97 protein-coding genes, 2 other RNA genes, 2 pseudogenes and 1 other annotated feature are annotated in these 87,992 nt (G+C 36.0%); of the genes and pseudogenes, 79 read left to right on the forward strand and 22 right to left on the reverse strand.

Annotated elements, in window-relative coordinates:
- From A5819_RS19360 to ssrA, 12 genes and pseudogenes are all read left to right on the forward strand, one after another.
- Positions 1-263: PTS glucose transporter subunit IIA (locus A5819_RS19360; protein WP_176271483.1), on the forward strand; the 263-nt coding region annotated here is incomplete at its 5' end.
- A gap of 40 nt (positions 264-303) precedes the next feature.
- Positions 304-1,737, forward strand: a complete 1,434-nt coding sequence (locus A5819_RS16625; protein WP_086281928.1) for a 6-phospho-beta-glucosidase — start codon at positions 304-306, stop codon at positions 1,735-1,737.
- A gap of 216 nt (positions 1,738-1,953) precedes the next feature.
- A pseudogene (ptcA, locus tag A5819_RS16630) lies at positions 1,954-2,979 on the forward strand (putrescine carbamoyltransferase).
- Between the two features lie 93 nt (positions 2,980-3,072).
- On the forward strand, positions 3,073-4,479 hold the full coding sequence (locus tag A5819_RS16635) for an APC family permease (protein WP_086281927.1): 1,407 nt from the start codon (positions 3,073-3,075) through the stop codon (positions 4,477-4,479).
- Positions 4,466-5,557 (forward strand): agmatine deiminase, encoded by a 1,092-nt coding sequence (gene aguA / locus A5819_RS16640; RefSeq protein ID WP_086281926.1) that lies wholly within the window; start codon positions 4,466-4,468, stop codon positions 5,555-5,557. The genes A5819_RS16635 and aguA (A5819_RS16640) overlap by 14 nt, the downstream gene beginning before the upstream one ends.
- Positions 5,558-5,567: 10 nt before the next feature.
- Entirely contained in the window at positions 5,568-6,506 is a 939-nt protein-coding gene (gene arcC / locus A5819_RS16645) for a carbamate kinase (RefSeq protein ID WP_086281925.1), read from the forward strand.
- 122 nt (positions 6,507-6,628) lie between these two features.
- Entirely contained in the window at positions 6,629-7,726 is a 1,098-nt protein-coding gene (gene aguA / locus A5819_RS16650) for an agmatine deiminase (RefSeq protein ID WP_086281924.1), read from the forward strand.
- Between the two features lie 11 nt (positions 7,727-7,737).
- A pseudogene (locus A5819_RS16655) lies at positions 7,738-8,535 on the forward strand (MurR/RpiR family transcriptional regulator).
- A 655-nt stretch (positions 8,536-9,190) separates the two neighbouring features.
- Positions 9,191-9,667: a GAF domain-containing protein gene (locus A5819_RS16660; RefSeq protein WP_086281923.1), complete on the forward strand. Its 477-nt coding sequence runs from the start codon at positions 9,191-9,193 to the stop codon at positions 9,665-9,667.
- Between the two features lie 69 nt (positions 9,668-9,736).
- Positions 9,737-10,168, forward strand: coding sequence for a VOC family protein (locus tag A5819_RS16665; RefSeq protein WP_176271484.1), 432 nt, complete (start codon positions 9,737-9,739; stop codon positions 10,166-10,168).
- A 168-nt stretch (positions 10,169-10,336) separates the two neighbouring features.
- Entirely contained in the window at positions 10,337-10,660 is a 324-nt protein-coding gene (locus A5819_RS16670) for a multidrug efflux SMR transporter (RefSeq protein ID WP_086281939.1), read from the forward strand.
- A gap of 139 nt (positions 10,661-10,799) precedes the next feature.
- Positions 10,800-11,167: a transfer-messenger RNA gene (gene ssrA / locus A5819_RS16675) on the forward strand.
- A gap of 349 nt (positions 11,168-11,516) precedes the next feature.
- Here ssrA and A5819_RS16680 read toward each other — a convergent pair.
- Positions 11,517-12,383 carry a LysR family transcriptional regulator gene (locus A5819_RS16680; protein WP_086281921.1) on the reverse strand — a complete coding sequence of 289 codons (867 nt, stop codon included), beginning with the start codon at positions 12,381-12,383 and terminating at the stop codon, positions 11,517-11,519.
- 125 nt (positions 12,384-12,508) lie between these two features.
- Here A5819_RS16680 and A5819_RS16685 point away from each other — a divergent pair, with 125 nt between their 5' ends.
- Positions 12,509-13,099 carry a DapH/DapD/GlmU-related protein gene (locus A5819_RS16685; RefSeq protein ID WP_086281920.1) on the forward strand — a complete coding sequence of 197 codons (591 nt, stop codon included), beginning with the start codon at positions 12,509-12,511 and terminating at the stop codon, positions 13,097-13,099.
- A 314-nt stretch (positions 13,100-13,413) separates the two neighbouring features.
- Here the strand turns inward: A5819_RS16685 and A5819_RS16690 are convergent, their stop codons facing one another.
- Positions 13,414-13,878, reverse strand: coding sequence for a hypothetical protein (locus A5819_RS16690; RefSeq protein WP_086281919.1), 465 nt, complete (start codon positions 13,876-13,878; stop codon positions 13,414-13,416).
- Between the two features lie 234 nt (positions 13,879-14,112).
- Here A5819_RS16690 and A5819_RS16695 point away from each other — a divergent pair, with 234 nt between their 5' ends.
- Positions 14,113-14,958 (forward strand): PhzF family phenazine biosynthesis protein, encoded by an 846-nt coding sequence (locus tag A5819_RS16695; protein ID WP_086281918.1) that lies wholly within the window; start codon positions 14,113-14,115, stop codon positions 14,956-14,958.
- Positions 14,959-15,130: 172 nt separating this feature from the next.
- On the opposite strand, the gene A5819_RS16700 is transcribed toward A5819_RS16695, so the two are convergent.
- The 4 genes from A5819_RS16700 to A5819_RS16715 all read right to left on the reverse strand — a co-directional run bounded on the left by A5819_RS16700 (position 15,131) and on the right by A5819_RS16715 (position 19,367).
- The gene (locus tag A5819_RS16700) at positions 15,131-16,669 is read right to left on the reverse strand and encodes a YfhO family protein (protein ID WP_254907328.1); all 1,539 of its coding nucleotides are present in this window, start codon (positions 16,667-16,669) and stop codon (positions 15,131-15,133) included.
- 288 nt (positions 16,670-16,957) lie between these two features.
- A complete protein-coding gene (locus tag A5819_RS16705) occupies positions 16,958-17,299 on the reverse strand; it encodes a hypothetical protein (RefSeq protein ID WP_086353071.1) in 342 nt (113 codons plus the stop codon).
- Positions 17,300-17,650: 351 nt separating this feature from the next.
- Positions 17,651-18,565 carry a helix-turn-helix domain-containing protein gene (locus A5819_RS16710; RefSeq protein ID WP_086281916.1) on the reverse strand — a complete coding sequence of 305 codons (915 nt, stop codon included), beginning with the start codon at positions 18,563-18,565 and terminating at the stop codon, positions 17,651-17,653.
- A 460-nt stretch (positions 18,566-19,025) separates the two neighbouring features.
- On the reverse strand, positions 19,026-19,367 hold the full coding sequence (locus A5819_RS16715; protein WP_086281915.1) for a hypothetical protein: 342 nt from the start codon (positions 19,365-19,367) through the stop codon (positions 19,026-19,028).
- 281 nt (positions 19,368-19,648) lie between these two features.
- On the opposite strand from A5819_RS16715, the gene A5819_RS16720 reads away from it, so the two are divergent.
- The 10 genes from A5819_RS16720 to A5819_RS16765 all read left to right on the forward strand — a co-directional run bounded on the left by A5819_RS16720 (position 19,649) and on the right by A5819_RS16765 (position 29,464).
- A complete protein-coding gene (locus A5819_RS16720) occupies positions 19,649-19,966 on the forward strand; it encodes a hypothetical protein (RefSeq protein ID WP_086281913.1) in 318 nt (105 codons plus the stop codon).
- A gap of 225 nt (positions 19,967-20,191) precedes the next feature.
- Positions 20,192-20,239: a sequence feature (sodium ion sensor (DUF1646 type); this cis-regulatory element may regulate processes involved in with the transportation of sodium ions), on the forward strand.
- 157 nt (positions 20,240-20,396) lie between these two features.
- Positions 20,397-20,723 carry a hypothetical protein gene (locus A5819_RS16725; RefSeq protein ID WP_086281912.1) on the forward strand — a complete coding sequence of 109 codons (327 nt, stop codon included), beginning with the start codon at positions 20,397-20,399 and terminating at the stop codon, positions 20,721-20,723.
- Positions 20,710-22,692 carry a V-type ATP synthase subunit I gene (locus tag A5819_RS16730; RefSeq protein WP_086281911.1) on the forward strand — a complete coding sequence of 661 codons (1,983 nt, stop codon included), beginning with the start codon at positions 20,710-20,712 and terminating at the stop codon, positions 22,690-22,692. Before A5819_RS16725 ends, A5819_RS16730 begins: the two co-directional genes overlap by 14 nt.
- Positions 22,693-22,715: 23 nt before the next feature.
- Positions 22,716-23,189: a V-type ATP synthase subunit K gene (locus tag A5819_RS16735; protein ID WP_086281910.1), complete on the forward strand. Its 474-nt coding sequence runs from the start codon at positions 22,716-22,718 to the stop codon at positions 23,187-23,189.
- Positions 23,190-23,324: 135 nt separating this feature from the next.
- A complete protein-coding gene (locus A5819_RS16740; RefSeq protein ID WP_086281909.1) occupies positions 23,325-23,906 on the forward strand; it encodes a hypothetical protein in 582 nt (193 codons plus the stop codon).
- Between the two features lie 294 nt (positions 23,907-24,200).
- Entirely contained in the window at positions 24,201-25,202 is a 1,002-nt protein-coding gene (locus tag A5819_RS16745) for a V-type ATPase subunit (RefSeq protein ID WP_086281908.1), read from the forward strand.
- Positions 25,192-25,503, forward strand: a complete 312-nt coding sequence (locus A5819_RS16750; RefSeq protein ID WP_086281907.1) for a V-type ATP synthase subunit F — start codon at positions 25,192-25,194, stop codon at positions 25,501-25,503. The genes A5819_RS16745 and A5819_RS16750 overlap by 11 nt, the downstream gene beginning before the upstream one ends.
- Positions 25,504-25,671: 168 nt before the next feature.
- Positions 25,672-27,453: a V-type ATP synthase subunit A gene (locus A5819_RS16755; protein ID WP_176271485.1), complete on the forward strand. Its 1,782-nt coding sequence runs from the start codon at positions 25,672-25,674 to the stop codon at positions 27,451-27,453.
- On the forward strand, positions 27,446-28,822 hold the full coding sequence (locus A5819_RS16760; RefSeq protein ID WP_086281905.1) for a V-type ATP synthase subunit B: 1,377 nt from the start codon (positions 27,446-27,448) through the stop codon (positions 28,820-28,822). Before A5819_RS16755 ends, A5819_RS16760 begins: the two co-directional genes overlap by 8 nt.
- Before the next feature lie 6 nt (positions 28,823-28,828).
- Positions 28,829-29,464, forward strand: coding sequence for a V-type ATP synthase subunit D (locus A5819_RS16765; protein WP_086281904.1), 636 nt, complete (start codon positions 28,829-28,831; stop codon positions 29,462-29,464).
- Positions 29,465-29,502: 38 nt separating this feature from the next.
- On the opposite strand, the gene A5819_RS16770 is transcribed toward A5819_RS16765, so the two are convergent.
- Complete coding sequence (locus A5819_RS16770) at positions 29,503-30,468, reverse strand: serine hydrolase (RefSeq protein ID WP_254907329.1); 966 nt, start codon at positions 30,466-30,468, stop codon at positions 29,503-29,505.
- A 205-nt stretch (positions 30,469-30,673) separates the two neighbouring features.
- Here A5819_RS16770 and A5819_RS16775 point away from each other — a divergent pair, with 205 nt between their 5' ends.
- Together A5819_RS16775 and A5819_RS16780 are read left to right on the forward strand one after the other, a co-directional pair.
- Positions 30,674-32,203 carry an ABC transporter permease gene (locus tag A5819_RS16775; protein ID WP_086281902.1) on the forward strand — a complete coding sequence of 510 codons (1,530 nt, stop codon included), beginning with the start codon at positions 30,674-30,676 and terminating at the stop codon, positions 32,201-32,203.
- Between the two features lie 15 nt (positions 32,204-32,218).
- Entirely contained in the window at positions 32,219-32,878 is a 660-nt protein-coding gene (locus A5819_RS16780) for an ABC transporter ATP-binding protein (protein ID WP_086281901.1), read from the forward strand.
- Between the two features lie 48 nt (positions 32,879-32,926).
- On the opposite strand, the gene A5819_RS16785 is transcribed toward A5819_RS16780, so the two are convergent.
- The 3 genes from A5819_RS16785 to A5819_RS16795 are packed head-to-tail and all read right to left on the reverse strand — an operon-like array spanning position 32,927 to position 36,330.
- Positions 32,927-34,825 (reverse strand): fructose-1,6-bisphosphatase, encoded by a 1,899-nt coding sequence (locus A5819_RS16785; RefSeq protein WP_086281900.1) that lies wholly within the window; start codon positions 34,823-34,825, stop codon positions 32,927-32,929.
- Between the two features lie 15 nt (positions 34,826-34,840).
- A complete protein-coding gene (locus A5819_RS16790; RefSeq protein ID WP_086281899.1) occupies positions 34,841-35,653 on the reverse strand; it encodes a pyruvate, water dikinase regulatory protein in 813 nt (270 codons plus the stop codon).
- A gap of 41 nt (positions 35,654-35,694) precedes the next feature.
- Positions 35,695-36,330, reverse strand: a complete 636-nt coding sequence (locus tag A5819_RS16795; RefSeq protein ID WP_086281898.1) for a helix-turn-helix transcriptional regulator — start codon at positions 36,328-36,330, stop codon at positions 35,695-35,697.
- Between the two features lie 175 nt (positions 36,331-36,505).
- On the opposite strand from A5819_RS16795, the gene ppdK reads away from it, so the two are divergent.
- From ppdK to A5819_RS16830, 7 genes are all read left to right on the forward strand, one after another.
- Positions 36,506-39,115 (forward strand): pyruvate, phosphate dikinase, encoded by a 2,610-nt coding sequence (gene ppdK / locus A5819_RS16800; RefSeq protein ID WP_086281897.1) that lies wholly within the window; start codon positions 36,506-36,508, stop codon positions 39,113-39,115.
- Positions 39,116-39,297: 182 nt separating this feature from the next.
- A complete protein-coding gene (locus A5819_RS16805) occupies positions 39,298-40,395 on the forward strand; it encodes a serine hydrolase (RefSeq protein WP_086281896.1) in 1,098 nt (365 codons plus the stop codon).
- Positions 40,396-40,506: 111 nt separating this feature from the next.
- Entirely contained in the window at positions 40,507-41,808 is a 1,302-nt protein-coding gene (lysA, locus tag A5819_RS16810) for a diaminopimelate decarboxylase (RefSeq protein ID WP_086281895.1), read from the forward strand.
- 185 nt (positions 41,809-41,993) lie between these two features.
- Complete coding sequence (locus tag A5819_RS16815; protein WP_086281894.1) at positions 41,994-42,962, forward strand: alpha/beta hydrolase; 969 nt, start codon at positions 41,994-41,996, stop codon at positions 42,960-42,962.
- A 14-nt stretch (positions 42,963-42,976) separates the two neighbouring features.
- Complete coding sequence (locus A5819_RS16820; protein WP_086281893.1) at positions 42,977-43,345, forward strand: EamA family transporter; 369 nt, start codon at positions 42,977-42,979, stop codon at positions 43,343-43,345.
- Entirely contained in the window at positions 43,342-43,689 is a 348-nt protein-coding gene (locus tag A5819_RS16825) for an EamA family transporter (protein ID WP_086281892.1), read from the forward strand. Before A5819_RS16820 ends, A5819_RS16825 begins: the two co-directional genes overlap by 4 nt.
- Positions 43,690-44,112: 423 nt before the next feature.
- Positions 44,113-44,559: a hypothetical protein gene (locus A5819_RS16830; protein WP_086281891.1), complete on the forward strand. Its 447-nt coding sequence runs from the start codon at positions 44,113-44,115 to the stop codon at positions 44,557-44,559.
- Positions 44,560-44,642: 83 nt separating this feature from the next.
- Here A5819_RS16830 and A5819_RS16835 read toward each other — a convergent pair whose 3' ends face one another.
- Positions 44,643-44,984, reverse strand: coding sequence for a metal-sulfur cluster assembly factor (locus tag A5819_RS16835; protein ID WP_086281890.1), 342 nt, complete (start codon positions 44,982-44,984; stop codon positions 44,643-44,645).
- A gap of 125 nt (positions 44,985-45,109) precedes the next feature.
- Positions 45,110-45,676: a helix-turn-helix domain-containing protein gene (locus A5819_RS16840; protein WP_086281889.1), complete on the reverse strand. Its 567-nt coding sequence runs from the start codon at positions 45,674-45,676 to the stop codon at positions 45,110-45,112.
- A 304-nt stretch (positions 45,677-45,980) separates the two neighbouring features.
- Between A5819_RS16840 and A5819_RS16845 the strand changes: the two genes are divergently transcribed.
- The 4 genes from A5819_RS16845 (at position 45,981) to A5819_RS16860 (ending at position 51,980) form a co-directional block, all read left to right on the forward strand.
- Complete coding sequence (locus A5819_RS16845; protein ID WP_086281888.1) at positions 45,981-47,045, forward strand: dipeptide epimerase; 1,065 nt, start codon at positions 45,981-45,983, stop codon at positions 47,043-47,045.
- Between the two features lie 16 nt (positions 47,046-47,061).
- On the forward strand, positions 47,062-48,432 hold the full coding sequence (locus A5819_RS16850) for a transglutaminase domain-containing protein (RefSeq protein ID WP_086281887.1): 1,371 nt from the start codon (positions 47,062-47,064) through the stop codon (positions 48,430-48,432).
- 32 nt (positions 48,433-48,464) lie between these two features.
- Entirely contained in the window at positions 48,465-50,135 is a 1,671-nt protein-coding gene (locus A5819_RS16855) for a peptide ABC transporter substrate-binding protein (protein ID WP_086281938.1), read from the forward strand.
- Positions 50,136-50,378: 243 nt separating this feature from the next.
- Positions 50,379-51,980: a CTP synthase gene (locus tag A5819_RS16860; RefSeq protein ID WP_086281886.1), complete on the forward strand. Its 1,602-nt coding sequence runs from the start codon at positions 50,379-50,381 to the stop codon at positions 51,978-51,980.
- A 61-nt stretch (positions 51,981-52,041) separates the two neighbouring features.
- Here A5819_RS16860 and A5819_RS16865 read toward each other — a convergent pair whose 3' ends face one another.
- Both A5819_RS16865 and recU read right to left on the reverse strand, forming a co-directional pair.
- Positions 52,042-54,378 carry a PBP1A family penicillin-binding protein gene (locus A5819_RS16865; protein WP_086281885.1) on the reverse strand — a complete coding sequence of 779 codons (2,337 nt, stop codon included), beginning with the start codon at positions 54,376-54,378 and terminating at the stop codon, positions 52,042-52,044.
- Positions 54,368-55,009 (reverse strand): Holliday junction resolvase RecU, encoded by a 642-nt coding sequence (gene recU, locus A5819_RS16870; protein WP_086281884.1) that lies wholly within the window; start codon positions 55,007-55,009, stop codon positions 54,368-54,370. Before recU ends, A5819_RS16865 begins: the two co-directional genes overlap by 11 nt.
- A 61-nt stretch (positions 55,010-55,070) precedes the next feature.
- Here recU and A5819_RS16875 point away from each other — a divergent pair, with 61 nt between their 5' ends.
- From A5819_RS16875 to nth, 7 genes are all read left to right on the forward strand, one after another.
- On the forward strand, positions 55,071-55,613 hold the full coding sequence (locus A5819_RS16875) for a DUF1273 domain-containing protein (RefSeq protein WP_086281883.1): 543 nt from the start codon (positions 55,071-55,073) through the stop codon (positions 55,611-55,613).
- A gap of 94 nt (positions 55,614-55,707) precedes the next feature.
- Positions 55,708-56,142 carry a cell division regulator GpsB gene (gene gpsB, locus A5819_RS16880; protein ID WP_086281882.1) on the forward strand — a complete coding sequence of 145 codons (435 nt, stop codon included), beginning with the start codon at positions 55,708-55,710 and terminating at the stop codon, positions 56,140-56,142.
- Between the two features lie 23 nt (positions 56,143-56,165).
- Positions 56,166-56,580: RNase P RNA component class B (rnpB, locus tag A5819_RS16885), an RNA gene on the forward strand.
- 115 nt (positions 56,581-56,695) lie between these two features.
- Entirely contained in the window at positions 56,696-57,859 is a 1,164-nt protein-coding gene (locus tag A5819_RS16890; protein ID WP_086281881.1) for a class I SAM-dependent RNA methyltransferase, read from the forward strand.
- A 10-nt stretch (positions 57,860-57,869) separates the two neighbouring features.
- Positions 57,870-59,369: a carboxypeptidase M32 gene (locus tag A5819_RS16895; RefSeq protein WP_086281880.1), complete on the forward strand. Its 1,500-nt coding sequence runs from the start codon at positions 57,870-57,872 to the stop codon at positions 59,367-59,369.
- 29 nt (positions 59,370-59,398) lie between these two features.
- The gene (locus A5819_RS16900; RefSeq protein WP_086281879.1) at positions 59,399-60,115 is read left to right on the forward strand and encodes a DnaD domain protein; all 717 of its coding nucleotides are present in this window, start codon (positions 59,399-59,401) and stop codon (positions 60,113-60,115) included.
- 11 nt (positions 60,116-60,126) lie between these two features.
- A complete protein-coding gene (nth, locus tag A5819_RS16905) occupies positions 60,127-60,774 on the forward strand; it encodes an endonuclease III (protein WP_086281878.1) in 648 nt (215 codons plus the stop codon).
- A 53-nt stretch (positions 60,775-60,827) separates the two neighbouring features.
- Here the strand turns inward: nth and A5819_RS16910 are convergent, their stop codons facing one another.
- Entirely contained in the window at positions 60,828-62,630 is a 1,803-nt protein-coding gene (locus A5819_RS16910; RefSeq protein WP_086281877.1) for a glycerophosphoryl diester phosphodiesterase membrane domain-containing protein, read from the reverse strand.
- Between the two features lie 83 nt (positions 62,631-62,713).
- Positions 62,714-63,313, reverse strand: a complete 600-nt coding sequence (locus A5819_RS16915) for a TVP38/TMEM64 family protein (protein ID WP_010761544.1) — start codon at positions 63,311-63,313, stop codon at positions 62,714-62,716.
- 288 nt (positions 63,314-63,601) lie between these two features.
- On the opposite strand from A5819_RS16915, the gene A5819_RS16920 reads away from it, so the two are divergent.
- From A5819_RS16920 to rplS, 5 genes are all read left to right on the forward strand, one after another.
- The gene (locus tag A5819_RS16920; RefSeq protein WP_086281875.1) at positions 63,602-64,969 is read left to right on the forward strand and encodes an Nramp family divalent metal transporter; all 1,368 of its coding nucleotides are present in this window, start codon (positions 63,602-63,604) and stop codon (positions 64,967-64,969) included.
- A 130-nt stretch (positions 64,970-65,099) separates the two neighbouring features.
- The gene (gene rimM / locus A5819_RS16925; RefSeq protein ID WP_086281874.1) at positions 65,100-65,624 is read left to right on the forward strand and encodes a ribosome maturation factor RimM; all 525 of its coding nucleotides are present in this window, start codon (positions 65,100-65,102) and stop codon (positions 65,622-65,624) included.
- A complete protein-coding gene (gene trmD / locus A5819_RS16930) occupies positions 65,614-66,360 on the forward strand; it encodes a tRNA (guanosine(37)-N1)-methyltransferase TrmD (RefSeq protein ID WP_086281873.1) in 747 nt (248 codons plus the stop codon). The genes rimM and trmD overlap by 11 nt, the downstream gene beginning before the upstream one ends.
- Positions 66,361-66,388: 28 nt before the next feature.
- Positions 66,389-67,045: a chloramphenicol acetyltransferase gene (locus tag A5819_RS16935; RefSeq protein ID WP_086281872.1), complete on the forward strand. Its 657-nt coding sequence runs from the start codon at positions 66,389-66,391 to the stop codon at positions 67,043-67,045.
- A gap of 135 nt (positions 67,046-67,180) precedes the next feature.
- A complete protein-coding gene (gene rplS / locus A5819_RS16940; RefSeq protein ID WP_010772344.1) occupies positions 67,181-67,528 on the forward strand; it encodes a 50S ribosomal protein L19 in 348 nt (115 codons plus the stop codon).
- A gap of 134 nt (positions 67,529-67,662) precedes the next feature.
- Here the strand turns inward: rplS and A5819_RS16945 are convergent, their stop codons facing one another.
- From A5819_RS16945 to A5819_RS16960, 4 genes are all read right to left on the reverse strand, one after another.
- Entirely contained in the window at positions 67,663-68,787 is a 1,125-nt protein-coding gene (locus A5819_RS16945) for a site-specific integrase (protein WP_086281871.1), read from the reverse strand.
- A 96-nt stretch (positions 68,788-68,883) separates the two neighbouring features.
- A complete protein-coding gene (locus A5819_RS16950; RefSeq protein ID WP_086281870.1) occupies positions 68,884-69,306 on the reverse strand; it encodes a hypothetical protein in 423 nt (140 codons plus the stop codon).
- Positions 69,307-69,323: 17 nt separating this feature from the next.
- A complete protein-coding gene (locus A5819_RS16955) occupies positions 69,324-70,469 on the reverse strand; it encodes an ImmA/IrrE family metallo-endopeptidase (RefSeq protein WP_176271486.1) in 1,146 nt (381 codons plus the stop codon).
- Positions 70,456-70,851, reverse strand: a complete 396-nt coding sequence (locus A5819_RS16960) for a helix-turn-helix domain-containing protein (protein WP_086281868.1) — start codon at positions 70,849-70,851, stop codon at positions 70,456-70,458. Before A5819_RS16960 ends, A5819_RS16955 begins: the two co-directional genes overlap by 14 nt.
- Before the next feature lie 291 nt (positions 70,852-71,142).
- On the opposite strand from A5819_RS16960, the gene A5819_RS16965 reads away from it, so the two are divergent.
- The 4 genes from A5819_RS16965 to A5819_RS16980 are packed head-to-tail and all read left to right on the forward strand — an operon-like array spanning position 71,143 to position 72,737.
- Entirely contained in the window at positions 71,143-71,334 is a 192-nt protein-coding gene (locus A5819_RS16965; RefSeq protein ID WP_086281867.1) for a hypothetical protein, read from the forward strand.
- A 12-nt stretch (positions 71,335-71,346) separates the two neighbouring features.
- Complete coding sequence (locus A5819_RS19950) at positions 71,347-72,090, forward strand: phage regulatory protein/antirepressor Ant (RefSeq protein ID WP_086281866.1); 744 nt, start codon at positions 71,347-71,349, stop codon at positions 72,088-72,090.
- An 11-nt stretch (positions 72,091-72,101) separates the two neighbouring features.
- Positions 72,102-72,326 carry a hypothetical protein gene (locus tag A5819_RS16975; RefSeq protein ID WP_086281865.1) on the forward strand — a complete coding sequence of 75 codons (225 nt, stop codon included), beginning with the start codon at positions 72,102-72,104 and terminating at the stop codon, positions 72,324-72,326.
- A gap of 51 nt (positions 72,327-72,377) precedes the next feature.
- Entirely contained in the window at positions 72,378-72,737 is a 360-nt protein-coding gene (locus tag A5819_RS16980; protein ID WP_086281864.1) for a hypothetical protein, read from the forward strand.
- On the opposite strand, the gene A5819_RS16985 is transcribed toward A5819_RS16980, so the two are convergent.
- Positions 72,727-73,119: a hypothetical protein gene (locus A5819_RS16985; protein WP_086281863.1), complete on the reverse strand. Its 393-nt coding sequence runs from the start codon at positions 73,117-73,119 to the stop codon at positions 72,727-72,729. The two genes, A5819_RS16980 and A5819_RS16985, sit on opposite strands and share 11 nt — an antisense overlap.
- Positions 73,120-73,173: 54 nt before the next feature.
- On the opposite strand from A5819_RS16985, the gene A5819_RS19365 reads away from it, so the two are divergent.
- Both A5819_RS19365 and A5819_RS19370 read left to right on the forward strand, forming a co-directional pair.
- Positions 73,174-73,323, forward strand: coding sequence for a hypothetical protein (locus tag A5819_RS19365; protein WP_176271487.1), 150 nt, complete (start codon positions 73,174-73,176; stop codon positions 73,321-73,323).
- Positions 73,320-73,478, forward strand: coding sequence for a hypothetical protein (locus A5819_RS19370; RefSeq protein WP_176271488.1), 159 nt, complete (start codon positions 73,320-73,322; stop codon positions 73,476-73,478). Before A5819_RS19365 ends, A5819_RS19370 begins: the two co-directional genes overlap by 4 nt.
- On the opposite strand, the gene A5819_RS16990 is transcribed toward A5819_RS19370, so the two are convergent.
- The gene (locus A5819_RS16990) at positions 73,475-73,663 is read right to left on the reverse strand and encodes a hypothetical protein (protein WP_086281862.1); all 189 of its coding nucleotides are present in this window, start codon (positions 73,661-73,663) and stop codon (positions 73,475-73,477) included. The genes A5819_RS19370 and A5819_RS16990 overlap by 4 nt on opposite strands.
- A gap of 105 nt (positions 73,664-73,768) precedes the next feature.
- On the opposite strand from A5819_RS16990, the gene A5819_RS16995 reads away from it, so the two are divergent.
- The 24 genes from A5819_RS16995 (at position 73,769) to A5819_RS17100 (ending at position 87,958) form a co-directional block, all read left to right on the forward strand.
- Positions 73,769-74,041, forward strand: a complete 273-nt coding sequence (locus tag A5819_RS16995) for a hypothetical protein (RefSeq protein ID WP_086281861.1) — start codon at positions 73,769-73,771, stop codon at positions 74,039-74,041.
- Positions 74,042-74,053: 12 nt separating this feature from the next.
- Complete coding sequence (locus A5819_RS19375; protein WP_176271489.1) at positions 74,054-74,209, forward strand: hypothetical protein; 156 nt, start codon at positions 74,054-74,056, stop codon at positions 74,207-74,209.
- 48 nt (positions 74,210-74,257) lie between these two features.
- Positions 74,258-74,548: a hypothetical protein gene (locus A5819_RS17000; RefSeq protein ID WP_086353072.1), complete on the forward strand. Its 291-nt coding sequence runs from the start codon at positions 74,258-74,260 to the stop codon at positions 74,546-74,548.
- Positions 74,505-74,861 (forward strand): winged helix-turn-helix transcriptional regulator, encoded by a 357-nt coding sequence (locus A5819_RS17005; protein ID WP_086281860.1) that lies wholly within the window; start codon positions 74,505-74,507, stop codon positions 74,859-74,861. Before A5819_RS17000 ends, A5819_RS17005 begins: the two co-directional genes overlap by 44 nt.
- 14 nt (positions 74,862-74,875) lie before the next feature.
- Positions 74,876-75,661 carry a PD-(D/E)XK nuclease-like domain-containing protein gene (locus A5819_RS17010; RefSeq protein WP_086353073.1) on the forward strand — a complete coding sequence of 262 codons (786 nt, stop codon included), beginning with the start codon at positions 74,876-74,878 and terminating at the stop codon, positions 75,659-75,661.
- 11 nt (positions 75,662-75,672) lie between these two features.
- Complete coding sequence (locus A5819_RS17015) at positions 75,673-76,377, forward strand: AAA family ATPase (RefSeq protein WP_086281858.1); 705 nt, start codon at positions 75,673-75,675, stop codon at positions 76,375-76,377.
- Between the two features lie 3 nt (positions 76,378-76,380).
- The gene (locus A5819_RS17020) at positions 76,381-76,902 is read left to right on the forward strand and encodes a hypothetical protein (protein WP_086281857.1); all 522 of its coding nucleotides are present in this window, start codon (positions 76,381-76,383) and stop codon (positions 76,900-76,902) included.
- 394 nt (positions 76,903-77,296) lie between these two features.
- Positions 77,297-79,117, forward strand: coding sequence for a hypothetical protein (locus A5819_RS17025; protein WP_139843309.1), 1,821 nt, complete (start codon positions 77,297-77,299; stop codon positions 79,115-79,117).
- A complete protein-coding gene (locus tag A5819_RS17030; RefSeq protein ID WP_086279645.1) occupies positions 79,114-80,574 on the forward strand; it encodes an ATP-dependent RecD-like DNA helicase in 1,461 nt (486 codons plus the stop codon). The genes A5819_RS17025 and A5819_RS17030 overlap by 4 nt, the downstream gene beginning before the upstream one ends.
- Positions 80,571-81,035, forward strand: a complete 465-nt coding sequence (locus A5819_RS17035) for a crossover junction endodeoxyribonuclease RuvC (protein WP_086279644.1) — start codon at positions 80,571-80,573, stop codon at positions 81,033-81,035. The genes A5819_RS17030 and A5819_RS17035 overlap by 4 nt, the downstream gene beginning before the upstream one ends.
- The gene (locus tag A5819_RS17040; RefSeq protein ID WP_086279643.1) at positions 81,032-81,217 is read left to right on the forward strand and encodes a hypothetical protein; all 186 of its coding nucleotides are present in this window, start codon (positions 81,032-81,034) and stop codon (positions 81,215-81,217) included. Before A5819_RS17035 ends, A5819_RS17040 begins: the two co-directional genes overlap by 4 nt.
- A gap of 226 nt (positions 81,218-81,443) precedes the next feature.
- Positions 81,444-81,593, forward strand: coding sequence for a hypothetical protein (locus tag A5819_RS19380; protein ID WP_176271475.1), 150 nt, complete (start codon positions 81,444-81,446; stop codon positions 81,591-81,593).
- The gene (locus A5819_RS17045) at positions 81,580-82,116 is read left to right on the forward strand and encodes a DUF1642 domain-containing protein (RefSeq protein WP_086279642.1); all 537 of its coding nucleotides are present in this window, start codon (positions 81,580-81,582) and stop codon (positions 82,114-82,116) included. Before A5819_RS19380 ends, A5819_RS17045 begins: the two co-directional genes overlap by 14 nt.
- Entirely contained in the window at positions 82,117-82,989 is an 873-nt protein-coding gene (locus tag A5819_RS17050; RefSeq protein WP_086279641.1) for a hypothetical protein, read from the forward strand.
- Positions 82,982-83,311, forward strand: a complete 330-nt coding sequence (locus A5819_RS17055; protein WP_086279640.1) for a hypothetical protein — start codon at positions 82,982-82,984, stop codon at positions 83,309-83,311. The genes A5819_RS17050 and A5819_RS17055 overlap by 8 nt, the downstream gene beginning before the upstream one ends.
- Before the next feature lie 2 nt (positions 83,312-83,313).
- Positions 83,314-83,532, forward strand: coding sequence for a hypothetical protein (locus A5819_RS17060; RefSeq protein WP_086279639.1), 219 nt, complete (start codon positions 83,314-83,316; stop codon positions 83,530-83,532).
- Positions 83,533-83,593: 61 nt separating this feature from the next.
- The gene (gene dcm / locus A5819_RS17065; RefSeq protein WP_086279742.1) at positions 83,594-84,514 is read left to right on the forward strand and encodes a DNA (cytosine-5-)-methyltransferase; all 921 of its coding nucleotides are present in this window, start codon (positions 83,594-83,596) and stop codon (positions 84,512-84,514) included.
- Between the two features lie 126 nt (positions 84,515-84,640).
- On the forward strand, positions 84,641-85,078 hold the full coding sequence (locus tag A5819_RS17075) for a methyltransferase domain-containing protein (protein ID WP_217808598.1): 438 nt from the start codon (positions 84,641-84,643) through the stop codon (positions 85,076-85,078).
- The gene (locus A5819_RS17080) at positions 85,071-85,286 is read left to right on the forward strand and encodes a hypothetical protein (protein ID WP_086279637.1); all 216 of its coding nucleotides are present in this window, start codon (positions 85,071-85,073) and stop codon (positions 85,284-85,286) included. The genes A5819_RS17075 and A5819_RS17080 overlap by 8 nt, the downstream gene beginning before the upstream one ends.
- Complete coding sequence (locus A5819_RS17085; protein ID WP_086279636.1) at positions 85,279-85,761, forward strand: hypothetical protein; 483 nt, start codon at positions 85,279-85,281, stop codon at positions 85,759-85,761. Before A5819_RS17080 ends, A5819_RS17085 begins: the two co-directional genes overlap by 8 nt.
- A gap of 56 nt (positions 85,762-85,817) precedes the next feature.
- Positions 85,818-86,087 (forward strand): hypothetical protein, encoded by a 270-nt coding sequence (locus A5819_RS19040; protein ID WP_139843557.1) that lies wholly within the window; start codon positions 85,818-85,820, stop codon positions 86,085-86,087.
- Between the two features lie 4 nt (positions 86,088-86,091).
- On the forward strand, positions 86,092-86,544 hold the full coding sequence (locus A5819_RS17090) for a hypothetical protein (RefSeq protein ID WP_176271476.1): 453 nt from the start codon (positions 86,092-86,094) through the stop codon (positions 86,542-86,544).
- 234 nt (positions 86,545-86,778) lie between these two features.
- The gene (locus A5819_RS17095) at positions 86,779-86,982 is read left to right on the forward strand and encodes a hypothetical protein (protein WP_086279634.1); all 204 of its coding nucleotides are present in this window, start codon (positions 86,779-86,781) and stop codon (positions 86,980-86,982) included.
- 283 nt (positions 86,983-87,265) lie between these two features.
- Positions 87,266-87,958 carry a hypothetical protein gene (locus A5819_RS17100; RefSeq protein WP_086279633.1) on the forward strand — a complete coding sequence of 231 codons (693 nt, stop codon included), beginning with the start codon at positions 87,266-87,268 and terminating at the stop codon, positions 87,956-87,958.
- Positions 87,959-87,992: the final 34 nt, after the last annotated feature.

Here is an 87,992-nt window from a genome sequence, read left to right on the forward strand (position 1 = left end):
AGACTGGTGTAGAATTATTGATCCATATCGGTATCGATACAGTTCAGCTAAATGCAGAGGGCTATCAATACTTTGTCACAAAAGGGCAAAAAATCCAAACAGGTGATAAGTTAATTGAATTTGACTTAGAAAAAATTACAGAAAAAGGCTATAATATTATTACACCTGTTGTTGTAACAAATTCAACAGATTTTGGCGATATTATTACGTTGACTAAATCGTTGTCTGAACCAGGTGAACAAGTAATGAAGGTTATTCGTTAAAAGAAAACCTTTTATACTAATAAATTGGAGGATGATTTGAATGGGATTTAGAAAAGACTTTTTATGGGGCGGCGCAACCGCAGCGAATCAATGTGAAGGGGGCTATAACGAAGGTGGTCGCGGCTTAGCGAACGTAGATTTAGCACCAGTCGGACCAGATCGTTTTCCAGTGATCACTGGCGAGAAAAAAATGTTTCATTTTGATGAAGAACATTTTTATCCAGCACAAAATGCGATCGATATGTACCACCGTTATCAAGAAGATATTGCCTTGTTTGGCGAAATGGGCTTTAAAACCTATCGTTTATCGATTGCGTGGAGTCGTATTTTCCCATTAGGTGATGAAACAGAGCCAAATGAAGAAGGCTTGAAATTCTATGAAGATTTGTTCAAAGAATGCCGCAAACATAACATTGAGCCTCTTGTAACGATCACTCACTTTGATTGTCCAATGCATTTAGTGGAAAAATATGGCGCATGGCGCAGTCGTGAGTTGGTTGGCTTTTACGAGAACCTATGTAACGTGATTTTCAATCGTTATAAAGGCTTGGTTAAATATTGGTTGACATTCAATGAAATCAATATGATCTTACACGCACCTTTTATGGGCGCAGGTCTTTATTTTGAAGAAGGCGAAAACAAAGAACAAGTGAAATATCAAGCGGCACATCATGAATTATTAGCAAGTGCGATCGCAACAAAAATTGCGCATGAAGTTGATCCTGAAAACCAAGTCGGCTGTATGTTAGCGGCAGGAACCAACTATGCTTACACTTGTAAACCAGAAGACGTTTGGGCAGCTCGTAAAGCGGATCGCGAAAACTTCTTCTTTATCGATGTTCAGTCGCGTGGGGAATACCCTGCGTATGCGTTGAAAGAATTAGAACGTGAAGGCATCGAATTGCCAATTGAAGACGGTGATTTAGAATTATTGAAAGAACACACAGTAGACTTTATTTCATTCTCATACTACTCATCACGTGTTCAATCAACTGATCCAGCAGTTAACGAACAAACAGCCGGTAATATCTTTGCCTCAGTGAAGAATCCTTATTTAGAAGCAAGTGAATGGGGCTGGCAGATTGATCCGCTAGGCTTACGGACAACGATGAACGACTTGTATGACCGTTACCAAAAACCATTGTTTATCGTGGAAAACGGCTTAGGTGCGGTGGATACACCAGACGAAAATGGCAACGTGATTGATGATTACCGGATCGAATATCTAGCGGCGCACATCCAAGCAATGAAAGACGCAGTAGAACTTGATGGCGTCGATTTACTAGGCTATACAACGTGGGGCTGTATCGATTTAGTGTCAGCTGGAACAGGGGAAATGAAAAAACGTTATGGTTTTATCTATGTGGATCGTGACAACGAAGGCAATGGCACTTTGAAACGTTCGAAGAAAAAATCATTTGACTGGTATAAAAAAGTTATTGCGACTAATGGAGAAGATTTAACGAACGCATAAATAAGATAAAAGGACAAAAACGAGAAAAAAACTCGTTTTTGTCCTTTTTTTGTAACCTGTTACGTAAAATGGAACAAAATACAAGCTGCTGTTCTTCTCATCAAGAGTTTGGAAATCGCTTTAAAAAGAGAGTACTTCAAGGTATGCTTATCTCGCCAAAAGGAAAACTCGAGGATTCCGACAATAAAAATCAAAAATAGATTGGTGGAAGACATGATGAAAAAAAGAGACTTTGTCGATACAAATGATTTTACGAAAGCAGAAATCGATTTTATGATCCAATTGGCTTTAAAATAAAAAGAATCCATTAAAAATGGCTATTATCCTCCGCTCTTAAAAGATAAAACTCTTGGAATGATTTTTGAACAATCGTCAACTCGTACCAGAGTATCATTTGAAACCGCCATGACCCAGCTCGGCGGACATGCTCAATATTTAGCACCGGGTCAAATTCAATTAGGTGGGCATGAGTCTTTAGGAGATACAGCCAGAGTGTTATCTCGATTAGTTGATATTTTAATGGCTCGTGTTGAACGCCATCAAACAATCGTTGATTTAGCCAAAGACGCAACGATTCCAGTTATCAACGGCATGAGTGATTATAATCATCCAACACAAGAATTAGGCGACATTATTACCATGACAGAACATTTACCAGCAGGTAAAAAACTCAGTGATTGTAAAATTGTCTTTGTCGGTGATGCTACTCAAGTCTGTGTGTCTACAATGTTTATGGCAACAAAAATGGGGATGGATTTTGTTCAGTTCGGACCAAAAGGATTTCAAATCAAAGCAGAAACTCTTGCCATCGGCCAAAAGAATGCTGAACTTTCTGGCAGTAGTGTCTTAATCACAGAAAATGCTGAAGAAGCGATGAAAGATGCCGATTTTATTTATACAGATGTTTGGTACGGCTTATATGAAGCAGAACTATCAGAAGAAGAGCGGATGGCGACGTTCTATCCGAAATACCAAGTCAATAAATCATTGATCGATATGGCTGCACCTCACGTTAAATTTTTACATTGCTTACCTGCGACCAGAGGAGAAGAAGTCACCGATGAAGTCTTGGATGCTCCATACTCTGTTGTTTTAGATGAAGCTGAAAATCGCTTGACAGCCATGCGTTCATTATTAGTCTATTTCATGAATCCTTATTTAGATTATGCTAGTGCGGCTGTTGGTGAGCAGTATGATGCAGAATTTGAATTAATGTTAAGAAATGCTGTAGTTGCTAAGTGATTTTTAAAGAAATGATGAAATAGAAGCAGAGCCAATCGTCAATTGTTTGCTCCTTCTATTTCCATTTTCTTTAATGAAAGGTGCGTACAAAACATGAAAGAAAAAAAGAAATTTCGGTTGTTTGACGCAGTTCTAATGGCGGTTGTTGTCATCCTTGTTGTGGAATCTGCCGCTCCAGCCGCTGCTATTGGCTCCTCACAATTTTTCTGGTGGGGGATTTTACTTATTTTGTTCTTTTTACCATATGGTTTAATTTCAGCTGAACTAGGGACGACGTATACTGGAGATGGAGGAATTTATGATTGGGTAAAAATGGCCTTCGGTCGTCGCTGGGGTGCTCGAGTAGCTTGGTTTTATTGGATCAATTTCCCAATTTGGATGGCAAGTTTAGCTGTTTTATTTACAGAGGTCATGACTCAAATTTTCGGATTAGAACTGGGAACGCATGTTTTGATCTTGGGACAGTTAGTCTTTATTTGGGCCGTTACGTTTATTAGTTGTTTTCCAGTTAGTGATAGTAAATGGATCTTAAATCTAGCAGCATTTGCTAAAGTAGCCATCATGGTTTGTTTAGGTGTTTTAGGAATTTATCACGCTGTGACCAAAGGGATGGCAAACGATTTTTCTGGTAGAGCTTTACTGCCAAGTTTTGATTTGGAAAGTTTAAGTTTTATTTCAGTGATATTATTTAACTTTTTAGGGTTTGAAGTGGTCACAACACTTGCTAGTGATATGGAGAATCCTAAAAAACAAATTCCTCAAGCCATTATTTTCGGTGGTATTTTAATTGCCTTCTTCTATCTATTTGCTGCATTTGGGATGGGTGCGGCAGTTCCAGCAGATCAATTGTCGACGTCTGGTGGCTTGATCGATAGCTTTATCTTATTGGTTGGAGGAATCAATCCATTTGTCATCATTATTGGGTTGTTGTTTATGTATACGTTAGCTGCAAATCTGATTTCTTGGGCTTTAGGAGTCAACTACGTTGCTTTTTACGCTGCTAAAAACCACGATATGCCAAAAGTATTTGTAAAAGAAAATCCTAAAAATGAAATGCCGGTAGGCGCATCTATCGTCAATGGAATCGTGGCTTCAGTCTTAGTAATAGCTGCACCATTTATTCCAAATGAAAATATTTTTTGGGCCTTCTTCGCTTTAAATGTGGTGGCATTGCTAATTTCATATATTATGATGTTCCCTGCTTTCTTAAAATTACGTAAAATCGATCCTGATCAAGAACGACCGTTTAAAGTACCGGGAGGACCTACTCTACTAAAAATAATTGCCTATGTACCATTTATTTTATTAGTTATTACCTTATTTTTCTCAGTTGTACCATTATCCAGTACAGAATTTAGTGAGAAAATCCCGATTTTAATTGGAACAGTTGTTGCCACGATCATAGGTGAAATTTGTATTCGTCTAGGCGATAAAGAGTATGCAAAAAAACAAGTAGAAAAAAATCAAGATAAAAGGAGTGTCGAACATGAAAACAATTGATAGTTCACCAAAAAAAGATGGGTTTCGCATGCCAGGAGAATTTGAACCTCATCAAGGAGTTTATATTTTATGGCCAGAACGTCCAGATAACTGGCGAAATGGTGGTAAGCCAGCTCAAAAAACATTTGTAGCGATAGCCGTTGCAATCAGCGAATTTGAACCTGTGACAGTTGGTGTATCTGCTGAACAATATGATAATGCTCGTCATATGTTGCCTGAAAGTGTTCGTGTTGTTGAAATTGCTAACGATGATGCCTGGGTTCGAGATTGTGGCCCAACTTTTGTTAAAAATGATGAAGGTGAAATCCGTGGTGTGGATTGGACGTTTAATTCATGGGGTGGCTTAGTCGACGGTCTTTATTTCCCTTGGGACAAAGATGATCAAGTAGCACAAAAAATTTGTGAAGTAGAGTGGAAAGATCGTTATCGCTTAAATGATTTTGTCTTAGAAGGCGGCTCAATTCATGTGGATGGTGAAGGGACGTTAATCACGACGGAAGAGTGCTTACTTTCAGAAGGTCGAAATGCTCAACTTTCAAAAGAGCAAATCGAACAAGTCTTAAAAGAATATCTTTCATTAGAAAAGATTATTTGGCTAAAACGCGGTATTTATTTAGACGAAACGAATGGTCACGTAGATAATATCGTTAATTTTGTAAAACCAGGTGAAGTCGTTTTGGCTTGGACCGATGATCAAAATGATCCACAATATGAAATTTCCAAAGAGTGCTTAGCTATTTTAGAAAATGAAACAGATGCTAAAGGTCGTAAGCTGGTTATTCATAAATTATTTGTACCAAAACCTATTTTGATCACCGAAGAAGAAAGTTTCGGTGTCGATGCAGTAGCAGGTACATTACCGCGAGAAGAAGGGGACCGTTTAGCTGCCAGTTATGCAAATTACTATACAGCCAATGGCGGTATCGTTTTACCGTTGTTTGATGATCCGAATGATGAAAAAGCAATAAGTTTATTGCAAAAATTATATCCTGATAGAAAAGTTGTTGGTGTACCTGCAAGAGAAATTCTTTTAGGCGGTGGCAACATTCACTGTATTACCCAGCAAGTACCCAAATGAGGTGGAACCTATGACAAAACGTATTGTAGTAGCTTTAGGAGGAAATGCGATCCTGACAACTGATCCTAGTGCTAAAGGCCAACAAAAGGCTTTAGCACATACGGCGTATTATTTAGCTGATTTTATTGAGGCCGGACATGAATTGATTATCACGCATGGCAATGGTCCACAAGTTGGTAACTTATTATTGCAGCAGCAATTAGGAGCAACAAAGAAAAATCCAGCTATGCCAGTCGACACAGCTGTTGCTATGACTCAAGGCAGTATTGGCTATTGGTTAGAAAATGCATTAGTAGCTGAATTGAAAAAAAGAAATCTCTCTAAAAATACCGCCACGATCCTAACACAAGTCGTTGTTAGTGAAACTGATCCAGCGTTTCAAGCACCAAGTAAACCGATTAGTCCTTTTTTAAGTAAAGAAGAAATGGAAGCCGAAAAACAACAGACATCTGCCGTTTTTGTCCAGGATTCAGGTCGAGGTTTTCGTAAAGTAGTTCCTTCACCAAAGCCAATCGATATTGTTAAATATCCTGTGATCCAACAAATGGTAGAAAACGGGATTATTACGATTGCTGGAGGCGGAGGTGGTATTCCTGTAGTGATCAAAGAGGGGATTTATCAAGGAGTTGAAGCTGTCATCGATAAAGACTTTGCTTCTGAAAAAATTGCAGCTTTAGTCCATGCGGATATGTTGGTTATTTTAACAGGCGTAGATCATGTTAGTATCAATTTTAATCAACCAAACCAAGCGGATTTGACTAAAGTTAGTGTTGCTGAAATTGAAAAGTATATTGAAGACAATCAGTTTGCACCTGGCAGTATGTTACCTAAAGTTCAAGCGGCCATAACCTTTATTAAAGAAAATGCTAAAGGTAAAGCGGTGATTACCTCCTTAGAAAATATCAAAAATTTATTAGAAGAAGAAACCGGCACAATCATTACTGCTTAGTTTTAATAAAAAGAGTAGGGCAAAAACTAGTTTCTACTCTTTTTTTCTGATATATTAAAAATATATCGCTTACATACAGAAATAATAGAGAGTGACCGATAAAGTAAAGGAGTGCAGCTCGTATGAAATTAACAATTAGCAATCCTAAAGAGGATGTTTTTTTTGCACCAGGAGAATTTGATCCACATGAAGAAACATATCTGATTTGGCCGGAGCGAGCTGATAATTGGCGTAATGGTGGGAAACCTGCTCAAATAGCCTATGCGGCAGTAGCCGAAACAATTGCATTGTTTGAACCAGTCACTATGTTGGTTTCTGCTAAACAATACAAAAATGCCCGCCAATCCTTACCAGAAACAATTAGAGTGCTGGAAATGAGCAATAATGATGCTTGGATCAAAGATTATGGTCCAATTTATGTAACGAACGAAAAAGGGGAAGTTCGTGGAGTTGATTGGCGATTTAATGCTTGGGGCGGCTTATTAGATGGACTATATTTTCCTTGGGATCAAGATGATTTGATTGCTGAAAAATTGTGCGAGTTCAATCGCATCGATTATTATTCTTTGAAGGAATTTATTTTAGAGGGGTGTTCTATTCATTTAGATGGAGATGGAACATTGTATACAACTGAGGAAGTGTTACTTTCAGAAGGTAGAAATGGTAAACTCTCTAAAGAGGAAATCGAAACGATCTTAAAAAACTACTGTAATGTAGAAAAAATCATTTGGCTAAAACAAGGCTTCTTTTTAGATGAGACGAACGGTGATATCGATAATATGCTCAATGTGGTACGACCAGGTGAGCTTATTTTGACGTGGACAGAAGATCCAGAAGATCCTCAATATGAGATTTCTAAAGCTGCATATGAACAATTAAAAAATGAAACGGATGCTAAAGGTCGAAAACTGACTATTCACAAAATGTTGATGCCTGAACCCATGTATATTACAACCGAAGAAAGTCAGGGAGTAGACCCGGTCAATGGCATGTTGCCAAGATTTCCTGGAGATCGACTGACTGCTAGCTATGTTAGTTATTATACGGCGAATGGCGGTATTATCTATCCCTTATTTAATGATAAAAATGATCAGGCAGCTGGATCACTATTGGAAACATTATACCCAGACCGCAAAATTATCGGCGTTCCTGCTCGGGAAATTTTATTAGGCGGTGGAAATATTCATTGTATTGCACAAAGTATTCCTAAAATTAGGTAGGAGGGAAATAGATGGACTTTTTTGAAGTGGTAAACCCTCATGTTTCAGAGTTAACAAAAAATGAGCACCTATTATTTGACTATGTTGTGAAAAATTTGAATGAAATTAAAAATAAAAGTATTCGAGAAGTAGCTGATGATTGTTTTGTTTCAACAACGACTTTTTTGCGATTTGTTAGAAAAATTGGGTTTTCTGGTTATAGTGAATTTACAACTGTAATCAAATATACTCTTTTAAACCAGAAAAAAGAAGAGAAAGTCAGTCCCTTTGTTGTGTCGCAAAAAGATTATCGAGAAGAGTATTTAAAGAATATCAATGAATCAGTTCGCGTAATCGACAAAAATAGTTTGCTCAAAGTCGGCGAATTTTTGAAGAAAAAGCCGATTATTTATTTATTTGCTAAAGGCATGAATAAACAGCTCATGCAATACGTAAAGTATCTATTTGTCGCAGCTGGATTTTTAGTCGTATTTCCTGAAGATCAGTCGATGCGGGCGGTTGTGCAACGGCAGATCAAATCAGAGGATATGGTATTTATTTTAACGTATCAAGGAAAAGATGAAGAATGGATTCAGTTGATGCAATACTTAAAAAATGCGGCACATCCACTACTTGTTTCGATCACAGGAGCTGATAATAATGTGATTTAAAATATGAGCGACATTAATTTTTATGTATTTACAGATGAACTTTTTTTAAATAAGATGGAAATTACGTCACATATTTCAATGTTGGCGATCATGGAATTGATTTTATATCAATATTTGGATAATGCTGAAGAAGGGGAGTATCATTTAGTCTTTAAATAACTAGCTCTCATTTATATTTGTGAAATGATTATCAAAAATAACAGAAAAAAGTTGAGAGCGAATAAACGGCGAGAAAAAAAGCAGCTCCAAGAAATAAGCTGAAATTCACAAAAATTTGAAGAGCAATTTTCGTGAATTTCTTCTTATTTCTTGGAGCTAAACACTTTTATCTCGACCTCAACTTTTTGACTATAGTTTGCCATAATCATGTTGATGTTTTGGTGTATGCTTCAACAATGAATAGGCAGCCAGTGTGATCGCAGATAATGTTGCTCCTGTAACTAAAATTTTTTTCATAAACATCATTCCTTTCTATAAAAGCGTCTATCTATACTTAAGTGCAAAAACTGCACATACGTGGACGGTAGGATTCGAACCTACACCTCATCAGGTCGAGAATAAACATCCGTTAGTCCTCAAAGAGTTTTAACACCACGTTCATCCACAAAGTTATTGGTTGTTTACTATGATTAAACTATAACCTTAATAGATTAAATCAAACATAAAAAAGCTTGAAAAAAGTGTGAATTCATTTGAATTTGTTATGAAGAGTATGAATATCTTTGCGAATAAAAAAACAAACGACTTAGAAAGGAATGGGGCACTCTGTGCTATAATAAAAAGTAAATGACTAGAAAAGAGCGTGACAGGAATAATGTGGAAAACAACTGAAGAGAAAACAGCAGCCTACCAATTGCTAGTACAGCAACAAGCAGCAATCATTGAAATTGAGCATGATAAAATCGCTAATCTTGCAAATTCTTCTGCCTTGTTAGCTGATGCCTTACCTCATACTGTTTTTGCAGGTTACTATTTATTTGATGGGGAAGAATTAGTTTTGGGGCCATTTCAAGGAAAAGTTTCTTGTACACGAATCACAATGGGAAAAGGGGTTTGTGGGGAATCAGCTGCAAAGCGTGAAACGTTAATCGTTGAAGATGTTAAAAATCATAAAAACTATATCTCTTGTGATTCAGCTGCTCGTTCTGAGATTGTTGTGCCCATGGTTAAAGATGGGAAGCTCTTAGGCGTGTTAGATTTGGATAGTTCGATCACTCACGGCTATGATGAGCTGGATCAAACGTACCTGGAACAATTTGTTGAAGCCCTGTTAAATAATACTGATTTCTAGTTTAAGTTGAGCATTCTTTTCGCGTAATCTATTTTGCCATGAGATAATCATTAAAAATAGAGCGAGAGGATGATTAACATGTTAGAAGTGTACTTGAATTTTAAGAATGAGTCAAAGGCTGCGATCGCTTTTTATGAAACGGTGTTTGATGTGAAAAATGAAGGCATTATGACATTTGCAGATGCACCGGCGGATCCTGAACACCCAACGCCGGAAGCTTGGAAAGACTTGGTTATCAACTCTTCGATAACAATCGAGGGTGTACCTGTTATGATATCAGATGTGCCGGATGGCATGGGCTTGACGTACATTGAAGGCAATAATGTTTCTCTAGTGATCAACACAAATGATGAGGCAAAAATCGATCGAATTTTTAATCGTTTAGCAGAGGGTGGCAAAATTTCGATGCCACTTGGTGAAACATTTTGGGCTAAAAAATATGGTATGGTCGTTGATAAATTTGGGATCAATTGGATGCTTAATTACTCTGATGAGGCTTGATTTTAAAGTGTAACACAATATACTTAATGGAAGATCACCAAGTTAGCATAAGCTGCTGAGTCTATTGGTGGTCTTTTTCTGTTAGTAGCAAATACTCAAGATCATTGTTCCATTTCGGTTGATTTCTGCTATAATGATTGAGGAAATAGTGAGGAGTGAACGAGTTTGATTGGATACTTATATCTTTTTGTAGCTATAATAAGTGAGGTCATCGCCACAAATTTATTAAAAGCAACGGATGGTTTCAGTAAATTAGTTCCATCTGTAGAATGCTTGATTGCTTATGTGGTCTGTTTTTACAGTTTATCAAAAGCAATAAAATATATGCCATTAAATGTAGCATATGCATTATGGGGAGCAGTAGGCATCATCTTGATTACTGTTTTTTCTGTTGTCTATTGGAAAGAACAAATCAATACACCCACGATTATCGGACTTGGCTTTATCGTGATTGGAACGGTTTTAGTGAATGTTTTTGGAACAGGTCATTGATGTTTAGAGTCAACGTTATATCAGAAAAGCATGTTATCTTGTTCAGTTAAAAGGTTTAAGATGCAACGTTTGATCCTTTAAATGTTAAAAAAAATATGTTATACTAACAAAAGCGTATAGTATGCTATTTAATCTTAACGGGGACGTTACGGATTCGACAGGCATAGTTGAGCTTGAATCGCGTTTCGTAGGTTACGTCTACGTAAAAACGTTACAGTTAAATATAACTGCTAAAAACACAAACAATACTTTCGCTCTAGCTGCGTAAAAACAGCGGGTGAAGATCCTCTCGGCATCGCCCATGTGCTCGAGTAAGGGTCTCAAATTAAGTGGGATACGCTAAATTTTTCCGTCTGTAAAATTTAGAAGAGATCATCAGACTAGCGAGAGTTTGGGCCTGTTATGCGGCATAAGCTTCAGCGAAACCTTAAAATAGTATGACTATGAACGTAGAAGTTTAAGTGACAATGTGTTTGGACGCGGGTTCGACTCCCGCCGTCTCCATTCAATTTGTGGAGACAGACAGTAGAAACGTTGATGTACAACGTTTCTACTGTCTATTTTTTTGTTGAAGTACCTTTTAATAGTGTTAATCTAGAGGTCAACATAGTTAGCAAATAAGCTAGCTGTTTGATTTTTCTTTTTTTTAAACATGCGTATTTATGGTTCATATTAGTAAAAGTTAAGAGAATGCTGATGTGTGAACACAACTCTTTTTGCACTTATTTTACATTCTCATTTAGTCTAAATCATTGTTATCATAAATTTTTAGGAATTTGCATAGTCTCAAGTAAACTCGATATTTTTTAGAAAGAGTGTATAAGATATCAGCCTAATATTACAAAAATGACGAAAACTAAACCAACTTCAATAGGCGTAAAAATTCTTTTGAAGCACTTGAAAAGATTTGGCCTTTTTTCCAAACAATGCTGATATTTGCGGTTAATGGTGGTGAAAAGGGAATAAAGATTAGGGTTGTATTCGTCGTATTCACAATCCCATCAATACAAAGAACACTGGCAATGTTTTCCTTTGCCAACAGTGAGGCATTGTAAAGTAAGTTATATGTGCCAATAACATTCAAATGCTCTATATTTCCTCCAAACCATTCAGACAGCTGATTATCCACGAATGACTGATTTGAAATGAGTAAAGGCATACGTTGAATATCTTTTGGTTGAACTGTCTTTTTTTTAGCTAGAGGATGTGAGTTATTGACCAAAATCCCCCAAGAATCAATTAAAGGTAATCGAATATATTCGTATTTTTGTTTTTCAACGGGATCAATAACAAGTCCAAAATCTAAAAGTCCTTTATCAATTTTTTCTAATACATCATCGGCGTTTCCACTATAAAGGTGTATATTAATTTCTGGATAGTTATCTCTAAGCTCGTGCAGAATATGACTGAGAAACTCAAACGCTTGTGTTTCACCTCCACCAATTGTTATTTGCCCACTAATAACTTCATTTTTAGTAAGGTTCGTCATTGTTGAATCAACCAAAGATAGAATTTCTTTTCCTCTATTCATTAAATAGATACCATCTTCTGTTAAGGTGATAAATCGATTCCCTCTAGTAAATAATGTAACGCCTAGTTCTTCTTCAAGCTCTTTTAATTGTTTTGAAAGAGTTGGCTGAGACAGATGTAAGACTTCAGCAGCTTTACTAATTGTTTTTTCTCTTGCAACAGTTAAAAAGTAAGTTAACACACGAAGTTCCATTTGTTATTTCCTCCTATAGTTAAAAAGAATAGTTATATATGTTTTATTGGTATTAGTTAAGTATAACTGATTCTTGTATGATTGGGATAGTGAAAATATAATGAATGTCTAAGGAGGGAAATAAAATGTCAAACATAGGTTTACAACAGAGAATTGTAGGGAAAGAGATAGTAAAAGATTCACCCTTGTTTGAAGAAATCCATTTAATAAAGCAAAATAATGAGCGATTGATAATGTTATTGAATGCACAATACTATCCTAATGAAGAGGTATTACACTATTTAGAGAAAATTACAGGACAAATAATTGATTCATCAGTAAAAATTTCACAGCCTTTTTATAGTGATTTCGGTAAACATATTAAATTTGGAAAAGATATTTTTATTAATCAAAGTGTGATGTTTGTCGACTTGGGTGGGATAACGATTGAAGATCAAGTGTTGATTGGTCCAGGATCTAGATTAATTACAGTGAACCATTTGATGTCTCCTAAAAAAAGACGTGGAATTAAAGTGGAGCCGATTTGTATTAAGAAGAATGCGTGGCTTGGGGCAAATGTGACTGTTTTACCTGGAATTACAATTGGAGAAAATTCGATTGTTGCTGCGGATTCAACAGTAACAAAGGATGTTCCAGATAATGTAGTTGTAGTAGGAAGTCCAGCCAAAGTGGTTCGAGAGATTGAAGAAGAGGATGAAAGAACTGATAAGGATTAAAGGATTATAGATTGAGTTGCTAAATTGGTACAACTAAAATAAATCATATTTAAACAGCAGTGGGAGCCGCAGAATTCAAATTAAATCAGGCAGATGTTCTTTATTTTAGAAGAACTTTACATTCCGCATAAAGTAAAAGGGGACGTAAAAAACGCCATAAAAACGAATAAACGGCGGAAGCAGAAGCAATCCTTTAGGAAATAAGCTGAAATTGCTGTAAAACACAACGAATAATGAGTTGATGTTGCACAGTACCTACTTGGTTACAAAAAATGAATGAATTAGGAATAAAAAAAGATAACCATAAAGGCTATCTAAAATGGATTTCCTGTTGCATCAGTCATAGAGACATCACCTTGAGGCGTTACACGGAAAAATCCTAAAGTACCTGATCCACCTTGACTAGAAATACTTTTACTATACGCTTTGAACAAAAAGTCAGTATCGATCATTTGCCAGAAAATTAAGCTGGTATCTTCGTTATTTGTATCAGGATACGTCTCTAATATGTGTTGTAAAGCTTGTTCTTGTGACATATCAGGAATAGGAACACTACTTTTCGGCTCTTCGGATAGTGCAACGGTCTGTTCCTCAGAGGATACAGAACTTGAAATTATCTTAGTTTCTGAAGTTGATGTAGAGTCAGATGTTTTTAATATAGATGACGTAGTTGTGTTAGCAGCTGAGCTACTGTCCGAAACAAATTGTTCATTTTTTGAATTACAAGCAGTAAGCAATAGTAATGACGACAGTAATAAAGTAAAAGTTGTTTTGTTCATGATACTTACCTCCATAAAAATTATAACACGAGTACTACAAAATTGAAGGATTGATAGACGAATTAGTAGCTGAGTATCGAAGTATTGATGATAAATAGGTACCAAACCCTAATATGAATTACCATTATCTGAAACTATTTACTTGCTTCTTTTACAGCAACTTTAGCCAATAACTTGTTTATCTGTAGCGTTTTCTATGCTACAATTCACTATAAAATGAGGGGGCAGGTATCTATGGAAATAACCGCTTATGTTGCAAGTGCATTTAGTAAGGATCAAAAAGGTGGCAATAAAGCTGGTGTCGTATTGTTTGAAGATACATTAACTACCATTCAAAAGATGACAATAGCTAAACAACTAGGCTATGCAGAAACTGCATTTATATCAGAATCTGTTATTGCTGATTACAAATTTGAATATTATACACCAAAAGAAGAAGTTGATTTATGTGGTCATGCCACAATAGGTTCTTTCGTGATACTAATGCATTTGAATAAACTTTCCAAGAATTACTATACAATTGAAACCAATAGCGGTGTTCTTAGCATCACCATAAAAGATGACGTCATTTTCATGGAACAAAAAAAACCGACATTTTATGATATCCTATCTCCAAACGAGTTAAGCGACTGTTTTGACATTCAAGTGATAGACAAGGAATTCCCGATTCAAATTGTCTCTACGGGTTTAAAAGATATTTTAGTTCCTATAAAAAATGAAGCACAATTACAGGCACTGGACCCTGATTATAAAAAAATTAAAGAAATAAGCAAGCACTATAATGTTATCGGAGCACATTTATATACTTTTAATGACGATCGAATTATATGTAGAAATTTTGTACCACTATACGATATTGATGAAGAAGCCGCAACTGGAACTTCAAATGGTGCATTAGCTTGCTTCCTTTACAAACAGAGTAATTTACAAAAAGAAAGTTATGTATTCGAGCAAGGTTATTCTTTACACTCGCCTTCTGAAATAGTAGTAAAATTAACAGCCAACAGTGAGAATAAAATAGGAAAAGTTTATGTTGGTGGCAAAGGTTATTATTGTGAAACAAAGTGTTTAACTATCTAAAATAGTGAGTTAAATAAAAAATGTCGAATAAAAAGGTTGATAAGATAGTTTCTTAACCTAAAAAGTGTAAACAACGTCCGAGCATTTAGGAAGTTGTCTACACTTTTTTGCATAAGCTAAACGTGGCATGAAATTAATTTATTTGTTGTGATTATATAGTGAATTAACGCTATTATTTAGAGGTTATTGATCTGCTATTTTTTCTAATTCTATTATATAAAATCATGGTTCCCGCTATCAAAAGGGAGCAAATAACTGAAATTTTCTGGATCATAGTTTTTTTATACGAGATATTGATCGAATGAAAACCGGGACCAAGCTTAACCGTAACTAAACCATTTTTGTTATAATAGTCAACTGCTGTTTGATTCACTTTTACCTCATATCCTTTATAATAAAATTTTGGTAATTGGACCTCTTGATCTCCCTCGATCCGTACAGCATAACTACTATGATTGTAGTCGTTTTTTAGTTGACTAGGAGAAGCAGTATAGGGTACACCATCGATGATCAGACCAGGAGTAGCAAAATATTTTTTATAGTCAGTATCTTTTACTAAGTATTCTTTACCATGTCCAATTTCTGATTCATAAAAATTAGCAAAATTTTCATTTGTCACGGTTATGTTATTTTGAGCAGTACTTTGTATCAAGTTATTGACATTAAATCCTATAGCTAGAAAGCTGGAAATGGCGATCAAAATTAGACTATTTTTAGTGGATACTAAATGAAATTGTTCGATCAAACTAACAGCAAGCAAACTAGCAAAAAATGAAGCAAATAGTAATAATCTCCAGGGAAACTGGATAGTCGCTAGAGGCGACAGTTTAAAAAGACCCCAAGGGAAAAGATTTGTCGCTAGAACCATCATTAAGATGGTAACCAATGTCAGGTACTTATTGATAGTTGTTAATTTTCGATAATAAATTCCAGCAATCAGTACAACAACCAAGAGAAGCAGACCGATGTTTGGTTTCAAATCAGTAAAGGGAGCACTTATATTGGCAAGACTATTTTCAATTAGATTGGCCAAACTAAAATTCAAACCACTGGGCCATAACGTTGTTTTATTGAAATTAAAGGTTAAGTGATTGGTTTGCTCTAAATATGGAAACAAAAACCATGCGGACAAACCAACGGTTAACAGACCAGCTTGGATTAAGTTTGTGATTTGAGTTTTTTTACATTTCTTCCAATTCATTAAAATAAAAACAAGTAGAAAAACAAAAGAATAGAATGCGGTGATCAAGTGGCTGGCAATCAATAAACTCATGCCAACGGCCAATAACTGCCAACGCTGCTTAGCGGTATAAAAAATTGAGTATATGCCAAGAACAAATAAAGGAAGAAAAGCAAACGCCAATGATTCTCCAAGTGCAGCTCGAACAGATTGATCGATTAAACGATAACTAGAAAGCGTGTAAAAACAAGAAAATAATAGTGCTAGTTTTTCTGATTTTTTTATCGAAAAAAGAAAATAGTAAGCAGTCCCAGCAGTAACAAAACTGATTAGGAGTTGATATAAGTAATAGGAAGGAACAAAAGCGAGTCCTATGATCCTAAAAAGTGCAAATGGTAATAATAAGATAGAAGGATAAAATAGGTCAGCCGCATAACCAAAATTGAGTCCCATAGCAGGAAAAACTCGTGGGAAAAAGTCTAAATGTTTAATCGCTTGAGTATAATTTTCTAATCTTGTGCGATGAAACAAAAGATCATCCTGACTGAAAATATAATGGTTGAAAAAATAAGGAAAAATAGAGAGGATGCTGATCCAGAATAAAAGTATTAAAATGATAGCTCTTTTTTTATAGATTACATTCAAATAAATACGCCTTCTTTGTGTAATTTTTCTTTATTCTAACAGAAAAAGAAGGAATTATATAAAAATATCATTTATAGCAAAAGAGGAGGGGGGATTTAATTTATAACTAAAGACGGATTAGAAAATCAGGGAGACGGTTTTTCAGAGGAAAAAGTAGGACGTAAGTAGACGCTATTAATGCCCAAAATGATGATAGTAATTTATGGAAAAATCTTTCACTAAATCAGTATAATATAGAACTTCTTTTTTCATGGATCGAGCAAATTCAATTTCATATTTTGTGCTAGTACCTATGTAATTATTGACATTGATAACGACTATTGCATCTGATAATTTTATTTTTTCAATATGCATACGACCAAGGATCGCCAATTCTTCTTCAGTGAAAGTAGCCGTCTCCTCGTTTGCTGGAAAAATTGGAAGTAACACAGCATTTCCAGCCAATTCCAGTTGCATACCAATTTTCATCATTTCATCTTTAAATTTTAAACTACCACAAACGGTCATTACTTTCATTTTCAAATCGATCCTTTCTTGAAGAGAATTGTAGTATTTACTAAATTAATTTTTCAATATGTTGCTTTAGCAAAGATGACTATTCAGCCAAACTAAAAAAATATTCTATGTACGGTGTGAGAACTGTGCACTTTTATGTTCTAAATTTTTGTTCGATTTCAAAATATGAGAAATATTTTGAAAAATAAACGCATAATTCTACTTATGGGTTGATATTATTTACACTTTGTAGTATTATAAATATACCCTAACAGTATTTTCATTTTACTCAATCCGAGTAATACTCCTTATCCCACCTTGAAATAGGTGGGATATTTTTGAGCTGAGGGAGAATTTTAAGGTGAAAATGTGCTAAGTTTCTTTTAATAAACCTACAGAGTAGCTATTTAATAGTTTTTCTCCGTCTCTTTCATGGGTGAGGATTTTTACCTCTTTTTTGACTTGATCTGCTTGTAAAATATCCCCAGTATTTTCTAGTAGGTGAATGAAGTCATACACACGTTCCATGTATACAGGTTCTCCTTCTCGAATATAGTTTAGGAGATTTGAGAGGTATTGGAGATTTAATTTAAAACTATAGTTTTCACTTTGCTTATCTTGTTTTTTTGCTAGTCTAATATATCTTTCAGCACCGTCATAATCTTTTGCATATAACTTTAAGGAAATAAGGTTGATTAGAATGTTATAAGCAAATTTTTTCGTAGTAAAGTCACGTTGCTCTTCATATTTTATAGGAAACATTCGTGCAACTAATAAATCTGCTTGTTTTACACTAAAAAATCGACTAAGATTCGCAGTTATTACATAATCATATTGAAGATAAAATGGTTTTTTTAATAAGTCCTCAAAAATGGTATTTACTTCTTGAGGTGTTATTGGGTCAACTTCTTCCCAATGTGCATGGAAATAATTTTTAATTGCTATATAGTTTGATAATTCGCGTAAAGTTTTTTCTTCTTTATTATTTAAAGAGGCAAAGTAAGTAAGTAGTTTTTGTTTTGTACTTTTATTTTCTAAATGAGCACCACAATAATAAAAATATTCTCTAAAATCTTGTTGCTCCTTGTCAAATGTTGTAAAGCTAAAAAATTCTTCAACATTAATAGAGGTCTGTCCTAATATTTCCTCTAACTCGTTTACTTTCAAAGACCGTTTCCCACTCTCAATTTTTGAATAAGTGGAGGGGTCAGTGTATTCAGACATCATTTCTCTTTGAGCAAGCTTTAATTTTAGTCTAAAAAAACGTAAAGTTTCTATAATATTCAAGAGTTTCTCCCCCTTCTTATGCGATTATAGCATGGAATTAGCATTAAAATACTATTTTTAATAAAAAACCAAATATTTTATCGGATTTTTATGCCAATTTCGCACTTTTCGGTTTTACTACTTTATTTTTTTGAGCCTGTTTGTTATTCTTTACTTAAGGAAAATTATTTGTTTGCAAACGTTGATTTCTAAAAAATGAATGGAGGTGTGCTAATGATATCGTTAATTGCTCTAGTATCTGGTGTTATTTCCGTATATGTGATTACTGGTGGGGGCTAGAATATTATTTAGCTAGCTTGTATTTAAATTATCAAAAACCAATTTTGCAAACAGAAAATTTAACTAAAAAAAACTAAATGTATAAGTAAAAAGTGCGTAACAAAAAAAGTGCAAAATAATAGCTTCTGATTTACTTTTCCTGTTGAATGAAGTAAATCAGAGGCTGTTATTTGTTTTGTCTTTAATTATCAGTAGCCAGCTCATCAGCAGCCGTCGTTGATACAACATTGCGCTCTAAGTGGTATTTTTCCGCAAGTGATTTTGAATAAGCTTTTTCTTGTACTTCTTTCATATACAGAAAAAATTCAATTTCACTTTCAGTTGGTTTTTCTCTAGCTAGGATTTCTTTTTCGTAAGTTAAAGCAATGGCTTCGGCAAGATAATAAGAATCGTTCTTACTGATGGAGAGTCGTAATGTATCTCCAAATAAAATGTTATTTCGTTTAGAAAAGGAATCTAATTGCTCATTGATCAACCAAGTATTGTGAAAGGTTGTCGTTATTTTGATTAGTTTTTGTTCCATGACTTAGTCTCCAATCGCTAAAAATAATGAATATTCATCTATATTATACCAAATAGTCTTTCATTTTGGATGTAAAGATTAATAAAAAATCTATTTATAGTTATTTTTTAAGCTTAAAATCTGATGTTTTTATTCATATAGGGATAAAAAGCAATTATACTGTTTTTGTTCGATCAAGATTGTTTCTAATTGAATTCTTTGATATGATAAATCTGCCTAGAGCATATATTATTCTTTCGATGGACAAATCTAACTATAAATCATCAAAGGAGTCAGTTGATATGAAGAAAATCTCAACGAAGACATTCATCACATTACTAGAAAATAAAGAAGAGCACTTTGCAGTCATCATCAATCATTGGTTTTATTACATAGAAAAAGGACGTATTTATCGATTTCAACAACATAGTAATGCGAAAATTTTGACGACATTAGGATTATTTTATGAAGGAGAGATCGATAATGAGCAGATGATTACAGAGTTGAAAAAAAGCATCATCAATCAAATTCAATATGACTGGTTTACAGATGTTTGGAAAGAAACGATTATTGAACGCATCAGTCGTTCACCGTATGACTTGGAAACATTCTTTTTTTAGAAAAAGTAATTGGCATGCATATCATTTGTAAAAGTAAAAATAGGGGAGTAAGATAAATATATCCTAACAATAAACTTTTTTTCATTTACTCTCATGAGTAAAACTCCTTCCCCGTCTTTTTAAAGATGGGATTTTTGCTGTAATCACGAGTCAGATAAAGTAGACACACAAAGCAGTTGTAATTTTGATTTTTTTTTGCTAAGATGCAATCATATGAATAAAAATGGTTGGGCGCAAGCTTCAAGGATCAGGTTCTTCAAGGGGTGAGAAGAATGGTTTTTTGAACTTACGCCCTTTTTTTATTTTTTAGGGAATAAGTTGTGCATCTTATTAACAAAGCACAGGTTATTTCCTTTTTGTTTGTAATAAAAAAAGATACGTTCAATTATAAGATTGAGCAAAGCAGAAGCAAATGATAGGGGGGAAAAAATTGGTTTTAGAAGCGTTGGATAAGATTCGTGAAGCAGAGGCACATGTAGAAAAAATGCGGCAAGCGACCAAAGCAGAAATTAGTACCTATGAACAAACGCAAGCAGAGAAATTTAAACAAAAACAAGTAGAAAGTCAAGAAAAAGTAACAGAATTGCTGCAAACAATAGAGTCTCAACAAAACGAACAATTAGAAAAACAAAAGACTATCTTGTTGAGTGAAGCAAAAAAACAAACACAAGAGTTCAAAGAAAAATACGGAAAAAACAAAGACTCTATCATTGATTATGTAATAGAAAGGGTGAAAAAAATCTATGGCAGTCAATAAGATGGAAAAAATGACGATTATCGCAGCCGCTGAGCAGGAAGAATTGATTCTTCAAGCAATCCAAGGCTTACAGACAATCGAAATCAAAGATTTTTTTCATTCAAATGTAGATAGCTCTTACATCAAAAACCATTTTGCTTCAACGTTGTTAGAAAGCGATGAAGGTCAAAAAAAGCAATTCCAAACGATGCTAGCGGAAATTCAAGAAGCGTTGACGTTCATCGAAAGATTTGCTGAAAATCCTTCAAAAAAGAAACCCATCAAAAGACAAGTTTGCACTTTACAATCTCTGGAAGAAGGATTCAATGAAGAAAAAATAAGTCGCTATTTAAAGGAAATCAATGCACTAAAAAACAGTTTAACGGTGCTTGAAAATACGAGAAAAGAACTTTTAGCGAAAGAAAAATGGTTGGCTCGTTGGCAGTATTTAGATGTTATTCCCCAAAAAAATCCTATGGAACATGCTGAACTTTTACTCGGTTCGGTTAATTCAGCAAATCAATCCCTGTTTTTGGCAGACTTAAAAAAGTTCGATTCTACTTATATAGAGGAAATCTATCATAGTGAACATCATGTTTATTATAGTTTAGTCTATTTAAAGAGTCAGAGTGCTGAGCTGGCTGAGGTTACGGCAAAATATAGTTTTAATGAATTTATTTACCCATATGATATTTTGCCCAAAGAAGCGTATCAACAAAATAAAGAAGAATTGGCCAAGCTCGTGAAAGAAGAAAAAGAGTTGAAGGTAAAATTGTCTTCTTATCGAGATCATTTAGAAGAATTGTATTTAGCGGAAGAAATGACGTTTGCTTATATCCATCGAGAAGAAGCAAAAAAACATTTACTGAATACTTCTTATTTCTTCATCTTACAAGGGTGGATTCCAATTGATGAAAAGCAGTCTTTACAAGCTGTATTGTCAAAAAATGAAGTATTTATTGCTTTTGATCAGCCGACAGACAAAGAAATACAACTGGATATCCCAGTCAAACTGAAAAATAATTCTGTTGTGGCACCTTTTGAAATGCTTACAGAAATGTATAGTCTACCAAAATATGATGAAATTGATCCAACACCGATCATGACGCCTTTTTATATGGTATTTTTCGGAATGATGGTGGCAGATATTGGTTATGGGCTATTGATGTTATTGGGTGCCTTGCTGGCACTTAAATTAATGGTGCTACCTAGAGGAATGAAGCGATTTGCTAAATTCTTTCTGATTTTATCATTTCCAACAATCATTTGGGGTTTTATTTATGGATCATTTTTCGGAGCTGCACTACCAAAAGTATTATTTGGTATTCAGCTACCGTTTCCGATTTTATCGACGACTGAAGATGTCAATACGATTTTGATTTTATCCGTTGTGTTTGGTTTTATCCAATTGTTAACTGGGCTGATGGTCAACGGGATTGAATTAACGAAACGCAAACGTTACTTAGATAGTATTAGTGAAAGCTTTGCGTGGCAAGGTCTCTTGGTCGGAATACTGATCATTGTTTTAGGGATGTTGCTATTTAGTAATGATGTTTTGGTTACAACAGGGATCGTTGTGTCAGTTATTTCAGCATTGTCAATTGTAATCGTACCAATCATTCAAACAAAGTCAAAAGTTAAAGGATTGGCAAAAGGCTTGTATGGCTTGTATGGTCTGACTAGTTATATTGGTGATTTGGTCAGTTATACGCGGTTGATGGCCTTGGGGATTTCAGGTGGAAGTATTGCTGCGGCGTTTAATATGCTAGTCGCCTTTATGCCGCCTGCAGCACGATTTACGGTAGGGATCGTCCTAATTATTGCGTTACATGCCTTAAATCTATTTTTAAGTTTATTAAGTGCCTATGTTCATGGTGCACGGTTGCAGTATGTTGAATTTTTCGGAAAGTTTTATACTGGCGGTGGACGTGCTTTTAAACCTTTAAAAACAGAAGAGAAGTATATGAATATTGAAAAAAACAAAAAGTAAAAGAATAGTGGAGGAATAATCAGATGATAGATTACTTAATTAATAATAATGGTGGTATTTTATTTGCAGTATTGGGTATGGCAATGGCAACGATTTTAGCAGGAATTGGATCGGCTAAAGGTGTTGGATTTACTGGGGAAGCAGCAGCAGCGTTGACAACAGAACAACCTGAAAAATTTGGACAAGCCTTGATTTTACAATTACTACCCGGAACACAAGGGTTATACGGATTTGTTATTGCGTTTTTGATTTTTATCAACTTAAACAATGATATGACAATGGTTCAAGGATTAGATTATTTTGTTGCTTCATTACCGATCGCATTTGCTGGATTATTTTCAGGGATTGCTCAAGGACGTGTTGCAGCAGCAGGGATTCAAATTTTAGCCAAAAAACCTGAGCACTCAACTAAAGGAATCATCTACGCTGCTATGGTTGAAACCTATGCCATTCTTGGCTTTGTTATCTCATTCTTACTTGTCTTAAATGTAAAATAATAATCTAGCTACACGTACTAGTCTCTAAGAAAAAAGATAAAATCTCCCTGTGACAAAAAGCATCACAAACATATTTTCCTATTTTTCTACGAGACTGAACGAGCCCGCTACGCTTTTATATTTAGGAGGGAAAAAATGGATGCTATCGAAAAAATTGTCGAGCAAATTCTAGAAAAAGGTCAAATAGAAGTTTCAACATATAAAAAAGCGGAAATAGATCGGATCGATCAAGAGTATCAAGAACAAGAAGAGGCCTTAGTTTTACAAGAAAGTAAGCTGATTGAAAAGAATCAAGAACAAACAAATAAAGCCTTTAAACAAAAGGAAAATCGACAACAGTTAGAAATCAAACAAGCTATTTTGAATCAAAAACAAGAATATCTAGAACAGCTTTTTTTAAAATCAGTTGAACGAATGAATCAATGGACACAAGCTGAGTTTCAACAATTTGCAGAACAAATCATCACTCAACTGCCAATTGAAGGAGAAGCTAGCTTAATAGTAGGAGAACATTCTAACGGAAAATTATCGAACCAATGGCTCTTAGAACATTCAACTGAGAAATTGAAACTAAGATTGGAAAACAAGTTAGTACCAGGATCAGGTGGATTTATTGTTGCGAAAGAGGGCGTTGAATATAATTTTCTATTTTCAAGTCTCGTTCAGGAAGTTAAGAAAACAGAAAGCTTTAATGTTGCTGGAAAGTTATTTCAGTAACTAGTATTTTATTTAAAGCGGAACGTTGTTACCATCTATTATCTAGCTGTACAAATCAATCCTTAGGAAAATAGATAAATTGTCAGTGAAATAAAGAGCATTTCAATGTCAATTTCCTAATTTTCTACAGGATTAACTGATTTGTTCCGCTTTTATTGTTATCTAGCTGCACGGGCTAGCCTTTCGGGAAAAAGATAAAAATGGAGTGAGACAAAAAGCGTCTCAATCAATTTTTCCTATTTTCCTGTCAAGGCTGAACGAGCCCGCTACGCTTTTAAAATAAGGAGGAACAGGATGAAAGAGACTGTGTATAATCAAATCAACCCCTTGATTCGTCTTAAAGAAACTGAACTTTTGAGTACTGCTCAATATGAACAGTTGTTAAATGCAAACAACACGAATGAACTCAAAGAAATTTTGGAAAATACAGTTTACGGCACATATATGACGTCAGATTTTGCCGAACAATTTGAATATATTTATTCAAAAGAAAAAGGGAAATTATATGAATGGCTATATAAAATGGCTCCTGAGCCAGAAGTCATCACAATTTACACATCAAGAATGACCTTTCACAATTTAAAGGTCTTGACAAAAGCTGAACTAACGGGAAAAAATTTAGACCATTTGTTTATCGATGATGGACGTTATTCGATTGAAACATTAAAAAGTGCAATTCGAACAGGAATTTCCACTGAACTACCTGAAGCATTAATGAATGCTATTTTGGAAGTTCTAGATTATTTTCAAGAATCGTCTACCTTACAAGCAATCGATATTATTTATGATCGTAATTTTCTAACGTTTCAGAAACAATTGGCAGAAAAATTGAATAATCAGGATATCATCACTGAAGTTACGGCTTTTATCGATCTAACTAATATTTCCACGATGGCGAGAGGGATCATTCAAGGACAGCACGAAAATTTTTTATCAACAGTGCTATCTAGTTCCGGCAGCATTGCAAAAGGGCGCTTTTTGGACTATGCAGAACAGATATTAGCTAGCTTTACTGATTTTGTATCAAATACAAAATATGGTGGTCTAATATCATCGATTATTTCGACTGAAACAAAAGAGTTAGATTTAGTTGCGTTTGAAAAAGTCAAAGATGATTATTTAACAAGTTTTTATGACAAAGCAAAGATCATGGCTTTTGGTCCACTACCGTTATTAGCATTTTTAAATGCGAAGGAAGTGGAGTGGAAAAATTTACGTTTGATTTTAGTCAGTAAAAGAAGCAATTTCCCAGTGGAAGTAGTAAGAGAAAGGATGCGAATGACAGATGACATATAAGATCGGTGTGATCGGCGATAGGGATTCTGTCATGCCTTTCAAACTATTTGGCTTTGAGGTTGTTTATGCAGTCTCGGCCAAACAGGTTAGAGAAACGATTGAATCAATGGCAAAAAATGCGTTTGGGGTTATTTTTATTACTGAAGATGCTTCTGAGTTAGCCGTTGAAACGATTGAACGTTACAAAAGTGATGTTACGCCAGCAATTATCTTGATTCCTAGTCATAAAGGAACCAAAGGAATTGGGTTGAGAGAGATTCAAGATAATGTGGAACGGGCGGTCGGACAGAATATTTTGTAGAATGTTGAAATGTTTTCAAGTGGTATTGGCTAAAGTTAGCTTTGCAGGCTAGCTCCTCGGAAAAAAGATAAAATAAGAAAGAGGCCAAATGCGCCTCAATCGTATTTTCCTATTTTTCAGTCGGAGCTAAACGAGCCTGCTCAGCTTTTCTGAATAGGAGGAATGATTTTGCAAATTGGTCGAATTATTAAAGTATCTGGTCCTTTAGTTATGGCTGAGAATATGTCTGATGCGAGTATTCAGGATATTTGTCATGTAGGGGAACTGGGTGTTATTGGAGAAATTATTGAGATGCGGGGAGATGTTGCATCGATTCAAGTATACGAAGAAACAACAGGAATAGGACCTGGTGAGCCTGTAGTAACAACCGGTGAAGCTTTGTCGGTGGAATTGGCGCCAGGATTGATTTCAGAGATGTTTGATGGTATCCAGCGTCCATTAGATACCTTTGCTGAGGTAACAGAAAGTAACTTTTTAAGCAGAGGAGTTCAGATTCCTGCCTTAGATAGAACAAAAAAATGGCTGTTTGAACCAACTGTTTCTGTAGGCGATGAAGTGTCACCGGGAGATATTATCGGTTTAGTTCAAGAAACTAAAGTGATTCCGCATAAAATCATGGTTCCTTTTGGTGTTAATGGAACGGTAAAAGAAGTAAAACAAGGTGAATTTACAATTGAAGAAACAGTCTATATCATTGAAACGGCAACGGGAGAAAAAGAATTTACGATGATGCAAAAATGGCCCGTTCGCCGTAGTCGTCCAATTTTAGAAAAATTAAATCCAGATGTCCCATTATTAACGGGGCAACGAGTGATTGATACCTTCTTTCCGGTAACCAAAGGAGGAGCCGCAGCCGTGCCAGGGCCTTTTGGTGCAGGGAAAACTGTAGTACAGCATCAAATTGCGAAATGGGCAGATGTTGATTTAGTAGTTTACGTCGGTTGTGGTGAGCGTGGAAATGAAATGACCGATGTATTGAATGAATTCCCTGAATTAATTGATCCAAATACTGGAAAATCTGTTATGGAGCGAACTGTTTTGATTGCAAATACGTCTAATATGCCCGTAGCAGCACGTGAAGCATCAATCTATACAGGAATCACCATAGCAGAATACTTTCGGGATATGGGCTATTCTGTAGCGATCATGGCAGATTCAACTTCTCGTTGGGCGGAAGCACTACGTGAGATGAGTGGACGCTTAGAAGAAATGCCTGGAGATGAAGGGTATCCTGCCTATCTAGGAAGTCGTTTAGCTGAATATTATGAACGAGCTGGACAAGTTGTGGCATTAGGGAAAGATCATCGTGAAGGAAGTATTACAGCAATCAGTGCGGTTTCTCCATCAGGTGGAGATATCTCAGAACCCGTTACTCAAAATACATTACGAGTAGTGAAAGTTTTCTGGGGGCTAGATGCAACATTAGCGCAAAAACGTCATTTTCCATCAATCAACTGGCTACAAAGTTATTCTTTGTATGATTCAGAAGTCGGTAAATACTTAGATCAGCAGCTGCAAGTCGAGTGGTCTGAGATGGTGAGAGAAGGGATGCGGATTTTACAAGAAGAGTCACAATTAGAAGAAATTGTTCGACTCGTCGGAATTGATTCCTTATCTGATAAAGACCGTTTAACATTAGAAGTAGCTAAATCCATTCGTGAAGATTACTTACAGCAAAACGCCTTTGATGGGGTTGATACATTTACCTCAAGAGAAAAACAGTACAAAATGCTGCGTTTGATTTTAACATTTTATCAAGAAGGTCAAACAGCTTTGACTTTAGGAGCCTATTTATCTGAGCTCATGACTGGAACAGTTGGCTTAAGAGATCAAATCGCTAGAAGTAAATATTTGCCAGAAGAACAGATCGATCGTTTAGATGGCTTAGTAGACGAAATAAAAGGAACCTTAAAACAAATTGTTGCAGATGGAGGGATCACTAATGATTAAAGAATATCGTACGATCAATGAAGTTGTTGGTCCCTTGATGATTGTTGAAAAAGTCGAAGGGGTCAAATATGAAGAACTGATCGAAGTGCGGATGCAAAATGGGGAAATTCGTCGTGGTCAAGTGTTGGAAATCAATGGCGATAAAGCGATGGTTCAGATTTTTGAAGGAACTAGCGGTATCAATCTTCGAGATTCAAAAGTTCGTTTTTTAGGACATCCTTTGGAATTAGGTGTTTCCGAAGATATGGTTGGACGTATATTCGATGGTTTAGGTCGACCAAAAGATAATGGACCAGAAATTTTACCTGAAAAAATGGTTGATATTAATGGGGAAGTCATCAATCCTGTTGCAAGAGATTACCCGGATGAGTTTATCCAAACAGGAATATCTGCCATTGATCATTTGAATACGTTGGTCCGTGGCCAAAAGTTACCAGTATTTTCTGGCTCAGGTTTACCTCATAAAGAATTAGCTGCCCAAATCGCTCGTCAAGCAAATGTTTTAAATAGTGATGAAGAATTTGCTGTTGTATTTGCTGCGATTGGGATTACGTTTGAAGAAGCAGAATTTTTCATGGAAGATTTCAGACAGACAGGAGCTATTGATCGTTCGGTGATGTTTATGAACCTAGCGAATGATCCGGCCATCGAGCGAATTGCAACGCCAAGAATGGCGCTGACAGCAGCTGAATATTTAGCTTATGAAAAAGGAATGCATGTCTTGGTAATCATGACCGATATGACCAATTATTGCGAAGCGTTGCGTGAAATTTCAGCAGCACGCCGAGAAGTACCAGGGCGTCGTGGCTATCCAGGTTATCTTTATACGAATTTGGCTACGTTATATGAACGTGCTGGGCGTATTCGTGGGTTAAAAGGATCTGTAACTCAAATTCCGATTTTGACCATGCCAGAAGACGATAAAACACATCCGATTCCCGATTTGACTGGTTATATTACTGAAGGTCAAATCATACTATCTAGAGAACTATATAAAAGCAGCATTCAACCACCGATTGATGTTTTGCCTTCTTTGTCCCGCTTAAAAGATAAAGGAACTGGAGAAGGAAAAACAAGAATCGATCATGCTCCAACTATGAATCAATTATTTGCGGCTTATGCGCAAGGAAAACAAGCGAAAGAGTTGGCTGTCGTACTGGGTGAATCAGCGTTATCTGATGTTGACAAAATCTATGCGGAATTTGCAGATCGATTTGAAAAGGAATATGTCAATCAAGGATTTTACACGAATCGTTCGATCAATGAAACGTTGGACTTAGGTTGGGAGTTATTATCAATGCTGCCAAGAACAGAATTAAAACGAATCAAAGATGATATGCTAGACGAATACTTGACTGAAGGAGAGTGATCGTAAATGGCACGTTTAAATGTGAATCCTACTCGAATGGAACTCTCTCGTTTAAAGAAGCAGTTGGGTACCGCAACTAGAGGGCATAAACTATTAAAAGACAAACAAGATGAATTGATGCGTCGCTTTATTTTACTGGTTAAAAAAAATAATCAACTCAGAATCGATGTAGAACATGAATTGACAACAGCACTCTCTAGCTTTGTTTTAGCGAATGCAACCTTGAACGAAGCATTTATTGAGGAATTAGTAGCTGTTCCAGCGAATGATGTTTCACTTGACGTAATCGAAAAAAATATCATGAGTGTGACAGTTCCAATCATGAATTTTCATTATAATGAGAGCATCGTAAATGCGCCATTAAATTATGGTTACCTTAATTCAAACGCTGAATTAGATGGTGCATTTGATAAAATTTCAACCATTTTACCGAAGTTACTGGAATTAGCAGAAGTCGAAAAGACTTGTCAGTTGATGTCAGAAGAAATTGAGAAAACCCGTCGACGAGTTAACGCCTTAGAGTATATGACGATTCCTCAATTAGAAGAAACAAGTTATTATATTCAAATGAAATTGGAAGAAAATGAGCGAAGTGAAATCACTCGCTTGATCAAGATCAAAAATATGGGTAGTAATGCCTAATTAAACTAAAAGAAGAGCAAAGATAACGATCGATGTTATCATTGCTCTTCTTTTTTTGGATATTCGTTACTTTGAACAGCCCATAATTGATCTGTAAGTGTTGAGATAAATGGAATACCGGCATCTGTTTCTCCGTTTGTAAAGATGGTTAAAATAAAAGGATGTTCTGTTTCTAAGATCCCGATATCATGTAGAAAACCTGCGTAAGAGCCGATTTTATGTGCCACTTTACCTGAAGTAGTAGGTGTTTCCATCCGTTCATGGAACACTGTGTTTTTCATATAGTTATAAATAGTCTGATATTCGGAGTTTGAAGACTTTTCTTCAAACAAGATTTTAAGGATTTTAGCAGCATCTTCAGAAGTGAATTTTGCGTCATCCCAATCAGTTTCCTTTTGTAGAAAATGAGCATATAGTGCTTTTTTAGCTGCAACATCGCCACCAAATGTATCATATAACATATTTTTGGCGATATTATCTGAATAGGTAATACTATATTCCTGTAAAGTTCTTAAGGAATAGCTGGGTTGAATATTATTTATAATGATCCCAGTGCCATCTTCATAATCTTCTTTTTCATTAAAAGTCAGCTGATCATCCCATTTTAAACTACCGGCCTGGACTTTATCCGCAACCATCATAGCTAAAGGCACTTTGATCGTACTTGCACTGTAAAATTCTTTTGTCCCATTGACGGAAAGCTGCTTGCCTGTTGTCAAATCTACATAAGTTACGCCGACATCACCGTTGAAGCTTTTTATAGTATCTGTCATTGTTTGCTCGATTTTATGATAAAAAGCCGTAAGTTCTGGGCTTTCTTTTTCACTTGGTTCCGTATCCTTAACAGGAGCGGAAGCTATTTTTTTAACTGGTACATTGGTTTTTCCGCTTGTCTCTGTTTCGTTTGCGTAGTCTACTGTATGAGTAGAAAAAAAGAACGATACGATCAAAAAGAAACAAATCGAGAAAATCATCCCGTAAAGCGTCATTTTCTGTTTTTCCAACGAATGCTCGATCCTTTCTTAAAAAATCAAATAATCTAATCATATTACACGTTAAAAAAAAATACGACCACAACCATTTAATCATTTTTTTAGTAGATTTGCAAGGTTTGGAAAAAAGCGAAGAATGAGTAGGATTTAAGGTTTGTTTAAGGTAAGTGAACTAAAGTGATAGATGTTATCGAGCTGTTAAATAAGGAGGATTTATATGGATTTTATGAAACGGGCTTTACTTAGTATGAAAGCTAAAAAAGGAAGGACATTATTGCTGTGCGCTGTTTTTTCAGCTATTTTGATTTTTGTTTTAGCAGGTTTAACGATTCAAAGTGCCGCGTTGAGCGCAACAGAGAATGCTAAAAAAAGTGTTGGCGCAACGGTTACACTTTCAGCAAATCGAGAAGCTGCGATGAAAAAAAGTGAAGGGGATGGTAGTGAAGAAAAACCTGATCCAAGTAGTTTTAGTTTAACCCCTGTTTCTTTAACTGATGCACAAAAAATAGCAGAGTTAGAGAATGTTAAATCGTATTCATTTTTATCATCCTCATCTGCTGGAGCAGGTGAGGGGATCACCCCAATCTCAACTGAAGCAGAAGATGAAGCAACGACTGAAGATACTAACGCTGATCAAGCAGATACTGCAACAGGAGAAAAGACTCAAGGTGATGACCGAATGAGTGGTGGACCGATGGGAAATATGAAACAAAGTGACTTTCAAGTCAGCGGAGTCATGAATTTATCGATGTTAGATGATTTTTCTGATGGGGTGGCTGAGCTCACAGACGGTAAAATGATTAATGAAACTGATGAAGAAACGAACAATGTTGTTATCGAACAGAGTTTAGCTGAGGCAAACGATTTAAAAGTGGGCAGTACATTTAAAATCACAGATCCACAAGAAAGCACGAAAACTTATGAATTAAAAGTCAAAGGGATTTATAAAACTTCTGAAAACGGCGATAGTATGGGAATGATGTTTAATTTTTTAAATCCTGCTAATACGTTGTATACTTCTTATACATTTGCCAACACATTAAAAGGTGACGATGCCAAGGGGACGATCGATTCTGCATCTTATACCTTAGAAGATCCAAAACAAATGGATACGTTTGTTGAGTCAGCCGAAAAATTGATTGACACGGACAGCTTTAGCTTGCAAACAAATGATCAGGCCTATCAACAAATGTTACAACCATTAAATAACGTGTCTAGCTTTGCTAAAAACATTGTTATCCTAGTTGCGATTGCAGGAGTCATTATTTTAACCTTGATCGTGATGATGACGATCAGAGAACGACGTTATGAAATTGGTGTACTATTATCACTTGGTGAGTCTCGCTTTAAAATTATTTTACAATTTTTCAGCGAAATTATTTTCTGTATGTTTATCGCATTAGTGATTGCGACCTTTAGTGGGAATATCGTAGGTAATATTGTCGGGGAGCAGTTGATCAGTCAGCAAACAGAAGCAGTCCAACAAACTAGTAATGGACAGGGCCAATCAACTAAAATGGGCGGCGGAGATAATCAAGGTCCAGGAAGACCAGATCAAGGTGGTATAAATGGAATTAGGACTAGCTCAAAAGAGACAGCCGAAGCAATTAAAGAGATGAATATCTCTGTTCAGCCAAAAGAAATTGCTCTGTTAACTGCCTTAGGACTATTGATTAGTTTCTTTTCAATTGTGCTCTCATCTGTTGGCATTTTAAGGCTGCAACCTAAAAAAATATTAACCACATAGAAAAGAGGAATTTGGATGTTACAAACACAAGAAGTCGGATATTGGTATAAAAATGAAGTGGACTCTCTTTATAAAAATGTTAATTTGGAATTTAAGCGAGGCAAGATGTATGCTATTTTAGGCGCAAGCGGTTCTGGTAAAACAACATTTCTCTCGTTGATTGCAGGGTTAGATGTTCCTAAGGCAGGAGCTATTTTGTACAATGGTGAATCATTGGCTAAAATCGGGCTCAGAAATTATCGTAAAAAGGATGTATCGATCATTTTTCAAGCTTATAACTTATTACCGTACATGTCTGCACTGGATAATGTACTGACAGCAATGGCGATTTCAAGTTCAAAACAAGCAGACAAAAAGGCATATGCCTTAGAAAGCTTAGCAGATGTAGGAATTGATGAAACGCTAGCAAAGAAAAACGTCACGCAGCTTTCTGGAGGACAACAGCAACGTGTTGCTATTGTTAGAGCGCTATGTTGTGATCACGAATTGATTGTAGCGGATGAACCTACAGGAAATTTGGATGAAAAAACCTCGAAGGATATCGTTCAATTATTTCAAAAGGTAGCTCATGAGCAGAAAAAATGTATTATTATCGTGACTCATGAACAAGAAGTAGCTAAAGCGTGTGATAAAGTTTATGAATTGAAAAATCAAGCTTTTGCATTAATCACTTGAACTATAAAAAAACTAAGACGCTGAATTTTTAGGCATCTTAGTTTTTTGTTATTTAGTAGCGGAAAAATGATCTAAATACTCTAACTGTTGCTTTAATTGTGAAGTTTCTTTCAGCAAAGAAAGACCAATTGTTGTATCTTTAACTTGTAGTCTTTTTACTTGGCGATCAACAATTTGTCGAGTAGAAATAATATCATCATTGTTTTTGATGGCTGTTTCTTTATCTGAAAATGGTTTGTGAGCAGCTAGTTGCATACCGAAAGAATTGTACAAAAGAGTATAGCCAGCTATACCTGTTACTTTCTGATAAGCACGAGAAAAGCCGCCATCGATCACAATCATTTTGCCATCAGCCTTGATTGGGGACTCGCCTTTGATCAATTTGACTGGTGTATGTCCATTGATGATATGGCCATCTAGCTGATCAAGCTCAAAAGATTTTAAAATTTTCTGGCAAATTTCAGCGTTGTTCCTCAATTTATAATACGCATTTTTAGTTTCTACGTGGGCATTACTTTCTTCAATAAAGTAGCGTTCAAATGTCTTCATAGCATTTTTACCAAAAAGAGAGGAACTTTCGCCACACCAAAGATACCAAACAACGTCGGTTGAAAAATCATCTGTTTGCCAGGGTTGATCAAAGGCTTTTCTAATGTTCATTTCAAAAAAATCGAATAACTCTTTGCCTGAGTAGTTTTTGCCGTTAAATGTCACAGACTGAAATGAGCCGTCTTCATTAAGAGGAACACAACCATGAATCAATAAATTGTGATTATAAGAAAGATAGAGAGAGCCTTTTTCTAATAAGAACTCCATATGTTTCTTTAATTTTGATGAATGTTGAAATTGCGTCATCAAATCATCTATAACAAACTGTTCTTCTTCGGTTAGTCGATAAGGAGTGAGTGGGTCAATCAGCTGAAAGCATGAATTGATCAGTTGATAGGATTGACCACTAATCACAATTTGATTCCCTTGAATTTTTTCTAGTAATAATCTTGGCTGCATGTTAAATTCCGGTCGTCTGCTTATGATTTGACCTTCTAGTTTTTCTTGAATGATCGCCATCGCTTGTTGAATTTTCATTGCATCTATCTTTTCAGTCGTTGTAAGTTGTCGATAAGGATTTTGCTTTGGCTTAAAATGCATATTTTCTTGATACGTTTTGCGACTGAAGGATTTTAAGCGACGCAAATCAATTTCGTAGGCTTCTTCCAAGAGATCAAGGTTCCCATAACGAGCGCAAATTCGCAGGACATTTGCCAAACAAGCTTTTGAACCACTGACCGCTCCTAACCAAATAATGTCGTGATTTCCCCATTGGATGTCAAGCGAATGATACGTCATCAAAGAATCCATGATTTTATCAGGATGAGGTCCACGATCATAAATATCACCAATTACATGAAGATGATCGATCACAAAACGTTGCGTTAAATAGGCTAAATCAGCGATAAACCGTTCCGCTTCGTTCAGTTCGATAATTTTTTTGATGATTTGCCGATAATAGGCTTTTTTATTGGTTGTTTCATCATATTGATAAATCAATTCCTCTAATATATAGGCATATGTTTTAGGTAAGGCTTTACGAACTTTAGAGCGAGTATATTTGCTTGATGAAAAGCGCACAATCACCAATAAATGTTCGATTGTTTCATACCACCACTGTTGCGTTAATTCTTGCTGTCGTTTTAAAGAGTGAATTTTTTCTTCAGGGTAATAAATCAAAAAGCATAGTTCATCCATTTGTTCAGCAGAAAGTTCTTGGTTAAAAAGAGTATGAACTTTATCACGGATACTTCCTGAACCATTTCGTAAAATATGATTGAACGCATCAAACTCACCGTGAAGATCACTGATAAAATGTTCAGTTCCTTTTGGTAAATTTAAAATCGCTTCTAAATTAATTATTTCGGCAATCAACTCATTCGATTGTCTGTTACTCATCTAAAGGACTCCTGACTATTGGTTTTGGGCTAAATCTTCAATAATAGTTGTTGTTTCTTCAATGGATTTTTTATCAACGTTGATTACTAGTGCATTGTATTTTTCAAAAACACTATTGGCATAATCTAATTCTTCTTGAATGCGATCGGCATTTGTATATGCAGAATCTTCTTTTAAACCTAATGAATGCAGTCGTGATTTACGAATGTCCATCAAACTGTCAATACTAGTGGTCAAACCAATAATTTTTTTCGGGTCGATTTGATCTAATTCGGCAGGTAAAGAAACCTCAGGAATCAACGGTAAGTTGGCGACTTTATGATTGCGATTAGCCATATACATACTTAAAGGGGTCTTTGAAGTACGGGAAACGCCTAATAACACATAATCAGCTTCTAAAAAGCCTTTCGAATCTTTTCCGTCATCGTATCTTACAGCAAATTCAATTGCAGAAACACGACTGAAATATTGTTCATTTAACTTGTGGATGGCACCTGGTTCTTGTAATGGTTGAACACCAAACGTTCCTTCAACGATTTCACTTAAGGGGCTCATGTAGTCGACATATTGTAAGCCAGTTCTATTGGCAAAGTCTTTCACTAAGTTTACTAGTTTCTTATTCACTAACGTTGTAACAACAACAGCTTTATCATGTAAAGCATCTCTCAAAATTGGTTGCAGTAATTCTTCGTCTGTAATAAATGGGAAGCGCTGGATATCACTCATATCAATACTTGGGTATTGAGCTGAGACGGCTGAAATGATTTTTTGAGCGGTTTCACCGACTGAATCTGATACTAAATAAATTTTGATTTTGTCTTTTTGCATGATACACTCTCCTAATTTTTAAAGGTTTATTTTTTTGAAGATCAATAATTCTCTTTTTCAATATCATTACCGGCATTTATAAAATAAGACATGATCCTAGTCTTCGTTACTTTCCCAATCACTTTTTTCGGCTGATCGTTCTCAACGACAGGTATTGTGTCAATACTATGCTGCATCAATAATCCACCTGCCTCTAAAATGGTGCGGTCGCGCGTAATCGTGATGATGTTGGGCATCCGACTCATGATCATAGCAACAGGCGTTTTTTCTGTATTTGGGTTACTGATTGCTGCTCGTAATAAGTCTTTTCGTGATAAGACACCATTTAATTCATCATTATCATCTTTTACATAGAGTGAACCGACATCATACATAAATAAATTAGTAACGGCATCATAAACCGTTGTACTTTGATGAATCAGAATAGGTGGGAGCATGATATCTTCGACTGTTTTTTTATACAGTTTTTCGTAGAGCAATGGTTCAATGGTTTGGCCTGTATAAAAATAGCCGACTTTTGGTCTTGCATCAAGCAAACCAGTCATCGTCAAAATAGCTAAATCGCTGCGCAAGGTTGCCCGACTTAACCCTAATGTTTTAGCGATACTATCACCGCTGATTGGTTCATTTTCCTTGACGATTTTGATGATCTCTAATTGTCTTGAGGTAAGTTTCATTTTATCGACCTACTTTCTAAATGTGACACACTATTTATTATATATTTCTTATAAAAATAAAGCAATACTAAAAAAAAGTTACACTAATTCTTGTTGACATATAATGTGATACACAATATAATCGTAATTAAGTTAATGTGATACACTATTTAAAAACAAGAAGGAGAGTTTGCTCGTGAACTATGTGATTGATTTTTCTGAAGGAAGTAAAGAACAAAGTGATTTATTAGGTGGTAAAGGGAGCAATTTAGCGGAGATGACAAAGCTGAAGCTGCCAGTACCAACAGGTTTTACAATCACAACAGAGGCCTGTTTGGATTACTTAAAACAGAAAGAACAGATGTCAGATGAACTAAATTTAGAAATTCGACAACACATTGAGAGTATGGAAAAAAGAACGAAGAAGCGCTTAGGTGATGCTGTTGATCCATTATTGGTTTCAGTTCGAAGTGGTTCAAAATTTTCAATGCCGGGTATGATGGATACGATCTTAAATCTGGGCTTGAATGACGAAACCGTTCTTGGCTTGACACAAAAAACTGGGGATGCTCGTTTTGCTTATGATTGTTATAGACGGCTTTTACAAATGTTTGGGGATGTGGTTTGCGGTATTGACAAAAATCGATTTGAAGAGCAGTTGAATTTTTATAAATCAAAGAAAGGTTACCAATCAGATATAGAGGTGAAAGCTGAAGATTGGCAGGAATTGGTAGCGGTTTATAAAAACATTTTTCTTGAAGTAACGCATCAAGCTTTTCCTCAAGATCCCTATGAGCAGTTACAATTAGCGGTCGAGGCAGTCTTTCGTTCGTGGAATAATCGTCGAGCAATCACTTACCGCCGTTTGCACGATATCAGTGATTCTTTAGGAACCGCAGTTAATATTCAAGAAATGGTTTTTGGTAATTTTGGCTTGGATAGTGGAACAGGGGTAGCGTTCACTAGAAATCCGGCGACAGGTGAAAAGGGGATTTTTGGAGAATTTTTATTAAATGCTCAAGGAGAAGACGTTGTAGCAGGTATCCGAACACCGCAACCCATCAGTAAACTAGAATCATTGATGCCAGAAGTCTATCAGGAATTTTTAACGTTGAGTCATTTATTAGAGCGTCATTACAAAGATATGCAAGATATTGAATTTACGATTGAAAATCGTCAGCTGTATCTTTTACAAACTAGAAATGGAAAGAGAACCGCTAAATCAGCTTTCAAAGTGTGTATTCAGTTAGTTGAAGAGGGGATTATTTCTAAAGAGGAGGCAATTCAACGCATTAATCCAACGATGGTCACTCAATTACTCCATCCTGTATTTGAACCTGATCAATTAAAGAATGCGGAAGTTTTTGCCACAGGATTACCAGCAAGTCCAGGGGCTGCGAGTGGAAACATCTACTTCACGGCAGAATGTGCAAAACAAGCAAGTGAACAGGGAGAAAAAGTTATTTTGATTCGACAAGAAACATCGCCAGAAGATATTGAGGGGATGGTGGTCAGTGAGGCAATCGTGACCTCTAGAGGCGGTATGACCTCTCATGCGGCGGTAGTGGCTCGCGGAATGGGTGTGTGTTGTGTTGCAGGTTGTGAAGAGATTTATGTAGATGAATTTTTAGAACAGGCCACAGCAGGAGGTGTTACCTTACATCAAGGAGACGTTATTTCTGTAGATGGGACAACAGGAACGATTTACAGAGGTGATATCCCTTATGTTGAAGGCGATGAGTGGCAACTGCTAGAAACAATCACAAACTGGGCCAAAGAAGAAGCGACTATTGGCGTCAAAGCCAATGCTGAAACACCTGCTGACATCAAAACTGCTTTGAAATTAGGGGCAGAAGGAATTGGTTTGGCACGGACAGAACATATGTTTTTCGGTGAAGAGCGAATCTTTGAAATGCGTAAAATGATTCTTGCTAAAAGTGAGGGTGCTTTAATGGCGCCTTTGAATCAGCTAAAAGAATTCCAAAAAGAAGATTTTAGAACAATGTTTACGTTATTGAATGGAAAAGCTTGTACGATTCGTTTACTGGATCCGCCTCTGCATGAGTTTTTACCGCAAACAGAAGCTGAAATAACCCATTTAGCGAATGCGACGCAACGAACTGTAGGGGAAATAAAGCACCGCATAGACGAGCTTCATGAACAAAATCCAATGCTAGGACATCGAGGCTGTCGTTTAGCTGTTACGACCCCTCAGATTTACGAAATGCAAGTAGCCGCCATTATAGAAAGTGCATTAGAGGTTGCTCAAAAAGAAAAAAGTCTCACGATCATACCAGAAATCATGATTCCTCTCATTGGTAGTCAAGAGGAAATGCGCTGGTTACGAGAGCGTTTAGATCAAACGATTCAAACTATTTTTTTAGAAAAAAATCAAGTGATTTCATATAAAATCGGGACAATGCTAGAGATTCCTAGAGCTTGTTTAACTGCTGAAAAAATCGCTGAAGTTGCTGACTTTTTCAGTTTTGGTACGAATGATTTAACTCAGTTGACTTATGGTTTTTCACGTGATGACTCGGGCAAATTTATCGGTGCTTATCAACAGAAACAATTGTTAAAAGAAGATCCATTTCAGCATATCGATGAAGAAGGAGTTGGGGCTTTGATGAAGATCGCGGTAGATAAAATCAAGCATTTTGATCCGACGATTAAAATCGGCGTGTGCGGTGAAGTTGGCGGCGATCCTCAATCGATTCGTTTTCTGAAAAAAATTGGTGTGGATTATATTTCATGCTCTCCTTATCGAGTTCCGGCAGCGATTTTAACGATTGCGCAAGAAAAATAAAATCAAACATTAGACGATAATAAGAGGTTGGGATAGAAGCGTTTGACTCCGAGAAGTAAGAAGGAGTTGCTTCTGTTCCAACCGTTTTTAGGATTCTAAGTGCCTTTTTGTTTTATTAGTCTGCTTTTTTTCCGGCAAATGGTATAATTTAGTAGAAGTTATTTGGGAAAGAAGTGAAGTAGATGAATTTGCGCTGGAAATGGCTCGTTTCATTTGGGCTGCTTGTTTTATGTTTAATGTTGATTGGTCATTGGTTTATTAAACAGGAAAATGTTTTTTTTGTAGAACATTCGTCAAAAAAGCAAGCGTCTACTAGTTCAGAATCAAAATGCAAAGAGACGATTAATCAATTGATTGAAGACGCTCATTTTCAAGGAACAGCGTTGATTATCCATCAAGGACAGATTTTTTATCAACAAAGTTACGGATATGCTGATGCACAAACTAAAGTTCCCAATAAAAATGATAGCCTTTATCCAATTGCTTCTTTGCAAAAGATTATTACGGGTTCACTTATTCTAGAATTAGTGAGAGAGGACCAACTTACATTGGAGACCACATTAGATCATTTCTATCCTGAAATTGATCTTAGCGAGACAATCACGATCCAACAGTTACTTAATCATAACTCTGGCATTTTGATGGAAGAAAAAGAGCCAGAACAACTTTTGACAGATCAAGATCGCCAATTGAGAAATGCGTTGAATACCTTATCTACAACATCGAATAAGGAATTTTTGTATACAAATGGAAATTACACTTTATTGGCAGGGATTATTTCTAAACTTACTGGACAAACCTATGAAGAGGTTGTCCAAAAAAAAGTGATCAATAAATTAGCATTGAGACACACTTATTTTTGGGACCAAGTCCCCAAAGATGAACCACTACCAAAGCCCTATTTTTATATGGGACAGGACTATCAGGCTGATCCATTTCCAGCAAGTGAGAAACTTTTTTCAAGTTTGTTAGGAGCTGGGAATTTATATATGTCAACGGAAGATTTCTGGGTGTTTATTCAAAGTTTGGCTAATGGTCAACTTTTTGAGCAAAAGGAATACGCGCAACTTGCAAGTGTTGAGCAAAAAGGATACCAAGCTGGGCTATTTTATTTTGATGATTTAAAATACTCTGAAGGGAATTTAGGCGGGTATGATACCGTGATCTATGGCGATCAAAAAAATCAAAATCTGGCAATTCTTTTTGCAAATCAACCAGCATATGATGGGATGAACGAATTAAGTGAAACAATATACCAGAAACTATTGGACTTTAGCTAAACAAGCTTGTCACAGTTACTGTAAAATATTGTGAAAATCATGAAAAATAGATAGGAAGTTTTTCATTTTTGTGCTATTATTTTTAATAAATCAATCGAAGAAGGTGAAGAGATGCCACTATTATTTGGAACAGCAACATTTAATGAACAAGATCATTTAACGATCGGAGGCTGTGACGTTGTAGGTCTAACCGAGAAATACGGAACCCCTTTATTTGTTTATGACGTTGCGCATATCCGAGAGCGTGCTCGAGGATTTAAACAAACATTCAACTCTTTAGGAGTAAGAAATAAGGTTATCTATGCAAGCAAGGCATTTTGTTGTTTAGCTATGTATCAGCTTTTAGAAGAGGAAGAACTTGGCTGTGATGTTGTTTCTGCTGGAGAAATCTATACAGCGATCAAAGGCGGTATGTCCCCTGAAAATATCGAATTTCATGGTAATAATAAGACGAAAGAAGAATTGTTATACGCTGTAGAGCAAGGTGTAGGAACGATCATTATTGATAATTTTTACGAAATCGACTTATTGAGTACCATTTTGAAAGAAACTGGGAAGCAGCAAAATGTGATGTTCCGAATCACACCAGGTGTTGATGCAGAAACCCATGAGTACATTTTAACCGGGCAAGTAGATTCAAAATTTGGGTTCGATGTCAACAGTGGTCAAGCGACAGAGGCGTTAGTAAAAATCTTAGCGGATGAGCATTTGATTTTAAAAGGTGCCCACTGTCATATTGGTTCACAGATTTTTTCAGCTGAAGGTTTTTTAGCTGCTGTAGAAAAAATGATGCTAATTTTAAATCAATGGAAGCAAAAATTTGATTATACTGTAGAGATTTTAAATATGGGTGGCGGTTTTGGTGTGCAATATACTGAAGCAGATGAGCCATTAGAACCAGAAGCGTTTGTCAAAGCGATTGTGAATGCAGTAAAAGGGCAATGTGAATTATTGAATTACTCATTTCCAGAAATCTGGATTGAACCAGGCCGTAGTATTATTGCCGAAGCAGGTACAACGGTTTACACAGTTGGTTCGCAAAAAGTGATTCCTGATGTACGTCATTATGTGTCAGTTGATGGCGGAATGGGAGATAATATTCGTCCTGCTTTATACGATGCGCTTTATGATGGTTTTTTAGCCAATCGAATTAGTACGGAAACACCAGAAACGGTAAGAGTGGTTGGGAAATATTGTGAGTCCGGTGATATCTTGATCAAAGAAATCGAATTACCGCCGATGGCAGCCGAAGATTTATTTGCTATGACTAGCACAGGTGCCTATGGTTATTCAATGGCAAACAATTATAACCGTAATTTAAAGCCAGCTGTTATTTTTGTTGAAAATGGACAGGACAAGTTGGTTATTCGCCGCGAAACATATGAAGATTTAATTTCTCTGGATTGTGAATAGAAAAATGGTTGGGGCGGAAGAGGTTACTTTTGTTTCTACCATTTATTAAGATTGCAGGCGGCTGGGTTGTAACTCGCAGGGTTATGACCCAGTCTTTTTTGTATTTGAGTGCATTCGTACTTTTTTTCTGAAATAAGAGTATAATGAGAGTAGATAAAAAATTTGTTAGAATTGAGGTGTCGTGATTGAAGTGGGTTCTGTTCGTTTTGGTTATTATAGTGATTTTGGTTATTGTAATTTCGGTCTATGCGGCTAATTTTTTCTTGAATGTCGCACTTTTTAGAAACAATAAATGGTATGACGAGACAGGTCATAAAATGATGAATCCAGATAATTTTAATAAAGGGAAGTCACAGTATGATCTGATCGAGGAGCAACAAATTCAACAAGGTGATGCGTTTTGGCAATTAGCATTTGCGCAAGATCATTGGCTTAAAACAGGAGGAGAAAAATTATATAGTCGTTTGATCATCCCGCATCCTGAAAGTAAAAAATGGGTAATTTGTGTTCATGGCTATCGCTCGTTTGGCAAGCGTGATATGGCATTTGTCGCTTCAAAATTTTCTGAACAAGGATACAATATCCTCGTGCCTGATTTGAAGGCGCATGGAAAAAGTACTGGAAATGTGATTGGAATGGGCTGGCTGGATCGTTTGGATTTATTAAAATGGATCCAAGAAGTCCTCGTGATTGAACCCGCAGCAGAAATTATTTTGTTTGGCGGTTCAATGGGCGCGGCGACGGTGATGATGACAAGTGGAGAAAACTTACCGGAAAACATTAAAGGATTTGTTGTAGATTGCGGTTATTCCTCTGTTTACAATGAATTTGGGGCTATGCTGCGTTCAGCATTTAAGTTGCCAGCCTTTCCGATTTTGACGATTGCGAATGCTTTAGCTAAAAAGAAAGTGGGCTATTCGTTGAAAGATGCGTCTTCAGTTCGTCAATTAGAAAAAAATGAGTTGCCAACTTTATTCATCCATGGGACAGGGGACAAATTTGTGCCGCACCAAATGCTATACGAAAATATGGAAGCGACGAATGGTGTTAAAGAAAGTTTGATTGTTGAAAAAGCCCCGCATTTGTCTTCATTTATTTATGAACCAGAACATTATTTTGAGACTGTTTTTGAATTCATTCATCGCTATTGTTAGGAAGGGGAAATTGTATGGACGCAAAAAATAAACAACAGAAATTAAGCTTGGGAATTTTATTGATTTTAATTGCTGCAGCACTCAGTAGTTTAGGTCAGCTAGCTTGGAAATTTGGGGCAGATGGCACAGGCAGTTATGCTATTTTACTTTATCTTATTGGATTTATAGCGGCAGGAGCTGGGATGTTTTTCATGATGGCAGCTTTTCGTTATGGGGAAGTGTCGATTTTACAACCAATGATGAGTTTGGGTTTTGCATTATCGATTGTTTTGGGGGCATTGTTTTTAGATGAAAGTATTACTTGGTATAAGTTAATAGGAACAGGCTTCATTATTGCAGGTTCGATTCTTTTGGGGATTGAAGGAAATGAGGAAAGCGTATGATCAATTATGCTGCAATCTTAACGATCCTGATTATTACGACTTTTTCGGGCAGTGCAGGAGCATTGGCTTTGAAAAAAGGAATGAATGATCTACCTCAACTAACCTTAAAACGAGTCGTGACGAATGGTTGGATTTACTTAGGCTCCTTTTTATATATTTTAAGTGCTGTAACGAATATAGCATTATTAAAATTTTTGGACTATTCGATTGCCTTTCCTATGACATCTTTGACTTATGTTTGGACAGTTATTATCAGTTATTTTATTTTTAAGGAAAAGCTGACTTTTCGCAAAGTACTAGCCGTTATTTTGATCATCGTTGGTGTGTTTATTATTAGTCAGTAAGAGCTATTTGGTGGTAAGCTAAACCATCTAGTTGTAAGATGAAACTATAAACAACAGGAGGTGTTACTATGTCTACTAAAAGCAAAGGAATCGATAAAATCAAATTACTACAGGCGGTAACAACGATCGTGACAGGAATCATTATGTTAAATGCAGTTTTGAAAGCAGCCAAAAAATAAAAAGATATATGGAAAGCTTTACTGTGATTGTTCTTTGAAGAGCAATTGCAGTAAAGCTTTTTTTAGTAATAAAGTTGGGAGAATATTGAAGGTTTGTCTTAGCTAGAATCTTATATACTTAAAAAAATAGTGAAGATAAAGGAGGGGAAATAATGAGTAAAAAACTTAGGGTGGCACTATTTTTTGTTGTGATGGTGGTGCTATTGTCAGGATGCGTGATTGTGCGAATGTAGGGAGGGAAAAGATGAAAAAAATGTTGGTGCTACCGGTTTTGCTCTTATTTCTATTATCAGGTTGCAAGATTGAAAATAAAAGTCCTCAAAGTGCTCGAGATGATAATTACGGAGTGAATCAAGGTAGCAATTATAGCTGCGAAAGTAGCGGTGATACTCAAACTATCGGGACTTCTTTGGCAAGAACGGGTAATGGCGACGATGTAATTACTAATTTAGCTTTTAAAAAAGGACCTGTAGTCATTACGCTAACTTATAATGGAACGGCAAAATTCACCGTTAAATTATTGGATAGTGATGGAGAAATCATAGCAATATTGGTTGATAGAACTGGCAGTTACACAGGGAAGGTGGTTGTTCAAATTCCTAAGGATGCTGATAACTATATCGTATCAGTTATTTCAGAAGGAGCGTGGCAAGTAGCAACTACAAAAGCAGATGAGAAGGGGGATAATTAGCATAAAAGCTTTCAGATTACTATCACAATGATAGCAACCTGAAAGCTTTCTAACTGTTCGTAATCAAAATAGTAAATAAAAAACTAGCGAATACCCAAAGCAATCCGAGCGTAACGAGACATTTTATCCGTTGTCCAAGCTGGATACCAGACCAGTTTTACTTCTGGATTTTTTACTTCTGGGATTTCTTTCAGCGCTTCATGGATTTGATCCGTTAAAATGTCAGCTAGTGGGCAACCCATAGTTGTTAGTGTCATTTTGATAACCGTATCACCATTTTGCGCGAAGTCTACTTCATAAATCAATCCTAAATTCACAATATCGATTCCAAGCTCAGGGTCAATTACTGTCTCCAGAGCAGTTAGAATCTCTTCTTTGATATCTTCAATCTCTTCAGCAGACCATTCTTGATTTGTTTCAGTCATTGTATCTACTCCTTTATAGTTCGTTCTTCCCATATAATACCTTTTTTTAAATGCTTTGTAAATGAGAATCTTTTTCAATTAAATGCGATTAGCACACGAATTACTCAGTGAAAAGAGAGCCAGAATTAAAATTGCAAAGTAAAGAGCATCAACTCGTTTTCAGTAGCATTTATAATGTTATGTTGAGTGAACGCTTCTAAAAATATTGCGTCTCCTTCGTGTAAGATAAGCGCTTCATCTTGAAGTTCGATCGTTGCTTCACCTTTGATCACGTAATTGATTTCACAAAGATTATGAGCAATTTTTCTTCCGCTAGAAGAGGACTGTGCATCAATATAAATTTTTGAAATCACCATGTTGTTCGTATGTACGGGTAAATTAAACAAGGTATCATAATAAGTAGAATTTGTTTGCCAAGGGTTGTAAATCGTACCTGAAGAGTTGCGAATAACTTTATAGCCATGAGCTGATGTTTCTTCGTCTTGGATAACTTGAGGAGCTTCATTTGCTAAAAGAGAAGCTACCGTGACATCAAGTGCATCGGCAATTTTTCGTAAAGCTTCTAGAGAGGGGCGATTAGTGCCACGTTCGATTTGCGATAAGAAGCTTGCAGAATAACCTGTTTTCTCACCAAGTTCTGTTAAAGTAATCTTTTTTTCTTTTCTTAAACTCTTAATTTTTCTAAATTCCATCTACAGCCGTCCTTTGTCTAAATTCCTTTTTTCATTCATATTATCTCGAATTCGTTACAAAATTACAAGCACTTGAATTTTAATGAATAAAAACACATCATAATCTCATTATTATGTTGACATTTTCATATACTAAACTTAAAATTGTAACCAATAATTCAAATTTAATAATCAAATTTAATTCAAAATTAAAAAAAGCGAGGTTATTAGTTCTTTTAGCATGATTTAATTTCAAAATGAAAAGAGTAGAAGATGCACTGAAAATGAGTAAAAAATTAAAAGAAATACTATTGGGGGAAATAAATTGAAAATAACAAAAATTAATGTAGCACCCAAAGCTGTAAAACTAAAAGAGCCAATCACCATTTCATTGGGAACGATCGAACACTCGATGAGTGCAATTGTTGAAATTGAAACAGACGAAGGCACTATCGGTTACGGTGAAGGCTCTCCTGGGATTCTGATCACGGGTGAGACCTTGAAGGGGACAACTGAATGTATTCAATTATTTGAAAGACAATTGCTAGGTGTGGATCCATTAGATTTGGAGAAAGTTCACAGCATTATGAATTCTGTTGCGGCACAAGCTCCCTCAGCCAAAACAGCGATCGATATTGCATGTTATGATTTGTTTGGGAAAAAGGCTAACCTTCCAGTGTATAAACTTCTAGGCGGTTTTGCTTCTTCTGTTCAAACAGATATGACGATTGGGATCGATACACCTGAAATAATGGCTGAAAAAGCAAAATTAGCTATTTCACAGGGATTTGATACGTTAAAAATAAAAGTTGGGACAGGGTTTGTATCCGATATTGCCAGAATCAAAACTATCAGGGAAGTAGTTGGCAGTCAAATCAAACTACGATTAGATGCCAATCAAGGTTGGAACCCTAAAGAAGCTGTAAATACAATCAATCATTTAGCGCAATTTGATATTGAGTTAGTTGAACAACCGGTCGCTTATCATGATATCGAAGGGTTGACGTTTGTTACAAATCACGTGATGACGCCGATCATGTCAGATGAAAGCTGTTTTAATTCTAAAGACGCCTTGCGTTTGATCAAAGCACGTGCAGTCGATTTTGTGAATATCAAGCTAATGAAATGCGGAGGAATCCATGAAGCATTGAAAATCAATAGCGTTTGTGAAGCGGCAGGCATTGAGTGTATGATTGGATGTATGGTAGAAGAAACGAATATCGGAGTGACAGCGGCCGCTCATTTAGCTGCTGCAACTAAAAATATTACCAGAGCTGATTTAGATGCAACGTTCGGGTTGAATGAAGTGGCAATTCCCGGAGGCGTTGGCTTGGAAGCGACTAGTTTGATTTCATTATCAAACAAAGCTGGCTTAGGTTTGAGCAAATAAGAAAGGTGAGTGTCAAATGTATTATGATCTAAAATATATGAGTGTACCGTTACCAGAAGATGTCATTAAATTGAAAAATTATGGTGATTTTGATGGTGCAGGAAAGTTGATAGCCTATCTATTAACGAGTGAATTACCTGAGTCGCTTAGAAAACGCTTGGAGATTGAACAAGACATCATCCGTATTGTTGGCATTGATGAATATCCATTTGACTTTACAGAAGCAACCAACATGATGAAAGAAACGTTTCAGGAATACGACGAGCAAGAACTGACTCATTTAAAAGAAACTGGAAAAGTAGATTGGCTCTATATCAATGGAAAAGTCCATTTTCAGCGTCGCTTTTTAATGAATTTAATCAAGACACAGGCTGATTATGAAGCGAGATTGATTGTTAAAGAAGATAACGAAGTTGATCGTTTACGCAAGCAAGAGCTGACAGAAAATGTTCAGTGGATGAAAACAAAAGGCAGCAGAAAAGTCAAAATCCATTTAAAAACTAGCATTCAGGTAAAAAAAGAATACGAACGTCCAGGTGAAAAGGTGAAAGTTTATCTACCGTTACCAAAAGAATGTAAACAAACGTCAGACATTCAAATCTTGAAAACGACACCTGAAGCAACTTTTATTGCACCAGAACATGAAGCACAGCGAACAGTCTATTTTGAGACGATTCTTGAAGAAGGTCAAATTTTTTCAGTTGAATACAGTTATATCAGCCAAGTTGATTATGTCGAATTAGATCCAGAAAAAGCTACTGAGGTGCAGCCGGAATTTGAACTAAATGAACAATTGCCTCATATTCGATTTACACCCTATCTGGAGCAACTGTTAGCTGAAATTTTAGCAGGTGAAACAAACCCAATTAAAAAAGCTCGCAAAATCTATAATTTTATTACAACCAAAGTCAATTACTCTTTTATGCGGGAATATTTTACGATCGAGAATATCTCAGAGTATGCTGCAGTCAATTTAAAAGGGGATTGCGGCGTTCAAGCCATTTTGTTCATTACGTTATGTCGAATGGCTAAAATCCCGGCAAAATGGCAGTCAGGGCTATATGTGTCACAATACTATACAGGTTGTCACGATTGGACGCAATTTTATGTGGCACCATATGGTTGGGTTTTTGCTGATCTATCATTTGGTGGCGGCGCGCGTAGAAACGGCGATTTAGATCGTTGGAATTATTACTTTGGTAATCTGGATATCTTTAGAATGCCAGCCAATAGTGAGATTCAAATGGATTTTAATCCACCAAAACAGTTTTTACGAGCAGATCCAATTGATAATCAGCGGGGAGAATTTGAATATCAAAACCAAGGTCTTCCTTACGCCTACTTAGAGGTGAAACAAGAACTTGTTTCAATGGAAGAACTTGTGTAATAAATAAAAAAGAGAAGGAAATGGTGGAACGTATGAAAAAAGGGTTAAAACAAGGGGTCACGTTGTTGACAACACTATTACTGCTATCAGCTTGTGGGGGAAATTCAAGTAATAAATCAGCAGATAGTACAGAGAATAAAGTTGCAACAGGGCATAAATCAGCGAAAGTCCTAAATTTGATGGAAGCATCGGAAGTAGGATCAATGGATACGATTTTTACGCAAGATGAGCCAAGTGTCAATGCTCAGTCAAATGTTTTTGAAGGATTATATCAATTAGATGAAAAAGACAATGTGATTCCAGCTGTTGCCAAAGAAATGCCGGAAATTTCTGAGGATGGTAAAACCTATAAAATCAAGTTAAGAGAAGATGCAAAATGGTCAAATGGTGATAAAGTAACAGCGAACGATTTTGTGTTTGCATGGAAGAAGATGGCGGATCCTAAAAATCAAGCCAATTACTTCTTCTTGATGGATGGGACGATTCTAAACGGGACAGAGATCGTAAACGAAGAAAAATCAGCAGATGAACTAGGGGTAAAAGCAATAGATGACTATACACTAGAAATCAAAATGGCAAAACCTGTCACGTATTTCACCTCATTACTAGCATTTTCACCTTTCTTCCCACAAAATGAAAAATTTGTGACTGAAAAAGGCAAAGAATATGGGACTTCCAGCGAGAATATCGTCTCAAACGGGCCATTCTTAATGGAAAATTGGGACCAAGCGTCAATGTCATGGGATTTAGTTGCGAATCCAGAATATTATGATGCAGATAAAGTAAAATCAGAAAAAATTCATTTTGAGGTTTTAAAAGAAACAAACACAGTTTTCAACCTTTATGAATCTGGTGAATTGGATGTAGCGATTTTGACAGGAGACTTTGCCAAACAAAATAAAGACAATCCTGATTATGAAGCAATTCAACGTTCAAAAGTCTATTCATTAAGAATGAACCAAAAGAGAAATGATAAACCATCGATTTTCGCAAATGAAAATGTCCGAAAAGCAGTCGCCTATGCCCTTGACAAGAAAAGCTTAGTGGAAAATATCTTAGCAGATGGTTCAAAAGACATTTATGGATACATTCCTAAAGACTTTGTTGCTAATCCTGAAACAGGAGAAGATTTCCGAAAAGAAGCCGGCGATTTAGTAAAAACAGACGAAAAATTAGCCAATGAATACCTAGAAAAAGCGAAAAAAGAATTAAATGGTGATGTAACCATCGAATTACTTTCTAAAGATGGTGATGGTGATAAAAAAGTAGCAGAATTTATTCAAGGACAATTAGAAAAAACGTTACCTGGTCTAAAAATCAATGTTAAAACAGTTCCTCTTAACAATTCCATCGAACTTATGAAAAAAGGGGACTATGAGCTATCTGTCAGCATGTGGGGGCCAGATTATCAAGATCCAATGACCTTCTTAGAAAGCTCAGTCAGCACGAAAAATAAAACAAGCTATCGTAGTGAAAAATATGATCAATTGATTGATGACGCATCAAATAAATACGCTAATGAACCTGAAAAACGTTGGGAAGCGTTGATTGCGGCTGAAAAAGTGTTGATCGAAGAAGACGTTGCCTTGATTCCTTTATATCAACAAGCCAGAGGGCAGCTTGTTCGTCCAGGTGTTGAAGGAATTGAGTATCATAATTTTGGGGCAACGAGCACATACAAAAATGCTTACATCAAAGAATAAATGAGACGAGCTCTAAAACTTGACTAAAAAAATAAAAATCTTCCAATAGAAACACTTGACCTCAAACAAATTTGCTTGTATTATACTACTTGGGCACCTTTAAGAAGGTCAGAAGTTTACAACGAATTCCAGCTCCCTATTCATTTTGAATAGGGAGCTTTTGTTTTTTATGGCTAATAAAAAACAAAGGGATATTGTTTACTCATCTCTACAAATCTATTTTGAGAAAGGGTTTTTTATATTATGACAAAATATATCTTTGTTACAGGCGGCGTAGTTTCTTCGATTGGGAAGGGAATTGTTGCAGCATCTTTAGGACGTTTATTAAAAAATCGCGGCTTGAAAGTAACGATTCAAAAATTTGATCCGTATATCAATGTGGATCCAGGAACAATGAGTCCTTACCAACATGGAGAAGTTTTTGTCACAGATGATGGTGCCGAAACAGACTTGGATTTAGGTCACTATGAACGATTTATTGATATCAATCTAAATAAATATTCAAACGTGACAACAGGGAAAATTTATTCAGAAGTGCTGAGAAAAGAACGTAAAGGTGAATATTTGGGTGCTACTGTTCAAGTTATTCCACATATCACAAATGAAATCAAGGAAAAAATCATGAGAGCCGCAAGCATGACCGATGCAGATATCATTATTACTGAAGTGGGCGGAACAGTCGGTGACATTGAATCTTTACCATTCTTAGAAGCACTGCGCCAAATGAAGGCAGAAGTAGGCAGTGACAATGTCATGTATATCCATACAACATTGATTCCTTATCTAAAAGCTGCTGGTGAAATGAAAACTAAACCCACACAACACAGTGTAAAAGAACTACGTAGTTTAGGGATTCAACCAAATATTTTAGTCATTCGTACAGAATTACCAGTTTCACAAGGAACGAAAAATAAATTAGCGCAATTTTGTGATGTAGCACCAGAAGCTGTAATTGAGTCACGCGATGTAGAAACGCTTTATTCAATTCCTTTGGCCTTACAAGCTCAAAATATGGATCAGATTGTCTGTGATCACTTGAAACTAGATGTACCCGTTGCAGATATGACAGAGTGGCGTGCTTTAGAAGCAAAAGTATTAGGCTTGAAGAAAACAACTAGAATTGCCTTAGTTGGGAAATATGTAGAACTTCCAGATGCGTATCTTTCAGTTGTTGAAGCGTTGAAACATGCCGGTTTTGCATTTGATTCTGACATTGCGATCGACTGGATCGATTCACAAGAATTAACAGAAGCAAATGTTGCGGATGTTTTGAAAGAGGCTGATGGGATCTTAGTTCCAGGCGGATTTGGGGATCGAGGAGTAGAAGGGAAGATCGAAGCAATCCGTTTTGCTCGTGAAAACGATGTGCCGTTCTTAGGAATTTGTTTAGGGATGCAAATGGCTTGTGTCGAATTTGCCCGTAATGTTGTCAAACTAGAAGATGCTGGTTCAGCAGAAAACAATCCAGATGTTCTTAACAATATTATTGATTTGATGGCTGACCAAGAAAATGTTGAAAATCTAGGCGGAACGTTACGTTTAGGGTTATACCCATGTAAACTTAAAAAAGGAAGTGTAACAGCCGCTGCTTATGAAGGGCAAGAAGTGGTTCAAGAACGTCATCGTCATCGTTATGAGTTCAATAACAAATACCGTCAATTATTTGAAGAAAAAGGCTTAGTTTTCTCGGGCGTTTCACCAGACAATCGTTTAGTTGAAATCGTCGAATTACCAGAGAAAAAATTCTTTGTAGCATGTCAATTCCATCCAGAATTGATATCTAGACCGAATAGACCACAACATTTAATCAAAGGATTTGTTGAGGCTGCATTAAACAACCAATAAACAAAAAGAGCTTGGGACATAACTTTTTAAGTTATGTCCCAAGCTCTTTTTCATTTAATTATCAACCAGGAGATGATCGTCGCCTGAATGAATTATTTTGTATAACGGGTGGTGCTGAGGATGATTGTGGTGGTTCACTGCTGGCCGGCTCTTCACTTGGCGTACTTGATGCTGGTGGTTCTGTTGGTGGTGTAGATGAAGCTGGCGGTTCACTAGATTGAGATGCTGGCGGTTCTGTTTGTGATGGAACAGTAGAACTGCTTGTAGTTGCAGGTTCAGAACTGATAGGCGTTTTCCAAGAGGAAGACGTATCAGAACCTGTCGTACTTGAAGGCAATAGTTGCTCTTCATAAGCACCTTTAACATAGAGTTCACTACCAGAGCGAATCACGGTATCTGGCATAGTCCAATCATCATTAGCAACACCTTCTGATAGATAAGTCATCATTTCTCTGTAAACATCAGAAGCAGTGCCCCAGTATTCATAAGGAATAGGCGTTAAACGCTGTTTGTAGCCTGTCCAGACAGAAACTGCATAATGAGGCGTATAACCAACAAACGTGCTGTCAGGCGCAATGCTGGATGATTCAGAGGCACCAATGTTGGCAAGGTCTGCATCCGTATAATTAGCGGTTCCAGTTTTTCCGGCTTGGATCAATCCAGGTACGCCTGCATTGAAGGCTGTACCGCCAGAAATAACATCTTTCAGCATGTCTGTCATCATGTAAGCCGTGGAATCTTTCATCGCACGTTTGCTTTCTGTCTCAATGACATCTTCAGAGCCATCTTGATAGACGACTTTGTTGACGTAATGCGGTTTGTTGTAGACACCCATATTTGCAAAAGCAGCGTAGGCAGCGGCTAATTTTAAGGAAGAAACACCATATTTATTACCGCCTAAATCACTGGTATTACTAGAAATCGCATTAGCGGCAACTATCTCTTTAAACTCGATCCCTAAATCTTTTAAGAAGGCCGCTGATTTGTCACTACCAACAGCATCAAATGTTCGAATCGCTGTTGTATTACGAGAATACATGATTGCTTTACGCATTGTAAGAGCACCGTAATATTGCATATCAGCATTTGTAACAGGAATATTGGTTCCTTCATAGGTAGTCGGTTGATCCATCATGATTCGGCCAGTTGAATAGTTCAAGTTTTCAATAGCAGGCCCATAATCGGCGATTGGTTTCATTGTTGAACCGACATCACGGTCAGTTTCAATCGCTAGATTAGTCCCTAACTGAACATCATCTGGAATATTCCGACCTCCGATTTGAGCTTTGACTTGTCCGGTTTTTACATCAATCACGGTCGAAGCGACTTGGAAATCTTGATCAGGATACTCTACATATGTGTCACTATTGATAATCTCATAAAGACGCTTTTGTGCATTCATGTCGAGATTCGTATGGATATCTAAACCATCTGTATAAACATTTTTGCCCATACTTTCAACTTCAGCAATGACTTCTCTAATATAGTTATCAACGATTTTTCGGTTTTCATTGGATTGTTTCAACGGTTGCAGACCATCGTCGATCGGTGTTGCTTTTGCATCATCGTATTCTTTTTGCGTGATTTTATCGTTTTCTTTCATAGTATATAAAACGACATCACGACGTTCTTTCGCAACGTCTGGTTTTACATATGGATCATAGTCATTTGGCGCTTGCGGCATACCGGCAAGCAAAGCAGTTTGTGGAAGATTAAGTTCAGCTAAAGGTTTTCCAAAATAGGATTGCGCAGCTGTCTCCATACCATATAAGCCGTTGGCCATGTAAACCTTGTTGATGTAATACGTTAAAATTTCTTCTTTTGATTTTTCTTTTTCTAATTCAATCGCAAGCCAAGCTTCTTGAGCTTTTCGTTTAAGGTTTTGATCCTTCTCTTTTGTAGAGAAGTAAGAAAGTTTGATCAATTGCTGTGTCAGCGTACTACCACCTTGTAAACCGCCTGTTTTAAAATTTGAAAAAGCAGAGCCAAGAATTCGAATCGGATCAACACCGCTATGCTTGTAGAAACGCTTATCTTCGACCGATACAACTGCGTCTTTCAACAATTGTGGAACATCAGTTGGTTTGATCATCTCACGTTTTTCCGCACCCAATTCTTCAAAAACTTCATTATTTGCATCATAGAGTTTTGAAGACACAGTGGCGCTTAGCTTATCATCCTCTAATTTAGGGGCGTCTTTTGCATATGACCAGAAAAGGCCTATCCCCGCTATCAGACCTAAGACACCAAGTAAAACCAATCCTAGAAATAGTTTTAAGAGAATTCGTTTCTTCTTAGGTTTTTTACCACCATTAGTAGGTGGTGTATTTTCAGTATTGTTCGTTCCAGAAGGATGTCCGTGCCTGGCTGCACGTGAGCCTATTTCATCAGTTGTCATTAATCGCAACTCCTTTGTTTGATTGAATATGTTGCCGGACTGCATCCAAGTATGGTACTTGAGGTGCAATGCCAATTTGGATTTCTATCCCATTTTTTTCAATAATAGATAAAGGCAACGATTTTTTTCCAGTACTTTCTTGTTCTGACCAATAGGTTACTAAATCTTCCCCGCTAAAAAAGAAACATCTATTCAATGAAGAAAACCACATTAGAACAAAGCAAATTCCTTTTTGCGCCAAACATTGCTGGATATGATCGATCTGGTGTTGGTGAAAGTTTTTTAAAGGGAAAGAAGTTTTATTCTTCGTTTCCTTCGCTTCAAAATCCAGATAATATCCATCATAGACACCATTATAATCGGTAGTGGAGGCTTGTCTAAAGTAAGCTTCCTTGATTACGGCAGCACTGCGGCTTGGATAATCAACTTTGACAATTTGAACGGGAGTAGGCTTTTTATGAATGACCGCAGTATTGCGCGATAAATAAAAAGCATTACTTTTATTGATTTCTTCTTCGAAATCCATCCCTCGTTTACCAAATTGAATTGATTTGCGTTTTTTTACTTGTTTTTTTGATTGTGGTGCTTCATGATTATTATAGTGAGTACCATTAGGATAATGAAAAGCCATTTCTATCACACTCCTAGCCAACATTATAACAAAAAATCTTTATGAAAGAAAAGGAATGTCTATGGAAAACGTAAAAACACTTTATGTGACTGGTTATAAAAGCTTTGAAATCGGGGCTTTTCAAGACAATGACCCTAAAATTATAGTTATTAAAAATGTATTAAAAAAAGAAATTATAGGCTATTTGGACACTGGATTAGAGTGGGTTTTGGTTTCTGGCAACCTTGGTACGGAGATTTGGGCAGCAGAAGTTGTGGCAGAATTGAAAAATGATTACCCAGAATTAAAATTAGGACTGATTTATCCATTTAAAGAATTTGGGAGTAACTGGAATGAAAAAAATCAGGCAAATTTAGTAAAAATTGAACTTTTAGCAGATTTTGTGGATTCTGTCAGTCATCAGCCTTATAAATCTCCAGCGCAATTAAAAATGCATACACGGTTTTTATTAGAACATTCCGGCGCTAGCTTGCTTGTTTATGATAAGGAATATCCTGGTAAGACAGAGTATTTTTTAAAGGATGCAGAACTTTTTTCTGAGAAATTTCCCTATGAAATCCGCCTAATAACAATGGATGATTTACAAAACTCGATGGAATCGTAAGAATCTGTTTGATTTTCTGACGATTTTCCGATACAATAATGCTGTTGAACTATGAACTTTTATCCTAATCAAAGAAAACTAATGAGGTGTAAGTATGGCAAATTTAGTATACAGTCCAAAAGATATTTTACAAAAAGAATTTAAAACAAAAATGCGCGGTTATGATCCAGTTGAAGTTGATGAATTTTTAGATAACGTGATCAAAGATTATGAAGCGTACAACAAAGAGCTTTTAACCTTGCAAGAAGAAAATAATCGCTTACTAGCTAAACTTGATCAAGCATCTAAAGTACAACAAGCGATGCCGACACGTAATGCACAAGAAATGCCGAAAAGTGCTGCTGTCACAAACTTTGATATTCTAAAACGTTTATCTAATTTAGAGCGTGAAGTATTTGGCAAAAAATTAGATGATACTCCTGCTTCAAATCCGATTTCAGGAATGAGCCATTCTAATCCATATGAAAGTAATTTGCATCATAACTCATATGAACGTGAAATTGATAACTCTGAAACACGTCAATTTTAATTTTTCTTAACAACTTTTTTGTAATTTTCGGGTGATCGCGGTTTGAATTTATTCAGGCTGAGGAAAGTCCATGCTCGCACAGACTGAGATGTCTGTAGTGTTCGTGCTTAGCGAAATCATAAGCTAAGGTACTTGATATAGTAAGATGGGTAAGTTTTCGAACAAGCTGATTGTACTATTTAGAGTAACGGCAGGAAAAATGACTAAGGTTTCGGCTATGTCAAAGTACCCTTGAAAGTGCCACAGTGACGAAGCAATTTTGGAAACGAAATTGGTGGAACGCGGTAAACCCCTCGAGCGAGCAACCCAAACAATGGTAGGGGCGCTCTTCTAAAGGAAATGAACGAGTAGAAGAGGCAGAATTATTTCTGCAGATAGATGATGACCGTCGTATGTCTTTCCCTGAGAGGCATTCGATACAGAACATGGCTTACAGAAAATTACAATTATTCAGGATGACCTTCCAACTCTGTTGTGAAGGCTTTTTTTAAAGTAAGAAATCATTTCAGATAGATAATCAAGTCGTTCTTAAATAAGAACAAGGGGAGATATGATGACAAAAGAAAAAACATTCAAGCTTGTTGCAACTGCAGCGAGTGGTTTAGAAGCATTAGTAGGAAAAGAACTTCGTGATTTAGGGATTCCTTGTGAAGTCGAAAATGGAAAAGCCCTATTTGAAGGGACAATGGAAACGATTGCTACAGCTAACTTATGGTTACGTACGGCGGATCGAATCAAGATTATTGTTGGTGAATTCGATGCGTTTAGTTTTGATGAGTTATTTGAAAAAGTCAAAGCTTTACCTTGGGAAGATTATTTGCCAATGGATGCTGAATTTCCTGTGGCTGGTAAATCAATCAAATCTAAATTATATAGTACACCTGACTGCCAATCGATTACTAAAAAAGCAATCGTAAATCGTTTAAGAGAAGTTTATCATCGTCCAGCAACTGTGCCTTTAGCAGAAACGGGCGCATTTTTCCAACTAGAGGTAGCTCTTTTGAAAGATCATGTGACAGTTACTATCGATACAACAGGTCCTAGTTTATTTAAACGAGGCTACCGAATTGAAAAGGGTGGAGCTCCTTTGAAAGAGAACATGGCTGCGGCTTTAGTGATGCTGACAAACTGGCGTAAAGACCGTCCATTCTTTGATCCAGTTTGTGGATCGGGCACGATTTGTATTGAAGCCGCTTTGATCGGTCATAACATTGCACCTGGGTTTAATCGTGAGTTTGTTTGCGAAACGTGGGATTGGTTTGATGCAGCAATTTTTGAAAAGGTTCGGAAAGAAGCAGATGAACAAGCTGATTATGACATCGAATTAGATATTATGGGGTCAGATATCAATGGAAAAATGATTGAAATTGCAAAAGCCAATGCTGAAGAAATTGGGTTAGGCGATTCCATTACCTTCAAGCAACTAGCCTTACATGATTTTACAACAGAAAAAGAGTACGGCGTAATGGTTGCCAATCCGCCTTATGGTGAACGTTTAGGGGAAGAAGAATCTGTTCGGAAACTATATAAAGAGATGGGAGAAGTTTTCCGTCCGCTTAAAACATGGAGTAAATATATTTTGACGAGTGATTTAACCTTTGAACAATATTACGGAGCAAGAGCAACCAAGAAGAGAAAATTGTATAACGGTGCTTTACGGACTGATTTATTCCAATATTGGGGTGAAAGACCTCCAAGAAAACCAAGAGAAGAGTAGGTGAACGGATATGAAAGAACAAGAATTTTTAAATGAAATCAAAGAGATCCAATTATTAACTGAAGCGATCGGTTTATTAGAATGGGATAGCCAAACTGGAATGCCAGAAGCAAGTAGTGATTTCCGTGGAGAAACTGTTGGCTATATTTCCGGAATGGCCTTTGAGCGTAGTGTGGGACCAAAAGTCCAAGAAGCATTAGCTTATTTTGAGGACCATTCTGAAGAATTATCAGAAGTCGGCTTAGCTGTGTACAATAAAGTCAAAGAAGATTATGAACTGAATCATAGTATTCCCGCAGAACGGATGCAAGCGTATAACACCGCTTTGACTAATGCTCATGCCGCTTGGCTAAAAGCGCGGAAAGCAAAAGATTTTGCTGAAATGAAAAATGAAATTCAAACAATCATTGATTTCCTAAAGGAATTTATCCCTTATTGGAAAAAAGATGAAGCCACAAACTATGATGTTTTACTAAATCAATATGAGCCAGGTTTGACTGTTGAAAAATTAGATCAAATTTTTGCTCAAGTAAAAGCTGGAATCTTGGAAATTAGAGCTACCGTTGCTGAAAAAGGAACTGTTCCACGTACTGATTTCTTATCTAGACAAGTAACGAAAGCGCAACAAAGAAGATTTGTATCAGGTGTTGCAGAGCAGTTGGGCTATGATTTTTCACGTGGACGCTTGGATGATACGGTACATCCGTTTATGTTGGCGTTAAATCGCAAAGATGCACGAATTACGACACGTTGGGATGAAACTGACTTTACAATGGCAACTTTTGGTGTGATTCATGAAGCTGGTCATGGTATTTATGAACAAAGCATTGACTCGAAGTATGATTACACACCGCTAGCTACAGGAGCTTCTATGGGAATCCATGAGTCTCAATCGTTATTTAATGAGATTATTATTGGGAGTAATAAGCAATTTTGGCAAAAACAATTTCCATTTTTCAAAGAGTGCACAGAAGGTACCTTTGATGATATTGATTTCGAGACTTTCTACGATTCGTTGAAAGAGACGAAAGCGAGTTTGGTTCGAATCGAGGCAGATAGTCTAACCTATCCTCTGCATATTATTATTCGTTATGAAATTGAAAAGATGATTTTTAATGAGGATGTTTCTGTGGCTGATTTACCACAAATTTGGAATGATAAGTATGAGGAATACCTTGGGATTCGCCCAGAAAACGACTTAGAAGGCATTGTCCAGGATGTTCATTGGTCTGGCGGTAGCTTTGGCTATTTCCCTTCGTATGCTTTAGGTTATATGTATGCAGCGCAACTTCGTCATGCTATGGGACAAGAGATCGATGTAGATACTATTTTAGCTAGTGATGATTATTCAGTGATCAAGAACTGGTTAACAGAGCATATCCATCAATATGGTGCATCAAGAAAACCTAATCAACTGATAATGGATGCAACAGGTGAAGCACTTAATCCGCAATATTTGATCGACTATATGAAATCAATTTATTACAACGTTTATAAAATTACAGAATGATTCAAAGGAACAGAAATGAGGGAGCAGTTATGTTATCAATCAATGAATATCTAAAAGCCGGCGAAACGACTGTCTCCAACTTAGTGATTGAGAATTACCAAAAGATTGGCTTGGCTGATGAAGAGTTTCTATTTTGGCTACAATTGTTTCATTCTCAAGCAAAAGGCGATTTATTTCCAGATCTAGCTGAGATCAGTCGAATCATGGGAAAGCCGATCGATGTTATTTATAAGCTATTAAATCAGCTCGTTTCACGTGGTTTTTTAATTATTCAAACAAAGCAAAATGAGCAAGGGCAAATGATGGATACGTATGATTTGCTGCCAATTTTTGAGAAAATTTCATTGTTAAAACAAAAGCAAATGGTAAAACAGCAAGAACGTTCCTCAGAAGAAACCATCAAACAATTATATCAAGGGTTTGAAAAAGAATTTGGCCGCCAGTTATCGCCAATCGAACTTGAAATGATTGGTCAATGGCTAGAAACAGATCATTACCAACCTGAACTGATTCGATTAGCACTAAGAGAGGCTGTATTGAATCAAGCATACAGCTTAAAGTATATCGATCGTATTTTACTTGCTTGGGAACGTAAAAATATTACAACAAAAGAGCAAGTCGCTGAAGATCAAAAGCGTAGAAAACAGGCGCTGATTCAAAAAGAAATCGAGCAACAAGGCGCTGCAAATGAGCCAATTCCGAAAGTTACTCTCCACAATTGGCTTAATCCAGAAGATAGTGAGTAGGAGGTAGGTAAATGCTGTCCAAAGAAAAAACAATGGAAGCTATTGAAATTATGTATGACATGTTTCCAGACGCAGCCTGTGAACTAACACATAAAAGTCCATTTCAGCTATTGATTGCAGTTATTTTAAGTGCTCAAGCAACTGATGTATCTGTAAATAAGGCAACACCTGCGTTATTTGCAGCTTACCCAACACCTGTTGCGTTAGCGCAAGCTCCAGTAGAGGACATTATTCAAAAAATCAAGACGATTGGGTTGTATCGTAATAAAGCAAAAAATATCAAGGCGTGTGCTGCTCAATTATTGGACCAATTTGACGGGAAAGTACCTGAAACTCGTGAAGAGCTTGTTACCTTGCCTGGTGTTGGGCGTAAGACGGCTAATGTGGTAATGGGGGATGCTTTTGGTGAACCTGCTATCGCAGTTGATACACATGTTGAGCGAGTATCAAAACGTTTACGTATCTGCAAATTAGACGCTAATGTCATGGAAGTTGAACAAACATTGATGCGAAAAATACCGAAGGAACTATGGGTCAAAACCCATCATACGATGATTTTTTTCGGTCGTTATCATTGTCTGGCACGAAATCCAAAATGTGATATTTGCCCACTTCTTTATATGTGCCAAGAAGGCAAGACACGGATGAGCGCGAAATAAAAAAATAAAAGAGTACCGTAAACATTGTTATGTTTTCACGGTACTCTTTTATTTTAGCCAATCCCAATTACAAAGTGGAAGAGTTTATCTGAGTAGGTAAGCTCATCTAAATCCGTTTTGATTGTTTCATTGAGTAGCTTTAATTCATCTGTGACAATACCATCTACACCATAAAACATCATCCGAGTCATCGTATCTTCGTCATTGACCGTCCAAGCATAAACGCTCTTTCCATCATTATGAGCTGCATTAATAAAATTGCGGTTTAAAGTGGTATATTCCATCGTAAAGAAATCAACATTTGAGATTGGCGGGCCTACAATATTGAAGGGAAGAATATAGCCCACGTAGAAATCTGGTTCTTGTTCCTTCAGTTCTGTTGCAGTATTAAAGGTCAACGTATGCAGGATATGTTTTTCTGATAAAATAGTTTTGCGATATTTTTGCGTAAAGCGTTTAACTAGATCGGAACTATCTTGCGGTGTTGTTTTGATTTCAATCAACAGTTTTTGGTTTAATTCTTTTGCTTTTTCAAGATAATCATCAAAGGAACAAACAGCTGCTTCCATCCCATTTTCTTTTGCCGTTAGTTTAGTCAATTCGTTCAAGGTTAATTGATTTGGTCTTTTGTCGACGCCTGTTAGTTTTTTTAAGTTGAAATCATGCATGACAACAAACTGTTTATCTTTGGTTTCTTGGATATCCATCTCAACATAAGTTGGTTTTTCTAAGCTCGTTTTTTCAAGGGCCGGCAAGGTATTTTGAACACCATTGGCTGCATCTACACCTCGATGTGAGATTGTCAAAGGTTCAGTGACTGAAGGGTTGCTCAAGTAATTCGTATTGTATGTTCCAACACCAATTCCAAATAAAGCAGCGGTGAAAGCAAATAGGCCAATTTTAAAAAACGACCATTCTTTTCTTACTTGTTTTGGTTGATCGAAAAACCATTGTGGTAATTCTGGTAGAAACCCCTCGTCATCCATATAATCGATCGTGATATAAAATATTCCAACAGTTGTAAAGATAATATTAAGGAGTAAAATAATTTGTAAAAGAGTCATCGCAACAACGGCGCTAACTAAAGCGTAACTTGGCAAAGCAGTTTCGATGATGGCTTGCACAGTTAGGATCAGTGTATAACTAAGTACAAATACAATAATAATACTGCCGCCAATCACAATAAACTGACCTAAAATTCTAAAGAAATGATGTTTCGTTGAGCGCCAACTTTCTCTGACCGCTTGTCGAAACGGAACATCACGTAAAATCATTTCTGGCAGTGCAAAAATCAAACGAATCGAAAGATAAAAGAAGATCAAGTAACCTAAAACGACTAAGGCAATGATCGTTACGCGGTTAGCAAAGATGAAGTCCATTATAAAGGCTGGAATTTTGATTTTTGCCAATAGATCTGAATTAAAGCCTAAACCGCTTAGTGGTAGAACTAAGAAAAAATAAAATAGGAAAAATAAAAGGGTGCTAAATCGAATCTTTTTAAGTTGAAGCAATGTTCCTTTAAGTAAATTTGTTAAAGAAATCGGTTCTTTTTTCTTGATAAAGAAAATACTTAAAAGTAAAAACGTAAATTCAAAAAAGACAGCTACTACGATCATCAATAAGACGAGCAGCAATGCGACGAGAACCCCAGGATGTTTTGAAAAAATAATTGGAATCGTATCATAAGATAGATAGTCTATTTTTCCTTGCTTTAAAATAAATCGGGTCGAACTAGCCAAAAGAGGGAGCAGTATAAAGATCATAAAGCCATGCATCAACAAAACATCGCGGAAATATGCGGATGTACCAGCAAAAAAGTCTAGCATATTTTTAAAACTATTTTTTAAATATTTCATTATTTATCCACCCTTACAAAATAAAAGAGGATAGGATACAAATGCATCCGATCCTACTAGTTTCTATTATATATTTTAATGCTCTAAAAGCCTAGTAAACCGTTTAAGAATGTACCACCATAAATCAATGCCAAGCTGTATAAGAAAATTGAAACAGGTTTTGCTAAAATAATGATCAAAGTGAATTTCTTCAATGACATTTTAGTTAAACCAGCCATTAAGCAAAGGGCATCATCTGGTGCGATAGGGAGGAAAATCGCCAGTGCGAAAAGTCTTTCAAAACGTTTTTCGTTATCCAGCCAACCGATATATTTATTATAGGTTTTATCACTGACTAAACTTAAAATAAAAGGTTTGCCGTATTGTCGTCCCAATAAGAAAATAATGACAGACCCAATTGCGATTCCTACGTAATTATAGATAAATCCAGCAAATGGACCAAAAATCAATACACCAGCGGCACAACTAATACCACCTGGTATAATTGGAATCACCACTTGAATGATCTGAATCAACATGAACAAGATCGGACCTAAGATCACCGAGTCACCAACTAATCCTCTCAATGCGTCGACGTCTTTAAACACACCTAATCGTATAAAGTAAATCGTCACAGCAATCGTTGCAATAATTCCTACGATTGAAATGCAATTAATAATTTTTCTTGAAAGCGCGATGCTCATGTTTATCATCTCCTTAAAGTAACTACCTCTAGTATAAAAGTCTTCTTATTATTTTACCATTGTTATTTATTATTTTAGACGAACAAAGTTGTAAGAAACAACTTGATAGGAACATTATACAAAGAACAACAGCTAAAAACATCCTACTTTAGCCCTAAAAGAAAAAATAACTGAGCGTTTTCTATTTACAAGCAAGAATGAGAGGTCTATAATTAATTTAAGAGTTATGGTGCACCTAAAAATTAAATTATATAAACCTGATGTTTTATAGATGGAAGAAGGATAATTATGGTAGAAGAGAACAAAGAGAAAGAACATTTATTGGATTATGCAAATGGTCCAAGCTTGGAAGAAATCAATAATACTGTTGAGGTACCGAAAAATGCCAGCTTTTGGCGGACATTATTAGCTTATAGTGGACCAGGAGCCTTAGTTGCCGTTGGTTATATGGATCCCGGCAATTGGATCACATCGATTGCAGGTGGTGCGGAATATAAGTATGCACTATTAAGTGTCATTTTGTTATCAAGCTTGATTGCTATGCTACTTCAAGGGATGGCGGCTAAATTAGGAATCGTGACAGGTCGAGATTTAGCACAAGCAACAAGAGAACATACTAGTAAGAAAACAGGTTTTGTTTTGTGGATCATTACAGAACTTGCGATCATGGCAACAGATATTGCCGAAGTAATTGGTGGAGCAGTTGCCTTACAGTTACTGTTTGGGTTTCCATTATTGATCGGGGTTTTGATTACAACTTTTGATGTGTTATTATTACTCCTTTTAACAAAAATGGGCTTTAGAAAAATTGAAGCGATCGTTGCTTGTTTAATTGCTGTTATCTTTTTTGTTTTTGCTTATGAAGTAGCACTTGCTGATCCCAATATTGGTGAGGTAATGCGAGGATTTATTCCGGATATAAGAATTGCCACTGATAAATCAATGTTGTTTTTAGCGCTAGGGATTGTAGGGGCGACTGTAATGCCGCATAACTTATACTTACATTCATCTATTGCTCAAGCTAGAAAATTCGATCGCAATGATGATAAAGAAAAAGCAAAAGCCATTCGGTTTACGATTTGGGATTCAAATATTCAATTGACGATCGCATTTATTGTAAACTGTTTATTGCTGATTTTGGGTGGAGCATTATTTTATGGAACCAATAGTGATTTAGGAAAATTTGTCGATTTATTTGATGCATTGAAGAATCCAGATATCGTTGGAAACATCGCCAGTCCTGTATTAAGTATTTTATTTGCGATTGCGTTGCTTGCTTCTGGTCAAAATTCTACAATTACAGGAACACTTTCCGGACAAATCGTGATGGAAGGTTTTATCCATTTAAGAATGCCTCTATGGATGCGTCGCGTTGTGACTCGTTTGATTGCAATCGTGCCGGTTATCGTCTGTGTAATTATTTACGGTGGCAGCGAGTCAGCAGTGGAAGACTTATTGTTATATACACAAGTATTTTTAAGTATTGCCTTACCAGTATCGATCATTCCATTGACCTTGTACACTAGTGATAAAAAGATTATGGGCAGGTTCGCCAATCCAACCTGGGTCAAAGTGTTGGCCTGGATCATTGCAATCGTTTTGACCGCTTTGAATTTGTTTTTGATTTACGGAACATTAACTGGTGTGAATGCTTAAAAAAATGAAAAGAAAGTAATTCATCTGTGAATTGCTTTCTTTTTGCGTAAGATATAATAGAAGTTGATAGAATTCAAGCTATAGAAATGGTAAAATGAAAAAGACTAAAATTTTGAAATGAGGGCTTTAAGTGACTGAATATTTAAATGTTGGGAAAATCGTCAATACCCAAGGCTTAAAAGGGGAAGTTCGTGTGATTTCTCAAACAGATTTTCCGGAGTTACGTTATAAAAAAGGAACAGTCTTGACGTTATTTCAAGAGAAAAAGGCGCCGATCGAATTAACGATCCAATCTCATCGGAAGCATAAAAATTTTGACATCGTGACGTTTGAAAATCATTCTTCTATTAACGATGTTGAAAAATATCGTGATGGTATTTTGAAAGTATCAAAAGAAAAATTAACTGACCTACCAGAAAATGAATTTTACTATCATCAAATCATTGGGTTAACTGTTGTTGATGAGCATGATAAAGAATTGGGTAAAATCAAAGAAATCCTTTCACCAGGAGCAAACGATGTTTGGGTCGTTCAGCGACCAAAGAAAAAAGATGCCTTGATTCCTTATATTGAATCAGTTGTTAAGTCAATCGATTTAGAGAATAATGTGGTTCATGTAGAAATTCCAGAAGGTTTGATTGACGATGAAGATTGATGTGTTAACGTTATTTCCTAGAATGTTCGAAGGACCACTAGGTGAATCGATCATCGGAAAAGCCGTAGAGAAAAATCTATTGGAAATCAATATCTCAAACTTTAGGGATCATGCTGATAATAAACACCAGTCCGTAGATGATTATCCTTATGGCGGCGGAGCAGGTATGTTGCTAAAGGTTCAGCCAATTTATGATAACTTGCGCAGAATTGAAGAAGCCGCACCAGAAACAAAAAAAAGAGTTATTTTGCTTGATCCAGCTGGTAAGCAGTTTGACCAAAAAATGGCGGAAGAGTTTTCGGAAGAAGAGCATTTGGTGTTTATCTGCGGTCATTATGAAGGATACGATGAACGGATTCGTTCGCTTGTGACAGATGAAGTTTCATTAGGGGATTATGTATTAACTGGTGGAGAATTAGGTGCAATGGTGATGATTGACGCGACGGTACGCTTACTGCCAGATGTTTTAGGCAATAAACTGTCTGCTCAAACGGATTCTCATTCAACAGGTTTACTAGAGCATCCACAGTATACCCGCCCTGCTGAATTTAATGGAATGAGTGTACCAACAGTTTTAACGAATGGTAACCATAAATTAATCGATGAGTGGCAACAAAAAGAATCATTGAGAAGAACCTTAGAGCGTCGCCCAGACATGCTTGAAAAAGTAGTATTAACTGAACAACAAGAAAAGTGGTTGGAAGAGCTACGTAACGAAAAAAAGGAAGGTAACTAAGTTTATCTTTTAAAAAGGAGGAACATTGATGGTGATATCTGCTAAAGTAATTGATCAAACAAATTGGGATCGAAAAGAACATTTTGATTTTTTCTCGAGGGATGAGGGTTCACCTCTATACGATATTACGACACAAATCGATGTGACTCATTTTTATCATTACGTAAAAGAGAACCAGTTGTCCTTTTATTATGCCTTGATTTATGCTACAACTAAAGTGATGAATGGTATTGAAAATTTTCGTTACAAGATACGTGGAGCAGATGTAGTTCTAATCGAGTGTTTGATTCCCAGCTTTACTGATTTAAAAACAGATAGTGAGTTATTTCATATTGTGACGCTTGATTTTGAAGGTGATTTGAAACAATTTTCTGATGAGGCGAAGCGGGTAAGCCATACCCAAAAAGCTTATTTTCCAAATACAGATTACCAGTCAGATACAATGATTCAATTTTCCTGCTTGCCTTGGTTTTCTTTTACTAATTTAGGGAATGAGCTGAGCTTGGATCGAAACGATGGGATTCCCAAAGTAACATGGGGAAAATTTGTAAAGCAAGATGATCGGATTTTATTGCCTTATTCAGTTCAGGTAAATCATCGGCTTGTCGATGGCCTTCATTTAGGTAAGCTGATCAATCAGCTGCAAACCTATTTAGACAGTTTAGAAACCCACCCTACTATTTAATAGATGGCAAGAAAAATTCCTTTACAGCCTACAAGAGCTATGTTAAACTATTTTAGTGAGTGCAAAGCGCTCAACTATTACGATATTCCGCTGTGGCAGTAGCCATAAGAATGTTTGGAATGAGGAGAAAAAAGAATGAATCCATTAATTCAAGAATTAACACAAGAACAATTACGTACGGATATCCCTGCATTTCGTCCTGGAGACACTGTTCGCGTTCATGCGAAAGTAGTCGAAGGAACTCGCGAACGTATCCAATTATTTGAAGGAGTTGTTATCGGACGCCGCGGCACTGGTATCAGCGAAACTTATACAGTACGTAAAATTTCTAATGGTGTTGGTGTGGAACGTACATTCCCATTACACACACCACGTGTTGCTCAAATCGAAGTAGTTCGTTATGGTAAAGTTCGTCGTGCGAAACTTTATTACTTACGTGCATTACATGGTAAAGCAGCTCGTATTAAAGAAATCCGTCGTTAAAAAATTGTTATTAATTAACACTGAACCTCTTGGTAATCAAGGGGTTTTTTATTTTGACTTATTATTTATTCATTTGTACCAAGTTGAATATTTATCAAAAAAGTAATAAAAAGGGGCAGAAAAGGGGCAAGCTTTTATAAAAGTTCAAGGTCGCTTTGTAACTTTTCTCTCATTCCTTCTGTAACGTGTAAATAGATTTGTTGTGTAATTTTACTATCCTCGTGTCCAACTCTATCTTGAATTACATATACTGGAGTACCGATTTCAGCAAGTTTTGATATGTGAGTATGCCTAAAAATATGGGAGCTTAAAGGTTTATTTTCATCAATACCCATTTCGGTTTTGTGTTGTCTAAGATAGGTATTAATCGCAGTCGTAACTATCGGAGTATTATTACTTGTTTGGAATAGAAAATCACCTTTAGGATTCAAATTGATAAGCTTGTGATATATTTGCATTGTTTTAGAAGATAGATCAATCTTCCTCATACCAGCAGCAGTTTTTGTTTTATCCGATTTTACCATATCTTTGATGCTACGTTCTCGATAAAGAAGTGTACCGTTAATACTAGCCGTTGCATTCTCAATATTTATATCAGATTTCAACAGTCCTATCGCTTCGCCTGGACGCATTCCAGTTAGATACAGCCATTGGAATAATAATCCATACCGCTCATTATGATTCATTGTAAATTCAATTAGCGATTTATATTCTGCATCTTCTAAATACTTATCTTTAATTTTGGCTGTTTTAAATTCTTTTTTAAAATTGATTTCAACTTTGTCAATTGGATTATCAAAAATGTACTCTTTTCTGATAGCATATTTCATGATCAAGTTTATTTTTGTTTTTATTATGCTTACATACTTATTTGATAGATTTTTATTGTACAGGTAGGAATCTAAGATATCATTTACTAGTCGATGGTCAATTCGGGATACCAGCGTTTCATTGCCGATATCCTTAATTACTGCTTTTAACATATTTTTTGTGGGGAGGTAGGTACCTTCAGCTACTTGTTGTTTATACTGTGTGTACCATTCTTCATATAAGTCAAAAAAAGTTATTTCCTTTGCAACAAACTCTTTTTGATTTAACTTATCAGTGATTTTGTTGTTTAAAATATACATAGCTTCTTTTTGAGTTTGTCTTGTCTTGTTAGATTTCAAAACTGATACACGTTTTGACTTTCCTGTAAGAGGGTCTTCATATCGTTCAACATATTTAAATTTTCCATTTGTCAATTCTTCAATCCACATTTGAATCACTCCATTAATATTTATATAAAAGAAAAGTTCGATAGCTATTTAAAATTTGTTTATTTCTGGAAACCCTCTGGTGTAGATATAATTTTATTAGTCTTCTTTTTTACTATCAAATAGATCCAAAATTTTCGAATACTTTTTTATTTCATCGTCAGAGAATGGCGAATCATCCTTTTCTAAAGAAGGTATCTTAATAGGAGAGTGAATTACTGTTTCACCGTTAGAATCATACTTTACGATAAAGCCATATTTTACTGGATCCCACATTTCACCAGTCGGAATGGGAAATACTAGAATAGGCATTCTGAGATCTAGCAATTCAGGTCCGGACGGAAAAGCTAGGCAAACTTGATTATCTAAATCCTTAATCATATCATCTGCAGAATAGCCGTATAGAGCAAAATCTCTAGGAGTTGAGTAGTTTTGAGTTATCATTTTTTTCATTTGGTTAATAGTCATATATGGATGTGTAAAGTCCATTTGCATTTCTAGTTTGTATTTAAAATATTCCATGAATTCTCCTTTTGATCTTAGAATGGTAGATCGTTAAATTTAGGTTCTTGAAAAGAGAAATTAGTACTATCAAAATTATTTTTTTCAACTGACCATGATGTAAGAATTTTTTGATACCCATAAGACGTCTCATTTCCACAATGAGGACAATAACGGAAATCCCCCTCTAGATTACCTTTACAACTACTATTATGATCATTTCTTTCTTGGATTGATAATTCTATATCTCCATCTATAGTCTCGGTAATTTTATTCCACTCTGGACCAAGGCACACATTATGAATATGCGTTGAGCAAATTGGACAATAAATAAATTCATCATTCAGACTTTCATATTCACATTTTGGACATTTCACTGGAGTTCCATTTGCATTTGTTTCTATTTTTGTATAATCCATTTTCGTTCCTTTCATTATGTAGTAATTGGTATAGTTTTCTGCCGAAGATTCTATTAAATTATTGCTTCCACAAGTTTTGCAAAAATTATTTTTAGAAGATTGAACTGTTGAACAAGTTTTACATATTTGAGAGCTAGCATCGTAATTAATAAAGTCAATAAAATAATCAACCATGGGATGACCTTCTCTAATAATATTAGCATTTTGTCTTCTTTTATTTAAATCTTTAATTACGTAACTCGCTAATGTATGAGAAGTGTCGAAAGCAAATTCAATACAATTCGCTTTTATTTTTTTCCAGTTTGCAACATACAAATCCACCAAAGGGATAGGTGCAAGTAGTCTTTTAGCGAAGTAATTTGCTTCTTTTTCAAACAGGTCATGTTCATCATCACTCAATGAATATCTTGGTAAAATGGTTTTTCCAGATTTTTCATTATGTTTCATGATATAGTGTCCCAACTCATGAGCAAGAGTAAATCTGATACGTCCTGAATTTTTTATATAATCATTATAGAGAATTAAGTATGTCCCATCACTTCTCATCCAGAGACAGCCTTCTTCTGAATTTGTAAAAAGAAGTACTTCTTCGAAACTCAATTTTCTTTGCTTAGCAAAAACAGAATATTTTTGTAGATGCAATTTCGGAAATGTCCGAATCAACTTTTTAATTGAGACTGGAAGTTCTTTTTGGGCGCTATTTTGAATTGTTTCATAAGCTAATTTCTGGGCTTCGGCGTAATTTGGTTGATCATAAATCATCATCTTCATCTTCCTCAAAATCACCATTATCAATGTCATCAAAAGTTGCTTCCATAATCTTTAAGAGACGCTGCTGGTCTTTTTGTGTGAGCTCTCGTGATTTCCTTTGTATTGCAAAATATTCTGAGGTTTTTGCATTTTCCGAATTCCCAAAATCTTCTTCTAGTGGAGAGACTGGCAATGGATCTTTTCTTTCAGTTCTTCCTAATAGGTAGTCAGTTGAGACTTCAAAATAATCGGCTACTTTTTTTAATGTCTCAGCTTTGGGGCTGCTTGTTCTCCATTGATAAATAGCACTCTCACTTAAACCAATTGTCGTAGCTAAATCTTTTAAACTAATATGTTGTTTTTTTGCTAGTTCAGAAATCCTATCAAATAGGGTCATCTTAGACATTCCTCTCTAACAAGAATGTTATAGTATAAAAAATTAAGTTAAAACCATTTACAAACTTAAAATTTTATACTATACTCTTGTTGTAAGATAATTTAACAGAAAAAGAAAACCAAAAAAATCTTTTAATGCATAAGTTTGGCGACCGACTGCAATTAAATAGTTATTTTGATGGGTTTATTTTCTATACTCAAATAGTATAAAACTTTAAGTTGTTTGTCAATAGAAAACATAAAATTCTGTAAAGTTATCTTACAAATTATTATAGAAAGGAGATTATCAATTATGCCAAATGTTGATGCTGGAAGACAAAAAGTTCTTGATTATATGGAAGAGAATAATATTTCTATAACTGATTTATCAGTAGTTTACGGAATGAAGAAACAAGATTTAGCAAATTATCTGAATGGGAAGCTAGATACGGTTAAAGGTAATCAAGTCATTTTACGAATTATTGCAGATTATAGAATCAGATAAGGAGGAAACAAAATGGATCAATTACAACAAACAATTAATAGTAAAGAAGTAGCGAAGATGGTAGGAAGAAATCATGCTGACGTTATGAGGGATATCAAGAAAATTGTATCTCACTTAGCCGAAAGCAAAATTGCTTTGAGCGAATTATTTATTGAAACAACATATTTGGATGCTAATAATCAAGAACGTCCTTGCTACGATCTAACGAAAAAAGGATGTGAATTATACTCGACAAGAATGACCGGTGCTAAAGGTACTCAGTTCGCATTTGCATATATTGAGAAATTCAATCAAATGGAAAATCATATTAAACAACAATTGCCAGCGACTTATAAAGAAGCATTACTTCATTTAGTAGAGCAGGTAGAAATTAACGAGAAACTTGAAGAGCGTGCACTAGTAGCAGAGCAAATCAATATGGAACTACGCCCAAAGGCTACTTATTATGATTTGGTTCTACAAAATGAAAGTTTGGTATCAATCACAGAAATCTCAAAAGATTATGGTTGGAGCGCTAAAAAGATGAATGAATTTCTACATCAATTAAGTATTCAATTTAAACAAGGTAAAACTTGGCTATTATATCAAAAGTATGCAGATAAAGGATATACACAAAGTAAGACCAGTGTTGTTAATGGTGGGAAAACTACTGTCATGCATACTTATTGGACTCAAAAGGGAAGATTATTTATCTACGATCTATTGAAAAAACATAATACTTTACCAATTATTGAGCGTGAAAAAAAATCTGCTTAGGAGGAAATCCAATGAAAGGAACTATTGCAAAAGCTGAATTTAAAGAAAAATACGACTATTCTGAGTCTACCTACCACCGCAGAATGAAGTTGTTTAGAAACTCTAAGTACAAACAGGGGTATATTGCGCCATCGTCAAATGAAGTCTATATAAAAACAGATTTATACGATCAGTTTCTAAAAGATTTATCTGACGAACGATTAGGGTATCAAATAATCGGTGAATGGGATGGATAAAGGATCTAAAAGGATCACTACAGCAAACCTAATAAAAAGGAGCCATCAAACTTGGATATAGTCGAAAGCTTTTATCAAGAAATGAAACAAACCTATCCTGGCATCAACCGTTCTGATTGTGAGGAAGCTATACAAATTGCTTTAGTAAAAACTACTAACAGTCTATGGAAAATCGTTAAGCAGCAGAGAAATGAAATTAAATGTAGGGATGTGAAAAGAATGGCTAAACTACCAATATCCGAACCGCCGTCACACATTGTAAAAGAAACAAAAGATAGCTTTTCGATTGATGATTTTGAACTGGATTACGTACTAGAAAATGGGGTCACAGTGCAACAACTCGGCAAAGATATTGTACAGGTTAATGTAACCTTCCTTGCCAAGTCGTATGACTATGAATTTAAAGAGTAAGCCGTGCAATAAACTTAGTAATTGTATTGGGAGTCATAGGAACTCCTTCATCTTTAAGTGCAGATTTTAATTTTTCGCCGAATAAAGGGTCTTCTAAAGACTTTAAGTACTGATAGCCAGTAGTTGAAACACCATTAAAAAAATAAGTTGGATCTTCGGTTTTAGTGATTCGTTTTTTAGCTTTAATCAATCCATCATCAATCAGGTTGTCTAGAACTTCAAAAGTAGCAAGTACTAATAGTCTACTGTCAGTGCCTTTGGATATATCGGAAACAACGATATCTTCATTATTCATCATTTTTAGGAAGTCGTATGTTTGATCCGGATGTCTTTCTGCAATGATTTTTAAACAAGTTTTATACAGCTCGAAATAATCTATCAATATAATTCACCTCACTTTCAAGTGAATTACACCATACAAAAGGAGTGTGATTCAGTGGTAGCAACAGCAAACCTAATCCTACTAGCAGTATCGATCATCTGTTTCGCCACAGGCGAGACGGTGCAAGGCTGTGCGTTTTTAGCGGTGATGTATACCTGTTGGGTAGTAGATAGAATACAGAAATCAGGAGGAGAAGAAGAATGAACGAATTACAACCAGTAAACATCGAAGTAGAAGTAAGTGGAATTGATGAAGCAACTAAAAAAGCTGAACGTTATGTAGAACTATTAAAAGAAGCCAAAACGTTGGCAGACGAATTGGCTTCGAAAGAGTTTGAAGTATCAATCAAAGAAGACTAAACACTTCCGTTAAAGTTAATTTCAGCTCCACAAAAAGAACATGTATTTTTTCCGGGAGAAATGACTATTTGGTTTTTACAAGAAGGACAAGTAGATTTAACACCTCTTTGCAAAAGATCATTCGCTTTTTTCTTAACGATTTTTTCTAAATCGCCGGAAATATTTATACCAGATTTTTTGACCATACATTTTCACCTCACTTAATTTATTTCAGCAGACCACTTGCTGATAGATAAAGTATACCAATGTGAATGATTTCTAACGATATAAATTGGAAAGGAGCAACCGAAATGAAACGTAAATTTTTCAACGCACTAGACGAAACGCCATTCGCTTTATTCCTGGCTATCACATCAAGCATGTGGGTATTTGCAGGACTGATAATTGTGATCCTGTGCATTTTTAACGGCACACTCACATTAAAGGACATTCCTATGGCGCTATTTGTGATTGCCACGGCTTCAATATCTTTTTGGATATCTTTAGTGGTTATTATCGCTTATGTAGCTGTACGGACGTTAAATTTCCATTCTTATGTGAATGGTAGAAAAAAATTAAATTAGGAGGAATCGATCATGGGTGAAATAGTTGAAATGCATTTAGACGGAACTTTGTGTGAGACGTGTGGTGCATTTTTAGATGGAGAGACACCAGGATACCCAAGATACTGCGAAGATTGTGATGACCAACAAAAAGAGCCTACCTCGGTCGCACCCGAAGAAGGCCATTAAATAAATATTGGTTAGGTAGATTATACCACGAAAGGACGTGAGAGGTAAATGGCCCAACTTTACTGGCATGATACGATACCAAATCGTTTAATCATGCATGAGAATAACGGACGTCCAGGATCATCATTAATTATGGATCTATTTCCAGGTAATGTTATTTCTGTGTATCAGGATTCGGATATTCCAGTGGTGAGAGACAAATTCGAGTCAATGGATGAATGTGTCAATTTTAGTTTAGATGATTACATTTTCTTATTACAAAGCCAAATAAATCTATTGGAGGAATGGAAGAAAAATGAATACCCGAAAGAAGCGAGTAGCGAAATTCATTCAAGCTAATCCAACTGCTACTAATCAAGAAATTGCGCAAGAATTGGACATTAATGAAAATTCTGTCAAAGCGTACATTAGCCAACTAAAGCGAGACAACTTTATCAAGGTGAAACAAGATAAAGTTGGTCGGAAAATCGAAACACTCGACGAATATGAGGCGGAAAATATAAATTCTGCCACTGCTCAGAAGATTGAGATCAAAAAAGAAGCATATACAAAATTATTAAATCGTTACATGGACGACTTTGATTTAACGGACGATATCGACATCCATTTAAAATTAGGTAATTCTATTTTACGAATTTTAGATAATCTATAAGAAAGTGTGGAAATATGACGATTTTGAATGATGATAATTATTACGAAAAACAATGGGAGTTCATGTCTGCATCACAATATAAAGGATTCACAACATGCGAGGCAAAAGCTTTAGCGGAGTTAACTGGTGAAATACCTAAAGAGAACACAGAAGCCTTTTTAGTCGGCAACTATGTCCACTCAGCATTTGAAAATGATGAAGTACACGAAAAATTTAAGAAGGATCATGAAAAAGAAATGTTGACAAAGCAAGGGAAATTAAGAGCGGCTTTTGTTGTTGCAGAAGAGATGGTGCAGCGACTGAAAAAAGATGTTTTTTTCAACAATCTATATCACGGTGAAAAAGAAGTCATCATCACTGGAGAATTACATGGAGAACATTGGAAAGGGAAAATTGACTGCCTGAATGTTGAGCAAGGGTATTTTGTGGACATAAAAACTACTGCAGACATTCATAAGAAAATTTGGTCTGAAAAACGTAGAGTCTGGATACCTTTTGTTGAAGCTTATGGCTATTACGAGCAAATGGCCATTTATAAGAACCTTTTGGAACAGAAATACAAAAAAGGATTCACTCCATATATTATCGCTGTTAGTAAGCAAACGCCTTGTGATTTAGAAGCAATTGAAATAAGAGAAGAGTTGCTAGTTATAGCATCAAATAATATCAAAGCCAATATTGAAAGAGTTTCATCTGTGAAGAATGGCGAATCGAAACCAAGAATGTGTGGCAAATGCGACTACTGTAGAGGGCACAAAGAATTATCTGGATTCATATCTTCAGAAGAATTAATTAGTTAGGAGGGAGCTAGATGGCAAAAATACTCAAATCAGAGAATATCAATCGTTTTGACCACTGGACTAGTTTAGTCTACTCAGAACCTGGCAAAGGAAAAACTAGCATGGTCAAATCGTTAACAGGAAGAACAATCCTATTTTCAGTTGATGGGATGTATCACGTTTTGGCCAAATTAAAAGATATTGAAATTCATGTAATGGACAATAAAAAGCCATTTGACGAACTGGGTGACTTTTATCGTTATTTATTAAAACACAGTACCGAGTTCGACAATGTAGTAATTGACAATTTATCAACATTCCAAAAATTTTGGTTGAATGAAAAATCAACAGAATCAAAAAGCGGAATGCCCGAAATTAAAGACTACGGCGTAATTGATCGTGTATTACTAGATTTTATCGCGAGTTTAAAATCATTAGGTAAAAACATTTTGATTTTTGCTCACGAAAAGAAAGTAGAAGTGACGATGGAATCAGGCAGAGTCTACACACAGTTCCAACCAGACGTTAGGAACCTTGACGCAATTATGGGAATCGTTCCTCTGGTAGGTCGTTTAGTCATTATCAACAATCAAGAAACTCAAAAAGAAGAACGAGTAATCGTTCTGCAGCCAACACAAACAACTAGAGCAAAAGATCAATTGATCGGTAATCTGCAAACCATTAATCAAATGGATTTGCTTCCAATATTACAAAATACAAATGAGAAGGAGAAATAAACCATGGGACTATTAGATACTTTAAGCAACATTAAAAAAGAAGGATTCGATCCAAAGAAAGATAAGGTAGCAACAAATTCAAAATTAGAATCAGGAACGTACCCAGTTCGATTGAAATCAGCACAGGCAGACGTAAATAAACATGAACAAACACAACTCGCAATCACATTAGAGGTTGTTTCTGGAAAAGACAAAAATCGTTTAGAAGTGATTTATATTTCATTTGATGATGGACTTCCTGCGTTTGTACTGGAAAAAAACGGGCGTACACTACTTAAATTAGCGGCAATGGCAGGGATTGAATTTACGAAGAAAGATTTAGAAGATGAATACACGGCAGCGATGGCATTGGAAAAAGTACTCGGTAGTCAATTCTTAATGAATTTATCAATTACTGAAAACAAAAAGAATCCAAATTATCCGTATCGAAATTACGATTTTGGACCAATGGAAGATGAAATTAATGATCCATTTAGTGGTGAAGGATCGACTATTGACATTTCAGATGATGATTTACCGTTCTAAAAAGTGGTTACAAACATGGTTACAAACGCATTTTTCACAAAGTCGTAAAAATGAGGTTGGAGCTTAGAGCCACAAAGGATTGTTCGAGGTTACAAAAAAAGTTACAAAGTGGTTACACAGAGCAATAAATAACCTCGGATTTGAAAAAATTCCTAAAACTTTTGTAACTGTAACCATGTTTGTAACTTTTCTGTAACCACTCTAAATCTTACTCTCCCAATGGATGTAGCGATTTGGTTACAAAGTTACACCTAGTATATTTAAATACTAATAATATATATAAATAGAAAGATATACCCTTTTTTGTAACTTTTCACAAAGTTTAAAGGGTATATCTGATAAATTACTATTCAAATGTTTAACTAAGTCTACCATGAAAGGAGTGATAAAACAAGTGGGAGAAATAATTTTCGACAAATCGAAAAAGAACTTAAAAAAAATATACAACAGAATCAATTCTACTAGTTTGACAAAATATACGAGAATGGACGAGGTTTTATTTGTGGCCATTGGAGGATACAGCAGAACATTTGAATTGCTCCTTAAAATGGGTTTAGACAAAGAGGACATTGCAACATTTTCTAGTTTGAATTTGTCTCAAAACTTTATTACTGAGACACACAGAAAAAAAGTTGTCTATGTAAAAAAAATAAACTATGTGACCAGTGTCATTAAAGGAAGCACGTATTCCAGTAAAAATCTTGATTTAAATATCGCTGATGCTTTTGAAGAAAGCATGATGATCTATAAAAATGCTGAACGCACTCTTGTTGTTGATAAAAGAAGGGTGGTTTGGGAGAAACCTTCTATAGTAGTCTTGGATGATCAATCACTCAATTTGCAATATGACGGGCACCGTTTTCTTTACCAAAATGAAATTGGGTTTGTGCAAATTAGAAATAGAAATGCTGATCCGGTCGTTATTATTAAAGAATTAGAAAACGTGGAAGAAGCAGATAGAATGATGTTTGCATTGTATCAAAAAGGACTTGTAGCAGAAGAAGAAATTTTAAATGCTCTTACCAAATTACAAGCAACAGTTTTTCGTCAAGTTGATCAAGAGTGGTTCATGAAACCTACAGAATATAAAAGTATTATAGGTTCTCATGAATTGGCGAATGCGATGAAGGATATAAAAGAGTTAGGAATCTATCAATTAACTTCTAATAAAAAAATCGGGCGTGAAAATGCTCGATGGATTGTAATTCCAAATGTCGCATTTGAATTTACTGGTTTTGAATACAAAGACGAGTCTGACCTATTCGAAGAGGAATTACGAACAGAAGAGCAACAAGAAGAGGCTTTGGCTTCTCAACAAGAACAATTACTTCAAAGTATTTTATCAATAGAAATCCCTTTAAATATAAAAAAAGGATTTGTTGGAAGTGAGCTGCAATATAGCCCTTCTGAATCGTTGCAATCTTTCCTCGATGATATCGATAATATCGAAGCTGAAAAAGTCGGAGGAATCGAACTCCTTTCAGGCGCGACTACAGAACAAGAATATAAACATATCAAAAAATACCAACTTGCTTATTTTATCGACGGTACATTCAAAGATAACGAGCGATCAGATAAAAATTACGAAGGTGGTCGTCGTTTAATATCAATTGATATCGATGATGCTGAGTATACCAGGGAAGAAATAGAAAAGAAATTAGAGAGTCAAGGACTGTTCGGTTTAGTTTATCCTACTGCGAAGTACTATTTTGATCGGTCGAATCGTTGGAGAATCATATTGATGTCAGATTGCGAAATGAACAAAGAAGAATATAAAAATGTGGTTACTGGCGTAGCGAAAATGTTGGAGTTGGAAATTGATGAAGCAAGCAAAAAAGTAGCACAACTTATGGGCTATCCACTGGCTTCCTCAGACGTTTCAATGACAATTGGAACAATGGTTAATGTAGATCAGTTCAGACCGTCAGAACGCAAAAAAAGCAGTAAGGTTGTTGATTTTTCAACTAGTACAAAGTCTTTACTAAGTTTTAATCATGCACAAGCAAAATTGTTAACCAAAGTTTTGGATCACGGCATTTCAGAAGGAAGCCGGAACGAAACCTATCGACAAATATACATGTATTTAAAAGACACCTTAGACAATCCTGAAATGGCCAAGTGGCATGAAGAAGCTGCTGAACTGATAGAAAGAACAAAAGCGCAAGCAATCCTGGACGGATTACCTGAAAAAGAAGTGGAAGTGATATATAGATGAGGAACTACTCAAAGGCACTAAAAGCGAATATTGAAAGTACGTACACCTATGCTTTTGTCAAAAATACAAAACAATACAAAGGACGAGCTGATCGCTACAATCCAATTGATTTTTTTGATTATCTTTTGGAAATAGAGAATCCGTTTATGGTTTTTATGGAGCTTGACAGGTACGCGTTCAAAAATGCTAAAAATGCAATTGTGAGATACAACATTAATTTTACAGAAGAACAAGAAAGGGCTGCTAAAGTTTTTGTGGATGTTACTACAAAAATGCAACAAACAAGGAGTGACATCGTAGCCCTTCACATTGATGATCTGAAAGGAACGGGTGTTGTCTTGTATGAAGAGCCATATTATTTAACAACGAAAGACACGTTGTATGTGGCTGAATCGATTCAACGTCTTCCTCGAAATAAATTAACATTTAATCAAGTATATGATCAACATCTGAATTTAAGTAAAGAACAACGAGAAGCATTAGAAATATGTGTAAAACATCAATTTTCATGTATGGTCGGTGGTGCTGGAACTGGAAAAAGTTTTGTAACTGCAGAAATAATCAAACAATTGGAATTGAACGGAAAACATGTAGCTGTATTGGCACCTACTCATAAAGCTAGGGAAGCGTTACAGTCAAAAATAAAAGGTAGTACGGTAAAAGTTCAAACGATCCACAGTTTTGTTTATAACCCTACAAACTGTGATGCAATTGTAATTGATGAGAGCGGGATGTTATCAACACCGTTATTCGCTAAAGTAATGCGAATTTATGACCGGCAACAACTAATCTTCGTTGGTGATAAAAACCAACTTGAGCCGATTGAATATGGACGTCCTTTTGAGAGACTGCAAGAAATTTTTAAAACGGCTGAATTGAAAGAAAATTGGCGGTCTGAATCTGCAGATATCATAGCCTTGGGAAGAGAAATATTAGGGATTCCTCAAAATTCTAATATGCCAATGCCGAACATTGAGGTTGTAAGCAATTCTGATGAAGCATTCAAAAGAGGAGCGGAGGTAGCATTATCCTTTACTAATCATAACGTAAAAGTGATCAATGAACAGCAACGAGTAAAAAATGGTTTTGTTACTGTATCGCCTAACTTCAGTGTTGGTGACATGATCGTTGCGAAGACAAATGAAAAAGACCGGTTCTACAATGGTCAAATTTTTCAAATCATTTCTGCGAACAGCGCCAAAAAGAAAGATAGTGAAGAAATAATTACATTTAAAAATCAAAAAGATTTAGAAAACAATTTCGATTTAGCGTATGGATTAACCATCCATAAATCCCAAGGAAGTGAATGGGATGTAGTTGCTTATCAGCCAAGTGAAAATGATTATCAAAATTTGGCGTATGTTGCTGTTACTCGTGCTAGAAAGACATTGATTATCATCGGTGACGCAATAAAAACGAATTATAAGCCTAATCGAGAATGGAGGCACATTGAATGAATCTTATTGCTTTTGATCAATCAACTACAGCAACAGGATGGTGTGTAATGGAAACGAATAACTCTAAAATTGTAGCTTACGGTGTTATTCGTCCGTTAGGACCAACAAATGAACGTATTCGAGAAATTATAAAAAAATGCATGGTTTTGTGCAAGAAATTTGATGTAGCTTTCGTTTTTATCGAGGGCATACAAGTCCAAAGAAACCCTGTAGTCTATGAAGTTTTGGCAAAACTGAAAGGAACACTCGAGATATGCCTGGAAGAAAAAGGGTATATCGTAAATGTTGTCAAAGCAACAGAATGGAGAAAAAGGGTTGGTATTAAGAATAAGAAGAGAGATCTCGTAAAACAGGAGGCTTTAGATATGGTCAAAGGCATCTATAAAATCGAACCCTCAGAAGATGAGTGTGAGGCAATTCTATTTGCGAGAGCATTTTCAGCAAAGGAGACTGAAGAATGAATAAAGAAGAATTAGTCCGGATTATAAATGAAATGGGTAACAAACTAGAAAAATACAAAAAAAGCTTCGATTGGTTCGAAGACAGCGATCAATTACTAGAGGATTACGAAGAGGCAGTGACGATGGCGCGTCTAATTTTTCTAAGCCTAACACGGGAACAAGAAGGTGAGCCGAATGAATAAGCCAAAGTTTAGAGCGTGGGGGGGCAAAGTAGATGAACGCCAGACAAAAGAAAAAGCAATTGAAGAAATGGGCAATCGCTCATAACCAAGAAGAAATGCTATATTGCGAGTATTGCGGAAAGAAATTAGATATCAAACGCAATAAATACGCATTACGATGGGAAACTTGTGATGAGTATTGCTATCGGGAGCTTTTTAGACTTTATCACTAAATGAGGTGGAGTAGATGAATGATTCTATTGAGTTAGCAAAAGAATTGGTTGATTACACAAAACTAGTAGGCGTTCACAATGAGCATATCCAACAAGTGGCGCAAAAGTTATTAATTAATATTTCTGGGGAAACTAAGGAGGACGCGACACATGGGAAAGATTGAGGAATTGATAGATGAGCTAGAAAATGTAAGTAGTAAATCGATAAATAAAGATTTCGAGGATGGGTATAACGGAGGAATAAGGCATGCTTTAGAGTTAGTCAAAGAGTACAAATCATCACTACCAACCCAACAGGACAAGGTTGTGGTGCCTGAGTTGATTCACAAATGGATTAAACATGTAAAAGGATTAACGTGGGGGCTTGCAGATTTGCTTAACCCAAGTGTTTCTAACAGCTATTTAGCTAGAGATGCTAAGGGGTGGTTAGAAAAAGATAAAATCAATGCTGAAATTTTGGCTCGCGCTTGGTTGGAGGATGATTACACTGTGGAGAAAGAGCAGTTGTATTATATTGAGTTGCCGCTTGAAGGGAGAAAAGTTAGATACTGTGATCGGTTTTTAGACGATCCTAAATCAAGTTTTTTCAGTTCAAGGTATACACCTAAGAAACTTACAGAAAAAGAAATCAAAGCAGTAGACGAGCGTTACTGGTCGTTTGCTGTACCAGTAGAGGAGGAAGAATAAATGAAATTGAAAGAATTACTCTCAGTATTAAATGATGATACAACAGCAGATTTTGAGATAGAAGAAGAAATTTATCCGACAAGAATATTTGTTAAAGATATACCAGAAGTTTACTCACATGCTCTTGATTTTACAGTAACGACAGTTGATCCTGCTGTTAGTTATATACACTATAGTGACGGTGAGCCTGTAATATACATTGTAGCAAAAAAATGGTCAGGAGGACTCGCAATGACAGAGAAAACACTCAAACATGAGCTGTATAAACATGGTAGCTACCTTATAAGCCTGAAAGAATCAGGATCAGAATTTGTCAATATCGATGACGAGATTAAAAAAAATGAAGAACTATTTCAACTGGCATCAAAAAAAGATTTACAACCAGATTTAAGTATTGAAAATAATAACAGTAATCCTACACCTTGGTCACAAATTATGACTGACCACCAACCAGCGTTTTCGGTCGGGGAGTATTACTTTTATAAAAGCATGGAGAATGTGCTACACATCTTAAAAATTACTGCTGTTATGGGTAACATCGTAGAAGCGGGGTTTTTAGATACTGAAACAGGAAAATTAAGCAATGCAAGGATTGAACTTGATAAGAAATATGTACAACCAGCCACCGCCGAACAGATAGCAACGTTTAAACGTGCGAAACACTTTGCCAGTAAAGGGCGTAAGTTGGATGAGTTTCGTGATCGAGACATAGTGAAGTATGAAGAAGAGCTATTTTTCGCAAAGACAACTAGCGAATCGAACTTAATTAGCGTGAGTGGATTTGACGGTTATGGCTGGGATGATATGAACGCTGATGAATTTGACCTCATCCAAACAGCCGAAGAACTGCAGGAGGTAGAAAACAATGAATAAACGACAACAAAAGAAACAATTTAAAAAAGCATTAGATGTTTTAAATGACATCGAACTTTATGAAGCCGACTACGAATCAGAAGGAGTTTTATATATTCTGATTGAAGATAATGAAAACAGCCAATTAATGCTACAAGAATTCTGCGGACTATTAGGGATCAACAAAAATAAATTTATCGCTGCATATGGTGAACATGTGGATGATGGGTATTTAGATTTAGTTAACATTTGGCTTTTTATCACAGAACCTAAAGGCTATACGACATATCATAGCCCGTTAAATGGATTTTCGCTAAATCGTTGCGATGAAAGGAATGAGTAGGGATGGAAGAAGCTTATGGTTATACACAAATGCGAATCAATTATATAAAAGATCATGCTAAGACCATATACGAACAGACTGTGCAGTTGGAAAATACTTGGCATAATCGAAAGAATTTTAGTACAGATGATGAAACCATCAATAAATATTTTGAGAATCAGCGTAAACAGATTGAGGAAAATATCAAGTATTTAAACAGTTATTTGGAGCCGAAAGACTAACTAAACGAAGGGAGTAGGAGATTTCCTGCAGGACTAAAAAGCTTTTTACTCCTTTGTGATTATGATACAAACTTTAGAATTATTCGGTGGTGTTGGATCACCATTTAAAGCGTTAAAAAATTTAGGCATCCCAGCAAAGGCAATTGATTATGTTGAGATAGACCAAAAAGCTGTAGATAGCTATAACGCAATTTTTGCAGAGGACCTGCTCTATAAAACTCAATCAGTTGTCGGATGGAACCTCAAACCAGATATTCTTATCCACGGCTCGCCTTGCCAAGATATTAGTATTGCAGGCCAACGATTAGGTGCAGATGCTAACAGCGGTACACGTTCGAGTCTGATGTGGGAAACGATCAACATTATTAGACAGCTGGGCGAGTGGCGACCAAAGATAGTAATTTGGGAAAACGTCAAAGCTGTATTACACAAGAACATGAGATCCAATTTCAATAAATATTTGGAAGAAATGGAGAAGCTAGGATATTCCAATAGTTTCAAGTGTTTAGATGCTAGGGACTTCGGACTACCGCAAGCAAGGCAAAGAGTATTTACTATTTCGACCTTAAACGCCGAACCATTCAATTTTGATTTACTTAGGAAAAGACCTATGCGAAATATCAATGAGTTTCTGCTAGATAGCTCAACTGTTGATGACGTTTACACAGTTACTCAGCCTAGTATACTTTCAGTCATTGGCAAAAAGGGAATCAAGAGAGCGACGGTTATCGAAGATTTTGCCTACACGATCACAACCAGACAGGATCGTAGCCCGGCGCAAGTAGTTGATTGCGGTAATGATCGTTTCCGATATCTCACTGAGTTGGAGTGCTGGCGACTACAAGGGTATAGTGACGAGGATTATTATCGTGCTGCATCCGCTCATAAACGGAATGGCAGATTTACAATGCCATTGTATAAGCAATCTGGTAACAGCATTCCAGTAACGTTTTTTGAAAGTATATTCGAGGTGATTCTATGAAAAACATTGAATTTTGGGCAACGCCTAGCAATGTAAAACGTGACAAAGGCAAGAGGACGGCTGCTGTTAGATTGGATGGTGATAGCTGTGACTAAAAAAATATTAGATGCTTGTTGCGGTAGTCGAATGTTTTGGTACGACAAACAAAATAAAGATGTCCTCTACATGGATAACCGACAACTAGATGATACTCTCTGTGATGGTCGATCGCTAAAGGTTGAACCTGATGTAGAAGCAGACTTTAGAAATATGCCGTTTCCCGACAATACTTTTTATCATGTGGTGTTTGATCCACCTCATTTGTTAAAAGCAGGTGAAAATAGTTGGTTGGCCAAGAAATACGGAAAGCTAAACGAGAGGACTTGGAAAGCAGATATCAGCCAAGGATTTGACGAATGCATGAGAGTCCTTAAGCCTAACGGCACACTTGTTTTTAAGTGGAATGAGGACCAAATAAAACTAGCTGAGATTTTAAAGGTGATTGATCATGATCCGCTTTACGGCAACAAGAGAGCGAAAACTCATTGGATTGTATTTATGAAAGAGGCGATAGCTGATGATTAAAAAAGGCATGAAAGTAAAATATATCGGAACTGGGGTACGTAAATATACTGGTCAACTACTAGAAGTAAAGTCTGTCGGTAAGAATTGTGTGATCCTGTATTTCCCCAAAGCTGACAGGCATCAAGTGGCGATCGAGCATGGTGGAATTTGGAAAGCAGAAACGCTGCTATGTGGACATAGTGAGGTTGAGGAGGTAGAGAATGTTTAATGTATTTAAGAAGAAACCAGAGGAAGAAACACAACTTACGGATCAAATATCGGTTGATAATTTAAAAGCCTATGTTGTCCAGGGATATGATAAAGAAAAAGAATTACAAAGCAAGTTAGATCGAAAAGAGCAAGAAATTAATGACCTAAAAGTAAAAATTGAAGAATTGGATGCGTTGAAAGTAGTTCTTGAAAATAAAGAGCGGATCATCAGAGAGTTAAACTACAAGTATGAAAAAGTTGGAGCTTTAGAAAAGCAAATAATCGATACAGACAATAAATGGAATGACCAAGTCATAAAGAACAGAGAACTTAGGAATCAGATTTCAAAAATGGAGCAAGAAAGAAGAACGATTGAGCCTATTATTAGAAGTTCTGAAAGAGGAGTGGTTATTTCTCGAATCACAGAACGTATTGAAAACCACAAAGGAAATTTAAGCAAAGCTAAGGCCATTGAGATAATCAAAGCAAAATGAGCAGGCAGCAGGCGTTTGGTGGATTGTTTAAATGATATAGGAGGGAGCAAGTGCTTATGGAGCAAGGTATTTACTTTTTAATGGGATTCATATTGGCTAGTTGGATTACTCTTAACTTAACTAAAAGAATCGAACAAAAAATAGGTTTGCAAATTATCAAGAGCATTCAAGAGTCAGTAAATGATCACATAACTGTACTTGAAGAAGTACAGGATGCTACAGGTAAAACCTGGTATATAGATGGTGGACTTACTACGGCAAAATCAATTGCCAAAATTGTTGATGACTACTTGGAGTTTTACAAAGATAGAGATTGGGAGGGATAGCAGATTGGGCAAATACTACAAAGTGAGCGAAGAAGCCAAGAACTATGCTAGAAAAGTTCTAAGACTTCATAACTACGAAAAGAAGCAGATTAAAAAAATTGAGGAAAGTTTGCGTTATCCTTATCAGGAAACTGATGAAAATATCGGCGGTTCAAGAGTTAGTTCAAATATAGCGCCGCAAGAAGCAGAAGCTGAACGAGTATGGACTAACGAAGAGTTTCTAGCCACCGTTAAGCATGTGAGCGTTGTAGATAATTTCCTTGAAGATATTTCAGATGAAGCAGTTAATCTTATTAGAAACAGATATCTAAGTGATAACGGTAGTAAAGAGCGCAGACCTAAAGAGTTGCCTAACTGGGTCAAAGTATCAAAGCTAGTCCATTTATCAGAAGATGCATGTAAAAAACAAGATTCTTTGCTCGTTAATTCTTTAGCTAAGCGGTTCAATTTGAAGTAATGGCACGAATGGGGGTGTAAATCAGGCACACAACTAGGTAAAAAGACGGCACACAACACCCTTATAATAATGATATATTGATATTATGAAATACTAAGATAAACCATCCAAAGCAAACAATTACACACACAACTCATTTACGATAGTTGCTTAGTTGGTTATCGCCACTCACAGGTAAATACCTAGTTTACAGCCTGTGGGTGGGTACATATAAAAATATTAGGAGTTGATAAAATGAACGATCAAATTGAAAATAACTTTAAATATCATGCACCAAAAGAAGGTCAAACAGAAAAGTACAATGAGTTACGAACGAAAGCGAAGGAACTGGCATATTTGATTGACGAGGTTTGTCCAGACAGTCGTGAAAAATCATTAGCGACAACCAAACTAGAAGAGTCCGTTATGTGGGCTAATGCTAGTGTAGCAAGAAATTAATTTTCGGGTGCTTTGCGCCTGCAGAGCCATTCGCATAAGCGGTGGCTTTTTATACAGAATTGAAGAGGTGTGATTGTAGTGAAGTTGATAAAATTTTTTAAATTAGCTAGCCCTATTTGCTTACATTCGTGGGAAAGTCAACGGTTAGGAATGAATCGAAAATGTAGTAAGTGCAATAAAGAATTATTCGGCAATCTCACGTTACGTCACGGTGACTGGATAATAAATTTAAATAAAGATAAGTAGATCACTCATTGAGTGGTCTTTTTGTTTGGAGGAGAATATGAGTAAAGCTAAAAAATATAGAGACGATGAATACTACACTACAAAAGAAGCCGCTATGAAGTTCTTTGATTTGGTGGTTGTTCCGAGTGGAATTTTAAAACATAAAACCATTGTTATGCCGTTTTCTAGTGAAGAAAGCGAACTGTATATTGTGGCCAAAGAGTATCATCAAAATGTGGTGCCTTTTACAGGTGATACTGATTTATGGCAACAGATAGATAAATATAACGACGTTGCAGTTGTGGATAATCCACCGTTCTCATTATCTGTTTTGATTGAAAAAGAATATATTGAAAGTAACATCCCTTTTATTTTATTCAGAAGTGCAGTAACGTATCCAATATTTCTTTTTCAATCAGAAAATGCTGGAATTATCTATCATAACGGAGAAGATGAAATTCAGTTTGAATGGGGATTTGCTAAATATATTATCGGAGACAAATATATAGCAGAACAGTATCCTAATTTGTTAGACAACCTAAAACATCACGGTATTTTACAAAAGAAAGTACCGGTCGGTTTCTCGTTTTTCAAAACAGATTATGACTTTAAAATAAATACTATCACATTCAACAAACTAAAATATCCTAATAAAAAAGACAAGTACATGTTTATGACTCAAGGCGTTTATGATGATAAAACAAAGCTTGAAATTAAGGATGACGGAAGGGTTCATTGTACGTCGTATTAATAACTAACCGTCATTCGTGGCGGTTGTTTTAGTT

Source organism: Enterococcus sp. 7E2_DIV0204, assembly GCF_002140855.1.
GTDB lineage: Bacteria > Bacillota > Bacilli > Lactobacillales > Enterococcaceae > Enterococcus_L > Enterococcus_L lemimoniae.

Excerpts from the sequence above, each read along its gene's own strand:
- A5819_RS16680 (WP_086281921.1), bottom strand. The coding sequence starts at position 12,383 with ATGGAACTTCGTGTGTTAACTTACTTTTTAACTGTTGCAAGAGAAAAA.
- A5819_RS19040 (WP_139843557.1), top strand. The coding sequence starts at position 85,818 with ATGGAGCAAGGTATTTACTTTTTAATGGGATTCATATTGGCTAGTTGG.
- A5819_RS16820 (WP_086281893.1), top strand. The coding sequence starts at position 42,977 with ATGGACGCAAAAAATAAACAACAGAAATTAAGCTTGGGAATTTTATTG.
- A5819_RS16875 (WP_086281883.1), top strand. The coding sequence starts at position 55,071 with ATGGAAAACGTAAAAACACTTTATGTGACTGGTTATAAAAGCTTTGAA.
- A5819_RS17040 (WP_086279643.1), top strand. The coding sequence starts at position 81,032 with ATGAATAAAGAAGAATTAGTCCGGATTATAAATGAAATGGGTAACAAA.
- A5819_RS16625 (WP_086281928.1), top strand. The coding sequence starts at position 304 with ATGGGATTTAGAAAAGACTTTTTATGGGGCGGCGCAACCGCAGCGAAT.
- A5819_RS17010 (WP_086353073.1), top strand. The coding sequence starts at position 74,876 with ATGACGATTTTGAATGATGATAATTATTACGAAAAACAATGGGAGTTC.
- A5819_RS16865 (WP_086281885.1), bottom strand. The coding sequence starts at position 54,378 with ATGACAACTGATGAAATAGGCTCACGTGCAGCCAGGCACGGACATCCT.
- A5819_RS19950 (WP_086281866.1), top strand. The coding sequence starts at position 71,347 with ATGGATCAATTACAACAAACAATTAATAGTAAAGAAGTAGCGAAGATG.
- aguA (WP_086281924.1), top strand. The coding sequence starts at position 6,629 with ATGAAATTAACAATTAGCAATCCTAAAGAGGATGTTTTTTTTGCACCA.
- A5819_RS17000 (WP_086353072.1), top strand. The coding sequence starts at position 74,258 with ATGGCCCAACTTTACTGGCATGATACGATACCAAATCGTTTAATCATG.
- A5819_RS16895 (WP_086281880.1), top strand. The coding sequence starts at position 57,870 with ATGAAAGAACAAGAATTTTTAAATGAAATCAAAGAGATCCAATTATTA.
- A5819_RS17050 (WP_086279641.1), top strand. The coding sequence starts at position 82,117 with ATGAAATTGAAAGAATTACTCTCAGTATTAAATGATGATACAACAGCA.
- A5819_RS16805 (WP_086281896.1), top strand. The coding sequence starts at position 39,298 with ATGAATTTGCGCTGGAAATGGCTCGTTTCATTTGGGCTGCTTGTTTTA.
- A5819_RS16660 (WP_086281923.1), top strand. The coding sequence starts at position 9,191 with ATGTGGAAAACAACTGAAGAGAAAACAGCAGCCTACCAATTGCTAGTA.
- A5819_RS19380 (WP_176271475.1), top strand. The coding sequence starts at position 81,444 with ATGAATGATTCTATTGAGTTAGCAAAAGAATTGGTTGATTACACAAAA.
- recU (WP_086281884.1), bottom strand. The coding sequence starts at position 55,009 with ATGGCTTTTCATTATCCTAATGGTACTCACTATAATAATCATGAAGCA.
- A5819_RS16890 (WP_086281881.1), top strand. The coding sequence starts at position 56,696 with ATGACAAAAGAAAAAACATTCAAGCTTGTTGCAACTGCAGCGAGTGGT.
- A5819_RS19370 (WP_176271488.1), top strand. The coding sequence starts at position 73,320 with ATGAACGAATTACAACCAGTAAACATCGAAGTAGAAGTAAGTGGAATT.
- A5819_RS16975 (WP_086281865.1), top strand. The coding sequence starts at position 72,102 with ATGAAAGGAACTATTGCAAAAGCTGAATTTAAAGAAAAATACGACTAT.
- A5819_RS16955 (WP_176271486.1), bottom strand. The coding sequence starts at position 70,469 with ATGATGATTTATGATCAACCAAATTACGCCGAAGCCCAGAAATTAGCT.
- A5819_RS17045 (WP_086279642.1), top strand. The coding sequence starts at position 81,580 with ATGGGAAAGATTGAGGAATTGATAGATGAGCTAGAAAATGTAAGTAGT.
- A5819_RS16765 (WP_086281904.1), top strand. The coding sequence starts at position 28,829 with ATGGCACGTTTAAATGTGAATCCTACTCGAATGGAACTCTCTCGTTTA.
- A5819_RS16790 (WP_086281899.1), bottom strand. The coding sequence starts at position 35,653 with ATGCAAAAAGACAAAATCAAAATTTATTTAGTATCAGATTCAGTCGGT.
- A5819_RS17095 (WP_086279634.1), top strand. The coding sequence starts at position 86,779 with ATGAACGATCAAATTGAAAATAACTTTAAATATCATGCACCAAAAGAA.
- A5819_RS16735 (WP_086281910.1), top strand. The coding sequence starts at position 22,716 with ATGATAGATTACTTAATTAATAATAATGGTGGTATTTTATTTGCAGTA.
- A5819_RS16795 (WP_086281898.1), bottom strand. The coding sequence starts at position 36,330 with ATGAAACTTACCTCAAGACAATTAGAGATCATCAAAATCGTCAAGGAA.
- A5819_RS17005 (WP_086281860.1), top strand. The coding sequence starts at position 74,505 with ATGAATACCCGAAAGAAGCGAGTAGCGAAATTCATTCAAGCTAATCCA.
- A5819_RS16965 (WP_086281867.1), top strand. The coding sequence starts at position 71,143 with ATGCCAAATGTTGATGCTGGAAGACAAAAAGTTCTTGATTATATGGAA.
- A5819_RS16635 (WP_086281927.1), top strand. The coding sequence starts at position 3,073 with ATGAAAGAAAAAAAGAAATTTCGGTTGTTTGACGCAGTTCTAATGGCG.
- A5819_RS19375 (WP_176271489.1), top strand. The coding sequence starts at position 74,054 with ATGGGTGAAATAGTTGAAATGCATTTAGACGGAACTTTGTGTGAGACG.
- A5819_RS16945 (WP_086281871.1), bottom strand. The coding sequence starts at position 68,787 with ATGTGGATTGAAGAATTGACAAATGGAAAATTTAAATATGTTGAACGA.
- nth (WP_086281878.1), top strand. The coding sequence starts at position 60,127 with ATGCTGTCCAAAGAAAAAACAATGGAAGCTATTGAAATTATGTATGAC.
- A5819_RS16690 (WP_086281919.1), bottom strand. The coding sequence starts at position 13,878 with ATGAACAAAACAACTTTTACTTTATTACTGTCGTCATTACTATTGCTT.
- dcm (WP_086279742.1), top strand. The coding sequence starts at position 83,594 with ATGATACAAACTTTAGAATTATTCGGTGGTGTTGGATCACCATTTAAA.
- A5819_RS16935 (WP_086281872.1), top strand. The coding sequence starts at position 66,389 with ATGGTGATATCTGCTAAAGTAATTGATCAAACAAATTGGGATCGAAAA.
- A5819_RS16825 (WP_086281892.1), top strand. The coding sequence starts at position 43,342 with ATGATCAATTATGCTGCAATCTTAACGATCCTGATTATTACGACTTTT.
- A5819_RS16900 (WP_086281879.1), top strand. The coding sequence starts at position 59,399 with ATGTTATCAATCAATGAATATCTAAAAGCCGGCGAAACGACTGTCTCC.
- A5819_RS16750 (WP_086281907.1), top strand. The coding sequence starts at position 25,192 with ATGACATATAAGATCGGTGTGATCGGCGATAGGGATTCTGTCATGCCT.
- A5819_RS16860 (WP_086281886.1), top strand. The coding sequence starts at position 50,379 with ATGACAAAATATATCTTTGTTACAGGCGGCGTAGTTTCTTCGATTGGG.
- A5819_RS16740 (WP_086281909.1), top strand. The coding sequence starts at position 23,325 with ATGGATGCTATCGAAAAAATTGTCGAGCAAATTCTAGAAAAAGGTCAA.
- A5819_RS16830 (WP_086281891.1), top strand. The coding sequence starts at position 44,113 with ATGAAAAAAATGTTGGTGCTACCGGTTTTGCTCTTATTTCTATTATCA.
- A5819_RS17035 (WP_086279644.1), top strand. The coding sequence starts at position 80,571 with ATGAATCTTATTGCTTTTGATCAATCAACTACAGCAACAGGATGGTGT.
- A5819_RS16785 (WP_086281900.1), bottom strand. The coding sequence starts at position 34,825 with ATGAGTAACAGACAATCGAATGAGTTGATTGCCGAAATAATTAATTTA.
- A5819_RS16855 (WP_086281938.1), top strand. The coding sequence starts at position 48,465 with ATGAAAAAAGGGTTAAAACAAGGGGTCACGTTGTTGACAACACTATTA.
- A5819_RS17055 (WP_086279640.1), top strand. The coding sequence starts at position 82,982 with ATGAATAAACGACAACAAAAGAAACAATTTAAAAAAGCATTAGATGTT.
- A5819_RS16685 (WP_086281920.1), top strand. The coding sequence starts at position 12,509 with ATGTCAAACATAGGTTTACAACAGAGAATTGTAGGGAAAGAGATAGTA.
- A5819_RS16720 (WP_086281913.1), top strand. The coding sequence starts at position 19,649 with ATGAAGAAAATCTCAACGAAGACATTCATCACATTACTAGAAAATAAA.
- A5819_RS16780 (WP_086281901.1), top strand. The coding sequence starts at position 32,219 with ATGTTACAAACACAAGAAGTCGGATATTGGTATAAAAATGAAGTGGAC.
- A5819_RS16995 (WP_086281861.1), top strand. The coding sequence starts at position 73,769 with ATGAAACGTAAATTTTTCAACGCACTAGACGAAACGCCATTCGCTTTA.
- gpsB (WP_086281882.1), top strand. The coding sequence starts at position 55,708 with ATGGCAAATTTAGTATACAGTCCAAAAGATATTTTACAAAAAGAATTT.
- A5819_RS16835 (WP_086281890.1), bottom strand. The coding sequence starts at position 44,984 with ATGACTGAAACAAATCAAGAATGGTCTGCTGAAGAGATTGAAGATATC.
- A5819_RS17030 (WP_086279645.1), top strand. The coding sequence starts at position 79,114 with ATGAGGAACTACTCAAAGGCACTAAAAGCGAATATTGAAAGTACGTAC.
- A5819_RS16695 (WP_086281918.1), top strand. The coding sequence starts at position 14,113 with ATGGAAATAACCGCTTATGTTGCAAGTGCATTTAGTAAGGATCAAAAA.
- A5819_RS16715 (WP_086281915.1), bottom strand. The coding sequence starts at position 19,367 with ATGGAACAAAAACTAATCAAAATAACGACAACCTTTCACAATACTTGG.
- A5819_RS16665 (WP_176271484.1), top strand. The coding sequence starts at position 9,737 with ATGATTAACATGTTAGAAGTGTACTTGAATTTTAAGAATGAGTCAAAG.
- rplS (WP_010772344.1), top strand. The coding sequence starts at position 67,181 with ATGAATCCATTAATTCAAGAATTAACACAAGAACAATTACGTACGGAT.
- A5819_RS16775 (WP_086281902.1), top strand. The coding sequence starts at position 30,674 with ATGGATTTTATGAAACGGGCTTTACTTAGTATGAAAGCTAAAAAAGGA.
- arcC (WP_086281925.1), top strand. The coding sequence starts at position 5,568 with ATGACAAAACGTATTGTAGTAGCTTTAGGAGGAAATGCGATCCTGACA.
- A5819_RS16705 (WP_086353071.1), bottom strand. The coding sequence starts at position 17,299 with ATGAAAGTAATGACCGTTTGTGGTAGTTTAAAATTTAAAGATGAAATG.
- A5819_RS16915 (WP_010761544.1), bottom strand. The coding sequence starts at position 63,313 with ATGAGCATCGCGCTTTCAAGAAAAATTATTAATTGCATTTCAATCGTA.
- A5819_RS17015 (WP_086281858.1), top strand. The coding sequence starts at position 75,673 with ATGGCAAAAATACTCAAATCAGAGAATATCAATCGTTTTGACCACTGG.
- trmD (WP_086281873.1), top strand. The coding sequence starts at position 65,614 with ATGAAGATTGATGTGTTAACGTTATTTCCTAGAATGTTCGAAGGACCA.
- aguA (WP_086281926.1), top strand. The coding sequence starts at position 4,466 with ATGAAAACAATTGATAGTTCACCAAAAAAAGATGGGTTTCGCATGCCA.
- A5819_RS16730 (WP_086281911.1), top strand. The coding sequence starts at position 20,710 with ATGGCAGTCAATAAGATGGAAAAAATGACGATTATCGCAGCCGCTGAG.
- A5819_RS17060 (WP_086279639.1), top strand. The coding sequence starts at position 83,314 with ATGGAAGAAGCTTATGGTTATACACAAATGCGAATCAATTATATAAAA.
- A5819_RS16950 (WP_086281870.1), bottom strand. The coding sequence starts at position 69,306 with ATGGAATATTTTAAATACAAACTAGAAATGCAAATGGACTTTACACAT.
- A5819_RS17020 (WP_086281857.1), top strand. The coding sequence starts at position 76,381 with ATGGGACTATTAGATACTTTAAGCAACATTAAAAAAGAAGGATTCGAT.
- A5819_RS17100 (WP_086279633.1), top strand. The coding sequence starts at position 87,266 with ATGAGTAAAGCTAAAAAATATAGAGACGATGAATACTACACTACAAAA.
- A5819_RS16990 (WP_086281862.1), bottom strand. The coding sequence starts at position 73,663 with ATGGTCAAAAAATCTGGTATAAATATTTCCGGCGATTTAGAAAAAATC.
- A5819_RS16910 (WP_086281877.1), bottom strand. The coding sequence starts at position 62,630 with ATGAAATATTTAAAAAATAGTTTTAAAAATATGCTAGACTTTTTTGCT.
- lysA (WP_086281895.1), top strand. The coding sequence starts at position 40,507 with ATGCCACTATTATTTGGAACAGCAACATTTAATGAACAAGATCATTTA.
- A5819_RS16840 (WP_086281889.1), bottom strand. The coding sequence starts at position 45,676 with ATGGAATTTAGAAAAATTAAGAGTTTAAGAAAAGAAAAAAAGATTACT.
- A5819_RS17085 (WP_086279636.1), top strand. The coding sequence starts at position 85,279 with ATGTTTAATGTATTTAAGAAGAAACCAGAGGAAGAAACACAACTTACG.
- A5819_RS16850 (WP_086281887.1), top strand. The coding sequence starts at position 47,062 with ATGTATTATGATCTAAAATATATGAGTGTACCGTTACCAGAAGATGTC.
- A5819_RS17080 (WP_086279637.1), top strand. The coding sequence starts at position 85,071 with ATGATTAAAAAAGGCATGAAAGTAAAATATATCGGAACTGGGGTACGT.
- A5819_RS16920 (WP_086281875.1), top strand. The coding sequence starts at position 63,602 with ATGGTAGAAGAGAACAAAGAGAAAGAACATTTATTGGATTATGCAAAT.
- A5819_RS16760 (WP_086281905.1), top strand. The coding sequence starts at position 27,446 with ATGATTAAAGAATATCGTACGATCAATGAAGTTGTTGGTCCCTTGATG.
- A5819_RS17075 (WP_217808598.1), top strand. The coding sequence starts at position 84,641 with ATGTTTTGGTACGACAAACAAAATAAAGATGTCCTCTACATGGATAAC.
- A5819_RS16745 (WP_086281908.1), top strand. The coding sequence starts at position 24,201 with ATGAAAGAGACTGTGTATAATCAAATCAACCCCTTGATTCGTCTTAAA.
- A5819_RS16960 (WP_086281868.1), bottom strand. The coding sequence starts at position 70,851 with ATGACCCTATTTGATAGGATTTCTGAACTAGCAAAAAAACAACATATT.